Here is a 113,329-nt window from a genome sequence, read left to right on the forward strand (position 1 = left end):
TTCGCCAATACGCTGGGCTGGATTTAGGGTATCTGCCGATAAGGAATAAGGCCGTCTGAACGCGGGTTTGCGCTTTCAGACGGCCTTTTTTCAGACGGCCTCAGCGTAGCGGGCGGCCGCTTTGCGCTCAGTAGCGCGGCATATCGGGCTCGAGATCCCGCGCCCAGGCGTCGATGCCGCCTTTGAGGTTGTAGAGCGGCGCAAAGCCCGCGTCGGCCAGATAAAGGGCGCAATATTGGCTGCGGATGCCGTGGTGGCAGTAGACGGCGATGGGCGTGTCGTCGGGCAGTTCGTTGTGGCGCATCGCCAGTTCGGCCATCGGGATGGGCACGCTGCCGGGCAGGGCGCAGAGGGCGGTTTCTTCCGGCTCGCGCACGTCGAGCAGCAGTGTGTCGGGCTGTTCGGCCAGGAGCGCTTGCAGTTCGTGCGGGGTGAGTTGGGTGATGTCGGTCATGGATTACATTCCTTGAAGCAGGGGCGAAAGAGCGCAGGCCGTCTGAAATTCAGACGGCCTGCGCCAAACATCGCTCCTGCGCGGCGTGTTGAACAGGTTTTAAAAATCGAAGTCGCCGAAAGGCTTGGCGGTTTTGTCGCTCAGATAGGGAATCATGGTGTCGAAGAGGACTTTTTCGCCGAATTTCTCGCCCTCGCGGGTAATCAGGCGGGCGCGCTGCACGGGGTCGCGGCCGGTAACGATCACCAGCCTGCCACCGTCTTTGAGCTGGTTTTTCAGTACTTCGGGCACGCCCTCGGCCGCGCCGCCGACATAAATGGCGTCAAACGGGGCGGCGGCGTTCTGCGTGGCGAGGCCGTCGCCTTCGGCGTAGATGATGTTGTCGAAACCCAGGCTCTCGAGCACGGTTTTGGCGCGCTGCTGTTGTTCGGGGTCGATGTCTACGGTGACGACTTCGCCCGCGAGCTTGGCGAGTACGGCAGAGGCGTAGCCCGAGCCGGTGCCGATTTCCAGCACTTTGTCGGTTTTTTTCAGGGCAAGCCCCTGTATCAGGCGGGCGACGACTTTCGGTTCGAGCATGGCGCTGCCGTTGGGCAGGGCGAGCGTCAGATCGGCATAGGCATAGCCCTGCTGCTTCCGGCTGACGAAGGCTTCGCGCGGGATGGCGTCCAGCGCGTCGAGAATATCGAAGTCCAACACGTCCCACGGGCGGATTTGTTGTTCGACCATATTGAAACGTGCTTTTGCAAAGTCCATGATTGTGCTCCGTTGTGTTTTATCTGGCGGGAAAGGCCGCGATTATAAAGGCTTTGCCGCGCTTTTGACAGCAAGAGGCCGTCTGAAAAACCGTTTTTCAGACGGCCTCCTGCAGCAGCCAGTGTTGCAGGGCGATCAGGGTTTTGCCGTCTTGGATTTCGTTGTTTTTAAGGGCGCGGCGCACTTCGTCGCGCGTGAGCAGGACGGTTTCGACAAATTCGTCCTGATCCGGTTGCAGGCGGCTGGTTTTGCTGACGTTGACGGCGCGGTAGAGATACATTTTTTCGTCGCAGAAGCCGGGGGCGGTGTAGAAAGTGGCGATTAACTCGGCGCGCTCGGCGGCGTAGGGCGTTTCTTCGGCCAGCTCGCGCAGGGCGCAGGCGGCGGGATCTTCGCCCGCATCGAGTTTGCCTGCGGGCAGTTCGAGCAGCGGCGCGCCCAGCGCATAGCGCCACTGGCGCACGAAGACGATTTCGCCGTCGGCCGTTTCCGCCAGCACGCAGGCCGCGCCGGGGTGGCGGATAACGACGCGCTGCCCCTCGTTGCCGTTGGGCAGGCGCACGGTGTCGCGGGAGATGGTGACAAACGAGCTTTCGTAAACCGGCTCGCTGCCGATTCGGGTTTCGGTTAAGTCCATATCGGGTTGGTCCTTGTTCGGTTGGAGGGGGAGGCTGTCTGAAAGGGGTTTTCTGCGGAAAATACCGGATTCGGATATCCGCTTAAAAACACTGGTCTGCAAATTTTGCAAACAGTTTCGGGCAGATGCGTTTCATGCTTTCGGGGTTATCGTCGTTCCACTCAAATTTGATTTCGGAAATTTCGGAACGGAAGGCGGTGTATTTTTTGCTCCTTGCGGTTGGTCGAGTTAAAACAGCCTGAAAATGAAAGATAGCACTTTATAGGCTGTCTTTTATTGATATGTGGATGGAATCAGCCAATCAGACTTTCCACTTCATCATTGCTTAACACTTGCCCGTTCAGATTTTGCACCAGCCACATACCGCTTTCTCTAATCTCGGAGCGGGTGGCAAACCTGCCGAGCCAGTTTTCAGACGGTCTGAAATGGGGCGAACACGCCAGCGTGGGAATGATGCGACTTTTCCAATACAGCCTTTCCTGCTCTGTTTCTACAGGAATAATGGCAAAGCTGAAACTTTTTTGAATATATTCGGAAACCTGCTCTTCCACGGCTTGCAGGGCAGTAGTGTCAATTTTGCTTTGCCATTCGTCGCGAGCCTTTTTGCTTGTTAAATCCAAATTCCACTGTCTCAGCAGCTCAGCATTTTTATCGCGGTTGAGCATGGCGCGGCCGATGTGCTTGCGAAAAATGCTGCGGTCTTTGTTGGGTGTGAGAAAGTGTTCTTTCAGACGCTTTTGCAGGCGGTCTTGTCCGGTATGCGTACCCACACGGACAACTCTGTCCAAACCGGTAATTTTCTCGCCCTGCTCAAACAAGACATAAACACCGTTTTCACACAAATTGGCTTCAAGCGCATCAAATCGGTAGCGCGGCAGGGTGTTGAAATATTGTTGGAGGATTAGGCTGTTATCTTTCATTTTAGTTTTCCAGTTTCCTATTCAGCCACTGCATTCTTTCCCCGGGACGCAAGCCCCTCATGGGAACTTCGCAATTTTTAAAATGAGGTTCAAGAAATTCGATATAGTCCTCTCCGGCCAGCAGAACAAATTTGTCTTTTTCTATATCTGCCTTTTCTTTAATGGATTCGAGCACAGGGGCTGCCCATTCTTGTTTCACCGATTTTTTAGCTCTCTGCAACGTAACATTGTAAGGCGCTAACTCCTGATCCAATTCAACCAAACCATGCAAAGCAGAAAGAATAAAAATTTCATCTGCTCGAACAACTTCTTTCGCATAGCGCAGTGATTTACTAAAAAGAGGGCTTTTTTGGTATAACAATTCTGCCGGTTGTTTGGTCTCGGCTTTTTTCTTCGAACAAGATATCAATACAATCGTTTTCATGACTTCTCCAAGATATAAAGTTAAAAATACTCGTAAAGGATAACTGACGGTTGCGGCCGTCTGAAAACCCGTTTATCCGGTTTTCAGGCTGCCTTTTGCCGCGTTACTCGCCCTGTTTTTCAGGCTGCTTGCTGCTCAGGCTTTTGGCGATGCCGACGAGTTCTCGGAACTCGGCAATCAGGCCGAAGGGGTCGCGGGCGCGGGTGGCGGCGGCCATTTTTTCGATGGCATTCCAATCAAGTTTGCCGTTATATTCGCCGCCGCGCAGTTGTTGGGCGTAGGAGGCGGCGGCCAGCGCGAGGCGGGTGTCGGCGTCGGCCTGCGCCAGCGGAATGCTGCGGGCGGGTACGGGCTGTTCGATCAGTTTGCTTGCGCTTTGGCCGAGCAGTTTGTAGCGCACTTTGACGTAGGCGTATTCGTTTTTGCTGCCGTCTGCGGCGGGGGCTTTTTGGTAGCGGGAGTCGGCGAGCCAGCCGGTTTTGCCCTGCGGGATGATTTCATACAGGGCGGTTACGCTGTGGCCGGAGCCGATGTCGCCGGCATCGACTTTGTCGTTGTTGAAGTCTTCGTTGCGCAGGGTGCGGTTGGTGTAGCCGACCAGGCGGTATTCTTTAACCGTGGCGGGGTTGAATTCGACTTGGATTTTGACGTCTTGGGCGATGGTGGCGAGGGTGGAGGTGAGCTGGTGTTGCAGGACTTTTTTCGCTTCTTTTTCACTGTCGATGTAGCTGTAGTTGCCGTCGCCGGCATCGGCGATTTGTTCCATCATCTCTTCGTTGTAGTTGTCGGTACCGAAACCGAGGGTGCTGAGCGAGATGCCGCTTTTTCGTTTTTCGGCCACCATGGATTTGAGGGTTTCGGTATCGGCAACGCCGACGTTGAAGTCGCCGTCTGTTGCCAGGATGATGCGGTTGATGCCGTTTTTGACGTAGGCTTTTTGCGCCTGCTCATAAGCCATTTTCAATGCGGATTCTCCCGCCGTGGAGCCGCCGGCCTGCAGCTTGTTGATGGTGCGCAGGATTTCATCCTTGTTGTCGCCGGAAGTCGGCGGCAGGACGAGTTCTTCGCCTGATGCGTAGGTAATCAGGGTAACTTTGTCTTGAGGGCGCAACTGTTCGGTTAGGATGCGCAGGGTTTTTTTCACTAAGGGCAGTTTGTCCGGTTCATCCATGCTGCCCGATACGTCCACCAGGAAGACCAGGTTGGCCGGCGGCAGTTCCTTTTTCGCCAGGTCTTGCGCCTGTATGCCGATTTTGATGAGTTTGGCCTCGGGCTGCCACGGCGAATCGACGGTTTGGGTGTGGACGGCGAAGGGGCGGCCGTCTTTGGGCAGGGGGTAGGAATAGGGGAAGTAGTTGACGATTTCTTCGATGCGCACGGCGTCTTTGGGCGGCAGGCGGCCGTTGTTGAGGAAGCGGCGCACGTTGGCGTAGCTGCCGGTGTCGACGTCGATGCTGAAAGTGGAAACGGGCTCTTGGGCAACGGCTTTGACGGGGTTTTCAGGCTGCTTTTGGTAGCGTTCGGTGTCGGTGCGCAGGGGGCGGGATTCGGCTTCATACATAACTTCCGCGTTGCCTGCCGCTTCGGCGCGGGGGGACGGAGAGGCGGGCGGTTGGGGTGTGTCGCAGGCGGCCAAAGCGGCCAGCGTGGCAAGGGTTGTGGTTTTCAAGAGCAGGGTGCGGACGGTCATTTGCGGATTCCTTAATAATAGATAACGGATAATGGAAATAAGGGGAAAACAAACGGTTGAGGCCGTCTGAAACCTTTAAAACAGGCTTTCAGACGGCCTTTTCCTAGTCGGCGCGCTCTTGCGGGATTTGGAAAATCTGGCGCAGGTAGGCGAGGAAGGTGTCGTTGTCGGTCATGGTTTTGCCGGGGCTGTCGGAGAGTTTGGCGACGGACTGGCCGTTGCATTCGACGAGTTTCAAGACGATGTTCAGCGGGATGTGGCCGAGGTCGTTGGTGAGGTTGGTGCCGATGCCGAAGCTGGTTTTGAAGCGGTCTTTGAAATATTGGTGCAACGCCCATGAACGTTCGATGTCGAGGCCGTCTGAAAAGGTGAGCATTTTGGTGCGGCTGTCGATTTTGAGATTTTTGTAGTGGGCATAGGCTTTGTCGCCCCATTCGTAGGGGTCGCCGCTGTCATGGCGCAGGCCGTCGAAGAGTTTGGCGAAATAGAGGTCGAAGTCGCGCAAAAAGGCGTCCATGCCGACGACGTCGGTGAGTGCGATGCCCAAGTCGCCGCGGTATTCGTGCACCCAGGCTTCGAGGGCGGCCGTCTGAAAGTCGCGCAGGCGCACGTGCAGGGCTTGGAAGGCTTGGAGAAATTCGTGCGCCATGGTGCCGATGGGGGTCAGGCCGAGTTTTTTTGCCAGATAAACGTTGCTGGTGCCGCGGAAGACTTCGGGTGCGGCCTGGCGGAAGGTGCGGACGACGTGTTCCTGCCATTTAAGGTTGTAGCGGCGGCGGGTACCGAAGTCGGAAACGAGAAACGGCGGGTCTTCGGGATTTTGGCTGCCGGCAAAGGTTTTCAGGCGGGCTGCCTTTTCTTGCAGGCGGCGTTCGCCTTCGGCCAGCACTTCGGACGTTTCCAAACGGCGGAAGTAGAGTTCGTTGACGATGGCCAAGATGTAAATTTCAAAGAACATGGCCTGTATCATCGGCCCTTCAACACGGATGTGCAGTCGGCCGACCTCGTCGGTCGTTACCGTTACGAAGCGGCGTTTGAGCTGGAACAGTTCGAGATAGTCGACAAAATCGCTTTTGATGAAGCGCAGGCCGCGCAGGTAGGCCAGTTCGTCCTGCGTGAGTTTGAGGGTGCACAGCGCGTCAAGCTCGGCTTCGAGTTCCGCGCGGATTTCGGCCAGCGGGTAAACCGTGTCTTCATGGTTGCGGCAGCGGAATTCGTACACGCCGTGCGCCTGCGGAAACTGGTGCAGCACGACTTGCAGCATGGTGAATTTGTAAAGGTCAGTGTCGAGCAGGGAGTGGATGATGGGGGCGCGGGACATGGCTTTTGCCTTTGCGTTGGAAGGGAAAACGCATTAGAACACGTTTACAAAAAGGCGGCAAACAGGCCGTCTGAAAAGGCGGTTTGCAAAGTTATGCAAACAATAGCTATAATCAATTTGCAGAGACGGCGCGGAAAACGCCGTTTTCTTTCCACCTTGTCAAACAGGAGAAACCCTATGAGCACCCGTACCGAACACGACACCATGGGCAATGTAGAAGTCCCTTCCGAAGCCTATTGGGGCGCGCAAACGCAGCGCAGCCGCCAGAATTTCAAAATCGGCGGCGAAACCCTGCCGCAGCCGATGATTCACGCGATGGCGCTGGTGAAAAAAGCCGCCGCGCACACCAATGCCGCGCTCGGCCGCATCAAACAAGAGCAGGCAGACTTGATTGTTCAGGCTGCCGACGACGTACTCGCGGGCAAGCTCGACGGCCAGTTCCCGCTGGTGGTGTGGCAGACCGGTTCGGGCACGCAGTCAAACATGAACATGAACGAAGTGCTGGCCAACCGCGCCAACGAAATCGCCGGTACAGGCTTGGCGGCTTATCAGCCCGTCCACCCCAACGACCATGTCAACCACGCGCAGTCCACCAACGACAGCTTCCCCACCGCCATCCACGTGGCCGCCGCGATTGAAATCAACCGCCTGCTGATTCCCGCCGTGAAAGCCCTGCGCGACACGCTCGACAAAAAAGCCCAAGCGTTCGCCCCCATCGTCAAAATCGGCCGTACGCACCTTCAAGATGCTACGCCGCTGACTTTGGGTCAGGAATTTTCCGGCTACGTTTCCCAGCTCGACCACGGCCTCGACCGCCTGCAAGACGCGCTCAAAGGTCTGTACGAACTGCCCTTGGGCGGCACCGCCGTCGGCACAGGTTTGAACAGCCACCCCGAATACGCCGAAAAAGCCGCCGCCAAACTCGCCGAACTTTCAGGCTTGCCGTTTGTTACCGCGCCGAACAAATTTGAAGCCCTCGCAGGTCGCGATGCCGCCGTATATGCCTCGGGCGCGCTCAAAACCCTCGCCGCCAGCCTCAACAAAATCGCCAACGACATCCGCTGGCTCGCCTCCGGCCCGCGCTGCGGCCTGGGCGAAATCAAAATCCCCGAAAACGAACCCGGCTCGTCCATCATGCCCGGCAAAGTGAACCCCACCCAGTGCGAAGCCATGACCATGGTGTGCTGCCAAGTGTTCGGCAACGACACCGCCATCAGCATGGCGGGCGCGTCGGGCAACTTTGAGCTGAACGTGTACATGCCCGTTATCGTGTACAACCTGCTGCAATCCGTGCGTTTGCTTGGCGACGCCTGCAACAGCTTCAACGAAAACTGCGCCGTCGGCATTGAGCCCGTGCCCGAAAAGATTGACTACTTCCTGCACCACTCGCTGATGCTGGTTACCGCGCTCAACCGCAAAATCGGCTACGAAAACGCCGCCAAAGTCGCCAAAACCGCCTACAAAAACGACAAATCCCTGCGCGAAACCGCCATCGAGCTGGGTTTGCTCACCGGCGAAGAGTTTGACGAACTGGTTGTGCCTGCGGATATGGTGGCACCGCGTTAAGCCAGTTTCCGCTTGATTTTGATTGGATGCAGTAAAAAGGCAGCCTGAAAACCTTGTGACGGGGTTTTTAGGCTGCTTTTTTTGGTTTTCAGACGGCATTAGGCAGTCTGAAAAATGGTTTACGATGGGCAGTGCTTATCCGCAATCGGCGGGAGTGAAAGGCAGCCTGGAAACGGGCGCAGCGGGTTTCAGCAAAGAAGCCCCAATGCCCCAACCCGTCCCGCCGTCATTCCCGCGCAGGCGGGAATCTTGTTTGGTATGCGGCAATGCTTGGAAAAACAATATTGCCCAAACCATGCAAGATTCCCGCCTGCGCGGGAATGACGTTTTTTTGTTTTTCAGGCTGTCTGTTGCCTTTCAGACGGCATTAGGAGCAGCCTGAAACCCATTTGCAACATCACGCCCCATCGGGCAAACGCTCCATCCATGTTTGCAAGTCAAGACGGGTTTCGCCGCCATACACGCTGCCTGCGGGAATGCGGGCGCTCAGGCGGATGCGGTAGGCATTGCCTTGTTTTTCAAGAAATTGCAGCTTGGTGTTGAACAGGTCGCCGTGTTCAAAAACGTAAAGGGTGAAATAGGGTTCGTTGTACTCGCTGTTCCAAGCATCGGGCAGGATCAGGGTTGTGCCTGTCAAATCATCTTTGTTTGCAAGGGGGATTGGGTCGCGCTCGGCATACAGGCGGGGGGTGCGCCCATAGAGATTGTGGCGGGCCGTGAGATCGGGGTTTTCGCCGCATTCAATATTAAAATCCCAGCCGTTGTAGGGCTGATGCCCGCTTTGGGGGCAATAGCGAAACACGGCGCGTTCAACGGGAAAAACGGTGCGGTGGATTTTAAGGATGTTTTCCATAGCGTAACTTTCTGTGCGAAGGCAGCCTGAAAGCTGATTTCCCGCTTTCAGGCTGCCTTTCCAACTGCTGTTCAATCAGGCGCAATCAATACCAGCCACGAAATTTCATCGCTTTTTCCAAGCGGCGAATACTCATCATATAGGACGCGGTGCGCAGATCAATGTCAAATTCCTGCGCCAAGTCCCAGATGTCGTTAAACGCGCGGCGCAGGACGACGGTTTGTTTTTCCTGCACTTCGTCAAATTCCCAATAATAGCCTTGCAGGTTTTGCACCCATTCAAAGTAGGAAACGACCACGCCGCCGCAGTTGGCGAGGATGTCGGGTACAACCAGCACGCCGTTTTGGCGCATGATGGCGTCGGCTTCGGGCGTGGTCGGGCCGTTTGCGCCTTCCACCACGATTTTGGCGCGCACCTTGCCCGCGTTTTCGGAGGTGAGCTGGTTTTCCAGCGCGCAGGGGGCAAGTACGTCCACATCCAGCGCGAGCAATTCGGCGTTGCTGATTTCTTTGCCGTAGCCCGCTTGGTTGGTGATGAAGCCGTTGGCGCGGTATTCTTTGAACAGCGCGTCCATGTCCAGCCCGTTTTCGTTGTAGATGGCGACATCGACGGTGGAGACGGCGACGACTTTCGCGCCTGCCTGATGGGCGTAAAGACCGGTGTGGAAACCGACGTTGCCGAAGCCTTGGATGGCGTAGGTCGCGCCTTTTACGTCTTTGCCGAGCTTGGCAAGGGCTTGCACGGCGGCGAAGTTTACGCCATAGCCTGTGGCTTCGTTGCGGGCGAGCGAGCCGCCGAACTCTACGGGCTTGCCGGTGAACACACCGGGGGCGGATTTTTTGACGATGCTTTCGTATTCGTCCACCATCCACGACATGATTTTGCCGTTGGTGTTGACGTCGGGGGCGGGGATGTCGATTTTTTCGCCGATTAGGGGTTCGATGGCGTTGGCGTAGCCGCGTGCCACACGCTCAAGCTCGGCTTCAGAATATTGTTTGGGGTCGATAATCACACCGCCTTTGCCGCCGCCGTAGGGCACGCCGGCAACGCAGCATTTGATGGTCATCCAGATGGAAAGGGCTTTGACTTCGTCGAAGCTGACATTGGGATGAAAGCGCACGCCGCCTTTGTAGGGGCCGACGGCGTTGTTGTGCTGGGCGCGGTAGCCGGTAAAGGTTTTGATGCTGCCGTCGTCGAGTTTGACGGGGAAGGTTACTTCCAGCGCACGCATGGGGTTTTTCAGGATTTCGTAAACGGCAGGCTCGGCGTTGAGGCGGTCGCAGGCGGTTTTGACCTGTTTGCGGGCGATTTCAAAGGGGTTGAGGGTTTCTTTTGTAGAAGCGGACATGGTTTTTCCTTTGTTTGGTTTTCGGGAATGTGCTCGGCACGGACAAAGGCGGAACTATATATAAAATTCGGGGGAAATGTAATAGTATGTAACGGCTATTTCCCTGATTTTTAACATTGTCTACATTTTTGCACGATTTGTGTGAAGAAAGCGCATGAGGGAAAACTGCAGAGAAGCGTGGCGTTTGGCACGGACGCAGGCGGGTTTGGCTGCGCCGAAGCGGCGTTTCAGACGGCCTTTCTGCCGCGCTGCGCTTGGGCGGCGGACAAATGCAAAAGGCCGTCTGAACGTTTCAGACGGCCTCTTTACTGCCTGCTTTTAACGCTGTGTGCCGTTTTGACTTTGTCGAAATTTCGCTTTCAGACGGCCTCAGACACCAAATCCGCCAGCGCGGGCAAAAAGCATTCGGCAAGGGCGAGGGTTTCGCCTTGGTGGGTGAAGAAGGAGCGGCGGGCGAGGAAAGCGGACGGGGCTTGGGGGACGGCGGCGGGCACGGGGCAGGCGTATTGCAGGGTGCTGCGGTGCAGGCCGGCGATGCCGCCGCCGAAGAGCATTTCGCCGAGCGGGCGCGTGCCGCAGTTGAGGATGCCGCGCCAGAAGGCGGAGTCGGGCGGGCATTGGCTGCGCGCCCAGACGACGGGCGAGCCGTCGAGGCAGAGGAAGACGTCGCGGCAGAAGGGCAGGGCGGTTTGCTGCGCCGCGCCCTTGTCGAGCAGGGGGGAGGCGCTGTTTTCGCCCAAATGCAGCAGGCGTACGGAAAAGGCGTACGGCAGGGTGCGCAGGGCGGCGGTGAGCGAGGGGGCGGTGATGATGCGTACGAGTGGCGCGCAGCCGTTTTCAGACGGCCTCTGTGCGGCGGGCGCGTCGTTCCAGAGTGGGGCGGTGTTCATTTGTGCTTGTAGAAATGGCTGGCGAAATAAACCTGCGAGCCTTCGCGCAGGAGGACGAGGCAGACGGCGGCCAGCGGCAGGCCGACGAGCATGCCGACAAAGCCCATGAGCTGCCCGAAGGCCATCAGGGAGAAAATCACCCAGAAGGGGGAGAGGCCGATGCGGTCGCCGACGATTTTGGGGGTGATGAAGAAGCTTTCGAGAAACTGTCCCACGGCAAACACCGACCAGACGGCAACCATGCCGTGCCAGGAGTTGAATTGCAGCAGGGCGGCGACGGTGGCGAGCAGCAGGCCGGTGAACGCGCCCAGATAGGGGACGAATACGAGGATGCCGGCAATCATGCCGATGGCGAAACCGGAATCGAGGCCGGTAAGCATGAGGCCGGTGCCGTAGACCAGCCCCATAATCAGCATCACCATAAGCTGCCCGCGCAGGAATTCGCCCAGTACGTCGTCCATTTCGCGGCTGATGCGGGTGTAGGTGTCGATGAAGCGGCGCGGAATCAGGGCGCGGATGCCGTGCGACCAGCGTTGCCAGTCGAACAGAAAATAGTAAAGCAGCAGCGGCAGCAGGACGAAGTTGCTCACGCCCACGGCCAGCGCGCCGCCCTGCGCCATGAGGGCGGGGGCGATTTGCGAGGCGGCCTGCTGCACCGTGCCGCTGTGGTTTTTCAGCCAGTTGGCGGCGGCTTCTTTGTTCAGCGGCAGGCTGCCGCCGAAATGGGCGTGCAGCCAGGGCAGGGCTTTGTTTTGGGCGAAGTCGATAAGCTGCGGCAGGCGGTTGGTGAGGTTTTCAAACTGGGTGATCAGCATGGGCACGAGGATCAGCAGCAGGGCGAGCAGCAGCAGCAGGGCGAACATCATCACCAGCATGGAGGCCGCGCCGCGCGGCACGCCTTTGTCGCGCAGTTTTTCCACCAGCGGGTTGAGGATGTAGGCCAGCACGGCGGCCACGATAAACGGCATCAGAATGTCGCGCAGGGCGAGCACCAGCGCGCCGCAGGCGAGGAAAAAGGCCGTGCCGATGATCCAGGGCGAGAGGCCGCGTTTTTTCTTGGTGTACATATAAAGTGTGCCAAAGGCGGGGCTGTAAAGGCGCGAAGGATAACACGGCGGGAGAGGCGCCGCACGGGCAAGGGCTTGAAACGGATTTTGAAGCCGTCTGAAAAACGGTTTTCAGACGGCCGCAGGCAGCCACAGCAGGGGCAAGTTCGGGTAAAATGCGCCCCGTTTTTTCCCTACCGTTTTGAAAGCAGAGCAGACATGAGCGAATCTTTAAGCTACCGCGACGCGGGCGTGGACATAGACGCAGGCGACCGCCTGGTCGAAAACATCAAACCCTTTGCCAAACGCACCATGCGCCCCGAAGTATTGGGGGATTTGGGCGGTTTCGGCGCGCTGGTCGAAATCGGCAAAAAATACCAAAACCCCGTGCTCGTCAGCGGTACCGACGGCGTGGGCACCAAACTCAAACTCGCCTTCGATTGGGACAAGCACGACACCGTCGGCATCGATTTGGTCGCCATGAGCGTAAACGATATTTTGGTACAGGGCGCAGAGCCTTTGTTTTTCCTCGATTATTTCGCCTGCGGCAAACTCGATGTCGAACGCGCCACCGACGTGATTAAAGGCATCGCGCAAGGCTGCGAAGAATCCGGCTGCGCCCTCATCGGCGGCGAAACCGCCGAAATGCCCGGCATGTATCCCGAAGGCGAATACGATTTGGCGGGCTTTGCCGTGGGCGTGGTCGAAAAAGACCGCGTCATCAACGGCCGCAGCATCAAAGCGGGCGACGCAGTGCTCGGTTTGGCCTCCAACGGCGCACACTCCAACGGCTACTCGCTCATCCGCAAAATCATCGAGCGTGACGCGCCCGATTTGGACGCGGAATTTGACAAGGGCAAAACCCTGCGCGAAGCCGTCATTGCGCCGACCCGCCTGTATGTAAAACCGATTCTGGCTGCACTAAAACAGTTTGAAATCAAAGGTATGGCGCACATCACCGGCGGCGGCATCACCGAAAACGTACCGCGCATCCTGCCGGACAACACCGTCGCCCAAATCGACGCCGGCGCGTGGCAAATGCCCAAGCTGTTCCAATGGCTGCAACAAGCGGGCAATGTCGAAACGCAGGAAATGTACCGCACGTTTAACTGCGGCATCGGCATGGTGCTGGTGGTCGCCGCCGAAGATGCCGACGCAGTGGCCGCGTTCCTTGCAGGAGAAGGCGAAACCGTTTACCGGCTCGGCACAATCCGCGAGCGCGTAGGCGGCGAACACCAAACCCAAGTCGCTTAAAGCCAAAGCAAGGCAAAGGCCGTCTGAAACGCCCAAACGGGATTCAGACGGCCTGAACTTTACACCGGTTCGCAACTGCCGCATTTGCAGCCTCAAAAAATTCCAATTCAGACGGCCTCAACCCTCCCCACGAAAGATACGCATGACCCGCCAAGCCCTTATCCGCGCCCTGCCCAAAGCCGAGCTGCACGTTCACATCGAAGGCACGTTCGAGCCGGAGCTCATGTTTGAAATCGCCCGCCGCAACGGCGTGGCCATTCCCTATCCAGATGTCGAAACCCTGCGCCGCGCCTACGATTTCCACAACCTGCAATCCTTTCTCGACATTTATTACGCCGGCGCGTCGGTATTGCTGCACGAACAGGATTTCTACGACCTCGCCGCCGCCTATCTGGTGCGCTGCCGCGAAGACAACGTGGTGCACACCGAAATTTTTTTCGACCCGCAAACCCATACCGCTCGCGGCGTAGCGTTTGACACCGTGTTAAACGGCATCTTACGCGCCTGCCGTGATGCCGAAGCAAAATGGGGCATCACCAGCAGCCTGATTATGTGTTTCCTGCGCCACCTCTCCGAAGCAGACGCATTCGCCACGCTCGAACAAGCCCTGCCCTATAAGCAGCACATCATCGGCGTCGGTCTCGATTCCAGCGAAGTCGGCCACCCGCCATCAAAATTCACCCGCGTGTTCGAACGCGCCCGCGCCGAAGGTTTTCTCGCCGTTGCCCACGCGGGCGAAGAAGGGCCGCCGCAATACGTTTACGAAGCCCTCGACCTGCTCAAAGTCGAGCGTATCGACCACGGCGTACGCGCCGAAGAAGACGACGTACTGATGCGCCGTCTGATTGCCGAACAAATGCCGCTCACCGTCTGCCCTTTGAGCAATCTGAAACTCAAAGTCGTCAGCGAGTTAGCCAGGCACAACCTGCACCGTATGCTCGGGCGCGGCGTACTCGTTACCGTCAATTCAGACGACCCGGCCTACTTCGGCGGCTATATGAACCAAAATTTCGCCGACGTTGCCGATGCGCTGGATTTGAGCGAAAACGACATCCGCGCCCTGTGCAAAAATTCCTTCAAGGCTTCGTTTCTGTGCGAAGACAAAAAAGAAATGTGGTATCGCCGCGTAGACGAATGCGCGCCTGAGGCCGTCTGAAAGCGCAGCGTGCACATCAAAAGAGGCCGTCTGAAAATGGGTTTCAGACGGCCTTTTGTCCTCTTGCATCCTGACAAAACTTAACGCAGCTCAAATTCCTGCGCCTGCCTTTGTGTTAATTTCGACCGTGTTATACCGTTTCATTTTCAGCGGTATGGCGACCAACGATAACGAAACCGAAAAGGACACAAACCATGAAAATCTACTTAGCGATGATTTCCACCGCCGCGCTGGCGCTTGCCGCCTGTTCGCAGGAGGCGGCGAAACCTGCCGAACCCGCGCCCGCGTCCGAGGCTGCCGTTTCCGCGCCGGTTCAGGCCGCATCCGAGGCCGCCCCGGCCGCCCAAGAGCAGACGCAGCAGCCTGCCGCGTCTGCCGAAACACCTGCGCTGCAAGCGTCTGCCGAAGACAAACCGACAGAAGAAGCCAAGCCCGCAGCGGAGGACAAGCCCGCCGAAACCGCCGCCGACGGCAAAAAAGTGTTCGACGGCCTGTGTTTCGGCTGCCACGCCGCCAATTCCGCCATTCCCGATTCGCCGCGCATCACCAATAAGGCCGACTGGGCGCCGCGCATCAAAAAAGGCAAGGACACGCTGTTCAAACACGCCCTCGAAGGCTTTACCGACAAAGGCATGATGCCCGCGCGCGGCGGCAATTCCGCGCTGTCGGACGACGAAGTGAAAGCCGCCGTGGTGTATATGGTGAACGAATCGGGCGGCAAGTTCTGATTCCCCGTCCGCCATAGCGCGTAAAGGCCGTCTGAAAGCACCGTTTGCAGGCTTTCAGACGGCCTTTCCATACCCGCCGCCGCCTACCGCGTGTTAGAATCGCACATTTGCAAATCTTCACAGGCCGTCTGAAAAACAGACCGTCTTTTCAGACGGCCTCCCCCAACCTTTCAGGAGAAAACAGCATGGACGATATGATTAAAGAAGCGGCGCTGCGCTTTCACGAATATCCCAATCCGGGCAAAATCCAAGTCGCCCCCACCAAGCCCTTGGGCACGCAGTATGATTTGTCGCTGGCCTATTCGCCCGGCGTCGCCGCGCCCTGCATGGAGATTTACGACAATCCGCTGAACGCCTACAAATACACCGCCAAAGGCAACCTCGTCGCCGTGATTTCCAACGGCACGGCCGTGCTCGGCTTGGGCAACATCGGCGCACTGGCGGGCAAACCCGTGATGGAAGGCAAGGGTGTGCTGTTTAAAAAATTCGCCAATATCGACGTGTTCGACATCGAAGTGAACGAAACCGATCCCGACAAGCTGGTGGAAATCATCGCCTCGCTCGAACCCACCTTCGGCGGCATCAACCTCGAAGACATCAAAGCGCCCGAGTGCTTCTACATCGAGAAAAAACTGCGCGAGCGCTGCAACATCCCCGTCTTCCACGACGACCAGCACGGCACCGCCATCATCACCGCCGCCGCCGTCCTCAACGCCCTGCGCGTGGTGAAAAAAGACATCGGCCAAGTGTCGCTCGTCTGCTCCGGTGCGGGCGCGGCCGCCATCGCCTGCCTCGATTTGCTTGTCGCCCTGGGCATGAAACGCGAAAACATCACCGTCTGCGACTCCAAAGGCGTGATCTACCAAACCCGCGAAGACCGCGAGCGTATGGACGAGAGCAAAGTGCGCTACGCCGTTGCCGACAACGGCCAACGCGTCCTCGCCGATGCCGTGTCCGGCAAAGACATCTTCCTCGGCCTCTCCGGCCCGAACGTGCTCAGCACCGACATGCTGAAAACCATGAACGTCAGCCCCATCGTCCTCGCCCTCGCCAACCCGCAGCCCGAAATCTGGCCGCCCGAAGCGAAAGAAGCCCGCCCCGACGTGGTTATCGGCACCGGCCGTTCCGACTTCCCCAACCAGGTCAACAACGTCCTCTGTTTCCCCTTCATCTTCCGCGGCGCGCTCGACGTGGGCGCCACCACCATCAACGAAGAAATGAAACTCGCCTGCGTGCGCGCCATCGCCGATTTGGCCATGGCCGAATCCAGCGCGGAAGTGGCCGGCGCATACGGCGACGCCGAACTCACCTTCGGCCCGGAATACCTCATTCCCAAGCCCTTCGACCCGCGCCTGATCGCCCGCATCGCCCCCGCCGTCGCCAAAGCCGCGATGGATTCCGGCGTTGCCACCCGTCCGATTGACGATTTGGACGCCTACGCCGAAAAACTCACCGAGTTCGTTTACAAAACCAGCCTCTTTATGCGCCCCGTCTTCAACCAGGCGCGCAAAGACATCAAACGCATCGTCCTCACCGAGGGCGAAGACGAGCGCGTGCTGCACGCCGCCCAACAGGTTGTGTCGCAGAAACTCGCCTTCCCGATTCTGGTGGGCGACGCCAAACTCATCGAAGAGCGCCTCGTCGCGCAGGGTCTTACCATTCAGGCGGGCAAAGATTTCGAGCTGGTCGACATCAAAAACAGCCCCTACTACGAAGAAAGCTGGAAAGAGTATTACAACCTGCGCAAACGCCTGGGCGTGACCGAAGAAATGGCCAGACGCCGTCTGAAAGCCAACAGCACCCTCGTCGGCGCGCTGATGGTCAAACTCGGCCGTGCCGACGGCCTCGTCTGCGGCACGATGGGGCGTTTCCACGACCACTTCGCCGTGATGGAAGAAGTGATCGGCTACAACAACCCCGAAAAAGAAGCCTTTGCCATGAACGCCCTGATTTCCAACAAAGGCAATTTCTTCATCGCCGACACCTACATCAATGAAAACCCCACCGCCGAGCAGCTGGCCAAAGGCACGCTGATGTGCGCCGCCGAAATGAAACGCTTCGGTATCAAGCCCAAAGCCGCGCTGGTGTCCAACTCCAACTTCGGTTCGCGCCGCGATGCGGATGCCACCAAAATGCAGCAGGCTTTGGAAATGATCCGCGAGCTTGATCCCGAGTTGGAAATCGACGGCGAAATGCAGGCCGACGTGGCGCTGGACGACGAAATGCGCCGCAGCATCTTCCCCGAAACCACCCTCACCGGCGCGGCCAACCTGCTGGTGATGCCCAACGTCGAAGCCGCCAACATCAGCTACAACCTGCTGCGCGTCAACGCCACCAACGGCATCACCGTCGGCCCCATCCTGATGGGCTTGAACAAACCCGTGCAGATTGTGACGCCGATTTCCACCGTGCGCCGCATCGTCAACATGATCGCCCTCGCCGCCGTGGACGCACAGCGCCAGTAAGCCCGATTGGCAGACAAGAGGCCGTCTGAAATGTTTTCAGACGGCCTTTTTTGTTTCCCTGTACCGCGCGCGGCGGCATCGGAGAAGGTTTGTTGCAAAGTAGGGGAGCGATGCGGCAGCTTGTATTAAAAAATTCGAAATAATATAGGAATGATGCCTATCTTTCATTCGGAGACAGATACGGCTGTGAAAAACGGGTTTTTCGATTGGATTTTTTCTGATTGTTTCTTATGGGTTTAACTTGAATTTCGTCAGTTTTTTGTTATGGGGGTATCACCCGATTTTATTATTAGTATCAGAATAAGTGATTTTACGGCCAGACTACACAGCACTACATTCCCTTACACAAGAACAACACCACAGGAGAACACAGTATGACCATCCATTCTGCCGGCCTGCGTTTCCGTCAGGCAGTTCAAGAATCCCGTCCCCTGGCCGTTGTCGGCTGCATCAATGCTTATTTTGCCCGTTTGGCCACGCACAGCGGCTTTAAGGCGGTTTACCTTTCCGGCGGCGGCGTAGCGGCCTGTTCGCGCGGCATTCCCGATTTGGGCATCACCACCATGGAAGACGTGCTCACCGACGCGCAGCGCATTACCGACAACGTCGATACCCCGCTGCTGGTGGATATCGACGTGGGCTGGGGCGGCGCGTTCAACATTGCCCGCACCATCCGCGCTTTCGAGCGCGCGGGCGTGGCGGCGGTGCACATCGAAGACCAGGTGGCGCAAAAGCGCTGCGGCCACCGCCCGAACAAAGCCATTGTGCCGCTGTCGGAAATGGTTGACCGCGTCAAAGCGGCGGTAGATGCCCGCCGCGACGAAAACTTCGTCGTGATGGCGCGTACCGACGCGCTGGCGGTGGAAGGTCTTCAGGCTGCCATCGAGCGGGCGCAAGCCTGCGTCGAAGCGGGTGCGGACATGATTTTTCCCGAAGCCATGACCGAGCTGGGCATGTACCGCCAATTTGCCGATGCGGTCGGCGTGCCGGTGCTGGCCAACATCACCGAGTTCGGCGCCACGCCGCTCTACACGCAGCAGGAGCTGGCCGACAACGGCGTGAAACTGGTGCTCTATCCGCTTTCCGCCTTCCGCGCCGCCAGCAAAGCCGCGCTGAATGTCTATGAAGCGATTATGCACGAGGGCACGCAGGCCAATGTGCTCGACACCATGCAGACCCGCGCCGAACTCTACGATCATCTGAACTACCACGATTTCGAACAGAAATTGGACGAACTGTTCAGTAAAAAATAATAAAACCAAGGAATTGAAAGTCTCCCCCGCTTTTCCCGCCCACTCTACTTAAGGAGCTTGCCATGACAGCACAAACCGCCACCCCCGCCTTCAAACCCAAAAAATCCGTCGCCCTGTCCGGCGTGGCCGCAGGCAATACCGCGCTGTGCACCGTCGGCCGCAGCGGCAACGATTTGAGCTACCGCGGCTACGACATTCTCGATCTGGCCAAACACTGCGAGTTTGAAGAAGTCGCCCACCTGCTGATCCACGGCCACCTGCCCGACAAACACGAGCTGGCCAACTACAAGAAAAAACTCATCGCCCTGCGCACCCTGCCCATGCGCGTGCGCCATGTGTTGGAAAACCTGCCCGCCAACACCCATCCGATGGACGTAATGCGTACCGGCGTTTCCGCACTCGGCTGCACCCTGCCCGAGCGCGAAAGCCAGCCGACCAGCGAAGCCCGCGACATCGCCGACCGCCTGATCGCTTCTCTCGGCAGCATCATGCTTTACTGGTACCAATACACCCAGCACGGCAAAGTCATCGATTTGGAAAGCGAAGAAGACAGCATCGGCGGCCACTTCCTGCACCTGCTGCACGGCAAACGCCCCACCGCCGAACAAGTCAAAGCCATGCACATCTCGCTGATTCTGTATGCCGAACACGAGTTCAACGCATCCACCTTCACCGCCCGCGTGATTGCCGGCACCGGTTCCGATTTGTATTCCTGTATCGCCGGCGCCATCGGCGCGCTCAAAGGCCCCAAGCACGGCGGCGCCAACGAAGTGGCCTACGACATCCAAAAACGCTACCGCAGCGCCGATGAAGCCGAAGCCGACATCCGCGAACGCATCGGCCGCAAAGAAATCGTCATCGGTTTCGGCCATCCCGTGTACACCATTTCCGACCCGCGCAACGTCGTGATCAAAGAAGTGGCGCGCCAACTTTCCGCCGAAAGCGGCGACATGCTGCTCTTTGACATCGCCGAGCGGCTGGAAACCCTGATGTGGAACGAGAAAAAAATGTTCCCCAATCTCGACTGGTTTTCCGCCGTTTCCTACCAGAAACTCGGCGTGCCCACCGCCATGTTCACCCCGCTGTTTGTCATTTCGCGCACCACCGGCTGGTCGGCGCACGTGATCGAACAGCGCGCCGACGGCAAAATCATCCGCCCCGGCGCCCACTACACCGGCCCCGAAGATCTGGCCTTCGTACCGCTGAACGAGCGCTAGGCGCTTTCAGGCTGCCTGCGGGTTTCCCTTTTCAGGCAGCCTGAAAACCTTTTCAGACGGCCTGATGCCGCGCAAGGTGTATAATTTTCAGCTCTTATACACACAGGAGCAGACCATGCGTACCAATATCGTCATCAACGATCAACTGATGGCCGAAGCCCTGCAGCTTTCCGGCCTGTCAAGCAAACGCGAAGTCGTCGAAACCGCCCTGCGCCTGTTGGTGCAGCAGCAGCGCCAGCGGCAAATACGCAGCCTGCGCGGCAAACTCATATGGGAAGGCGATTTGGCACAGATGCGCGGAGTAGGCGATGATCATTGCTGATACCGGCGTGTGGATAGACTATTTCAACGGCACCGGCAATGCCGAAAGCGACCGTTTGGATTTCGCCCTGCAACACGAACAGGTTGCGCTGACCGACCTGATTCTGATGGAAATCCTGCAAGGCTTTCGCGACGATGCCGCCCACAGCCAAGCCCTGTCGCTGCTTGGCGCGCTGCACTGCTTCGACACGCTCGGCCGCGAACGCGCCATCCGCTGCGCCGCCCTGTACCGCGCCTTACGCAAACGCGGCATCACCATACGCAAAACCAACGACGTCATCATCGCGGGCTTCTGCATCGCGGAAAACATCCCGCTGCTGTTCCGCGACAAAGACTTTTTGCCGTTTGCCGAACACATGGGCTTGCAGCGCGTAGCGGCAGGTGCGGTCAATTAGGCAGCCTGAAAGCCTTTTCAGACGGCCTTTGCCGCCCAAACGCAGGCAGCCTGAAAAGCCCCAAGGCCGTCTGAAACTGCTTCACTCCCCTTTCAGGCTGCCTGCACCGCATCACAAGGCAGCCTGAAACACCACTCGGCTTAGCCCGAACACAAGAACAATACCGAAACAAAGGAAAAAACCATGAGCGCCAACGAAAAATACCGCAAACCCTTGGCCGATACCGGTCTCGACTACTACGACGCCCGCGCCGCCTGCGACGAGATTCAGGCTGGCTCGTACGACACACTGCCCTACACCAGCCGCATCTTGGCCGAAAACTTGGTGCGCCGCGCCGACAAAACCGATTTGCCCACGCTGCAATCCTGGTTGGAACAGCTGATCGGCAACAAGCAGGAATTGGATTTTCCCTGGTATCCCGCCCGCGTGGTGTGCCACGACATTCTCGGCCAAACCGCGCTGGTGGATCTGGCCGGGCTGCGCGACGCGATTGCCGAGCGCGGCGGCGATCCGGCCAAAGTCAATCCGGTGGTGCAGACCCAGCTGATTGTCGATCACTCGCTGGCGGTGGAATGCGACGGCAACGACCCCGACGCCTTCGCCAAGAACCGCGAAATCGAAGAGCGGCGCAACGAAGACCGCTTCCACTTTATCAACTGGACGAAAACCGCCTTTGAAAACGTCGACGTGATTCCGGCAGGCAACGGCATCATGCACCAGATCAATCTGGAAAAAATGTCGCCCGTGGTGCAGGTGCAAAACGGCATCGCCTTTCCCGACACCTGCGTCGGCACCGATTCGCACACGCCGCACGTGGACGCACTGGGCGTGATTTCCGTCGGCGTGGGTGGCTTGGAAGCCGAAGCCGTGATGCTCGGGCGAGCGTCGATGATGCGCCTGCCCGATATCGTCGGCGTGAAACTCAGCGGCCGCCGCCGGGCGGGAATTACCGCCACCGACATCGTGCTGGCGCTTACCGAATTTCTGCGCAAAGAGCGCGTGGTCGGCGCGTTTGTCGAATTTTTCGGCGAAGGCGCCGAAAGCCTGACCGTGGGCGACCGCGCCACCATTTCCAACATGACCCCCGAATACGGCGCCACCGCCGCCATGTTTTCCATCGACCGCCAAACCATCGACTATTTGAAACTCACCGGCCGCGACGAGAATCAGGTTCGGTTGGTGGAAACCTACGCCAAAACCGCCGGACTGTGGGCAGACGATTTACGCGGTGCCCGCTACCCGCGCGTGCTGGAATTCGACCTTTCGCAAGTGGGGCGCAACATGGCCGGGCCGTCCAACCCGCACGCGCGTTTTTCCACCACCGATCTGGCCGCCAAAGGCCTGGCCGCGCCCTACGAAGAACCGGCAGACGGCCGCATGCCCGACGGCGCCGTGGTTATCGCCGCCATCACCAGCTGCACCAACACCAGCAACCCGCGCAACGTCGTTGCCGCCGCGCTGCTCGCCCGCAACGCCAACCGCTTGGGGCTCAAACGCAAACCGTGGGTGAAAACGTCCTTCGCCCCCGGCTCGAAAGTGGCCGAAATCTACCTGAAAGAAGCCGGCCTGCTGCATGAAATGGAACAACTGGGCTTCGGCATCGTCGCCTTCGCCTGCACTACCTGCAACGGCATGAGCGGCGCCCTGCGTCCCGAAATCCAACAGGAAATCATCGAACGCGACCTGTACGCCACCGCCGTCCTGTCCGGCAACCGCAATTTCGACGGCCGCATCCACCCCTACGCCAAACAAGCCTTTCTCGCCAGCCCGCCGCTGGTTGTCGCCTACGCCATCGCCGGCAGCATCCGTTTCGACATCGAAAACGGCATACTCGGTCGTGCCGACGGCCGCGACATCCGCTTAAAAGACATCTGGCCGGCCGACGAAGAAATCGACGCCGTCGTTGCCGAATACGTCCGCCCGCAGCAGTTTCGCGACGTGTACGTGCCCATGTTCGACACCGGCACCGCGCAAAAAGCCGCCAGCCCGCTCTACGACTGGCGCCCCATGTCCACCTACATCCGCCGCCCGCCCTACTGGGAAGGCGCGCTGGCGGGCGAACGCAGCCTGAAAAACATGCGCCCGCTGGCCATCCTGCCCGACAACATCACCACCGACCACCTGTCCCCGTCCAACGCCATCCTGCCCACCAGCGCCGCAGGCGAATACCTGGCCAAAATGGGGCTGCCCGAAGAAGACTTTAACAGCTACGCCACCCACCGCGGCGACCATCTCACCGCCCAGCGCGCCACCTTCGCCAACCCCAAACTGTTCAACGAAATGGTGAAAAACGCCGACGGCAGCGTTCGCCAAGGCTCGCTCGCCCGCATCGAACCCGAAGGCCGCGTAACCCGCATGTGGGAAGCCATCGAAACCTATATGGCACGCAAACAGCCGCTCATCATCATCGCCGGCGCCGACTACGGACAAGGTTCCAGCCGCGACTGGGCCGCCAAAGGCGTGCGGCTGGCAGGTGTCGAAGCCATCGTTGCCGAAGGTTTCGAGCGCATCCACCGCACCAACCTGATCGGCATGGGCGTGCTGCCCCTGCAGTTCAAAAGCGGCACCAACCGCCACACCCTTGCGCTCGACGGCACGGAAACCTACGACGTTTCCGGCAGTTTCGTCCCGCGCGGCGACATGACGCTCACCATCCGCCGCCGCAACGGCGAAACCTTGGAAGTCCCCGTCAGCAGCCGTCTCGACACCGCCGAAGAAGTCCTGATCTACCAGGCCGGCGGCGTGCTGCAACGCTTCGCCCAAGACTTTCTCGAAGAACACGCCGCCTGACGCACACAGGCAGCCTGAAAAGCCGTTTTTCCCTTTTCAGGCTGCCTGGGGTGTGCTGACATTCAACATTTTGGCGGCTTTTCCGTCCTAAAACGGCATCTGCCGCGTTGAAAACACTCGCCAATGGACGGCATTGGCTCGCATTTTCGCCTTGCATCTGCCATTTTATGCCGCAAAATCCGCTTCAAAAGTTGATTGTCAACACACCCTATGGCGGCACAGGCCGTCTGAAACCAAGGCAGCCTGAAAAACGCGAAAGGCCGTCTGAAAACCCCAAAGGCAGCCTGAAAATCCCGTACAGGCCGTCTGAAAACCCACCACAAAGGACACCCCATGCCGCAAATCAAAATTCCCGCCGTCTATTACCGCGGCGGCACGTCCAAAGGCATCTTCTTCAAACGCAGCGACCTGCCCGCCGCCGCGCAGCAGCCCGGCGCCGCCCGCGACAGCATCCTGCTGCGCGTGCTCGGCAGCCCCGACCCCTACGGCAAACAGATAGACGGACTGGGCAACGCCAGCTCGTCTACCAGCAAAGCCGTGATTCTCGACACATCCGAGCGCCCCGATCACGACATCGACTATCTCTTCGGCCAAGTCGCCATCGACCGCCCCTTCGTCGATTGGAGCGGCAACTGTGGCAACCTGACTGCCGCCGTCGGCGCATTCGCCGTCTCGCAGGGGCTGGTGGACGCCGCCAAAATCCCCGAAAACGGCACCTGCACCGTCCGCATCTGGCAGGCCAATATCGGCAAAACCATCGTCGCCCACGTTCCCATTGAAAACGGCCAAGTGGCCGAAACCGGCAGCTTCGAGCTCGACGGCGTCGCCTTTCCCGCCGCCGAAACCGTCATCGAATTTCTCGACCCCGCCGACGGCGCAGGCGAGATGTTCCCCACCGGCAACCTGACAGACGAGCTCACCGTCCCCGGCATCGGCAGCCTGAAAGCCACCCTGATCAACGCCGGCATCCCCACCGTCTTTCTCAACGCCGCCGACTTGGGCTACAGCGGCCGCGAAAGCCAGGACGACATCAACGCCAACCCCGCCGAACTGGAAAAACTCGAAACCATCCGCGCCCACGCCGCCCTGAAAATGGGACTGATCCAAACGCTGTCCGAAGCGCAAACCCGCGCCCACACCCCGAAAATCGCCTGGGTCGCCCCCAGCGCCGCCTACACCGCAGCGGGCGGCAAAATCATTGCCGCCGAAGACACCGACCTGCTGGTACGCGCCATGAGCATGGGCAAACTGCACCACGCCATGATGGGTACCGCTTCCGTTGCCATCGCCGCCGCCGCCGCCGTTCCCGGCACCCTGGTCAATCTCGCCGCCGGCGGTATCGCGCGCGACGCCGTACGCTTCGGCCACCCGTCCGGCACCCTGCGTGTCGGCGCCGCCGCCCGCTGCGAACAAGGCCGCTGGCGCGTCGCCAAAGCCGTGATGAGCCGCAGCGCCCGCGTGATTATGGAAGGCAGCGTACGCGTGCCGGATGATTGTTTTTAGGCGGTTTTGCGCCATGGCATAAATCATGCATGCGCAGCAAAAAGGCCGTCTGAAAACCTGTAATACAGGTTTTCAGACGGCCTCCCGCTTTTTTAAGATTCCCCCCCGCCCGTCAAACCCGCACCAACGAAGCCATGACGCAATTAATGGTGCAATACGGCAGACAAGGCAGCTGTTCGCAGGACTACGGAGACTGATTGCCAACGAATCTTAAGGCCGTCTGAAAACGGGAGAATCCGCTTTCAGACGGCCTTTTTAAGGGTAAAGCCTTAGGGGCTGTTGACATTCAGCTTGCGAGACGGTTTTTTGAGTAAAAAATGCCCGAATGCAAGGAAAAAGCGCAGCAATGTTGGACACCTTGCGAGCATTTTTGACGCGGCAGGCGGGTATTTTTTGCCAAAAACACCGCCGCAAGGCTGATTGTCAACAGACCCTAAGTCAACGCCTCTTTCACCGCGCGGTATGCTTGGTCGATGGCGTCCTGCACATAGGGCTTCCATGCCACGTCGCTGCCGGCCATCAGGATGTTGCCCAGGTGTTTTTGCATTTTCGCGGTAGTGTCCGCCGCGTTTCGCTCGGTGTTGAACAAATCCAACCGTTCGTAGCTGTAGCCGTGCGACCAGCGGTTGATGGAAACGTCGAGCAAGTCGTTGTCGAGATTTTCGCCCGCGAGCGCGTAGATGGCGCGGAGCTGTTTGAGCATTTCTTCTTTAATCGCGTCAAAGGTCATGCCCGCCAGTTTGCCGCGCCCTTTTTTATACATTTCCTGCGGCGTTTTGCCTTCGGTGGCGGTGGCGATGTGCGCCATGTGGATTACGATCGGCTCGTCGGGCGTTTTGGCGAATTGGTAGTCGCCGATGCTGACGGGGTCGTCCAGTTTCACGTCGCAGAAGAAGGCGGCGGGCGAATACAGGCGGTGTACGCCGAGTTTTTTGAAGGCGCGGGCGTTTTTTACCAGGGCATTGGCGTAAACCATGGGCGTGCGCGAGTTGCTCAGCTCGGCCGTTTTTTGTGCTTCGGGCATTTCGGGCATGATTTTCGCCGCCAGCGCGCTGTGTCCCGCGAAAATGCATTTCGCCGCGTCGGCGCGCGCCAAGTCTTGGCCGCTTGGGGTTTTGTATGCCACCGCCACGCCGTTTGCCGTGTTTTGCACAATCAGCGCGGTGCTGTTGAGGCGGATGCGGACGTTGTTGGAGGGCAAGTCGAGTTTGCCATAGTCAAACTGCGCGGTAACGATGTCTTCCATGGTATTGCCTGCGGCGATGCCGGGGATGAGTTTGCGCACCAAAAGGCGGGCGATGGAAGCGTTGCCGTCGGGGAAGTGGTAGATATAGGGCTCTTCGGTGTGGGCTGTGTGGCTGATTTGCAGGTTTTGCACGCCGGGGTAGCCGTCTTCCAGCGCGGAATAAACGGAAATGGCGTGGATGGAAATGCCCCAGTATTCGCTGCTGATTTGGGTGAGGTAGTTGAGGGCGCTTTCGGGCAGCTTGGCAGTGTTTTTCAGGAAATCGTAGTAGCTCGTGCTGTGGGCAAGCTCGGTGCGCTCGCGTTTGCTTTTGCCCTGCCAGTAGTCGGCGGGCTTGGTGTACAGCGCGGTGAGCGCGGCGCGGGCGTCTTCGGGCATGGGGAATTGGGCGATAAGGTCGGCGGATTGGGCGTTGCCGTTTTCAGGCTGTCCTGCGACGACGGCGTTTTTGCCGAAGGTGGCTTCGTCGAAGAATACGCCTTCTTTCAAGCCCCATTTTTCATACAGGGTTTGGTCGAAATAGCGGTTGAATTTGGTGTAGTCGATGCCGAGGTCGTGCAAGAGCTGCTTGGCTTGGCGCGAATAGCCTGTTTTTGGGGAGTCGATGGATTCGCTGCCGCCGTAGCCCAAGATGAGTTTGCCGTTTGCATTGAATTCGTTGCGGATGGCGTGTCCGCCGAAGTCCTGATGCGCGTCCAAAATCAGGATTTTGGCTTTGGGGCGGGATTTTCGATAGAGATAGGCGGCGGTCAAACCGCTTAATCCTGCGCCGATCACGATTAAATCGTATTGCTCGCCGGCTTTTTCGGGCAGGGTAACGCTTTGTCCGCGCAGGGCAAGGCCGTGGGCGGCGGCCTGGCTGCCGTCGTTGTCGCCCATCAGTGTGCGGATCAGCGCGGGCGGGTAATACGCGGCGGCTTCTTCTGCGGCGAGCACGCGGTAAACGGGGCCAGCGAAGGCGAATGCGCCGACGGCGGCGGTGCTTTTGAGAAAGCGGCGGCGTGTGAGGTGTAAGGGCATGGTGGTGTTCCTTTTTGTTGTGGTTAAAAAAGGGGCGATTGTACCGAAAGACGGAGCGGGCTTGAATGAGGCCGTCTGAAAGACAGCTTTTTGTGTGGGGAAAGATGGCAGGCGATGGTTTAACTTCGTTGAAGCCTGCGGCTTTCAGGCTTCTTTCAGCCCTGCTTTACTTACTGGCGCATATCGAATCAGCACGGCGGCCTGTTTTTCCGTACCGCCCAACGCTTGCGGCGCGGACGAATCGCTCACCTAAAAGCAAGACGAGTAATCCTTGTCAAAAACATAGGCATATTCGTAGCCGCAAAGTGCGTCCAAATTCGTCAAGTCCGCTGCTATTGCTTGCGATGGGGCGGCAAACAGCGGCAGGGCGTTGCCCTGAAAAACGTAGTGCCGCAACACATACAGCTCTTGCGCGGGAAACCACTCTGCCAATGCGGCGGGCGTGCAGATTTCTCCGTCTGCGGCGTAGAACGGTCTTTTAAATGAGAAGACGGTTTTATCCTTTAATTGTCCGTTTACCCGTATCTTTTTCACACCGATGTTGCCGTTAAAGAAACGCCCGATTAAGCGTCGGACGATTTTTTCGGCGGATTTGGGGGCGATAAGGGCGGGTAGGCAAATTCTTTCATGGCGCGGGTTTCTTTGTTGGAGAGGCCGTCTGAAAAGCCGGATAAGGGGTTTTCAGACGGCCTGATGAGACGAACTAATACTGCATGCCAGTAATACAAAGCCGTAGGCAAACCACAGCCAAACTGCCAGCGAAATCATCCGTTTGCCGCTATGGTGATGTCGTTTGTGACAGCCTGAAAGCAGGCAAACGGCGATTATCAGCAGCACCATCGCGGTGGGCGCAATCAGGCTTGGCCACTCTGCAACATGGGGCAGGTAGGCAAACCAGCCGATTGTGCCGGCCATCAGCCACAGCAGCACGGGCGAGAGCAGTATTTCCAGTGCGAAACCGGAATGCTGCATCGCGGCAGGCAGCGTAAACAGCATAAGCAGCAACAGCGTTGCAATATGCGGCAACAGCAGGACGTAGAGCCACGGTTTCAGGCTGCCGCGCATGGCTCGACCGTCTGCCAAACACATGGCATCCAACACGCCAAAAACGCCGCCTGCAACCGTGGTTGCCGATGTGGTGCAGGTGCGGTTTTGCAGCATTTGGCCGCGAAAGGCGTTGATGTTGGGGGTGTTGCACATGGTTTTTCCTTGCTCTTGGTTTGGCAGCCTGAAAGTGCAAAGCTGACTTTCAGGCTGCGTTTGGTTTTTAGCTTCGCTACTTTGCTGCACTGCGCTGCGCAGCCGGCATCAGAGCAAGCGTAGCCGTGTATGGCGTAGGGTGTGTAGCTTTGCCACACACGCGGTTGGCAGGTTTTCCGCCCAAGCCCGCGTGCGTGCCTGCTGCAGACCCCCAGCGCCGGCTGCTGGTTTAGTGTTTGCATTCGGGCCAGGTTTCTATGGGCAGGCAGTTGCCGTATCGAGCGTTGCATTGCTGTATGGCCTGCGATTGGGCGTCGGTTTCGGTCATCACGGGGAGTTGGTTGCCTGCGCCGCGGTCGCTGTTGAAGGATTCAATGTCGAGATAACGCACAACGGCAAGCTGCGCTTTGCCTCGGCTGCCTCTGCTGCGGGCGGCGGCGATGCACACGGGACTGGTTTCGCGCAGGAAAACGGCTTCGGGGCTGCATGCAGCGCGACCGCCGTTGCGGGCAGTTTCGTTGCACAGGCGCAAGGCTTGGCTGCGGGCGGAAGAGAATGTGGCGGGCGGCTTGCCGGATGCGCCGCTGCCGCCGCCGAGCGAGCCGTGCAGGCCGCCGGGTTCGAGGATGCCGACTACATGGCCGGGCTGGATGGGATCGGCCTTGATTGCTTTGTTGTTTAATCCCCTAGACCACCAATGCTGATTAGGCTGCTCGCTGTAAGGCTGTGCGTTGTTTGAAGTGCAGACTGCTTGCCCGACGGGAGTCTTCCACCCCTGCCGTCGGGAACTACACAGATTAGTGCGCCTCCGTGCAGTGTGCCGCCATAGGGGCAGGAGCAGCCTGCGGCGGCAGGTGCGGCATACAGCGCGGCGGCAAGGGCGAAAGCGTGGAACATCAGGGATTTGGGCGGGTATTTTTTGCTAAAAACACCGCCGCAAAGCTGATTGTCAACAGCCCCTAGTGTCTAGGCTACCCGAAAAATGGAAGCTGCGGTTCGGCGTTTCTTTGGTTGTGGGATGGTTTAGGCAGCCTGAAAACAGGCGAAGCGGGTTTCAGCAAAGCTAAAACGGCATCTAAAAATGTTTTCAGACGGCCTTTTGGCTTTCAGGCTGCCTACAAGCCCAACTCCCCCCACATCGCATCCACCTTCGCCGCTACATCGGCATCGCGTTCAATCACGCGCCCCCATTCGCGCTGGGTTTCGCCCAGCCATTTGTTGGTGGCGTCCAAGCCCATTTTGCCGCCGAGTCCGCTCACGGGGCTGGCGAAATCGAGATAATCAATCGGCGTATTTTCCACCAACACGGTATCGCGCACGGGGTCCATGCGCGTGGTAATCGCCCAGATGACTTCTTTCCAGTCGCGCACGTTCACATCATCATCTACCACAATGATGAATTTGGTGTACATAAACTGGCGCAGGAACGACCAGCAGCCCATCATCACGCGCTTGGCGTGGCCGGCGTATTGTTTTTTCATGCTCACGACTGCCATGCGGTAGGAGCAGCCTTCGGGCGGCAGGTAGAAATCGGTAATTTCGGGGAACTGCTTTTGCAACAGCGGAACGAACACTTCGTTCAGCGCCACGCCCAGCACGGCCGGTTCGTCGGGCGGTTTGCCTGTGTAGGTGGAGTGGTAAATCGGGTTTTCGCGCATGGTGATGCGTTCGACCGTGAATACTGGGAAATGGTCCTGCTCGTTGTAATAGCCCGTGTGGTCGCCGTATGGGCCTTCCAACGCGGTTTCGTTCGGATGAATGACGCCTTCCAGCACGATTTCGGCGCGAGCAGGCACTTGCAAATCGTTGCCGATACATTTCACCAGTTCCGTCCGCGAACCGCGCAGCAGTCCGGCAAACTGGTATTCGCTCAAGGTATCGGGAACGGGCGTTACCGCGCCCAAAATGGTGGCGGGGTCGCAGCCGAGCACGACGGCGACGGGATACGGCGTATCGGGATTGAGTTTGCGGAATTCCTGATAATCCAGCGCGCCGCCGCGATGCGACAGCCAACGCATAATCAGCTTATTTTTGCCGATTAATTGCTGACGGTAAATGCCTAAATTCTGGCGTTTTTTGTGCGGCCCGCGCGTTACGGTCAAGCCCCAGGTTACCAGCGGCGCAACGTCTTCCGGCCAGCAATGTTGAATCGGAAGTTTATACAAATCAACGTCTTCGCCTTCCAACACGATTTCCTGACACGGCGCGTTTTTCACCACGTTCGGCGCCATGCTCCAAATGTCTTTCAGCAGCGGCAGCTTGGAAAACGCGTCTTTGATGCCTTTGGGCGGTTCGGGTTCTTTCAAATACGCCAGCGTCTGCCCGATTTCGCGCAGCTTGGCGACGCTGTCCGCGCCCATGCCCATCGCCACTCGCTCGGGCGTGCCGAACAGGTTCGCCAACACGGGATAATCGTAGCGCGTACCGTCGGGCTTAATCGGGTTTTCAAACAACAACGCCGGTCCTTCGGCACGCAGCACACGGTCGGCGATTTCGGTCATTTCCAAATGCGGCGAAACGGGCGCGGCGATGCGTTTCAGACGGCCTGTTTGTTCCAATTGGGCGATAAATTCGCGCAGGTCTTTGTATTTCATGGGTAGTTTTCCAAGAAGGTTGGATTTTGTTTTGCAGACGGTTTTATCCGCCTGCACGGTTTTTTTTGACAATCGCTTGTCTTTTTAGTGGTTTCGATTGTGACGAGCTCCCGTAGGATTGGCAAGAGGCCGTCTGAAAATGCGGAAACAGGCTTTCAGACGGCCTCTTTCGTCAGTGCAGGCAATGAAAAACCGCCGCCAGAAACTTTGCTGACGGCGGTTTGCGGTATGGGAAAACCTTAGCGGAAGATGCGGACGATGCCGGCGACGCCGCCAATCAAGCCCGCGCCTGCGGCGGCAGTACCCATGGTTTGACGGATGCTGTCGTGTTTGTTGGCACGTTTTTCGCGCTCCAGAGCCAGCTCTTCGGATACGTTGGCACGCTGGCGGCGGTGCTGTTCGAGCTGGGCGCGGCTGAGTTGGGCTTCTTTGCGGTTGCGGCCGGCATTGATGGCGGCGTTGTCGTCGCCGATGGCGTAGTCGCCGACGGATTGGCCGGGCGCGGCGCAGGCGCCCAGTGTCATGGCAATGATTAAAGGCAGAACGAGTGCTTTCATAATAAAACCCCTATGTGGAAGATTTGTTTGTCGGTCGGATTAGCGGATGATGTAAACCTTGCGGCCGCGGTTGGCGCGGTTGATGGCATCGGCGGCATCCATCATTTCTTCGCGGTTTTCGCGGCGGCGCTCTGCGCGTTCTGCGCGTTCTGCGCGGTCTACCGATTCGGCGTTGTGGCGCAGCTCTTCGGGGGAGAGTCTGCTGACGTAGGGCTGGCTGCCGACGCAGGCGCCCAGCGACAGGGCAGCGGCGAGAATCAGGGCTGTTTGTTTTAACATAAGACGTATCCTTTTTCGGTGTTTGGAAAAAAATCCTTACGCAATTTAACAAATATGTGTGTTTGGGTCAAGATATTCGGTTGTTTTTTGGGATTTAAGGCAGATGTGTGGTTTGCATATCTAAAGAGGCCGTCTGAAAAACGGTTGCGGTGCTTTGATTCTAAGAAAATATCGTCGCTGTCTTTCGTGTACGGCAGGTAAAATGCCGAGCATATTGATAGGCGTTATTGCAACGTAAACAAATGTAATGCGCTGCGGTATGCGGGAAAACGGCGGCTGCGGCCGGTATTCCTGTTGCGTCTTTGCCATAAGGCCGTCTGAAAGGGCGGTGTGGCGTGGTTTTCTGTGTTTTCCAACTGTTTTGCGGCTGCGTTTTAACTTCGTTGAAGCTTCGCTTTCAGACGGCCTTTTTTCAGACGGCCTCTCCATGTTGCGGCCGGTTTTCTTTTTTACTCGCAAAACTTTACACAAGCCAGTATGATGGCGGCTTTACATCAAGAGGGGGCTGCCGAAAAAGCAGCCTTTGTTTTCCAACCAATCGGCAGCCGCCCGACGAGGGTGCCTGCCGATAGAGCAAGGAGTGTTTCCGTGTCCGAAAAACAATCAAAACGCGAAACTTTTTCCAGCCGCAAGGCGTTTATTTTTGCCGCCATCGGCTCGGCCGTGGGGCTGGGCAATATTTGGCGTTTCCCCTATGTGGCTTACGACAACGGCGGCGGCGCGTTTGTTCTGCCGTATCTCGTGGCGCTGCTGACGGCGGGCATCCCGCTGCTGCTGCTGGATTATGCCGTCGGCCACCGCTATCGCGGCTCGCCGCCTCTGGCTTTCCGCCGCATCAGCCGCCTGTTTGAACCGATGGGCTGGTGGAACGTGATGGCCAACGTGGTTATCTGCGTTTATTACGCCGTGATTCTCGGCTGGGCGGCCAGCTATACTTGGTTTTCGTTCACCGGCGCATGGGGCGCCGACCCGCAGGCTTTCTTTTTCAACGATTATCTGAAAATGGCGAAAGACGCAGGCGTGAGCTTCGATTTCGTCGGCGGCGTGTTCGGCCCGCTGGTGGCCGTGTGGCTGTTTACCGTTGCCATTATGGCCTTCGGCGTGCAGAAGGGCGTGGCGCGCGCCTCGTCGTTTTTCATGCCGCTTTTGGTGGTGATGTTTGTCGTGATGGTGGCTATCTCCCTGACGCTGCCGGGCGCAGCCAAAGGCTTGGACGCGCTGTTTACGCCCGACTGGTCCAAGCTGAAAAACCCCAGCGTGTGGGTGGCGGCCTACGGGCAGATTTTCTTCTCCCTCTCCATCTGCTTCGGCATCATGATTACCTACTCCTCCTATCTGAAGAAAAAATCGGATTTGGCGGGCACGGGTTTGGTCGTCGGCTTTGCCAACAGCAGCTTCGAGCTTCTGGCCGGTATCGGCGTGTTTGCCGCGCTGGGCTTTATGGCGCAGGCTTCGGGCAAGGAAGTGGGCGAAGTGGCCGCTTCGGGCATCGGCCTGGCCTTTGTCGCCTTCCCGACTATCATCAACCAAGCGCCCTTCGGCCAGCTTCTCGGCCTGCTGTTTTTCGGTTCGCTGGTGTTTGCGGGCATCACCTCGCTGATTTCCATTGTCGAGGTGATTGTGGCGGCGGTTCAGGACAAATGGCGCATCAACCGCGTGGCCGCCACGCTGACCGTGAGCCTGCCGATGATGGTTATCTCCTCGCTGCTGTTCGGTACAACCACCGGCCTGCCCGTGCTCGACGTGCTCGACAAATTCGTCAATATCTACGGCATTGTCGCCGCCGGTTTTGTTTACGTCCTGCTGATTGCCCTCTCCGGCAACCTGCCCAAGCTGGCCAAGCACATCAACGCCATTTCCTCGTTCAAAGTCGGCATGGTTTGGTATGTCTGCGTGCTGGGCACGTTCTGCGTGCTGGGTTACATGCTGTTCAGCGACAGCCAAAAACTCTTGTCCGAGAATTACAGCGGCTATCCCGACTGGTTTTTGAACATATTCGGCTGGGGCATGTCGCTGGCGCTGGTGGGCGCGTCCGTGCTGCTCTCCTTCCTGCCCTGGCATAAGGAAGAGCCGTTTGACGCCGATGCCGAAGAAGAGAAAGGAGACGAATAATGGGCACTTCCGCAATAATTATGATGCTGGCGGCGCTGGTGATTATTTGGGGCGGTTTCATCGTCGCCATCATCCGCCTGCCTAAGGAATAAGCGCAGCGGCGTATCCCGCCGCAGGAGGCCGTCTGAAAACCCGCAACACAGGTTTTTCAGACGGCCTTTTCGCTGTGTCAGGGTGTGCTGTATGGCGGGGCGCGCGGCCTTAGGGTGCAGGAAAGCGTGCGGACAGATAATAGGCCGTCTGAAAGCGAAGCTTCAACGAAGTTAAAACGCAAAACGGCTTTCAGACGGCCTCTGTTTCCGACAGGCAGACACGGATGGCAACAGAGAAACGTTGCAGCCCGTTTCTTGTCTTTTGATAGCAGAAAGGCCGTCTGAAAACGGGTTTCAGACGGCCTCTTTCATCGGTTGTCAATACGGCGCGGAAGAAGGAATCAGTTGCCCGCTTTGATTTTCTGCCACAGATCCACGGTCTGTTTCTTCGCTTCGTTGCCCATCTGCGGCATGACGAAGCCGTCGGCCATGTCCTGATCGTTTGGGAAAATCGAGCGCACGTCTACCAGCTTCGGATCCATCAGTTTCTTCGCGGGCAGGCTGGCCGGGGCGAAGGTGACGAAGTTGCCGTTGCGCGCGGCGATTTCGGGGTTCAGCGTGTAGTCGATGTATTTGTGCGCGTTGGCGACGTTTTTCGCATCGGCGGGAATCAGCCAGGATTCGATCCAGAAGCCCATGCCTTTCGGTGTCAGCACTTCGATGCCTTCTTTGCGGCCGATTTCTTCCGAGCGTTTTTTCGCCATGTTCAGATCGCCGCCGTTGCCGACCGCCAGGCAGACGTCGCCGCGCGCCAGCTCGTCAATCAGCGAGGGGCTGAAGCGTTTGATGTCGGGGCGCACTTTTTTCAGCACTTCCGCCGCTTCGGCAATGTCGGCGGGGTTGGTGCCGGCCGGGTCTTTGCCCAGGTATTTGAGCAGGATGGGGAAGACTTCGCTGGGGCTGTCCCACATGGCGATGCCGCAGCTTTTGAGTTTGGACGTGTATTCGGGTTTGAACAGCAGATCCCAGCCGTTTTCCGGCAGTTGGCCGCCGAGCGCGGCCTTGCCTTTTGCGGTGATGGCGACGGTGTTCACGCCCGAGAAGTAGGGCACGGCATATTCGTTGCCCGGGTCGGCCGTGGCCAGCATTTCGAGGAGTTTGGGGTTGATGTTTTTGTAGTTGGGAATCAGGTCTTTGTTGATTTTCTGATAGGCGCCGGCCTGAATCTGGCGCGGCAGGAAGGCGATGCCGGGCACGACGAGGTCGTAGCCGGATTTGCCGGTCAGCACTTTGGCTTCCAGTGTTTCGTTGTTTTCGTAAAGGTCGTAAACCAGTTTGAGCTTGTTGGCTTTTTTGAATTCGTCGACGGTATCTTCGTCGACATAGTTCGACCAGTTGTAGATGTTCAGCGCGTCGGTGGCGCCGCTATTGGCAGCAGTTGCAGGCGTTTGGCCGTTGGTTTCCGAAGCGGCTTGTTCTTTGTTTCCGCCGCAGGCGGCCAGTGCCAGTGCAATCATTGCGGTCAATAATGTTTTTTTCATGATGGCTATCATTCCTTGCTGTTGATAAATAAGGGAAAACAGCCGACGGTAATGCTGTCGGCAGATAGCAGATTGTAATGGTCTTTTTACAGAAAATCAAAATATTAAACATTTCTCCCGCCTGCCTGCCGTGTGGTCGGGACTGGTGTTTTGTCGTTTTTGCGCACGATGCGCGCGCAAAAGGCCGTCTGAAAAGGAGTAGTCCAACAAAAATCTTGCATCGCACGGGTTTGGCTATTAGAATGCCGCGTTTACGAAATTTGATTTATTCAGGAGATATCCGATATGGCCAATAGCGCACAAGCCCGCAAGCGCGCCCGTCAGGCGGTGAAAAACCGCGCCCACAACGCCGGTCTGCGTACCGCATTCCGCACTGCCGTGAAAAAAGTTCTGAAAGCCGTTGCCGCAGGCGACAAAGCCGCCGCTCAGGCTGTTTATGTTGAGTCCGTCAAAGTGCTCGACCGCATCGCCGACAAAGGTGTGTTCCATAAAAACAAAGCCGCCCGCCACAAAAGCCGTCTGTCTGCCAAAGTGAAGGCAATGGCCTGATTGGTTTGAAGCTGCTGCACCATGCCCCCGAGACGGCCGCCATGCGGTTGGCGGGGGTTTTTTACGGTTATTGCAAAACGGCCGCCCGGCTGCGGGCGGCGGATTGCGGGGAAAACGGATACAGATGAATTGTTTGAAGGATGTCTTATGAAAACAAACCGTTATTTGCCGGCGGCTTTGGCCGTTGCGCTGCCTTTCGCCGCTTATGCCGCCGAAGATGCCGCCCTGCAATGCACTCTGTTGCAGGACAATGCCCTGCGTCTGGCCTGTTACGACAAAATTTTTGCCGCCCAACTGCCGCCTGTGAAGGCAATCGAAGCGCCCGCAGCCGAAGTCAAGCCGCAGCCGGATGTGGTGCGCAGCATACAGGACAGCGTTGAGCGCAAAGAGCCTGCGCTGGTGTTTGAAAAAGAAGGCCAATTCGAGCCTTCGGCTGAGCTGGCGGAAGCTGCCGAAGCCTACACGCCGCTGAGCCGGATGTACGATTTGGATGCCAACTCCTCCGGCGGCCTGCTCACCGTGCGCGAACACAACCCGATGTATCTGATGCCCGCGTGGTACAACAGCAGCCCCAACCGCAAACCCTCGTCGCCGACGCTCGGCGTCACCACGGCCGAGCGTTTCACCGACCAAAAACGGACGGAAACCAAAATGCAGGTTTCCTTCAAAAGCAAAATCGCCGAAGACCTGTTCAAAAGCCGCGCCGATTTGTGGTTCGGCTACACCCAGAAATCAGACTGGCAGATTTACAACCAGGGCAACCGCTCCGCTCCCTTCCGCAACACCGACTACGAGCCGGAAATCTTCATCACCCAGCCTGTCAAATCCAAGCTGCCCTTCGGCGGCAGGCTGCGCATGCTCGGCCTGGGTTTCGCCCACCAGTCCAACGGCCAGAGCCGCCCCGAATCGCGTTCGTGGAACAGGGTTTACGCCATGGCAGGCATGGAGTGGGGCAGGCTCACCGTCATTCCGCGCGTCTGGACGCGTGTGTTCGAGAAAAACAACGACGACAACGACAACCCCGATCTCGCCAAATACATGGGCTACGGCGATTTGAAACTGCAATACCGTCTTGCCGACAAACAAAACCTCTCCGCCACCCTGCGCTACAACCCGCGCAGCGGACGCGGCGCGGCCGAAGCCGCCTACACCTTCCCCATCAAAGGAAAATTGCAGGGTATCGTGCGCGGCTTCCACGGCTACGGCGAAAGCCTGATCGACTACAACCACAAACAAAACGGCATCGGCATCGGTCTGATGTTCAACGGCTGGGATGGCTTCTAGGGACTGTCGACAATTGGTATTGTGGCGGCTTTTGCGCCATCAAACGGCATTTGCTGCTTTCTGACGCAAAGTCCGCTTCACAAACCGATTGGCAACAGCTCCTGAACCGTTTTCAGACGACCTCATCCCCTTTGCCGCCCTTTATTTCAGACGGCCTCATGCCTTTTATGCGGTACAGAGGCCGTCTGAAACCACCCCGTCAGAAAAAACGCAATGGCAGAACAAACTCCGGAAAAAGAAAAAAACACCATCGGCAAAGCATTGAAAAAATACATGCTCACCGGCGTCCTCGTGTGGATGCCCATCGCCGTTACCGTGTGGGTCATCGGCTACATCATCAACGCCACCGACCAGCTCACCGCCCTGATTCCCGCCCAATGGCAGCCCGAACGCTATCTCGGCTTCCGCGTTCCCGGCACAGGCTTCATCGTCGCCCTCGCCGTTCTCTTCCTCACCGGCGTGTTTGCCGCCAACATGCTCGGCCGCAAAATCCTCGAAGGCTGGGACAGCCTGCTCGGCCGCATCCCCGTGGTCAAATCCATCTATTCCAGCGTCAAAAAAGTGTCCGAATCGCTGCTCTCCGACAACAGCCGCTCCTTCAAAACCCCCGTGCTCGTCCCCTTCCCCCAGCGCGACATCTGGACCATCGGCTTCGTTTCCGGCAGCCTGCCCGACAACATCGCCGCCGCCCTGCCCGACGCCGCGCCGCGCATCCCCGTGTACGTCCCCACCACCCCCAACCCCACCGGCGGCTACTATATTCTGGTTAAACAAAGCGACATCCGCGAACTCGATATGAGCGTGGACGAAGCCCTAAAATACGTCATCTCGCTGGGCATGGTACTGCCCGACGAAGCCGCCGCCAAAGCGCAGAGCGACGCGCAAAGGCCGTCTGAAAACACACCTGAAAGCAATGTTTGATTGGTATTAAAACCGACGCAACTCTACCTGAAATGACCGCAAAGCATTAAAATCCGCCTGTTTTGTTTTAAGCTCTGTTAAGGCCGGGCCGTTTCAGACGGCCTCCCCTCTAAACAAACAACCGACAGCGAAAGAAACCGATATGCTCCGCACCGTAAAAATCCTCACCGCCCTCACCCTCGCGCTGGCCGTTGCCGCCCCCGCCGCCGCCAAGCCTGCGCAGACCGGCCAAAAATCCGAACAGGTCAGCCAAAAAGACGCCGACACCTATCTCTTTGACCTGCTGAAAAAACCCGCCTACCGCAAAGTGTGGCGCAGCCAAATCGTGCCGCACACGCCCAAAAGCGACAGATATTGGATTAAAGACGCCGACGGCCCCACCGCTCCCGAAGGCGCGGTAACGGTGGACGGCAAACGCTACATCGCCACCACCATGTGCCAGCCGCACAACTGCATCAGCAACAGCATCTACATCCTGCTGAACAAACAGCGCGCCGTGGTGCTGCACCGCGAAAGGCACACCGTTGAAGGCACCTACGAGTTCCGCTACACCGACCGCTACTACGGCAAACCCACCGAAGCCGAACAAGCAGCCCTGCAGAAACTCGCCGCCGACGAAGAAGAAAAATAAACCTTTTCAGACGGCCTCAGAGGCCGTCTGAAAGCCCGATTAAAACCGCACAAAGTTTTGCAATCCGCCCGTTTGCCCTTTTCAGGCAGCCTGAAAAGGCTTTAACCCGTTTTATCAAAAGCCCGCCATGCCCCGCCTTGCCCGAATTGCCGCCGCCCTTGCCCTGATGCTGGCCGTTACCGCTCCCGCCGCCGCCAAATCCGTAGAAATCGAATGGATGGCCGATCGCCATCTGTCCGAGCTGCTCAAAAAACCCGCCTACCGCCAAGTCTGGCGCAGCCAAATCCTGTCCGAAGTCCCCGCAGAAGACCAAGCTTGGATTCAAGACGCCCTGAGTTCGAGCGGCCCCCACGGCGAAGTAAGGGTAAACGGCAAACGCTATCTCGCTTCCACCCTGCGCCATCCGCACGACGACAACAAGCTCTATATCCTGATCAACGAACAACGCGCCGTGGCGGCACACGCGCAGTTTCACGAACCGCACCGGATGCCGGCACACAGCGAACCTTACCAACGCACCGAAGCCTTCACGCTCCGCCACTACGGCCGGCCCGACCAAGCCGAAAAAGAAGCCCTGAGAGAACTGATATTTCAGTAATGGAAGGCGGAAGCCGAAGAAAATGCCCGGCAAAAACCGGATACCAAAAACGAATAAACCTTTTCAGGCTGCCTAAAAAGAGCCACCATGCAAGTAGAACCCAGTTATTACAACCTATCGCGCCCTGCCGATTATTATTTCTGCGTGGGCGATTGCGCGTTTATTGACTTCATCAACCACGGCGAAGCCGTTTGTTTACGGCGCATCTCGTTTGACGGCTACGGCTGCTGCGATGTAGAAACCGCCCAAGCCATCGCGCTTGATGTCCACGACAGCACCGCCATTAAACGCATTTGGCAACATTATGCGTTTGGAGAAACCGTATCCGAACCCGAGCTGTTCAAACAAATTGTTAAAAGAACGCTTACCGCCAACCGTCATTTGCTGTGGGAAGATGCCCTTGCAGAATACGATTTAATTGAGGCAGCCTGAAAACAGTTTCTAAAACCCCTTTTCCCCTACTTTATTATTGAAACCAGAAAGAAAAACCATGCGTACCAACTATTGCGGCCTTATCAGCGAACAATATCTCGACCAAACCGTAACCGTCAAAGGCTGGGTGCACCGCCGCCGCGACCACGGCGGGGTGATTTTCATCGACCTGCGCGACCGCGAAGGCATCGTCCAAGTCGTGATCGACCCCGACACGCCCGAAGCCTTTCAGACGGCCGATTCCGCCCGCAACGAATACGTTTTGAGCATTACCGGCCGCGTGCGCAACCGCCCCGAAGGCACCACCAACGACAAAATGGTGTCCGGCAAAATCGAAATCCTCGCCAAAGAAATCGAAGTGTTGAACGCCGCCGCCACGCCGCCTTTCCAAATCGACGACGAAAACATCAGTGAAAACGTGCGCCTGAGCAACCGCGTCATCGACCTGCGCCGCCCCGTGATGCAGCGCAACCTGCGCCTGCGCTACCAAGTGGCGATGGGCGTGCGCCGCTATCTCGATGAACAGGGCTTTATCGACATCGAAACCCCGATGCTCACCCGCTCCACCCCCGAAGGCGCGCGCGATTATCTCGTACCCAGCCGCGTGCACCCGGGCGAATTTTTCGCCCTGCCGCAGTCGCCCCAGCTGTTCAAACAACTCCTGATGGTGGCCGGTTTCGACCGCTACTACCAAATCACCAAATGCTTCCGCGACGAAGACCTGCGCGCCGACCGCCAGCCCGAATTCACCCAGATCGACTTGGAAACTTCGTTCCTGAACGAAGATGAAATCATGGACATTACCGAAGGTATGGCGAAAAAAGTGTTCAAAGACGCGCTGGGCGTGGACTTGGGTGACTTCCCGCGCATGCCCTATTCCGAAGCCATGTTCAACTACGGCTCGGACAAACCCGATATGCGCATCAGCCTGAAATTCACCGAGCTCACCGACCTGATGAAAACGGAAGAATTCAAAGTCTTCCGCGCCGCCGCCGACATGAAAGGCGGCCGCGTCGCCGCCCTGCGCGTGCCGAACGGCGCCAAATTCTCGCGTAAAGAAATCGACGAATACACCAAATTTGTCGGCATCTACGGCGCCAAAGGCCTGGCCTACATCAAAGTCAACGACGTCACCAACCTCTCCAACGGCGAAGACAGCGGCTTGCAGTCGTCCATCGTCAAATTCCTGTCCGAAAGCAGCCTGAAAGAAATCATCGCGCGCACCGGCGCACAAAACGGCGATTTGATTTTCTTCGGCGCAGACAAAGCCAAAATCGTCAACGAAGCCTTGGGCGCATTGCGCATCAAAGTCGGCCTGGAACACGGCGCGGCCGACGGCTATTTTGTCGATGAGTGGAAACCCTTGTGGGTAGTCGATTTCCCGATGTTTGAATACGACGAAGAAAACGAGCGTTGGGCGGCCATGCACCACCCGTTTACTTCGCCCAAACCTGGCCATGAAGATTTGATGGACAGCGACCCCGCCAACTGCCTTGCCCGTGCCTACGACATGGTGCTCAACGGCTGGGAAATCGGCGGCGGCTCCATCCGTATCCACCGCGCCGAAGTGCAGGAAAAAGTGTTCGCCGCGCTGAAAATCACCCCCGAAGAGCAACAGGAAAAATTCGGCTTCTTGCTCGACAACCTGAAATTCGGCGCACCCCCGCACGGCGGCCTCGCCTTCGGTTTGGACAGGCTGGTAACCCTGATGACCGGCGCCGAGTCCATCCGCGACGTGATCGCCTTCCCCAAAACCCAACGCGCCCAATGCCTGCTCACCAACGCCCCCGGCGCGGTGGACGACAAACAACTGCGCGAACTCGGCCTGCGTTTGCGCGTGAAAGCGGCGGAAAATAAAGAAGCCTGAGCAGTTTGAAACAAAAGGCCGTCTGAAAATCCTTTCAGACGGCCTCAATCACAAATACAGATTCCAAGGAACATCCATGCAAACCCTCACCATCATCCGCCCCGACGATATGCACCTACACCTTCGCGACGGCGACGCACTCAAAGCCGTTGCGCCCTATACCGCCCGCCAGATGGGGCGTGCCGTGATTATGCCCAACCTCAAGCCGCCCGTAACCGCCGTTGCCGACGCGCTTGCCTACAAACAACGCATTCTCGCCGCCCTGCCCGCAGGCAGCCGCTTCGAGCCGCTGATGACGCTGTATCTCACCGACCAGGCCACGCCCGAACTGGTGCGCGAAGCCAAAGCCGCCGGCATCGTCGCTTTCAAACTCTACCCCGCCGGCGCGACCACCAATTCCGACTCGGGCGTAACCGACCTGTTCAAACTCATCCCCGTATTGCAGGAAATGGCGCGTCAGGGCATCCTGTTTCTCGTACACGGCGAAGTTACCGACCCCGACATCGACATCTTCGACCGCGAAGCCGCCTTTATCGAACGCGTGATGAAGCCCGTGCTCGCGCAAGTGCCCGATTTGAAAGTCGTGTTCGAGCACATCACCACCGCCGAAGCCGCGCGGCTGGTATTGGCAGCGGGCGACAACGTGGCCGCCACCGTAACTCCGCAACACCTGCTGCTCAACCGCAACGACCTCCTCGTCGGCGGCGTGCGCCCGCACCATTTCTGCCTGCCCGTGCTCAAACGCGAAAGCCACCGACTAGCCCTCGTCGCCGCCGTAACCGGCGAAAAATCCCACAAATTCTTCTTGGGCACCGACTCCGCCCCGCACGCCCGAACCGCCAAAGAAAACGCCTGCGGCTGCGCGGGCATGTTCAGCGCGATGACCGCCATCGAGCTGTACGCCGAAGTATTTGAAGCCGCCGGCGCGTTGGACAAACTCCAAGCCTTCGCCTCGCAAAACGGCGCACGCTTCTACGGCCTGCCCGAAAACAGCGACACCGTTACGCTGGTCAAAGAGCCGCAAAACATCCCAGCGTCCGTACCCTACGGCAGCGAAACCCTCGTCCCCATGCGCGCAGGCGGACAAACCGCCTGGCGCATGCTGGACTGAACCCGTCCGTACCGTCGGCAAGAGGCCGTCTGAAAAAACCGCGCAGCCGGTTTTTTCAGACGGCCTCCCACATTTCAGACGGCCTTATAACTTTTAGTTTGCCGCAACGGAAAAAGCGTTCTTTCCCCCGTCAGGCCGCCTCCGCTATTATCGCCGCCTCCCGAATACACACCGAAAAAAGGAAAAAACATGGCACGCTTAACCATCCATACCGTCGAAACCGCTCCCGAAAAAGCCACACCCCGCGTCGAAGCCGCGCTCAAAGCCAACGGTTTCCTGCCCAATCTTATCGGCGTGCTCGCCAATTCGCCCGAGGCGCTGGCCTTTTATCAGGAAGTGGGCAAGCTCAACGGCGAAACTTCGCTCACGCCGGGCGAGCGCGAGGTGGTGCAGATTCTCGCCGCCAAAATCAACGAGTGCGGTTTCTGCGTGGCCGGCCACACCAAACTCGCCACGTTGAAAAAACTGCTGACCGCCGACCAAATCGCCGCCGTGCGCGCCGTGTCCCCGATTGATGATGCCAAGCTGAATGCGCTGTCGGATTTCACGCAGCAGGTGATTGCGAAAAAAGGCAATGTATCCGACGACGAATTGCAGGCCTTCTTTGCTGCGGGCTACAACCAGCAGCAGGCGGTAGAAGTGGTGCTCGGCGTGGCGCTGGCAACGCTGTGCAACTACACCAACAATCTGGCGCGCACCGAAATCAATCCCGAATTACAGGCCTACGCTTAAAGATTCATTGCTTCAAAGGCCGTCTGAAACACCGAAATCCGCTTTTCAGACGGCCTTTTCCGTATCCGTACCGTAGGGGCTGTTGACATTCAGCTTGCGAAGCGGTTTTTTGAGGAAAAATCCGTGTTTGCAAGGAAAAAAGCGCAGCAAGGTTGGACACCTTGCGAGCATTTTTGACGCGGCAGGCGCGGATTTTTACCAAAAATACCGCCGCAATGCTGATTGTCAACAGACCCTAATACACCAATCAGGAGAACCGAAATATGTCACGCGAAACCCTGTTGCGGCAAACCGCCGAACTGGTGCAAACCGAATTGAAGCCCTTAGTCGAAGACATCGACCGCAAAGGGCTGTATCCCGAAGAATTTTTGCGCGGCCTGGGCGCGATCGGCGGTTTTGCCGCCGTCGGCACGCCGGAGGAGGGCGGCAGCGGGCTGGGTTTGACGGCGCAGATAGAAGTGCTGCGCGAGGTGGGGAAAGTGTGCGGCGCAACGGCCTTTTCCGCCTGGTGTCAGGCCGCCTGCGCCTGGTATCTGCACCAAACGCCCAATGCGGAAGTGAAACGCCGCTATCTGGCCGACGTGTTAAACGGCAAAGTGCTGGCGGGAACGGGTATGTCCAATACTGTCAAACACTTGGCAGGCATCGAGAAGCACCAGTTGCAGGCGGAAAAAACCGACGGCGGCTATATTGTCAACGGCATCCTGCCGTGGGTGTCCAACCTCGGCGAAAACCACATTTGGGCGAACACGGCGCAAATCGGCGGCAGCTACGTGATGTTTGTCACCGGCGGACAACGAACGGGCGTGTCGCTGATTCCCTGCCCGGAATTCTGCGGCTTGGAAGGCACGCGCACCTTCGCCATCAAATTTGAAAACGTGTTTGTGCCTCACGAAGACGTGATTGCTGAGCCTGAGCAGTTTGCCGACTATATCCAGAGCATCAAAGCGGGCTTCATCCTGCTGCAAATCGGCATCGGCGCGGGCATTGTCGACGGCTGTCTTGCCGAAATCGCCGCTGCCAACACGGGCAGCGAAACCAACGATTTCCTCGACAACGGCTATGAAGAACTGAACGGGCGTTTTCAGACGGCCTTAAACAAAACCGCCGAGCTGGCCGACGCTGCCTACCGCAACGAACCCGAACTCTTGGAAACCCTGCGCCTGCGCGAAGCCGCCGCCGTGCTCTGCCTCGACGCCGCGCAATCGGCCGCCCTGCACACCGGTGCGGCGGGCTATTTGATGCAAAGCCCCGTGCAGCGGCGCGTGCGCGAAGCGATGTTTGTCGCCATCGTCACCCCCGCCATCAAACACCTGCGCAAGGAAATCAGCGAGCTGGAATTTATGGGCGAAGGCGAGTTTTCGATTTAACGCCGCAGCAAGAGCCGCTACAATATGCGCGGGACGGACAGGCCGTTTTCAGACGGCCTGTTTCGTTTTGTGTAAAAACGGCAAATAAAAAGGAAAACGGAATATGGCTCAGTATGTATGCGTATTGTGCGAATGGATTTACGACGAAGAAGAGGGCGATCCCAAACGCGGCATCGCCCCGGGGACGAAATTTGAAGACCTGCCCGACGATTGGGAATGCCCCGAATGCTTCGCAGGCAAAGAGGAATTTCAACTGCTGGAATTTGGCGCGGAATAAAGTGCGCAGACAGAAAAAAGGGAGCGGCCGCAGGGCTGGCTCCCTTTCGTTTCGGCTATAATGCCGTCTGAAAAATATTGTGGTAAAGACATGAACGACTACGCCGATTACGACGAACATTCTTCCGAAGAAACCGCCGCCCTGTCGCTGCCGCCCAATTCGGTTGAGGCCGAACAGTCGGTGCTCGGCGGCCTGCTGCTGGAAAACAGCGCGTGGGACAGAATCGCCGACGTGGTGGGGGGCGAGGATTTTTACCGCCACGAGCACCGCGTAATCTTCCGCACAATCGCGTCACTAATCAACGAAAGCAAGCCTGCCGACGTGATTACCGTGCAGGAATACTTGGAACGCAACGACGAGCTGGAAACAGTCGGCGGTTTCAACTATCTGATTTCGCTGGCACAAAACACGCCGTCGGCCGCCAATATCCGCCGCTATGCCGAAATCGTGCGGGAGAAATCGGTGATGCGCCAGCTCGCCGAAGTCGGCACGGAAATTGCTAGGAATGCCTATAATCCGCAAGGCCGCGATGCCGCCCAGCTGCTCGACGAAGCCGAAAACAAAGTTTTCCAAATCGCCGAAAGTACGGCCAAATCCAAACAGGGCTTTTTGCAGCTGCCCGACTTGCTGCGCGAAGTGGTCGAACGTATCGACATGCTTTATGCCCGCGACAATCCCGACGAAGTAACCGGTGTTTCCACCGGTTTTATCGATTTGGACAAAAAAACATCCGGCCTGCAGCCGGGCGATTTGATTATCGTGGCCGGGCGTCCTTCGATGGGTAAAACCGCGTTTTCCATCAATATCGCCGAACACGTGGCGTTGGAAGCCAAGCTGCCGGTGGCCGTGTTTTCGATGGAAATGGGCGGCTCCCAACTGGTGATGCGTATGCTCGGTTCGGTGGGGAGGCTCGACCAGCATGTTTTGAAAACCGGCAAGTTGCAGGACGAGCACTGGGGGCGTCTGAACGAGGCGGTAAACCGTTTGGCCGATGCACCGATGTTTATCGACGAAACCGCCGGTCTGACCGCTTTGGAACTGCGCGCCCGCGCCCGCCGTCTTGCCAGGCAGTTTGGCGGCAAACTCGGTCTGATTGTTATCGATTACCTGCAATTGATGGAAAGCTCCGGCCGCACCGACAACCGTGCCGCCGCACTGGGTGAAATATCCCGGTCGCTCAAATCGCTGGCAAAAGAGCTGCAAGTGCCGATTATTGCCCTGTCCCAGTTGAGCCGCTCCGTCGAGCAGCGCACCGACAAACGTCCGATTATGTCCGATTTGCGCGAATCGGGCGCTATTGAGCAGGATGCGGATTTGATTATGTTTATGTACCGCGACGAATACTACAACCCCGAGTCGCCGATGAAGGGGTTGGCCGAATGTATTATCGGCAAACACCGTAACGGGCCGGTCGGTAAAATCTTCCTTACCTGGATGGGGCAGTTTACCAAGTTTGATAATGCTGCTTATGTGCCGGATGCGGCTACGGTTGAAGAGTGAGATACATGGGTTTTAAATCAAATTGTGCTGGAATATGTATGCCTTTATCGTTTAGAATAACGGAATAATTATTTGATATGGGACATACGCTCTGTGAAAAGACGCGAATAGGGAAAGCTTCATGAAAATATTGGAAAAGGGTTTTACATTAGTTGAGTTGATGGTGACGATTGCCATTATGGCTATCATGGCAGCTGTAGCCATACCAAACTTCTCTGAGTGGTTGGCAAAACGCCGTGTTGCCGCAGCAGCAGAAAAGGTAGCTAACATGATTCGTTTGGGTAGATCTGAAGCTGCTCGATTGAATCTGCCCGTTTACCTTTGCCCTGCTCAGATCAGGAAAGATGGAAATCCTAATGGACAGTGCCAAGAGCAATACTCAGGTTCTGGATTGATGTTGTGGGCAGATAGAAATTTAGATAAGCAATATGTTCGAGGTGTTGATGAATCTTTGCGTGTGGCAATCATCAACCAAAGAAGTCAAGGGAACGATAATAGCGGCGATCGGGTTCAATATAGTGTACGTAGTGTGAAGTATGATGGGAGCGATGCGGCTAAAAATCCGAATACTTCCGTATTAGCATTTTTACCAGACGGATCTGTTCGGCGAATTACGACAGGAAATGCTACTGCAGATTTTCGTACGATAGATCCTATTAGTGGCTATGTTAAATTTACTCTAACCGATGCTCAGGCTAAGGATGAAAATAGTAAGTCTTCTCGTTCTGTTGTATTATTAGTATCAGGAAATCAAGTAAAATTCTGCGATAGAGCAGGTGATTTGAAAGCATGCGAATATAAATAAAGGGATATGTAGCATGAAGTCTGTAAATGTTTCTCAAGATAAATTACGAGTTCAAGGTTTTGCTCTTGTAGAGGTGTTGGTCTCTGTTGTTGTTTTGGCTTTGGGAATTTTGGCGTTGTTGGCGACACAGTTGCGCTCTGTGAGTAGTGTTAGAGAGGCCGAAACACAAACCATTGCAGCTCAAGCAGCTCAAAATCTGATTGAGGGGATACTTTCTAACCCTGAATTGGAGTTGGATAATGCTGGAACTTGGACTAAAAAAAATTATGGGCATTATAAATCAGATGATACAAAAATGCCTAAAAACGAACCAAAATATAATGAATATACATTAAATCAACTAGCTTTGTGGCAACTATTTAATTTTTCTAAAGAATTGGAATCGGGTAAGCTGGGGGATATGGGGGTTAAATGGCGAATTTGTGAAGATGATAATTTAAATGATAAGCCAGAGATTATGGCTGATGGTACTTTTGATGCTAAATGTAGTGGTAGTGGTAATATTGCTATCAAGATAGCGTGGTTAGTAGATCCAAATTCTTCTGGAGTGCAGGGGGCGAAAAACCAGTCAGTAAGTTATCAAACATATTTGAAAGATGGACAATGATGAGCAATAAAAATATAAAAATTAGTATGTTGTCTAATAATTATAGACGACAATTATCCGTATCTGGCTTTACTTTGATTGAACTCTTAGTAGCTGCTGCTTTAAGTATGATTGTTCTTGTTGCTGCTGGTTCTGGTTTTATTGCAACTCAAAAATTAAGTACTGCGGCTAATGCACGGCTTCAGGTACAGCAAGATTTAAGAAATGCAACTAATATGATTGTGCGTGATGCACGGATGGCTGGTTTCTTTGGATGTTTCAATCTATCTAAACAAAGTGTTGATGGTGGAATTGTTCTTAATGACTACGGGGTGTATAAAAATAATAATTATACTAATCACAATAGACTGGATGACTTGCTTTATAAAAATGAACAGAATCAGGGTATAAAATTGATACCTGTAGCGGATGCTCGTGGGTGGTTGAATTCTAATTTTTCCTTTCTAGGAAATAATGTTTTATTATTTACTTATGGTATTGGATCTGGTAACGCTAAAGTAAGCGGTAATTTTTTTAATATTAATATTCCTCAGACGGATGAGTTAGCAGAATTAAGTGGTCATGATGCTGCTCCTGTTGTAGTTAGTAGCTGTTCTACTTTGGAGAGGTTTTCTGGAGCAAAAAAAGTTTATGCTAGGCAACAACTACGAGTTGCTCAGGTTCCCGTTCCTCTTGTGGATGTGAATAATGCGACCATTTTTAGGCAATCCGTTAATGTATATGCTATTGGCCAACCTAATGGGGGAGATAAAGGTTTGTATTTGTTCCAGATGAATGCAGATGGTACATTTGGTGAACCGCAACTTTTATTAACGGGAGTGGATAGTTGGGATATACAGTTTGGTTATTATGCCTCTTCTCCTGCGTGTACTGAAAAAAATAATGATGCAAAAATTAAATTTCAAAAAACAATATTGACAGGAGCTAAGGCTCCTCCCCCAACTTTATTGCGTCTTAAGTTGCAAGGTAGGGGAGGGGATGGGAATTTAGTTGCAGGAAAAAGTTCTAATGGTTCTGCATCTGATATTCAAACGTATCATATTGATGCTACAGTACATGCAGGTGCTTTTTGTGCTGATCGTGGTTTCCAGCAAGAAGTGAAATTTATAAGATAGGAAAATTTTACAATGAGAATAAAGCAAAGAGGGTTTTCATTACCTGTGGTTATGGTGATGATGCTTGTGCTGGCAGTTATGGTATTGGCAGCAGCACAGTCATTTAATACAGAGAGTAGAATCAGCAGCAATGATGCAGATAGGAAGATGGCGATGCAAGTGGCTGAGTCTGCATTACGAGGGGGTGAGGCTAAGATCAGCAGTCTTAAATTAAGTCAATTTCCGACAGTTCCAGGCTGCAGTAAAGAGGGATTATGTATGCCTGGTGATAAAAATCCTGTTTGGGAAGGCTCGTGTGATGGTTCTCAAGTTAGTTGCTGGGAATCAAGAGCTGTTGATTATATTGTAAAACCTAAAAGCCCGGTTTCTCGAAATCCTAAATATTTAATTGAACTTATCGGAAAAGAAGATGATGAAGATATTTTACGTGTTACAGTAAGAGCTTGGGGAGAAAATAAAAATACAGTGGTGACCCTTCAATCATATGTTGCTGCCACTCTTGATTGATTAAGGAATCCGAATGCAAAACAAAAAAATGTCTTACGTTGGTTTTACCTTAGTCGAGATGATGGTTACAGTTGCCATTATCGGTATCCTTGCCGCAATTGCAATTCCGTCTTATCAGGAACATGTAGAAAAAACCAATTTGGCTTATGCCCAATCGGAAATGTCTGAGGCTGCTATTTTTTTCAAATCGGAAATGGTTAAAAAACCCGGTTATTTTGAGAACGACATCAAAACAGAAGGAAAGCTTAAGACTGAAGCTGACAAAATAATTGATTCCGAAATAAGGGGAAAATACGACTTTAATGTTTCATTTATTACAAGATCTCCGGCTGATGCCTACAAGGTCGGCTTCCGCGCCTATGCCGTACCTAAGAATTCAGGTTACCGTTATGCGGCTTGGGCGGACAGCAGAGGTGCTAATTATGCCTGTATCGGAAACAATAGGGCAGCAAATATAGCGGCAGCAAAAGCGTTTCAGACGACTTCTCCCTGTGTCGTGAAATAATTTGAATTGTCTAATAGCTTCCTCAAACAAACAGCCCGCGAATCTGTTTTCAGTTCGCGGGCTGTTTGTTTGTCCCGCCGAATCACATTACAATCGCTTCCTTTTTTAAATGCTTGTCGCATACATACAAATGCAGCCCTTGGAATATTGCCGTGAAAAAGTATTGTCCAGCCGCTCCAATTTTTTAGCGGGGTTTCGTTTTCTCGAACGGGAGAAGCGTGACGCTTTGCTTGTTTTGTATGCATTTTGCCGCGAGTTGGACGATGTGGCCGACGATTGTTCGGATGCTGCGGTTGCCAATATTTCTTTGCAATGGTGGCGTGGTGATTTGGCTAAAGTTTTTTCAGACGGCCTCCCCGAACATCCCGTAAACCGTGCTTTGCAGCAGGTGGCGGCGGATTTTTCACTACCTCACGAAGAACTGTCGGAAATTATTGAAGGCATGCAGATGGATTTGCAGCAGGTGCGCTATGCCGATTTTGCCGCGCTGTCGCTGTACTGCCACCGCGTTGCCGGCGTAGTGGGGTGCCTGATTGCGCGGATTCTGGGGTTTTCCAATGTCCAAACCCTGCTGTATGCGGAAAAACAGGGTTTGGCTTTGCAGCTGACCAATATCATCCGCGATGTCGGCGAGGATGCGCGTATGGGGCGGATTTATCTGCCGCAGGACGAGTGTTCCCACTTCAATGTGACGGAGGATATGATTTTGCAGGCTCGGCCAACCCCCGAATTTGCCGCGCTGATGGATTTCCAAATCAAGAGGACGCAGCAGACGTATCGGGAGGCGCGTGCCCTGCTGCCGTCTGAAGACTATAAAAAACAAAAGGCGGGATTGGTGATGGCGGCGGTGTATTACGCGCTGTTGCAGGAAATCCGCCGCGACGGTGCGGCCAACGTGCTGCGTTACAAAACCGCCATTCCCTCGCCGCGCAAAAAGCGGATTGCCCTGAAAACCTGGCTGTTCGGATTTAACCCATGGAAAACAAAGCGAAACAAAAAATCGCCGTAATCGGCGCGGGGTGGAGCGGTTTGTCTGCCGCTGTCAGGCTGTCAGACGCTGCCGATGTCACCGTATTTGAAGCCGGAAAAACGGCGGGTGGCAGGGCGAAATCGCCGGCGTCGGGAAATGAGGGCTTCACTTTTTTGGACAACGGCCAGCACATCATGCTCCACGCCTACCGCAGCGTACGCCATCTGCTGGACAAAATCGGTGCGGACTGGCGACAAAGTTGCGAACGTCTGCCGCTGCAATGGCATCTGGCCGACGGCTTGCAGTTTCAGACGGCCTCATCCCTTCCCGCGCCGCTGCATATCGTGTGGGGCGTATTGCGGGCGAAGAATATCGGGCTAACGGAAAAAACGGCTTTACTCGGCCAGATGCGGCGGTTGAAAAACAGAACGGGTGGAGATATGCCCGTCGGCCGCTGGTTGGCGGAACAGCAATGTCCGCCCCGTTTGGCGGCGCAGTTTTGGCGGCCGCTGGTGCTGGGCGCATTGAACACACCTTTGGAAACGGCCGGCCTCAACGCTTTACAGGCGGTTTTACAGGACGGCGTGTGGGCGGAAAAGGACGCAGCCGATTACCTGTTGCCGAAAACCGGTTTGAGCAGCCTGCTTGCCGAACCTGCCGTGGCGTTTTTGCGCCGTCGCGGCGCGGAAGTGCGTTTCGGCCGCAGGGTAGGGCGTTTGGAAATTCTGCCCGACGGACGCGTGCGGGCGGACGGGGAGGATTTCGATGCCGTGGTTTTGGCCGTGGCTCCCTATCATGCCGCCGCACTGATGCCGTCTGAAACGCCGCCCGAAATTCAGACGGCCTTCAACAGCATCCGCTGTCATGCCATTACCACCGTTTATCTGCGTTACCCGGAAGACGTCGGGCTGCCCGCGCCGATGTGCGGACTCTCCGATGCAACGGTTCATTGGTTTTTCCGACGCGGCAGTTTGGGCGGCAGCGGGCGAGAAGTGGCGGCGGTAATCAGCGCTTCCGATCTCGCGGGCATCACTAGTGCCGACGAATGGATAAGCTGCGCCGATGCCGATTTGCGCCGCATCTGCCCCAATCTCGGTGCGCCGCTGGCCGCCAAAGTCCTGACTGAAAAACGCGCCACCGCCGCCTGTGTGGCCGGGCGGCAGATTCCCGACTGTCGCTGGCTGCAACAAAACCGCATCTACCCGGCGGGCGACTATCTCCACCCGCGTTATCCCGCCACCCTCGAAGCCGCCGTGCAAAGCGGGCAGACGGCGGCGGAGCTGATTTTAAACCGCGTGTAAAACATCCGGCCTGTTTGCCCTTCGTCTTGCAAACGCCTGCCGCATCATGCAAAAACGGCGTTGAAGCCGTCTGAAAACCAAGCGCGGCCATTTTCAGACGGTTTCAACGCCTGTTTGCCGAGCAGCGGGCATCCGCATAAAAACGGCAAACCCAGCCGCAACCGAAAGGACATCCCGAATGAACATCCTCATCTGCAACGACGACGGCTATCTGGCCCAGGGCATTGCCGTGCTCGCCCGCGTCGCCGCCGAATTTGCCAACGTGCGCGTCGTTGCTCCCGAGCGCAACCGTAGCGGCGTCAGCAACTCGCTCACCCTCGACCGCCCGCTGCATCTGCGCCAAGCCGAAAACGGCTTTTATTATGTCAGCGGCACGCCTACCGACTGCATCCATCTCGCCCTGCACGCCCTGCCGGATTTCAAGCCCGATTTGGTGCTTTCGGGCATCAACCACGGCGCCAATATGGGTGACGACACCCTCTATTCCGGCACCGTCGCCGCCGCTACCGAAGCCTATCTGCTCGGCATCCCCGCCGTTGCCTTCTCGCTCAACGACCACAGCGACCGCTACTGGCCGACCGCCGAAAAAGCCGCCTGGCAACTTTTGGAGCGCCTCACCGCCGAGCCGCCCGCCGAACCCGTTTTGTGGAACATCAACATCCCTGCCGTTGCTGCGGAAGACCTGCGCGGCTGCAAAATCACCCGCCTCGGCCGCCGCCACCACGAGCAGAGCATCGTTCCCGCCCGCAACCCGCGCGGCGAGCAGGTTTACTGGATAGGCGCGGCGGGAGAGGCGGCCGACAGCGAGGAGGGTACCGATTTTGCCGAATGCGCCGCAGGGTTCGTCACCATTACCCCGCTGCAAATCGACCTCACCGCCTACAACCGGCAAAGCGAAACCGCAAGGTATTGGCAGAAAGCGGTGCGATAACGCGATTTTACAGTCCGAGCGCCCGATAAGCCGCCGCGCCGCGCCCTTCGGGGTTGAGAAGGGCGCACGCTTTGATTATGATAGCGCCCGCTCGAATCCCCCACCAATCCAAGAAGGCAAGAAGAATATGTTGAACAAGACAGTATTGAAAACCGGCTCCCTGGCCGCCGTCCTGATGCTGGGCGCCTGCTCGTGGCTGCAACAGCCCGCCGCGCCCGTTGTCGAAGGCGGCAGCACCGGCACCGGCGTTCAAAGCGGCGCGGTTACCGACGGCAATCCCTACGGCGCCGAGCCCTACCATCCGCAAAACGAAACCGGCGCCGCCGTTTACACTCCTCCGCCTGCCTACACGCCGCCTCCCGCCGCTTCCGGCACCTACGTTCCCTCTTACGCCCCCGTAGACATCAACGCTGCCACCCACAAAGTCGTCCGCGGTGACACCGTGTACAACATTTCCAAACGCTACAACATCAGCCAAGACAACCTGCGCGCCTGGAACAACCTGATCGACAATAACATCAGCGTCGGCCAGACCCTGCGCGTCAAACCGTCGGGCTATTCCGCTCCCGCCGCCGCGCACACCCCCGCGCCGACTTACACGCCTCCCGCCGCTCAGACAAGCGTCAGCCAGCCTGCGGCAACGCCCGCCCCCGCCGTTACGCACACACCCGCACCTTCGGGCGGCAGCCGCACCGTTGCCGGCATCACTTGGCAGCGCCCGACTGCGGGCAACGTCGTCGCCAATTTCAGCGGCAGCAACAAAGGTGTGGACATTGCGGGCACAGCCGGACAAGTGGTTGTTGCCGCTGCCGACGGCAAAGTGGTTTACGCGGGCAACGGCCTGCGTGGCTACGGCAACCTCGTTATCGTCCAACACAACTCCACCTATCTGAGCGCCTACGGCCACAACCAGGCGCTGCTAGTGAAAGAAGGCGATTTCGTCAAACGCGGCCAAACCATCGCCCGCATGGGCAACACCGATGCCGACCGCGTGAAACTGCATTTCGAAGTGCGGCAGGACGGCAAACCCGTCAATCCCGTCAACTACGTCGCGTTCTAGGGTGTGTTGACATTCAACTTTTGAAGCGGATTTTGCGGCATAAAATGGCAGATGCAAGGCGAAAACGCGAGCCAATGCCGTCCATTGGCGAGTGTTTTTAACGCAGCAGATGCCGTTTTAGGACGCAAAAGCTGCCAAAATGTTGAATGTCAACACACCCTAGGGGCTATTGATATTCAGCTTGCGAAGCGGTTTTTTGAGGAAAAATCCGTGTCTGCAAGGAAAAAAGCACAGCAAGATGGACATCTTGCGAGCATTTTTGACGCGGCAGGCGCGGATTTTTACCAAAAACACCGCCGCAAGGCTGATTGTCAACAGCCCTTAATACGTCCGTGCAAACAAAAAGGCCGTCTGAAAGTTTCAGACGGCCTTCAATATATTGGTTTCGCTGTGCGGGTATTCGGTCTGCCTTTATCAAAAACATCGCCGCGATGCTGTATGTCAACAGACCCTAATCCGCCACCCGCTCCTGCGGCAGCCTGCCCGCCCAGTCGCAGGCAAACTGCCAGGCTGTGCGGCCGGAGCGGCTGCCGCGCATCTGCGCCCAGTTGAGCGCCGCCTGACGCGCGGTGTCGTCGAAAGGCAGGCCGTAGTGATCCAGCCAGTTGGCGGCGGCACGCAGATAGTCTTCCTGATCGAAAGGATAAAAACTCAGCCATAGGCCGAAGCGGTCGGACAGCGAAACTTTTTCTTCCACCGCCTCGTTCTGGTGCACTTCGCCGCGCACTCCGGTGCGCCCGACATTGTCGGCCATGTATTCGGGCATCAGGTGGCGGCGGTTGGACGTGGCGTAAACCAGCACATTGGCGCAGCGCTGCGACAGGCCGCCGTCGAGCGCGGTTTTCAGCGCCTTGTAGCCGCTCTCGCCCTCTTCAAACGACAAATCGTCGCAGAACACGATAAATTTCTCCGGCCGCGCCGCCAGCACGTCCAGCAGAGCGGGCAGGGTGGCCAAATCGCTTTTGTCCACTTCGATGAGCCGCAGGCCGCGCGCGGCGTATTCGTGCAGCAGCGCCTTAACCAGCGACGATTTGCCCGTGCCGCGCGAACCGGTGAGCAGCACGTTGTTGGCGGGGCGGCCGCAGACGAACTGCTCGGTGTTGCGCACCAGCCGCGCTGTTTGCGCGTCCACCGCCGCCAGCCGCGACAGCGGGAAAGTGTGCGGTGCGGGCAGGCTTTCGAGCACGCCGCCGCTGCCCGCCTTCTGCCAGCGGTAGGCCGTGGCGCGCCAGTCGGGTTCGCGGTTTTCCGGCGGCAGCCAAGTGTCGAGGCGGTTTAACACCGAAGAGGCTTGGCGCAGAAATGATTTCAGTTTCACGGTTGCCCTCCCGTCGGGGAAAAGGCGGCATTCTACACCATATCCAAAGCGGCGGTTTTGCGGTATATTCGCGCGGTTTTTCGCTCAGGAGCAGATGATGTTCAAACGTCCGGAAGAATTGATTATGGCGGTGCTGGCCGGCCTGTGGGTGGTGCTGACCTATTTCGCCGCTGCCTATTTCGGCGCGCCGGGGCAGACGGCGCTGCTGATTGCCGTGCTGACGCTGGTGTGGGCTGTGCTGCTGTTTCTGCTGTGGCAGCGCGACCGTGCACGCCTGCTTTGGCCGCTGTTTCTCGGCCTGCTGGTTGCCTGCTGGTGGCCGTTTCTCGACTGGTATGCGGCGCAGAGCATCGTTATCCCGGCCACATCGGCGGATACCATCGTGATCAACAAGCCGTGGTATGCCTCGTGGACGTTCAAAACCATACTTGCGCTGATTCCGACCGTGGCGGGCTATGCTTTGAAAATCAAACACTACCGCCATAGGAAAGACGCGCTGATCGACTGATGCGCTGCGTAAAAAAGGCCGTCTGAAAACCAAAAAGGGTTTTCAGGCGGCCTTTTGCCGTTTGGCAAATATTGGTTGTGTTCGGAGGCCATCTGAAAACCGGACAGGCGTTTCAGACGGCCTCAAACAGCTTTGCCGCCAGCACGCCGCGCAGGGCGTTGGTGAGGCGGATGGCTTCGGCTTCGAGCAGCATTTCGCGCGTGATGTGCGCTTCGGTGACGCTGTCTGCGCCGAGGTAAAGCTGCGGATTGTCCAGCACTTCCTGCCGCATCACGCCGCACAAAATATCCAAATCCGCAGCGGGCGTAAGCCAGCGGCCGTGATGTTTGACAAACACATTACTGCGGCCGCCTTCGAGCAGGAGGCCGTCTGAATTGAAAAACAGGCTGTCAAACGCGCCTTGCTTCTCCGCAGCCTGCCAACCCGCGTCGAAGATTGCGCGGCGCGTGGTTTTGAAGCGGCGCAGATAGTCGCGGCGCGGCAGGGTCTCGGGCGATACGGTTACGCGCTGCGGCGTGTCCAAGTCGGCAATCGCGGCACTTGCAAACGCGAGGCCGTCTGAAGAAAGCATAATTTTCAGGCGTGCGGGCGTGTCGGGCAGCGCGGCGATACGGTTGCGGATTTGCGTTTCGTAATTGGGCGGCAGCGGCAGGTTGAGCGCGGCGGCGGCGGTTTTCAGACGGCCTAAATGCCTGTTTAACAAAGCACATTGCCCGTTTTCCACGCGCAGGGTTTCAAACACGGCGAAGTCGGGGCGCAGCTCGGTAAGGAAACGCGCTTTCCAGCCACATTCGCGCCATTCGGCCTGCGGGTCGCTGTCGGCAACGATGCCGGAGCCGACACCGTATTCGCCCTGCCAAAGGCCGTCTGAACGCGGCGAGAGGGTCAGCGTGCGGATAACCACGTTGAGCGTGCCTTCAAAACCGATTCCGCCGCTGCACGGGTTGAGAAAGCCGATGCTGCCGGTGTAAAGGCTGCGCGGCGCGGTTTCGAGGCTTTTGATGATTTCCATGCTTTTGCGTTTGGGAGCGCCGGTGATGCTGCCGCAGGGGAAGGCGGCGCGGAAAATGTCTGCCGCACTTGTGCCGCGCCGCGCCTGCGCTTCGATGCGGCTGGTCATCTGCCACACGCTGCCGAAGCGCGATACTTTAAACGGCTCGGGTACGCGCACGCTGCCGGTTTCGGCGGTTTTGCCCAAGTCGTTGCGCAGCAAATCGACAATCATCACGTTTTCGGCGCGGTTTTTCGGATCGGCCTGCAAGGCGCGGGCGCGGGTGTCGTCGAGGCCGTCGCCCACAAACGGCGCGGTGCCTTTCATCGGCTCGGTGCTGATGAGGCCGTCTGAACGGATATTTAAAAATAGTTCGGGCGAAAAACAGAGCGTCCACGTTTCGCGGCCGCTTGCGTCGGGCAGGCAGGCCAGTGCGGCGTAGGGCACGGGCTGGCGCAGGCGGCGGTAAAGTGCGACGGGGCTGCCGTAGGCCGTGAGTGCAAGGCGGAATGTGTAGTTGATTTGGTAGCAGTCGCCGCGTGCAATCGCTTGCTGTATGGCGCGGATGTGGGTGAGGTATTCGGTTTCGGAAACAGACGGGCGCGGCACAGAGATGCCGCAGGGGGAATCGGAAAGGCCGTCTGAAAGCGCAGCCAATGCGGATTCGGTATCGGTGTCGGCGCACGATTCAAACCAGTGCAGCGCGAGCGTGCCCGGCTTTTCAGACGGCAGTTTTTGCAGCGGCAGGCCGAAAGAATAGTCGGCGGCAATAAAGGCGTGCAGGCCGCGCCGCCAACCTTCGCGCAGCAGATCGTCGAGGCGGGAGAGGCCGTCTGAAAGCAGGAAATCGCTGTGTTGAAGATCACGGTAGAGAACGGCGCGGCGGGAAACAGCGTCGTCGAGAAGAACAAATCCGGACATGGCTCTCGAGCGGAAAAAAGGGCGGATTATAGCCGCACCGGCGCGGCCGACAATTTGTTTGTTTGTGTCAATGAGCGTAAAATTGCGCTGTTGTCAAACGACGGCAGTTTTAACGAAAGGAGCTTTAAAACATGACAGACCACCAACTGAAACCCTTTGAAGAAGTGAACGTGGACGCAAGCAAAGACCGCCTGCAAGTGTTTGAAGAAGAAGTGTTGCAGCACCGCGGCAAGGTAACGGGCGAGGATTCCAGCACCGCGCCGCTGCCCGAAAGCTATCCCTACCGCCTGCGCATGAGCCGCCGCGTCTACGAAAAGGAAAAAGCCAAGCTGCAAATCGAGCTTTTAAAGGTGCAAAGCTGGGTGAAGGAAAGCGGCCAGCGCATCGTCAGCCTGTTTGAAGGCCGCGATGCCGCGGGCAAAGGCGGCACCATCAAACGCTTTATGGAACACCTCAATCCGCGCGGCGCCCGCGTGGTTGCGCTGGAAAAACCCACCGAAACCGAGCGCGGCCAATGGTATTTCCAGCGCTACATCCAAAACCTGCCCACTGCGGGCGAAATGGTGTTTTTCGACCGCTCCTGGTACAACCGCGCCGGCGTCGAGCGCGTGATGGGCTTCTGCACGCCGCAGGAATACCTGCTCTTTATGCGCCAGGCGCCCGAAGTCGAGCGCATGCTGGTCAACAGCGGCCTGCATCTTTTTAAATTCTGGTTTTCCGTATCGCGCGAAGAACAGCTGCGCCGCTTCATCTCCCGCCGCGACGATCCGCTGAAACACTGGAAACTCTCGCCTGTCGACATCCAGTCGCTCGACCGCTGGGACGACTACACCGAAGCGAAAAACGCCATGTTCTTCCACACCCACACCGGCGACGCGCCTTGGACGATTATCCGCTCCGACGACAAAAAACGTGCCCGTCTCAACTGCATCCGCTACTTCCTCCATCAGCTCGGCTACCCGGGAAAAGACGAAAAAGCCATCGGCAGAATCGACCCGCTGATTGTCAAAGTGCCGAACACGCAGTTTAAAGACAAAAACATGGACATCATCGGCGACTGACGCCGCCAAACGCGATGCCCCGCCGCAAGCGGCGGGGAAAGGCCGTCTGAAAAGGTTGCAGGCTTTTCAGACGGCCTTTTCGCTGCTGTTTTTAGGATGCAGGAAGTTAGCGGCTCGTTGTGCAACGGCTGGCAAATTTTGTTGCATAGCCGCTTGTCTGATAAAAGTAAAAATGTTTGTTTGAATTGAAAATATTACGATATAATACGGGAGCTAGTAGAACTATGTTTTAAATTTATGCGGGGAAAACATCCGGCGGCAAGACGGTTGATTTGGAATGTTGTCATTTCGCAGTAAACACAAGGAAAACAAAATGAATAAATTAAGATTAAAACCATGCTGTTCGGCGGTGCTGGCCGCTATCACGCTGTTTTCGACAAGCGGGGTTGGTGCACTGGTTATCGAAGAGGATTTCACAAAGGGTGTAACCAAAAACAGATGGTATATGCCGCAGCCGGGTAGCGGCATTACCAGTAGGACTGACTCAACTGCCGTAAACGAGGCTTGTTTGACTGCCGGAACAGGCAGCCAAACCGCATCAGCGACCGTTTCAGGCACTCCGGGTGCGTGCGCAACCGGTAAGAAAGATGATGTGGGTAGCGGTGCTTTGCGCCTGACACCTGCGACCAACCACCGTGTGGGTGGTATCGTTTCTGAACAGCCGTTCCCTACTAATGAGGGTGTTGAAATTACTTTTACCACTTATGTATGGGGTGGTAACGGTGCTGACGGTATGTCTTTTTATTTGTTAGATGCAGACCGTCCTGTCAGCATTGGTGCGAATGGCGGATCGTTGGGCTATACCTGTGCCAACGATAACCCGATTTATAGTGGTGTGGATGGCGGATATTTGGCCATCGGTATGGATGAATTCGGTAACTTCGTCAATGGCCCTCAAGATAGTACCAGTACAGGCGTGGGTAAGCGGAAAGATGGAAGTTGGGTAGATGCTAGGGATGAAGGAAGATATCCGGAATTCAAATATCCCAATGGATCATTTAATGCTATCGGTATTCGTGGCGCAGGTAAAACCAATATCAACTATATGCTGTCCGGCGATTTTTTACGGGATCTTTATAGGGTGAACGGTTGGGGTACTGTGCCAACAAGTAAACTGAATGACTGGAAGCGTGCTTGGGAAGGAAACAAGTTTAAATATTTTTGGACTCGTAATCCAACTCCGAATCTGACGGAGCCAGCATTGAGTGCTAATCAGCGTGGTTGGTGTGATGCTTCTGGCTGCCATAATCTGCCAAACAATGATAATAATAAAAACTGGTTGAAAAGTATGTGTCGTACGGGGACGCTGACAATTACCCCAACGTTTCTACCAGGTCATATAAAGAGCAATATTACCCTTTCCGCAGACTCTAAAGATCCTAAACGTAAGTTATACAATTACGAATATATTGATAGCAAACGTTTGCCCGTCTATATGTGGACTAATACGAAAAGTCGGTCTACTGCTGTGCCTATTCAATATAGAATCAAAATTACTCCTGATAACAAGGGTACTGTCCAATATAGCTGGAATGGCGGTGAATACCAGACAGTTATTAAAGATAGGGACTTGGCGTCTACCAATGGTGCTTTGCCTCGGGCATTCCGTTTTGCCTTCGTAGGCTCAACAGGTGGATCACATAATAACCATGAAGTCACCTGCTTTAAGGCTGCGCCCAGTACGCAATCGGAAGGTAGTGCTAGTGTAAACTTGCCAAATGCAAAAGTAGTGAGTGACACGCAGGTTTATCTTTCGCTTTACAACCCGTATGATTGGTCAGGTCAGTTGTTGGCGAGAACCTTTGTTCATAGTGGAACGGGGGACAATGCTAAATTCGGCGTGAATGGAAAAGCCAACTGGGATGCTGCTTGCAATCTGAATGGAGGTGCTTGTAAAGAAACCAATGTGGCCAATACGCCTAAACAGACTTCTAGGAAATTCTTTACTTGGAATGGTGTGGCAGGAACATCATTGGAGTGGGGAAATCTTACTCAAGCTCAAAAAGCAAGTTTGTATTCTACTGGCGAAACCGAAACAACTGGCCAACAACGTCTGGACTATATAAAAGGTGACCGCAGCCAAGAACAGGTTCGGGTAGGCGTTGGTCAATTCCGCGTTAGAAATAGCGTTTTAGGCGATATTATTAATTCCAGCCCGGTATGGGTTGGTTATCCTTCCAATATGAATTATCACCGCATATGGAATGATCGCCGTGGAAATGCTGTTGGAGATGAAAAAGACTATCGCGATTTTGCTGATCAGAATTATGGTAGAGTAAATGCCGTGTATGCCGGATCGAATGACGGCTTCTTACATGCTTTCCGCAGCGGTAATTATAATTCGAGCAGACAATTTGATACCCGAAATAATGATGGTCAGGAGTTATTTGCCTTTATGCCGTCTTCTGTTTTGCAGAGAATGCATAATAAAGGGAATGATTCACTTGATTTTTCACATTCTCATTATGGCCATAATTTCTACAATGATGCCTCTCCTGCAACGGGAGATGTGTATTACAACGGCAAATGGCACACATGGTTGTTAAGCGGTTTGGGTGCCGGTGGCAGTTCCGTATATGCATTAGACATTACTGAACCTGATAAATTCTCTGCTGCAAATGTTATCGGAGAATGGTCCAATACTAGCGGTGGGGTTTGGTCGAACTTGGGTAATACTTATGGTACGCCGGTATTCGGACGCTTCCATGATGGTACTTGGGGAGCGGTGTTCGGTAATGGCTGGTGTTCGAAAGAGGATGCAACAAATGGTAACTGTACTCCTTCTGCAGGACCTGCCGGTATCTATGTAATGTCGATTAACAAGCAAACGGGTGTGCCAAGCTTCCGTTTCATCAGTACCAATGTTGGTGGAACAGCCGATGCTCCTAATGGTATTGCTTATGTGACGCCGACAGATGTCGATGGCGATTTGATTTATGACTATGCTTATGCCGGTGACTTAAAAGGCAATGTATGGAGGTTCGACTTAACCGATAGTGTAGGTAAAGCAGAAAAAATCTTTACGACACGTACCGGACAGCCGATTACTACGAAAATTGTTGTAAGTACTGATAATGGTACAGGTGGTGATCCAGTTTTAAATTTCGGTACAGGTCATCGCCAAGAAGGTTATTTGGAGAAAAAAGCTTCTTATGCGAAAGGAACGCAAAGTTTATATGGTTTACGCGACAGGACTGCTGTGAAGTTTGCTCCGGTTAATATCATTGGTCATAACCAGCTTCAGCAGCAAACAGTTAGCACTACAACAAAAGCATTTACCGATGCCAATGGTGAGACTCACGATTCCAAAACACTGAGCACCAATAAGGTGGATTGGACTAAACAGCATGGCTGGTATATGGATTTGGGTACTAAGACGTACAGGGAAGGTGGACAACTAGTTACTCAATATGAACAGATTATTTACAGCCCATATTTGAGCAATGGTAAATATCTGATTGTGAATAGCTACATCGATGGAAGCTCTCCTCTCCTTTCTTGCGATACCGTTAGCTCATCAGGCGTTACTTATCCGTTATTGAGTAGTACAGGTTCGGGTATTGTTGATTACTATAAACAAGGAACAGGACCGATCGCAGCGCTGTTGGGTGCTAATGGTACTGTCAGCCTTTTGAAAGTAACGGATTCTAGTGGTGTTGTACATAATGTAATGGTTTATAAAACGCCAGACGGTAAAACTAATGTACTCAAAGTAAACTTGCCGCGGCCGCCTATCCGTCGAGTTAGCTGGCGTGAAATCTTTTAATAGGTGATATGTGAGTAAGTGAAACCGCCTGAAAAGTTTGTAAACTTTTCAGGCGGTTTTTTATACAGGGGCTGAGTGTTTGTCTTGTGGTTGTTTTCTTTAATATATAAAAATCATCGGCAGTTTTTTGCTATCCGAAAATATATAGTCAAACAAAACAAAAAATATCCAACAAAGCCTGCTCAAAAGACAAACAGCCGGACATCACTTTCCCCAGATGCCGTTTGATATTCGCCCACACCTTTTCTATCGGGTTCAACTCAGGCGAATATGGCGGCAGCGGCAGAATGATATGTCCTGCCCTCTGCGCCATTTCACGCAGTACCGCCATCCTGTGAAAACGGGCGTTATCCATAATAATGACCGAAGGCTCTTTAAGTTCCTTCAACAGAAACTGCCCAAACCACGCTTCAAACAAGCTGCTGTCCATTGTGCCTTTGTAAACCATCGGCGCAATCAGTTTCCCATCCGCACGGGCGGCAACCAATGACATTCTTTCATAGCGCTTGCCGGAAATCCGCGCTTTGACAATCTGTCCCCTCAAGGCATAGGCATACGGGCGGTAATAGAAAGTATCAAAACCCGTTTCATCCAAGTAAACCTTTGGCATTTCTGAATATTGTTCCAGCTGTTTTTGGTAGGCGGTTACTTTTTGGAGGTCTTGTTCTTTGTAGACGGTTGTCTTTTTTTACGCGTGATCTTGAGTGTTTTGAGCAGGTAGCCGACATTGGATGCGGTGCAGCCCAAGTGCTGTGCTGTTTCGTATTGATAGGCATCGGGATGTTCTGCCACATAGCGGCGCAGTTCTTCTTTGTCGATACGTTCCGAATTGCCGCCTTTGGTGCGGTGTTGCAGCGAACCTGTTTCCTTTTTGAGGGCAATCCATTGGTAAAGGGTTCGGTTGGTAATGCGGAAGGTGCGTGCGGTTTGGCTGATGTTGCCGTGCTGTTCGTAGTGGTCTAATGCTTTTTGACGGAAATCGATGGAGTAAGCCATAAAACGGGAACGGGTAAGGTGTGGAGTTAAGGGAGAGAATTATATACTTTTTGTTTTGGTTAACTATATAGGGTAGTGTTTTTAGGTTTGTGTTTTTACCCATATCAACTTTCAGGCCGTCTGAAAAGTTTGCAGGCTTTTCAGACGGCCTTTTGTGGCGAACCGGTGCGGCGCAAAAGAAGATTGCCGGCCTGCCGTATCGGCTTTCTGCGTTTTCAGGAACGTCATCCTCGCACGATGCAGGCGGGGATGGCCTTTTCGCGGAGGCCGTCTGAAAGTGCGTCAGTCTCCCGTCTGCCTGCCGTCGGCGGCAATGAGTCTGTCGGCTGCGGCGGGGCCGCGGCTGCCGGCGGGGTAGGGGTGCGGCGGGGCGGGGTCTTGCGCCCAGTGTTTGAGAACGGGGTCGAGCCATGCCCAGGCGGCTTCGAGTTCGTCGCGGCGGTTGAAGAAGTTTTGCCGTCCGGCAATGGCTTCCAGCAGCAGGGTTTCGTAGGCGCCGGGGTGGGGAGCGGCACTTGCGGCGGGCGGGAGGACAGCTTCGGCGGGGGAGAGGCTGTCGCTGCGGCCGGGGGTTTTGACGGCGAAGTGCAGGTGGACGGTTTCGTAGGGGTGCAGTTGGATAACGATGCGGTTGGCAAACGGGGGGAAGAGACCGTCTGAAAGTGGCTTGAAGGTGAGGGCGATTTCGGCGGTGTGGGTGTCGAGGCGTTTGCCGGTGCGCAGGTAGAAAGGGACGCCCGCCCAGCGGGGGGTGTCGATTTGGCAGCGCAGGGCGGCGTAGGTTTCGGTGTGGCTGTCGGGCGCGACTTTGTGTTCTTCGGTGTAGCCTTTGCAGCCGTCGGCGGCGGTGTATTGGCCGCGCACGGCGTCGCGTTCGGGGTTGAGGGGTTTGAGGCTGCGGATGAGTTGCAGCTTGGCGTCGCGCACGTCGTCGGCGGACAGGGTTTTCGGGCGCTCCATGGCGGTGAGGCAGAGCATCTGCATGATGTGGTTCTGCACCATGTCGCGCAGGGCGCCGACGGTGTCGTAGGATTCGCCGCGCTCTTCGACGCCGAGGCGCTCGGCGGCGGTGATTTCTACGGATGCGATATGCTCGCCGTTCCACAACGGTTCGAGCAGGGCGTTGCCAAAGCGCAGGGCGGTGAGGTTTTGCAGGCTTTCTTTGCCCAGGTAGTGGTCGATGCGGTAGATCTGCCGTTCGGAGAAGTATTGCGCAACGTCGTCATTGATGCGGCGGCAGGAGGCAAGGTCGGTGCCCAGCGGTTTTTCCAGCACGATGCGGACGTTTTCTCCGTTCAGCCCCGCCTGTGCCAGATGGCGGCAGGCTTGGGCGAAGAATTTGGGCGCGGTCGCCAGATAAATGACGACGGCCGCGTGCGGTTTCTGCGCGGTTTGCGCGGAGAGTGCGGCAAAGTCGTGTGCCTCGGCGATGTCCAGCGGCAGGTAGCTGATGCGTGCGGCAAACGATGCCCATTGTTCGGGCGTGATTTGGCCGAAGGGGATTTTGCTTTCTTCGCGGATTCTGTCCAGGTATGCGTCGCGGCTGAGGCGGCTGCGGCTGACGCCGATGATGCGTCCTTGCGGGTGCAGCGCTACGGCGGCGTGGGCGCTGAAAAGGGCGGGCAGCAGTTTGCGCATCGCCAGATCGCCGGTGGCGCCGAATAAAACCAAGTCGAAATCGGTGGTGGTCTGCATGGTTGTCCTGTCTGAGGCCGTCTGAAAAAGAGCGGGCGATGGTACACAGGCGGCAGGGGCTTGTCTATGGCGCTTGCATGAAACAGACCTTAGAGAGAACCAAAAGGCCGTCTGAAAGCCCAATCAGGTTTTCAGACGGCCTTTTGCTGCTGTTCAGACGGCCTAACCGCTGATTTTGATATGCCGGTAAAGATAATCGCGGTAGTCGTTCAGCAGGCCTTTGTTGGCGCAGTCTTCCAAGCCGCCGCCGGATAAGCGGCGCATGGCGGTGTTGGCGCGCATGAAGTTGTCTTGCGGGCTTAGGCCGGCGGCTTCGAGTATCAGGCCGCCGAAAAAGGCGAGATCAAGCAGTTCAGGCTGCTCTTGCGGCGCACAGTTCAGGCTGCTGCGGATGGCGGCTTGGGTTACGTAATCGGGGTTGGCGAAGCGGCCTTTTTTGGGTGGGGTGGCGGTTTCAAAGTTGGCCTGATGATCGCCAAAGTAGGCAAACACATAATCGCGCCCGCGCGTTTGCAGCCATGAGTTGAAGGCTTCGGTGGCATCGTTGAGCGCGGCGATGCGCTCGGCGTAGTCGTTTAGGCAGGCGATGGATTTGTCGGAAAGGCCGTCTGAAACCAGTTCGTAACGGTTGGGCGTGTCAGCGCGGTAGGGGCCGTGTTCTTTCATGGTGAGCACGTACACCAGCATCGGCTGGGTGATGTTTTTCAACGCGGGATGGCGTTTGTCCAAAATCATTTGCGCGTATTGCAGCATTTCGTCGCTGCCGATGTGCCACAGGTTTTTGCTCAAAGGCGCGGGGTAGCCCAGCTCTTGCGGCTGGAGCATCAGGTCGAAACCGAAATGGTCGTAGGCGGCTTTGGCGTTGTAATTGCCTTTGGTAAAGGGCGAGAGGGCGACGCAGTAATAGCCTGCGGCTTTGAGGTTGCGGATCAGGCCGCTTTGGATGTGGGGCACGACGGAGTAAAACACGCCGCTGGCGAGCGCGCCGAAATCGGTGGAGGGCAGGCCGGCGAGCAGGGCAAACTCGGATTTCCATGTGCCGCCGCCAAAGGTGTGCACGCGCAGCGGCGCGGCAAAGCGGGTGTCCGCCTGCGGCTCGAACATCGCCAACGGCGGCAGGTTTTCGCTTTGGAAATCAAACCGGTGTGGATTGAGCGTGGATTCCTGCAAGCAGATAACGATGTCGGGCTTGGCGTTTTCAGGCTGCTTTTCGGGTTGTTCAGACGGCCTTTGCGCTTCCAAAAGCTGCTTGAAACGATTGCCGTCGCCGTCAAACTCGGGCGTTTTGAAAAACACGCCGCGACAGGACATCGGCAGGTTGAGAAACACGTCGCGGCCGTCGTCGGGCAGGGAGTCGAGCCACACCTGCACGGCGCGTTTGTCGCGGGTGTAGCGTGCCATCAGCAGCAGGCTGGCGGCGGCGGCGAAGGCGGCGGCGATGCGCCAGATGCCGCCTGCCACGGCGGCGTCCGACCAGCCGAACAGGGCGTAGGCGAGCACGCCGACAAGGCCGGCCACGGCAACGATTGCGCCTTTGTAGTGGGTGAGGGTTTCCCAGTTGCGCCAGTCGAAGGCGAGCAGGAAGTCGGAAACCAAGAGCGGCTGTTTGTAGTAGTGGATTTTCAGGCGGTGGAACAGGATGAGGACGACAAACAGCACGGCGGCGAAGTTGAGGCCGCGCTGCCACTGGCCGCTGGCGGCGAACATCAGCGAGAAGAAGAGGACGAACTGGCAGGCGGCGAAAAAGCGCGTCCAGCGGTAATGGGCTTTGCTGCCGACGGCCAGCGCGGCGGCGGCGAACAGGGCAAGCAGGATGTAGTGCATGGCAATCGTGGCGGGAAAAGGCGGCATTGTAGCCGAAACGGCGGCAGGGCGGGTTTTTAGACGGCTTCTTTAATTTTTCCGCCCTTGCGTAGGGTGTGTGGCTCCGAGGCGACGCACGCGGTTTGTGCCGCGTAACAAATCCGCGCATTTCCCCAAGAAACCGAAACCGCGTGCGTGGCAGAGCCACACACCCTACCCCAATGGCAGAGGCCGTCTGAAAACAGGCAAATGCAGTTTTCAGACGGCCTCTTTTAATGTTTCCGCCCTTGCGTAGGGTGTGCTGCCCCGAGGCGGCGCACGCGTTCTCTGCTGCGCAACCGATCCGCACGTTTCCCCAAAATCCGAAACCGCGTGCGTGCCTGCGGCACACACCCTACTTCAATGGCAGAGGCCGTCTGAAAAAGGCAGCCTGAAAACGGGAAACCTGTTTTTCAGGCTGCCTTTTGGCGTTTGCAAAAGTTACAAACCGTAAAGCGTGCAATATAACTTGTTGTATAATATTGAAATTCTTTTTTTTAAAAATCGTGCACTGCGCAACCGCCGTGCTAGTATTGGCTGCACCGATTTGTTAAACAGGAGTTTTAAATATGAAAAAATTATTGATGGTATGCGTATTGGCCGGTTTGTCAGGCTGTGCCGTTTTGGACGGCAGCTTCGGCAAACCCAAAGCCCCGCCAAAAAGCCGGCAGCAGATTATTGCCGAGTTGAATGCCAAGTATCCGGGCTGCCCTCATATTGAGTCGAATTCAATATATGATCTATATAACGGGGACTGGCTGTGTGCAAAATGGTTGAAACGGGAAAATTCGCCCGAAGGGCAATTGCGCAAGGCTTATGAGGAAGGGCGCATTTCCCATGAGCAGTACTGTTTGGAGGTTATGTCGCAATACGGCTTCCATCCGACTTATGGCTCCGCATATGGCTGTGATATGGATGAAGAGAGGAGAAAGTATTGGGACAGAGTCGAACAAGAGAGGCGTGAAGCTTTGGAATATTATGAAAAAACAAAAGACAAATACCATAAATGCATGAGCAAAGCAGTCCCTCAACAAGGAACGCATAAAGCCATGGAATCTTGCCGGCAAGTGTATACGCCCCGCCGGAAAAACTGATTTTCCCAACAAAGCCCGAAAACTGCCGCAGCCGTTCCGCCCGCAAGGGGAAAACCCGTGCGGAGGGCGGCTTGGGGCGGAAACGGTTTCTGCAATCAAACACAAGGAATCAAACAAATGAGTTCACGACTTATGAAAGAAATCCAACAGGCACAACTGCGCCAGCTTGCCCAATCGCTCCGCTCAATCAAGGAAATGCTGCTTTTGATAGAACCGCTTTTAATTGCAAGAAGCGCAGTGGAACAAGCGGAACTAGAGAAAATCAAAGAATTGCTTTCTCCTGAAGAAAGAGAGGAAATGGAGCGTTATTATGAGGACGAGACATATTGGAACGTTATCGTGTCATGCGAACCTGTAAACGAATGGATTGATAATCTGATACGGGAAATTGACTCTGTGGGCAATTCACTAAATCCCAATGATGCTTTGAAAATCGATTTTGACGCAATCATACGCAAATACCAAAGAATTCTTGATGAAGTGGCAAAGATTCTTAAACTCCTCCATGCGCCCCTGCCTACAAAGGAATCGGTTAAATACACAATAGAAAGAATAAAAAGGAGAAAAGAAGGCAAACGATTGAGAGTCTGAAGCCCCTCGGCTTCGTTCCCGAATTTGGCAGCCGCCGCAAGGCGGCTCCGGAAATGCAGCAATCACTTTAACCACCTATAGGAGTAAAAACCATGTTGAAAAATATCTTAATCGTTGCACTGATGTCTGCTGCCGTGTCTCCGGCATTTGCAGGCAAGGCCAAACATAAAGCTTCGTCTGAAGCAATTTACAGATCGTACCACCTCTTTATATCTCCCGAGAATTATGTGGAAAAACAAAACGGCAAATGAATGTACTGCACCAAAGGCAAAGGCTGCGTTTCCGAAAAAGAATATGGCAAAGGCAAATTGCCCGGTGGCGAGAAGGCTTTTAGAAAACCTGAAACCAATAAAGAAATAGGAGAAGCCCTTTTTAAACAGTTTAAACAGAACCGATAGAAGGCTTTGGAAAAACTTTTTCGGCAATTTCCGCTAATCAAACGCAAAAAGCAGCCTGAACACAGGTGCTTTGTTTTCAGGCTGCTTTTGCGGTTTCGGCTGCGCCGAGGCCGCGCTTTCAGACGGCCTATCCGCAAATCAGGCGTAACGCCGTTGAATTTATGAATATTACGGGAAAAATAAAATGAAATTCCGAAAATCCCTGATCGCATTATGTGTGTCTTGCGCCCTGCTTTCCGCCTGCGGCTCGGGCGGCAGCGGTTCGGGCACGACATCAATGCCCAATGTCAACACAGACCCCAATGCGGGCGGGCGCGCCGTTCCGCAAATGAACGGCAAATTCAAAGGGCAGCGCAATTTTGCCCAAGATTCCAATGCAGACCGTGCCGCCGCCAACGGCAACGGGGCAACCATTCTGTTGTCGGATACCGGCGTGGACATGGGTGTGGCGGATAAATTGTCCATTCATGTCGAAAAGGAAATGGTGCATATCGATGATGATAAAAACATTTTCCGCACCGCTACCCGTCAAACCAATTCGCCGCACGGCACTTCTATGGTGCAAATCATGTCGCAACACGGGGCGAATGGTGCAAAAGTGGCGGTTGTAGGGCATATAACAGGCGTGGCAACCACCCGAGACATTGCCCAAGCCGAACTGGAAGCATTGAAAAACCGCAATGATGTGGCGGTGATTAACCAGTCTTTCGGCCTGGAAGACCAGGATTACAGCAAAATCGACAAATACCCCAGCATTGTTGCCCGCTATGCCGAAATTGTCCGCACGAAAAACCCTTTAATCGTTAAGGCTGCGGGCAACAGCGGGCAAGCCAATCCGGGTGTTGACTCCGTGCTTTATATGAACGGCACGGAAAACGCCAAAATTGTCGAACGCAACTGGCTGATTGCCACCGGAATGAAAGACGGCGATGTCAACCGCAACAGATGCGGCCTTGCCAAAGACAACTGCATTGCCGTAAACGAAACCCATCGTGTCGAGCAAAACGGCAAAAGCGTCCTGACCGGCGGTTCTTCCAATGCCGCTGCCGTGGTATCCGCCACCGCCGCCCGCATCAAATCGCGTTTCGACTGGATGGGCGGGGCCGAGCTCAAACGCAGTATTATTTCCACTGCCGACGATGCCGGCAATAAAGGCGTAGATTCCATATTCGGCGTCGGCATACTGAACGAACCCCGCGCGTTGGGCGGATACGGCAAAGTCAACGGGCAGGAAGTTTTGAATGTTGCCGGAAAAAAACGCGAATACTTCTTCGACAACGACATCACCGGCACGGGCGGCATCACCAAAAACGGCTCGGCTTCCCTGATTCTGATGGGCAGGAATACTTAATAACGGGGAAAACGTGGTCAACAACGGTTCGCTGGTGCTGGCCTCCGCCAACACCGCCGCAAACCGTGTGAACAGCAACGGGCGTTTGGTGGTGGGCGCGAACCCTTCCGACGACATTACCAGCGGCTCGGTTACGCTGAACGGAGGCAGGCTGTCTGCCGAAACCGCCAACGATTTCATTGTAAACGGCAATCTCGCGGTAAAAGGCGGCACGGTGGACAAAGCCGTCGGCTCGGCGATAAAAGTCAGCGGCAAGGCTGACATTTCCGGCAACAGCACTTTAAATGTAACCGGCGCATACAAAGGCTATGTCAGCAAGGCGGGGCAGCAGGCAACCCTGTTGAGTGCCGACGCCATCAACGGCAGGTTCGCCAATGTGGCGGACAAAACCAACGGTTTGATTGACAGCAGTGTGCATCAGAGCGCAAGCGACATTACGGTTACGCTGAAACGCAATGATGTGGGCACGGTTGTCCCCCAATCCGCATACAGCGGCGCGAAAGCCGATGCAACAAAGCTCGAAGAGGTATTCCGCCGCTTTGATACAGCCAAAGACAACGGCACTTTGACCAAAGCCCAAGAAAATTCCGCTGCGGTGTACACCAACAGCACCAATATGACCGCCACGCTGTTTGAACAAGGCACGGCCACCCGCCGCCACAGCCTGCAAAACCGTATCGACCAAGAACTAATGCAGAACAGCCGCTTTGCCGGCCGTTTGCAGGATGTCCGCTACGGCGGCAATGCATGGGTTGACTACACCGGCTCCGCAGCCAAACTGGATACAGACGGCATCAGCGGCAAAAGCCATGAAAACAACTTCGGCATCGGCGCGAGCAAACGCTTTGGCAGACATTTGTTCGCCGCTGCGGCCAACCGTTTTGAAAGCCGTTGGAGCGAACGCTTCGCCGGTGTTGAAAAAACACTGGAAAACGACGGTTACGGCGTGGATTTCGGCTACGGCTACCTGCTCGGCAACGGTTTCGACCTGTTTGCCACCGCCGCTTGGAACCACATCGACAACGGCAGGTTGTACGGCTTCGGCCTCGGCGCAGGCAAAGCATTCTCTTGGGACAAATGGTTTCTGCGTCCCGAAATCGGTCTGCAATATGTCCGCGCCCGTACCAAAAATACGGATGTGTCGGCCACCCAATACCTCGACCGTTTGGACAGCAATGCCGCAGCCGCCGCAATGGGCGTGCATGCCGCTTATTCGGTCGGCAGGCACTTTGCCTTGTTCGGCAAAGCCAATGTGGTGCGCGACCTGCACAACAAAACCGCAGAGCGCGCCACCGTTAAAGGAACAGGCGTTACCGTGTCCGACAGCGAAAGCAAACGCCGCACCCGCGCCGGTATCGAAATCGGTGCGCTTTATCAAACCGATGACAATTGGAGTTTCAGCGCAGGCGTGCGCCACGACCGCGCATCGCACTGGCACAACACGGTGGTCAATGCCGGTTTGAAATACCGTTTCTGATATATGGAAATCACAGCGTTGCCTGCGCTTTTCGGATGCAGGCCAAACCGGCAGGTTTCGCCGCTTGTCGGGAATAAGCAGCCTGAAAAGTGCAAACAACGCAGTCTTTTCCAAATTACCCCCAACCCAACCGCTGGGTTAAAACAGCAGTCTGATTTTGATTAAATTTTTTTCGGAGAAAAATCATGCCTGAAAATATGCCCCAAACCAAACAAATCTTCTCGCAATGCAGCCAGGAAGCGAAGGAAGCCATATATGAAATACTACAAACTGGCTATTTGGATATTTCCAAAAAGATAAACTTTATTCTAAATAAAAAACATAAAATAATAGAACAAATTAACTATTTAGAATTAGAACGAAAAACCAATGCTCGCGAAGCAATAAAATCCTATACTAAAAATATTAAAATAGCAGAAAATAATATTTATAAGTGTAGTAATTTTATAAATAATTTTACTGGGATTCAGGATAAGTTGAATAAATTAGCTGATGGCAATCAAAAAAATACAAAATTCTTCTTCCTTATTGTTATTTTTGAGGTGGTGTTTTTCAATTTACCTATCAACATTGAAACTTGGCTTTGGGCTTCAATAATGATCATAGCAGTACTTTTTCAATTATGTTTTCTATATAACATTAGTAATAATTTAAAAAATAAAAATAAATATCATATTAAAAAATATAGAATGGCAATGGGATTAACGTTAGAATACTGTGATAATGAGCTCCGCTTCCCCCCATCTGATTCATACAACCTAATAGAAGATGTGCGCGAGTTATATACACTTTCAATAGAAAGTTACTTAGGACGCGAAAAAGAATACGATGAAAAAATAATTCAAGAAATTGAAAAAACAATTAAACGTTATGAAAATACCATGGAATTTTATAAATCAGAATGTGAACGTTTTGAAAATATGTATAAAGATTATGAAAATGAAATATCGTTACTTAAATCTGAATTAAATGATTTAGACACGGAACAAGAGAACTTCTCTTCATCTCAGGAATTTCAAAAACTTGCCCACTACCCAACAGAATATGTGATGGCAATCAAAGAGGGAAACAGCATTTATTTTGACCTGACTATTGAATTTCTCAATACCCGTCAGGCCGACACATTGAAAGAAGCCTTTGCTTTGGTGAAAGATTTTGTTTACAAGCGTCAAAATAAGATGATGCAGCAAAAAATGATGCAGCGGCTTAATAACCAGGCGATGTATTTCCAAGAAAACATATCGCAACTGTCCGACAGCATGAACAGTGTTTTAGCCGAGTCCAAGCGGGCAAATAAAAACATACAGTCTGCAATATCTGCCTCCCAAAATGCCGAAAATGCGGCAAGAAACGCAATATCTTCAGCCAATGCGGCAACCGTCGCTGCCAATTACGCAGCCGGCATGGCAAACTATTCGATAAATATATCCCGAAACAAATAACGCCCTTGCGGAGCGGGCAGCTTATTGCCTGCCAATCCCCGAACAATTCGGGATAAAACAAGGCAGGCAATAAATGCCGCTCCGCATTTCTGTTTCTTATCAATTTTTATCAAATGAGACAGGCAAAATGATGTTTATCCCTACCCGAAAATTTTTCAAACCGTTTAATGCCGCTTTGGCCGCCCTGCTGCTGGCTTGCGCCGCCCCTGCTTAGGCAGAGGACATCGAAGCGCAATTCCGACAAGCCAATGCTGCTTATCAGGCAGGCAATTACCAACAGGCATTTCACTTAATGCAGCCGCTTGCCCAGCAAGGCATTATTGTTAGCGCACAACATAATTTGGGTCTGCTGTATTTCCACGGCAGAGGCGTGGCGCAAAATTATCAGCAGGCCGCAGCGTGGTTTCAAAAAGCGGCCGATCAAGGATATGCCGACTCGCAATTCAACTTGGGCATCATGTCTGCCGAGGGACTGGGCATGATGCAGAACCATCAGCAGGCCGCAACGTGGTTTCAAAAAGCCGCCGGTCAAGGACATGCCGATGCGCAATTCCGTTTGGCCAAACTGTATGCTTGGGGACTGGGCGTGCTGCAAAACCATCATCAGGCCGCAGCGTGGTTTCAAAAAGCAGCTGAACAAGGGCATGCCAAAGCGCAAGTCTATTTGGGTTCGATGTATCGCACAGGCGACGGCGTAAAGCGGAATTATCAGCAAGCCTTAGCGTGGTATCGGAAAGCGGCTGATCAAGGACAGGCCGACGCGCAAAATAAGTTGGGGATAATGTATGCAGCAGGAGAGGGCGTGGCGAAAAATGATCAGCAATCCATAGAATGGTTTAACAAAGTACTGGCGCAGCCTGATATGCCCCAAAATGCCCAAGCCAAAGACAGTGCTACGGCACAGATGGCTTTTGCAGTACTACGTAAGCCCCTGATACTCCAAAAAAGGCTCAATTCAAAGAACGTGCCACGGTAGAGATGTCTTTTGCAGTAATACGTGCTCATTAACCGTCTTGCGTTGAGTCATGCGCAGTCTGCGGCCGCATCGGAGGCCGTCTGAAAAACCCGCAATACGGTTTTCAGACGGCCTTTCGTTTTTCCAACACGCAAACGGCTGCCGAGCCGAAATCGCGTGCATGGCTTGCGCCACATGCCCTACTTCAATGGCAGAGGCCGTCTGAAAACAGGCAGACGCGGTTTTCAGGCTGCCTTACGGTTTTCGGTACGCGTCCAGCAGCGGGGCGGCGAAGGGTGTCCAGACGACGGAGCGCAGGCCGCTTTCGGCGAGGCGGCGGTTGAGCCAGCTGTTGCAGGTATTGAAGAGGTGGTAGCGGCCTTCGGCTTCGTAGAAGGCGTCGTCGGCGGTGTAGTGTGCGGCGGCGACGGGCAGGGTTCGGCCGTTTTGCCGTTTGAAGTGTGCGGCGAGGTTTTCGGCGAGGCGGCGGTATTGGCGGCGGGAGACGGTGAAGCGGACGGTGTGTTCTCCTTCGGCGGGCGGCGCGGTGTAGTAGACGGTGTGGATCAGGGTTTGGTTGGCGCCGCTGAGGGCGCGGAGGGCGGTGGCGGCGGTGAGGTCGCGCCAGCGCGGGGTGTTGAGGTAGAAATTGCGCTCGCCCCAGCCGAGGGCGATGTGGCGGTAGGCGGCGCCGTTTTTGCCGCCCGTGGTGTGTTCGGGCGGTGCGGCGGTGCGCCAGTCGAAGGCGGGGTCGGTGAGCGGCATGACGATGTCGGCGTGCGCGCCGTTGCTGTGCAGGTAGAGGGTGACTTCGCCGCCGCTTTCGTTTTCGCGGCAGACAAGGGAGGAGAGTATCCAGGCGGCGGCGAAATAGGCGGCAAGGACGGCGGTGGTTTTGGACAGGGCTTTGCGGATGTTCATGGCGGTTTGCGGGGAGGCCGTCTGAAAGTATGTTTGGACGGCAGGGCGTGTTGACATTTAACTTTTGCAGCGGATTTTGCGGCATAAAACGGCAGATGCAAGGAGAAAATGTGAGCCTATGCGTCCATAGGAGAGTATTTTCAACGCGGCAGATGCCGTTTTAGGACGGAAAAGCCGCCAAAATGTTGATTGTTAACACGCCCTATTGCCGCCCTTCCACGTCGATAATCCATACTTCCGACTGCGAACCCAGCCGCAGGGGGATGCCCCAGAAGCCGTAACCCGATGTGACGAAAAAGTGGCCGTTGCCGATTTTTTCGTAGCCGTAGTGCAGGCGGTAGAGGGTGCGGACGATGAGGTTGGCGGGGGCGATTTGGCCGTTGTGGACGTGGCCGGACACTTGGATGTCTACCGGCAGGCGGCTGTGTTCTTCGATTTGCGTCGGGCGGTGGTCGAGGAGGATGACGGGCAGGGCGGTATTTTGGCCGGACAACAGTTTGCGGGTGCTTGGGCGGCGTTTGTCGAGGTCGTCGTTGCGGCCGACGATTAAGAGGCTGTTTTTCTCGACGGCGCGGTTGGCCAATACTTGGATGCCCGCTTTTTCCAGTTCTTCGTACACTTCGCGCTCGTCGCCGAGGAAGTCGTGGTTGCCGAGGGTGGCGTAGACGCCGAGCGGGGCAGCGAGTTTGGCCAGGTGCGGGCGCATATTTTCGCGGCGGTAGGCTTGTACGTTGTCGTCCATCAGATCGCCCGGCAGCAGGATGAGGTCGGGCTTTTCCTTGTTCATGATGTCGGCGAGGCGGTCGAGCTGGCGGCCGCCGAAGAGGATGCCCAGGTGGGTGTCGCTGGCCATGCCGATACGCAGCGGCTTGGCGAGTTTTTTGTTGATAACGATTTTTTGATGGCGGACGACGGGGGTGTAGGCGTTGTAGAGGCCGAAGGCGAACAGGGCGAGGACGGCCAGCGGTGCGAACAGGCGCAGGGCGCGGGCAAGGCGGGCTTCGGGCAGCAGGCGGCGCAGCAGCAAATGGAGCAGGAAGGTGGCGAGGGCGGCATACATCACGAAAAGCAGCAGCACCATCCAGAATGCCATGGCTCGGAAGATGAAATGACCCAGTTGCAGCAGAAGGCCGGCAAGGAGGCCGTCTGAAACGAAAAAGGCCAGCACCATCAGCCAAATGCGGCCGCGCCGCGCTAGAAACGGGGCGAGCAGCCATTGCAGCGAACGCCCTAGCCCGAAGGTGAAGAGCTGGAGGACGATGACGACGAGGACGAAGATTTCTGGGTGGTTCATGGGCGGTTTCGGTTTGTGCTGCGGGGGTAACTTCGTTGGGCTTCGTTTTCAGACGGCCTGATAACGGGAGATACCGTTTTTGTCTGCGCTCCTGTGGGGCATAAACGCGGATATGGCGTCGGCGGGGCGGATTTGCTTTCAGACGGCCTGTCCTTCATATGATGGTGCGACCTCACTGCGCCTGTGCGGCTGAGGCGCTTTGTTCGGGCGGGGCGGCGTTTGCGGCCGCTTCTTTCGTTTTGTCTTTGCTTTGAACCTGCGGTTCGGGAATCGGTTCGGCGGCGGGGGCGGGCAGGGCGAGGTCTTGCAGCAGGTGGCGGTATTCCTGCGAGTGGGCGAGCAGGGCGCGGCCGGCTTCTTTGAGGTTGTTCACGTCGTGGGCGGGCAGGTAGAAGCTGGTGGGAATGTTGAGGACGTTGCGGCGCAGCGCGGAGTCGGGCAGGTCGCGCAGGTTGAGGCTGACGAAATACATGTCCACCGATTTGCCGGTGTTTTTGCCGCTTTTGACGTCGGCGTTCCATTGGTCGACGAAGGCGCGGAAGCGGCGCAGGGTTTCCTGCGAGTAGCGGTCGATGGGGATGTCGACGATGGCCTGGGTGACGGCGCGCAGGCCGGGCACGTTGGCGGAGGCGTCGATTTCGTTGGCGGGGTCGTTTTGCGCGTTGACGTTGATGATGACGATTTTGTTCAGGCGGCGGCTGCCGATGAGGGAATAGAGGGTGTTGCCGTAGAGTTCGTTGATGTCTAAAAGGCTGCGCAGGCCGAGGTTGTCGGTGAGGCCGCCGTCGAGCAGGTGGATGTAGGGGCGTTTTTTGCTGTCTTGGTAGGTGACGACGTTCTGCACCAGCATTTCGAGGCGGGTTTTCTGTTGCAGTTTGTCTTCACCGCCTTCGCCGCTGACGGCTTCGATAACGCGTTCGGGCAGGCGGTAGCCGCAGTTGCCGCCGTTGTTGTTGAGGGTGAGCGGGGAGAAGACGAGGGGCACGGCGCTGGATGCGGCAACGGCGCGGGCGACCGGCAGGTCGGAGAGGTTGAGGCACATCGCGTCGAAATATTCCTGTGTGAATTCGAAGCGGTTGCCCACCGACATGTCGGTGGCGGTGATGACGGCGAACGGGCCTTTGCGCCGCGCGGCCAAATCGCCGAAGGTGGTGTTTTTGAACAGGGTGCTTTCAAACTGTTCCTGCAACAGGTCGCCGCGCCCGAATTCCGGCGAGGTGAGGCGCGGCAGGTTGGCGAAGGAGAAAAATTGTTTGGAAACCTGGCGCTGGAAGTTCTGTTTCAGGAAGCGGCGCTCGAAGGCGGGCACGGTGTCCTTGCCGTGCAGCGAGAAATAGGCCGCCAATACCGAGCCGCCGGAGACGCCGTAAACGACGTCGACGGCTTCGAGCATGGTCTGCCGTTTGCCGCTGCCGTAGATTTCCTGTTTGTCCAGCTCTTCGAGCACGCCGTAGCCCAGCGCCGCCGCGCGCGTGCCGCCGCCGGAAAACATCAGCACCACCAACATGTCGTCGCCGGCAATGGTTTTCTGATAGGCGGTTTCCAGCCGGTAGCCGCTGTTGCGGTCGATACGGCCGATGGTTTCGACTGGGCGGTATTGGAATTTGGCGCAGGCCGAAAGGGCGAGCAGCGCGGCCAGCAGCAGCGGGGCTTTGAGGCCGTCTGAAAAACGTCTGTTCATTTTGGTTTCCCTAAAACCCGTTCCGCCGCACGTTTGCGGGCAGGCGGATTCCTAATATATGAAAAGCTTTCAGACGGCCTGTGCTGCAAAGGGCCGTCTGAAAGCGGCGGGGCTTTTTATTGCGCCTTTTCGCCGATTTTCCCTTCCCTGCCCGCCAGCAGGTTTCGGATATTGCTTTTGTGGCGCCAGAGCACCAAAACGGCAATGGCGGCGGTTGCCGCCGTCCACGACGGATAAGGCATGAACAGCAAGGCCGCCACCGGGCTGAACAGCGTGGCCGCCAGCGCCGCCAGCGAGGAGACGCGGAAGCCGAAGGCCACAACCAGCCACACCGCCGCGCACACCAAAGCCGTCGGCCACGACAGCGCCAGCAGCACGCCCAGCGCCGTTGCCACGCCTTTGCCGCCCTTAAAGCCGAAAAACAGCGGCCACATATGGCCGATCAGCGCTGCCAGAGCCGAGAGCGCGATGGTTGGCGTGGACAGCGCGAGCGGCACCCACAGCGCCTTGGCCAGCAGCACCGCCGCCGTGCCTTTGAGCGCGTCGCCCAATAAAGTGAGCGCGGCGGCCTTTTTCCTGCCGCTGCGCAAAACGTTGGTCGCGCCCGGATTGCCCGAGCCGTAGGTGCGCGGATCGTCCATGCCCGAGAGCTTCGATACAATCACCGCAAACGACAGCGAGCCGATCAGATAAGCCGCCGCCACAACCAAGAAATCAAACATGGTTTGTCCGTATTGTTTTAAAATCCGCGGCATTCTATCCGAAAACGGAGTGCGGCAAAATGGACAAAATCTTCCTCCGCGGCATGAAGGCCGATACCCTGATCGGCGTGTACGACTGGGAGCGCAGGCAGCCGCAAACGCTCGTTATCGATCTCGACATCGGCCTGCCCCCGCGCGGCGGTAGCGACGACATCGTCGACACGGTGCACTACGGCGAAGTGTGCGAAGCGGTGCGCGAAAGCCTGCACGGGCAGCAGTTTTTCCTGATCGAAACGCTGGCGGAACACATCACCGATCTGGTGCTCTCCGACTTTCCCGCCGTGTGGGTGAGGGTGCGGCTGGTCAAGCCTGGCATCCTGCCCGACGTGCACGAAGTCGGCGTGGAAATCGAGCGGGAAAAGGCCGTCTGAAAAACGCAAGGCCGTCTGCACGGGCGGCAATGCCCGTTTCAGACGGCCTCTTTACGCAGCGATACGGGAAACTGCCTGAATTTCAGGCAGTTTTATTCGATAACTGTTGTTTTTTGCGTTTTTTGCCGGGGAAAAACGATTTTCCCCGTTTATTGCTTGACTACATTGCTTAACATAGGTAAAAAGACGGTTAAGCCCGACTCGGACAATTACTCTAAAACGGAAAATGCGTCTTACGGTAATACCCCGTCCGGCTTGGTTTTATCAATTTTTCAATATAGAAAGTAGTAATTTATGGCAACCGGTACTGTTAAATGGTTTAACGATGCAAAAGGTTTTGGTTTCATCACCCCCGACGAAGGCGGCGACGATCTGTTCGCACATTTCTCCGCCATCAATATGGAAGGCTTCAAAACCCTGAAAGAGGGTCAGAAAGTTTCCTTTGATGTAACCAGCGGTCCCAAAGGCCTGCAAGCCGCCAATATCCAGGCAGCCTGAGCATCAGTATCCGATTGGCCGGTTTGTCCGGTTTCAAACGCTATGGCGGGTTTCATACCCGCCGTTTGTTTATCTGTAAGATTTGTTTATCCGTAAGAAAAGAAAAAAGGGAAAACCATGTCCGATTTCGAACAGGCGAAACGCCAGCTTGCCGAGATGATCGATTATCTGCGCAAAAACCAGTCGGCCGACTGCGCCGAAGCCGAAAAAGAAGACGAAGAACTGATACGCCTGACTTTGCAGCAGCGCATCCTGACCCCGACCGACGCCGTTACCATCGGCCGTATCGATCGGTATTACAAGAAGTTTTTCGACGGGCGCTGAACGCTTCCGAGCCAAGAGGCCGTCTGAAAACCCGCCGCCGCCGCGCAGCCGTTTTCAGACGGCCTCTTCATGGAATCTGCTGTAAAAAGCAGCAGCGCTATGGCAAAAAAAAGGCGCTTCCTGTAAAATCGGCGGGCTTATATTGTAAACAATCTTTACATTACGTCTGTTTTCAGGCGGAAAAACAAAGCCATAAGAATGCCGCCAACCCGAATAGTCGGCGGCTGCTGTATTTTTTAAACCTACCAAAAGTAATGCAGACCTATGATCAGAATCAAAAAAGGCTTGGATCTGCCCATTGCGGGCAGGCCGGAACAAACCGTCTTTGACGGTGCTGCCATTACCGAAATCGCGTTGCTTGGCGAAGAATATGCCGGTATGCGCCCCTCGATGAAAGTCAAAGAGGGCGATGCCGTCAAAAAAGGCCAAGTATTGTTTGAAGACAAGAAAAATCCGGGTGTGGTGTTCACCGCGCCGGCGGCGGGCGTGGTGTCCGCCATCAACCGTGGCGAAAAGCGCGTGTTGCAGTCGGTGGTTATCCGGCTTGAGGGCGACGGCGAAATCGAGTTCGACCGCTATGCGCCCGAAGAGCTGGCCAAGCTCGATGGCGACGCGGTGCGCCGCAATCTGATTCAGTCGGGCTTGTGGACGGCTTTCCGTACCCGCCCGTTCAGCAAAATTCCCGCTGTCGATGCCGCTCCGGCTTCGATTTTCGTCAACGCGATGGATACCAATCCGCTCGCGGCCGATCCCGTCGTTATCATCAAAGAGCACGCCGAAGATTTCAAACGCGGCCTGCTGGTGTTGAGCCGCCTTACCGAGCGCACGGTGAATGTGTGCAAGGCGGCAGGCGCGGATGTGCCGTCTGAAAACGCGGCCAATATCGCCGTGCACGAATTTTCCGGCCCCCATCCGGCGGGCTTGAGCGGTACGCACATTCACTTTATCGACCCGGTCGGCCTGAATAAAACCGTGTGGACCATCGGTTATCAAGACGTGATTGCCATTGGTCAGCTGTTTGCCACGGGCCGTCTGAACAACAGCCGTGTGGTGGCTTTGGGCGGCTCGCAGGTGAAGAAACCGCGTTTGCTCCGCACGCTCTTGGGCGCGAAAGTGTCCGAATTGTGCGCGGGCGAGCTGGAAGAGGGCGACAACCGTGTGATTTCCGGCTCGGTGTTAAACGGCGCGGTTGCGGCCGGCGCACACGATTATCTCGGCCGCTACCACAACCAGATTTCGGTTATCGAAGAGGGGCGCAACAAGGAATTTATGGGCTGGATTGCGCCGCAACCCGACAAATATTCCATCACGCGCACCACGCTCGGCCATTTCCTGAAAAGCAAGCTGTTCAAATTCGACACCGCGCAAAACGGCGGCGACCGCGCGATGGTGCCCATCGGCACTTACGAGCGCGTGATGCCGCTCGACATTCTGCCCACGCTGCTGCTGCGCGATTTGATTGTCGGCGACAGCGACAGCGCGCAGGCTTTGGGCTGCCTGGAGCTTGACGAAGAAGATTTGGCTTTGTGCAGCTTCGTGTGCCCGGGCAAATACGAATACGGCGCGTTGCTGCGTAAGGTGCTGGAAACCATCGAGAAGGAAGGCTGAACATGGGCTTGAAACATTTTTTGGAAAAAATCGAACCCCAGTTTCTTCCCGGGGGCAAACACGAACGCTGGTACGCGCTTTATGAAGCCGTTGCCACGATTTTCTACACATCGGGCGCGGTAACGCGCAAAGCAGCGCACGTCCGCGACGCGATGGACTCGAAGCGCATGATGATTATGGTGTGGCTGGCTTTGTTCCCCGCCATGTTCTTCGGTATGTACAACGTGGGCGACCAGGCGTTTCAGACGGCCTCTGCCGAAATGCTGGCGCAAAACATCGCGGGCAACTGGCATTACGCGCTGGCCAACGCCTTGGGCATCAATATGTCGGCCGGTGCGGGCGTGTTGTCGAAAATGCTCTTCGGCGCGGTTTACTTCCTGCCGGTTTACGCTACCGTGTTTGTGGTGGGCGGCTTTTGGGAAGTGTTGTTTGCCACAATCCGCAAACATGAAATCAACGAGGGCTTTTTCGTTACCTCGATTCTGTTCGCGCTGATTCTGCCGCCGACCATTCCGCTGTGGCAGGCCGCGTTGGGCATTTCCTTCGGCGTGGTTGTGGCCAAAGAAGTGTTTGGCGGTACGGGCAAAAACTTTATGAACCCCGCGCTGGCAGGCCGCGCTTTTCTGTTTTTCTCCTATCCGGCCGCAATGACCGGCGACACGATTTGGACGGCCGTGGACGGCTTTTCCGGCGCAACCGCGCTGGCGCAGTGGTCAACCGGCGGCGCAGCGGGTTTGCAAAACGCCGTTACCGGCCAGCCGCTCACTTGGATGGATGCCTTTATCGGCCATATGCCCGGCTCCGTCGGCGAAGTGTCCACGTTGGCACTCTTAATCGGCGGCGCGTTCATCGTGTTTGCGCGCATCGCCTCATGGCGCATCATTGCAGGAGTGATGATCGGCATGGTGGCCATGTCGACGCTGTTTAATGCCATCGGCTCGGATACCAACCCGATGTTTTCCATGCCCTGGTATTGGCATTTGGTAGTGGGCGGCTTTGCCATCGGTATGCTGTTTATGGCTACCGACCCCGTGTCCGCATCCTTTACCAACACCGGCAAGTGGTGGTACGGCGCGCTTATCGGTGTGATGTGCGTGTTAATCCGCGTGGTCAACCCCGCCTACCCCGAAGGCATGATGTTGGCGATTCTGTTTGCCAACCTGTTTGCCCCGATTTTCGACTATTTCGTCGCACAGGCGAACATCAAACGCAGAAAGGCGCGCAGCAATGGCTAAGAAATTCGATAAAGACAGCTTCAGCGGCACGCTGATTGTCGTATTGGTAGTGAGCCTGATTTGTTCGGTGATTGTGGCCGGTGCGGTTGTTGGCCTGAAACCGGTTCAGACGGCCAAAAAGGTACAGGACAAGCAGGGCTACATTTTGAGCGTGGCCGGACTGCTGGACAAAAACACCGACATCAGCAAAGTGTTTGCCGAACGTATCGAGCAGCGCGTGGTCGATTTGGCTACCGGCGAATACGTCAAAGACGCGCCTGCCGATTTTAGCGCGCGCGTCGCTGCCAAAGACCCCGCGCAAAGCATCCAAATCAAGCCGGAAGACGATTTGGCCAACATCAAAAGCCGCGCCAAATACACCGAAATCTATCTGGTGAAAGACGATGCGGGCAAAGTCAGCCAAATCGTATTACCCATGCACGGCAACGGCCTGTGGTCGGTCATGTACGGCTTTGTGTCCATCCAACCCGACGGCAACACCATCAACGGCATCACCTACTACGACCAGGGCGAAACCCCGGGCTTGGGCGGCGAAATCGGCAACCCCCTGTGGCAGCAGAAATTCGTCGGCAAAAAACTGTTTGACGAACAAGGCAAACTGGCCATCCATGTGGGCAAAGGCGCGGGCGCGGACAAAGAGCACGGCGTAGACGGCCTCTCCGGCGCGTCGCTCACCACCAAAGGCGTGCAGGGTTCGTTTGCCTACTGGTTCGGCGAAAACGGCTACATTCCGTATCTGAACAAATTAAAATCAGCAGGAGCGCAATAATGGCTGATATGAAACGATTGAAACATTTGATGTTTTCCCCCTTTATCGACAACAACCCGATTGCTCTGCAAGTATTGGGCATCTGTTCGGCCTTGGCGGTAACCACCAAACTTCAGACGGCCGTTGTGATGGGCATTTCGGTAAGCCTCGTAACCGGCTTTTCCAGCTTCTTCATCTCGATGGTGCGGAACTATATCCCCAACAGCATCCGCATCATCGTACAGATGGCGATTGTCGCCTCGCTGGTAACGCTGGTCGACCAGCTTTTGCAGGCTTACGCCTATGAATTGTCCAAACAGCTTTCCGTGTTCGTCGGCCTCATCATCACCAACTGTATCGTGATGGGTCGCGCCGAAGCGTTTGCCATGAAAGAGCCGCCGCTCGAAAGCCTGGTTGACGGCATCGGCAACGGCGCAGGCTACGGCATGATGCTCATCATCATCGCCACCATCCGCGAGCTGGTCGGCTCGGGCAAACTGTTCGGCTATACCGTCTTCCAAACCATTCAAGACGGCGGCTGGTACCAGCCCAACGGCCTGTTTCTGCTCGCGCCCAGCGCGTTCTTCCTCATCGGCTTCCTCGTTTGGGGGCTGCGTACCTGGAAACCCGAACAGGCGGAGAAATAAATCATGGAACACTACTTAAGCCTCTTTGTTAAATCCGTCTTCTTGGAAAACATGGCACTGTCTTTCTTCTTGGGCATGTGCACCTTTTTGGCGGTATCGAAAAAAGTCTCCACCGCATTCGGCCTCGGCGTGGCAGTAACCTTCGTACTCGGCCTGTCCGTACCCGCCAACCAGCTCGTTTACTCGCTGCTTAAAGACGGCGCGATTGTCGAAGGCGTGGATCTGACCTTTTTGAAATTCATCACCTTCATCGGAGTGATTGCCGCCTTGGTGCAGATTCTCGAAATGTTTCTCGACAAATTCGTCCCCGCGCTCTACAACGCCTTGGGCATCTACCTGCCCCTGATTACCGTAAACTGCGCGATTTTCGGCGCGGTATCCTTTATGGCGCAGCGCGAATACAACTTCGGCGAATCCGTTGTTTACGGCTTCGGCGCCGGTCTCGGCTGGATGCTGGCCATCGTCGCGCTGGCGGGCATCACCGAAAAAATGAAATATTCCGACGCCCCCAAAGGCCTCAAAGGCTTGGGCATCACCTTCATCTCCGCCGGCCTGATGGCGATGGCGTTTATGTCGTTCTCCGGCATCCAACTATAAGGAAGGAGCGGACATGGAAATTATCTTAGGCATCGTGATGTTTACCGTAATCGTCTTGGCCTTGGCACTGATGATTCTGTTTGCCAAATCCAAGCTCGTCAGCGAAGGCGACGTAACCATCAAAATCAACGACGACGCAGACAAAGCCATTCATGTGCCCGCAGGCGGCAAACTTTTGGGCGCGCTTGCAGGCAAAGGCATCTTCGTTCCCTCCGCCTGCGGCGGCGGCGGCTCGTGCGGACAATGCCGCGTCATCGTCAAAAGCGGCGGCGGCGACATCCTGCCCACCGAGCTTTCCCACATCAGCAAACGCGAAGCCAAAGAAGGCTGCCGCCTTTCCTGCCAGGTCAACGTCAAAAACGACATGGACATCGAAGTACCCGAAGAAGTGTTCGGCGTCAAAAAATGGGAATGCACCGTCATCTCCAACGACAACAAAGCCACCTTCATCAAAGAACTCAAACTCGCCATTCCCGAAGGCGAAGAAGTCCCCTTCCGTGCCGGCGGCTACATCCAAATCGACGCCCCGCCGCACACCGTGTACTACAAAGACTTCGACATCCCCGAGGAATACCACGAAGACTGGGACAAACACGACCTCTGGCGTTACGTCTCCAAAGTTGACGAACCCATCCTGCGCGCCTATTCCATGGCCTCCTACCCCGAAGAAAAAGGCATCATCATGCTCAACGTGCGTATCGCCACTCCGCCGCCGCGTATGCCTGATGTCCCTCCCGGCCAAATGTCGTCCTACATCTGGTCGCTCAAACCCGGCGACAAAGTAACCATCTCCGGCCCCTTCGGCGAATTTTTCGCCAAAGATACCGATGTCGAAATGGTCTTCATCGGCGGCGGCGCAGGCATGGCACCCATGCGCTCCCACATCTTCGACCAGCTCAAACGTCTTAAATCCAAACGCAAAATCTCGTTCTGGTACGGCGCGCGCTCCAAACGCGAAATGTTCTATGTCGAAGACTTCGACGGCCTGCAAGCCGAAAACGACAACTTCCAATGGCACGTCGCCCTGTCCGACCCCCTGCCCGAAGACAACTGGGACGGCTACACCGGCTTCATCCACAACGTGTTATACGAAAACTACCTCAAAAACCACGAAGCCCCCGAAGACTGCGAGTTCTACATGTGCGGCCCGCCCGTAATGAACCAGGCCGTCATCAAAATGCTCAAAGATTTGGGCGTGGAAGACGAAAACATCCTGCTCGACGATTTTGGAGGGTAGCAGACAATGAAAAAATGCGTGGGAAGCAACACTTCCCACGCATTTTTTCAGGCCGTCTGAAACCAAAAGGCCGTCTGAAACCCTTGCGGGCGGTAGTGTAAAGTGGTATTTACAATACCCGCCTGACACAATCCCAAACCCATCTTTTCAGACGGCCTTCCGCCTTCGAGGCCGTCTGAAAGCCGCAAACCGCAAAAGCCATGATTAAAACCGACAAAATCCGCAAGCCCCAGCCCGTGTTGTTTTACATTGCCGACTATCTTTGGAGCGGCTTTGCCGGCTTGGGCGTGGCAATGGCGGCGGTGGCCTTGTGGGCGTGGGGCAGCGCGGTGTTTGGCGAATTTATGCTGCCCGCGCCTTCGGCCGTGTTTGCACAATCATTTGAATTGTTAAAACAATTTCAGGCGGCGGAATTGGGCGTGTCGCTGTGGCGCGCGTCGGCGGGCATTGGCATCGCGCTAGTGGCGGGCGTGTCGGCCGGTTTGCTGGCGGGGCGGTTTAAAACGGCGATGGCGCTGCTCAAACCGCTGATTACGGTGTTGCTGGCGATGCCGCCGATTATCTGGGTGGTGATGGCGTTGTTTTGGTTCGGTTTTGGCAATCCGAGCGTGCTGTTTACCGTGATTGTTTTGGTGGCGCCGCTCACTTTTGCGAGCGCGGCAGCGGGCATGGCCAGCGTGGATAAGAAAAACGAAGAACTGTTCGACGCTTACCGCTTAGGCCGTCTGAAAAAAATCCGCTATTTGTATGTGCCGCACCTTACGGGCTATCTGCTCTCCAGCATCAGCGTGGCGGTGGCGATGGGCGTGAAAGTGGTGATTATGGCCGAGCTGTTGGGCGCAAGCGAGGGCATCGGGGCGCGGATTGCCGATGCGCGGGCAATGCTGGAAACCTCAAGCGTGATGGCTTATGTGGTCTTGGTGATTGCCTTTGTGTCGCTGTTTGAGTACCTGTTTGTCAAGCCTTTGGAAATTTTGTTTATGCCGTGGAGACGATGATGCTGGTGTTGGAAAACCTGCGTTTTGAAATCCTGCGCGATGTAGTGGTGCGCGATTTTTCGCTGACGCTGGACGCGGGCGAAGTGAAAACGCTGTTCGGCCCCAGCGGCTGCGGCAAGACGACGGTGTTGCGGCTGGCGGCGGGTTTGGAAACGCCCAAATCAGGCCGTCTGAACAACACTTTCCGCAAAACGGGCTTTCTGTTTCAGGAAAACCGCCTGCTCGACAACCTCACCGCGATGCAGAATATCGCCGTGTTTATGGAGCGCGCCGACGAAGCAGCCGTGCTTGTGCTGGCGGAAAAAGTCGGCCTCACGGCAGGCGATTTGAACAAATATCCGTCCGAATTGTCGGGCGGAATGGCCAAGCGGGTGGCGTTTTTGCGGCTGATGCTGTGCGGCTGCGATTTGGCCTTGCTGGACGAGCCTTTTGTCGGCCTCGACCGCGATTTGCGCGAGGTGTTGGCGGCGATGCTGGTGGAAAAAATCGAGCGCGAAGGCTGGGCGTGTTTACTGGTTACGCACGACCGCTTCGAGGCCGCCCGCCTGAGCCGCGAAATCATGCTGCTCGCGCCCAAAGGCATGGGCGTGGAAAAAACCATTTTCCTGCCCGAGCCGCTGTCTTCGCGCGATTCGGCCTACGAAGAAGCCGCCGTGGCAAGGGAATTTGGCGGCGTAAAATATTATGAATGATTTGAAACAGTTGCCTGCTACTATCGACCGCCACGCTACAATTCTCTCCTCCGCGCCTTTGCGGGGGAGGGTTCAGGACAGGCAACGCATTACAAAGGTTTTAACTTGAACACCCGCAACTTGTTTTTCACCCACCCGATGCGCCCGTTTTTCACAGCGGCGGCAGCGGCGGCCGTGTTCGGCGCGGCTTCGTTTTTTCTGCGTGCCGACGCGGTATTGTTTCACCGCCTGGTGTTTTTGCAGCTGCTGCCTGCGGCGGCGTATAGCGGATTTTTATTAACCGCCGTGCCGGACTGGACGGGCTACACAAGCCGTCTGAAAAACATCGGCTTCGCGCTTTTTGCGCCGCTGCTTTTCGCCGCCCTTGCGCTGCCGTTTTGGCCGCAGGCCGCCGCGTTTGCCGTGGCCGCGTGCTGGTGGCTGCTGCTTGCGTTTTGCACATATTGCGTATGGCGCGGCCGCAATACCGACAATTTCGCCATCCTGCTGCTGCTTCTGCTGTTTGCCCTCGTTCAGACGGCCTATGCATCAGGCGGCAATCCCGCGCTTTTACGCAGCCTGATTCATCTCAACATCGCCGCCGTGATGCTGGTTTCCTTCCGCGTCAGCGTGGTTTTGGGCGCGGAGGCACTCAAATCATGCCGTCTGAAAGATCCGGTGTTCATCCCCAATTTCGTTTACAAAAACATGGCCATCCTGTTTCTGCTGCTCTACGCCGCCGCCGAGCTGCGCCTGCCTGCCGAAGCGGCGGGATTCGGCGCACTCGCCGTCGGCTTTGTGATTCTCGCCAAGCTGCGCGAGCTGCACCATTGGGAGCTGCTGCGCCGCCACTACATCGTGTTTTACTACCTTATCCAGCTTTCCGCCGCCGCAGGCTATCTGTGGCTGGGTGTTAACACGCTCGCAGGCAGGCTGCAGGGCGCGCCGCTGCACCTGATTACCCTCGGCGCGATGCTCGGCGCCATCATGCTGGTTTTTCTCACCGCCGGCCTGCGCCACAGCGGCTTTGCCGGGCTGAACTACCCCGCACCCGCCCGTGCCGCCTTCGCCTGCCTGATTGCCGCCGCCCTCTGCCGCGCCGTGCTGTCGGCTTGGCATCCGCTGTTTTTAATAACTGTACCCGCCGCGCTCGTTGCCGCCGCGTTTGCGCTCTATCTGTATTGCTTTATCCCGATATTTCGGGCAAACGCCTTTACCGACGACCCCGAATAAAGGCCGTCTGAAAGCCCGTTTTCGGTTTTCAGACGGCCTCTACTCCAAAACCGTAAACAAAGGAGAAACCATGTCGAAAATCCTCTCTTCGCTGAAATACCCGATTATCCAGGCGCCGATGGCCTTTGCCCACGATACCGCGCTGCCTCTGACCGTGTGCCGTGCAGGCGGTTTGGGCTCGCTGGCAGCTGCGATGTATGCGCCCGACGCGCTGGCGGCGGCGCTGCAAACCATGCGCGACGAAGCGGGCGCGATGCCGTACAACGTGAATTTTTTTGCCCACCGCACGCCGTTTGCCGACGAAGCGCAGCATGCGGCCTGGCTGGCGGTATTGCAGCCGTTTTTTGCGGAATACGGCCTGACGCAGGCCGACATTCCCGCAAGCGGCGGGCGGCAGCCGTTTGACGAAGCCGCGCTGGCGCTGGTCGAACAATACCGCCCGCCCGTCGTCAGCTTCCATTTCGGCCTGCCGCCGCAGCCTATGCTCGAACGCGTGAAAAAAACGGGCGCTGAGGTTTGGGCGAGCGCTACCACTGTGGCCGAGGCGCGCTGGCTGGAAGGGCAGGGCGCGGACGCGGTGATCGCACAGGGCTGGGAAGCGGGCGGCCACCGCGGCTGGTTTCTCGACAAAGACCCAAACGGCCAAAGCGGCCTGTTTGCCCTGCTTCCCTCCGTCGTCCGCGCGGTGAAGCTGCCCGTTGTCGCTGCGGGCGGTATTGCCGATGCGGCGGCGGTGCGCGCGGCCGTGGATTTGGGCGCGGCGGCGGTGCAGGCGGGCACGGCGTTTCTGCTGGCGGACGAAGCGTGGACGAAACCCGCCCACCGCGCGGCGATACAGGCCGCGCAGCCGGAGGATACCGCCGTCAGCAATCTGTTCAGCGGCGGCGCGGCACGCGGTATCGTCAACCGTTTTATGCGCGAAGCGGGGCCGGCCAACCCCGCCGCGCTGCCGTTTCCGCTGGCAGGAGCGGCGGCGGGCGCATTGCGTGCGGCGGCCGAAGCGCAAGGCTCGTTTGACTTCACGCCGTTTTGGGCGGGGCAAAACGCCGCCCGTTCGCAAGAAGGCAGCGCGGCGGAGATTGTGGCGCGTCTGGCGCAAGGGTTGCCATGCTGAGGCCGTCTGAAAACAAAAAAACGGCAAAAGGCCGTCTGAAAACGCCGCGCGGCTTTCAGACGGCCTTTTTCAGACGGCCTTCCCCGTTATGCTACAATCCGCCCATTTTTCATAACGCAAATTAACAGAAACAAAAGGATTCAAAACATGATTTCCACCAACGGCATCACCATGCAGTTTGGCGCCAAGCCGCTGTTTGAAAACGTATCCGTCAAATTCGGCGAAGGCAACCGCTACGGCCTGATCGGCGCCAACGGCTCGGGCAAGTCCACCTTTATGAAAATCCTCGGCGGCGATTTGGAGCAGACCGCAGGCGAAGTCGCCATCGAACACGGCGTGCGCCTGGGCAAGCTGCGCCAAGACCAGTTTGCCTATGAAGATATGCGCGTGTTGGATGTCGTGCTGATGGGGCACACCGAAATGTGGGCGGCGATGACCGAGCGCGACGCGATTTACGCCAACCCCGAAGCCACCGAAGACGACTACATGAAAGCCGCCGATTTGGAAGCCAAGTTTGCCGAATACGACGGCTACACCGCCGAAGCGCGCGCCGCCGAATTATTGAGCGGCGTGGGCATCGACGAGAGCCTGCACAACGCCACGATGAGCGAAGTCGCCCCCGGCTTCAAACTGCGCGTACTGCTCGCCCAAGCCCTGTTTTCCAAGCCCGACGTCTTGCTGCTTGACGAGCCGACCAACAACTTGGACATCAACACCATCCGCTGGCTCGAAGGCGTGCTCAACCAATACGACAGCACCATGATCATCATCAGCCACGACCGCCACTTTCTCAACGAAGTCTGCACCCACATGGCGGATTTGGACTACAACACCATCACCATCTACCCGGGCAACTACGACGACTACATGCTCGCCAGCGCCCAATCGCGCGAGCGCGCCCTGAAAGACAACGCCAAAGCCAAAGAAAAACTGCAAGAGCTGCAAGAATTTGTCGCCCGCTTCTCCGCCAACAAATCCAAAGCCCGCCAGGCCACCAGCCGCTTGAAACAGGCGGACAAAATCAAAGCCGAAATGGTGGAAGTCAAACCCTCCACCCGCCAAAACCCCTACATCCGCTTTGAAGCCGACGAAAAAGCCAAGCTGCACCGTCAGGCGGTTGAAGTGGAAAACCTTGCCAAATCGTTTGACAAAAAACTGTTTGAAAAACTGGGCTTTATTTTGGAAGCCGGCCAGCGTCTCGCCATCATCGGCCCCAACGGCGCGGGCAAATCCACGCTGCTGAAACTCTTGGCAGGCGCGTACAACGCCGAGTATTCAGACGGACTCACGCCCGATGCAGGCAGCATCAAATGGGCGGAAAAAGCCCACGTCGGCTACTACCCGCAAGACCACGAAAACGACTTCGACGTGGAAATGAACCTCACCGAATGGATGCGCCAATGGGGTCAGGAAGGCGACGACGAACAAGTCATCCGCGGCACGCTCGGACGTTTGCTGTTCGGCAGCAACGACGTGGTCAAACAAGTGAAAGTGCTCTCCGGCGGCGAAAAAGGGCGCATGCTCTACGGCAAACTGCTGCTGCTCAAACCCAATGTGCTGGTGATGGACGAACCCACCAACCACATGGACATGGAAAGCATCGAATCGCTCAACATGGCACTGGAAAAATACAACGGCACACTGATTTTCGTCTCGCACGACCGCCAGTTCGTCTCCTCGCTCGCCACCCAAATCATCGAATTGGACGGCAACGGCGGGTATGAGCATTATCTGGGGGATTATGAGAGCTATTTGGAGAAGAAAGGGGTTTGATTGGAAAGAAGGCAGCCTGAAAGGTTTTTTGCATATATTTCATCAGTGTAGCTTGGATCGAGACTCAACATGACCGGCAATCAAAAAGTTGGGAGTACAACCCAACTTACCTTGCTGATAAAAATTAGGGGCTTAGGAAGCAAAATCACCCAAATAAGTGATAGGCTTCTGAAATGAAATTAAAAAACAAATACCAAAAGTTCAGCAAAATTTCTGAACCACAATTTCGTCAAATTCTACGGCTATTTGCCTTGGATTTGACTGCTTATGATACTGCCAGACTAACTGGCATCAGTGTCAGAAGTATCAACACGCTATTCTTAAAATTACGCAACGGTTAGCTGCCGAATGCGAGCAGCAAACTCCTTTTGATGGCGTTGTTGAACTTGACGAATCCTACTTTGGTGCGAAGCGTATTCGTGGCAAACGCGGACGCGGTGCTGGTGGTAAAACCATTGTCTTTGGGGTACTCAAACGGGGCGATAAGGTTTATACGGAAATCGTACCCGATGCCTCCAAAGCCACGCTACAAAAGGTTATACGCGGCCATATCTCCATTGAGAGCGTCATCAATACTGACGGATGGCGCGGTTATCATGGTTTGATTGATATGGGATTTGCAAAGCATTTTAGGGTGTATCACGGGCAAAATGAGTTTGCTCGTGGAGCGCAACATATTAACGGTATTGAGTCGTTTTGGAGTTATGCAAAACACCGTCTGATACACAACATGGTGTAGCAAAACATACGTTTTACTTGCATCTGAAAGAAACTGAATTTCGCTTCAATCACAGGCATGATGATTTGTACAAAGTACTGCTGAAAATGTTGCGGAATGATCCTTTAAAATGATTTTTGCTTCCTAAGCCCCTTATAAGTAATCAGTTGCCAAAATTTAGCCAAGATTTCCGCCTACACGGGAATGACAACAGTTGTATAGATTTAAGATTGAGCAAAGATTTCAGGCTGCCCAACCCCGCCAACCAAAAGGAATCCCCATGCCTCGCCGCATCATCGCGCTTATTTTCCTCGCCCTTTCCATTGTGTTTGTAGAACAAGCCTTGACCAACCATGCCTTTCAAGATTGGCTGTTTGCCCGCCATCATAATATCCTAAGCTGGTATATCCGCCCGCTGCTGCTGGTTCCCATTATGCTGGCGGCGTGGTGGCGCAGTTGGGCGGGGCTGGCGGCGGGCATTTTCGCGCTGCTCACCAGCATGGCATGGTTTCCCGCGCCCGCGGTTGCCGATGCCAACGTCGCCCGTTTTCTTGCCGATGAAATCGCCTTTTTGCGCGGCGGTTGGACGCTGCAAACAGAGGGCTATACACGCTTGCCGTGCTGGCGTATTTCACGCTGCTGATTAGCGCGGCTTGGCAGCGCAGCGGCAAAGGCTTGGCGGCGGTGTTAGCCGCAGCGGCGTTGAGCAAGGTGGCGTTTAGCTTAATGGGAAGCGGCGCATCTGCCCGCGCGTTGATTGCGCCTGCGTTGCTGGGCTTAGTGATTGGGCTGGCGACGGTGTGGCGATTGTGGCGAGCGTGGCAGAAATAAGCAAGCATAGCGTGGGTCATGCGTAGGGTGTGTCGCCCCTGCGACGCACGCGTTCTATGCAACATCCGCCACCCGCTCCAAAGGCCGTCTGAAAGGTTCAGACGGCCTTTTGTGTAAACAAAGGAATCCGCTATGAATTTCAACAAACTAATCCCCGAACTGTCCGTTTTCGACATCGCGCAAACCAAAGATTTCTACGAAAAACTCGGTTTCCAAACCGAATACGAACGAACAGACGAAAACTTTGTGTTCATGTCGTTTCAAGAAAGCCAGTTTATGTTTGAGCAAATCCACGAAAAAGGCTGGAACACGGGCGAATTGGCCTATCCGCTGGGGCGCGGCATCAATTTTTCCATCGCCGCCGACGATGTCGAAGCGCTCTACGAAACGGTGAAACAAGCCGGCATCGAAACCTACCGGCCGCTGACCAAAAGAACCTATTTAGTCAACGGCATCGCAGAAGAGCAAATCGAGTTTCTGATTCAAGACCCAAACGGGTATTTGTTGAGGTTTACCAATTAGGCAAGGTATGGGACGGATTCGAGCATCCGGCCTGCACAGCAATCCTTTCAGAAACGCCATCCCCGCGCAGGCGGGGACGGCTTCAAAGCCACCTGTACGAAAGCAAACCCATGAACATCACCCTGCGTATCCCCGCCGAACACGACGCGGCCGCCGTTACCGCCCTGTTGGACGAACTCACCGCCGCAGGCAGCGACACCGACGGCTTTTGGCACGGCGCCGACACCTTCGTCTATGCCGACTGGCTCGCCGCCTGCCGCGAAGCCGCACACGGGCGCGGTCTGCCCGAAGGTTTTGTGCCGTATGTCCAATATGTTATGTTCGCCGATAACGGGCAGGCCGTCGGCTTTTTAAACCTGCGCCTGCGGCTGAACGATTTTCTGCGCCAGATCGGCGGCCATATCGGCTACTGCGTCCACCCCGCGCAGCGCGGCAAAGGCATTGCCAAACAAGCCCTGCACCAAGCCGTAAGCGAAGCCCGCCGCCACAGCATCGGGCGCCTGCTGGTTACCTGCCGCAGCAGCAACCCCGCCAGCCGCCGCGTTATCCTTGCCAACGGCGGCACGCTGGAAGACATCCGCGACGGAATCGAGCGCTATTGGATAGAAACCAAATAGGCCGTCTGAAAGCGCCAATCCGCTTTTCAGACGGCCTGCACGGTTTTCCGCAACCGGCCAAGCCGCGTGTACCGCTCCAAGGCGATACACGCGTTTTTGCCGTTCATTAAAACCGTGTCCGTTGTTTGGCGCGGATGACGGATTCCGACGCCGTGTATGCTGCGGTGCTGTATGCGCTGCCGTTATTTGCAAGGGAAAAGGCCGTCTGAAAACCGGATTTTTTGTTTTCAGACGGCCTGTTGTTTCCGGCGGTTTATTGTACGAGCAGGGCGGTTTCGCCGGTGTTGCCGTAGAGGGGTTTGACGCGGACGCCGCTGCCGCGTTTGCCGCTGACGGAGACGATGAGGCCGTCGTATTCGCCGGTGTAGGTGGTGATTTCGGCGTCGCCGTATTCGCGGAAGCTGATGCGGCTGCAATCGGGGCGGCAGGTTTGGGCGGGCCAGCGCAGGTAGTAGCTGCGGCCGGATTCGACGGCGAGGTTTTCGCCGCCTTTGAGGTTGAAGTAGGGGTAGTCGGGTTTGCGGGTGCGGAAGCTCCATTCGGCCGTGTGTTCTTTGATGTCGCCGTCGTTTTCCCAGTCGAACAGGCGGTAGCGGAAGACGGCGCGGTAGGCGGTGTCGTAGGCGAGGGGGTCGAGGGGGAAGAGGGCGAACTGGTAGGGGGTCAGGCGTTTGTTGGGGTCGGTTTCGGCGGTGAGCAGGCGGGTGTTGCCGATTTTTTCTTTGCCTTTGAAGAGTTCGAAGGAGATCATTTGGGGTTCTTCGCCGCCTTCGGCGAAGGCGATGCTGACGGGGTTGCCGCTGTATTCGCGGTCGGGCAGGGGGTTGGGGGTTTCGTTGGAGAAGACGGGGGCGGCGAGTTTGCCGACGGGGTAGACGGTGTAGTCGGGGATGTTGAGTTTGAGTTCGTCTTGGTAGAAGACGGCGCCGTTGCGGCAGAGGCCGGAGTAGTAGAAGCGGCTTTCGTCGGCCTCTTCTTCGCTGCGGTTGAGGCGGCACAGGCGTTCGGCGTCGCGCCGCCCTTGGTTGATGACGAGGGCGTGGCGGTTGTTGTGTGTCGAGTAGGCGATGCCGGCTTCGTCGGCTACGGGGTCGAGCAGGGAGAAGCGGTGGTAGATGGCGGTCATGAGGCCGTCGATGTATTGGTGTTGCAGGGTTTGTTCGCCTATGGGGGCGGCGTGTGCGCCGGTGCTGAGGTTTTCTTGTACGCCGAGGTAGAGGTAGCCGGTTTTTTCCACGCGTTCGTCGAGTTCTTTGCCGGTGTAGAGGGGGCTGTCGGCGTGGTTTTCGTCGTGCATGTCTTCGGGGTAGTCGTTGAGGTAGCGGGCGTGTTTGGCGGCGGAGCGGGTGAGTGCGTCGGAGCGGGAGAAGGGGTCAAGCCCGGCTTCGCGGCGCAGCAGGTTGAGGTAGCCGAGGGCGTCGAGGCGGGCGTGGGGTTTGCCGTCGTGTCCGCTTTGGGCGGACAGGGTGGGCGGCGGCGGACGTTTGGTGAGGATTGCGGCAGCATACATGAGGGCGGCCAGCAGGGCGATCCAGATGATGAGGGCTTTGAGGGAGCCGGGGATGGAGGGAGCGCGCATATTATTCGAGGATGTAGAGACCGACGGCCAGGGTGGCGACGGTGAGGCAGAAGAGGAGGATGACGGAGATGACGAATCGTTTCATGGGAAATCCTTGGGGCTGCCGGCCAATCGGCGCTGCGGTAGTTTGGGTTTGGTTTGTTTGTTTTGCGGGGCTTTAAGCGGGTTCGGAAATGACGCAACGCCCGGGCTTTCAGACGGCCTCGGGCGGATACGGGGCTGCGGCGGTATGCGGATACCGCCGCAGTGTCTGTGTGCGGCTTATTCGTCGGCAAACATGTTTTTAAACCACAGTTTGATGCCGTCCCACAGGCGGCCGAAGAAGCCGGCTTCTTCCACGGCTTCGAGGGCGACGACGGGTTTTTCAGCCAGCACTTTGCCCTCGTAGGTGATTTTCAGCTTGCCCAGCACCTGGCCTTTTTCCACGGGCGCGATGACGGGTTGGACGGTTTCCAGCACGGTTTTCACTTTTGCACCTTCGCCGTGCGGGATGGTGACGTAAACGGGTTCGGCAAAGCCGGTGTCGACGGTGTCTTTCTGCCCTTTGTAAATCTGCACGGGGGCGACGGCTTTTCCGGCGTCGTAGGCTTTGGGCGTGTCGAAGGCCTGCAGGGCCCAGTTGAGCAGTTTGCTGCTCTCGCCCGCGCGCGATTCTATGCTGTCGGCGCCGACAACGACGGAAACGACGCGGCGGCCGTTGCGTTTGCTCGATGCGATGAGGTTGTAGCCTGCGGTGTTGGTGTGGCCGGTTTTCAAACCGTCGACGTTCGGGTCGCGGTAGAGCAGGAGGTTGCGGTTGGGCTGCTCGATGTTGTTGTATTTGAAGGACTGCATCGAGTAGATGGGATAGTACTTGGGATAATCTTTGATGATGGCGGCGGAGAGAATGGCAAGGTCGCGCACGGTGGTGATGTGGCCGTCGCCCGGCAGGCCGGTGGCGTTCATGAAATGGGTGTTGTTCATGCCCAGGCGCTTGGCTTCGGCGTTCATCTGTTCGGCAAAACCCGCTTCGCTGCCGCCGAGCGCTTCGGCCAGCGTGATGGCGGCGTCGTTGCCCGACTGGACGATCAGGCCTTTGAGCAGGTCGCCCACCGACACGGGTTTGCCCATGTTGAGGAACATGCGCGAGCCTTCGGCGCGCCAGGCGGTTTCAGACGGCGTGAGCATGTCCTGCGCTTTGAGTTTGCCGCTTTCGAGGGCTTGGAAGGCGAGATAGGCGGTCATAAGCTTGGTGAGCGAGGCGGGCTCGACGGGTTTGTCCAAGTCTTTGCCGGTGAGAATCTGGCCGCTCTGCAAATCTTGCACGAGGTAGGCGGCGGCGGCAATTTCGGGTGCGGACGAGGGCTGCGGCTTGGGCTCGGGCGGCAGAATGTCGGGTTCGGATGCGGCCTGTTCGACGGGCGCGGCGGCCGCGGGTTTGCTCGATTTGTGGCGGTGTTTGGCGGCATAGGCCGTCTGAAAAGAGAGCGAGGCACAGAGTGCCAGCACGGTGAGGGATACGGTTTTTTTCATAATGATGCGGCAGGAAGGGCGGAGGGATTGGAAGGCTGCGGCAGGCCGTCTGAAAAGAGGGGGCGGCGCGCCGCGCGGAATGTGCGTAAAAAAAAGGCGCATTATACCCACGAGCCCCGCATTTGCTAACTTTTTCTTGCCTTCGCCCTGACGCGCGGGTATGGTTTTACCTTTCGTAAAATAACTTAACATCATGAGCACCCTGCCGCATTCCGACTACCTCACCCGCATCCTCACTTCCTCCGTTTACGACGTCGCCGCCGAAACCCCGCTCGAACCCGCCCGCAGCCTGTCGGGCCGTCTGAACAACACCGTCCTGCTCAAACGCGAAGATTTGCAGCCCGTGTTTTCCTTCAAAATCCGCGGCGCCTATAACAAAATGGCCGCGCTCGGCGAAGAAGAACGCGCCCGCGGCGTCATTACCGCCAGCGCGGGCAACCACGCCCAGGGCGTCGCCCTCTCCGCGCGGAAACTCGGCTGCGAGGCCACCATCGTCATGCCCGAAACCACGCCGCAAATCAAAGTCGACGCCGTGCGCGCCCTCGGCGGAAAAGTCGTCCTCAAAGGCACGTCCTACAACGACGCCTATGACCACGCAACAGAGCTTGTCGCACAAAGCGGCCTCACCTACATCCCGCCCTTCGACGACCCCGACGTGATCGCGGGGCAGGGTACCATCGGCATGGAAATCGTCCGCCAGCACCCCAAGCCCGTCCATGCCGTGTTCGTTCCCGTCGGCGGCGGCGGGCTGGCGGCGGGCATCGCCGCCTTTGTCAAACACGTCCGCCCCGAAATCAAAGTGATCGGCGTCGAAACCTACGACGCCTGCGCCATGAAACAGTCGCTTGATGCCGGCCGCCGCGTCGAGCTCAAAGACGTCGGCCTCTTCGCCGACGGCACGGCGGTGAAACTCGTCGGCGAACAAACCTTCGCCCTCTGCCGCGACCTGCTCGACGAAATCATCCTCGTCGACACCGACGACATCTGCGCCGCCGTCAAAGACATCTACGACGACACCCGCAGCATCACCGAACCCTCAGGCGCCCTCGCCCTGGCCGGCCTCAAAGCCTACACCGCCCGCGAAGGCTGCACAGGACAGACCCTGATTGCCGTCAACAGCGGCGCCAATATGAACTTCCACCGCCTGCGCCACGTCTCCGAGCGCAGCGAACTGGGCGAAGGCAACGAAGGCATCTTTGCCGTGTCCATCCCCGAAGAGCCCGGCAGCTTCCTCAAATTCGTCGACCTGCTGGGCAACCGCAGCGTCACCGAATTCAACTACCGCTACGGCGACGCTGCCACCGCCCACATCTTCGTCGGCATCCAAACCACCGGCGCCGCCGACCGCGCCGCCATCGCCGCAGAACTGGCCGCCGCAGGCTTCCCCGCTACCGACCTCACCGACGACGAAACCGCCAAAATCCACATCCGCTACATGGTCGGCGGCCGCAGCCCGAACGTGCGCCACGAACACCTCGTCAGCTTCGAATTTCCCGAACGCCCCGGCGCCCTGCGCCACTTCCTCAGCCACATCAAAAGCGGCTGGAACATCACCCTTTTCCACTACCGCAACCACGGCGCCGACTACGGCCGCATCCTCGTCGCCATCGACGTGCCGCCCGAGGACAACGCCGCCTTCGCCGCCTTCTTGAACAGCGTCGGCTACCCCTACGAAGACCAGACCGGCAACGCCGCCTACCGCCTGTTCCTCGGCTGAGCCTGCGGCGCGAACCGCACAAAGGCCGTCTGAAAAACCTGCTTCGCAGGTTTTTCAGACGGCCTTTTCAGACGGCCTCAATCCCGCGTCGGCAGCGCTAAAAAATGGTCGCGGTAGTAGCGCATTTCTTCGATGCTCTCGAGAATGTCGTCCAGCGCTTTGTGCGAGCCGCGTTTGACCACGCCTTTGGCGACGGCAGGGTGCCAGCGTTTGGCCAGTTCTTTGAGGGTAGAGACGTCGAGATTGCGGTAGTGGAAATAGGCTTCGAGGCGCGGCATGTATTTCTGCATGAACCGGCGGTCTTGGTGCACCGAGTTGCCGCACATCGGCGAGGCTTTTTCGGGTATCCAGGCGGCGATGAAGTCGAGCAGTTTTTGTTCGACTTCGGCTTCGGTGAGCTGCGATTGGCGCACGCGCTCGGTGAGGCCGGTGCGGCCGTGGGTGGCGGTGTTCCATTCGTCCATGGCGTTGAGAATCTCGTCGCTTTGGTGGATGACGTACACTTCGGATTGCGCCAATACGTTCAAATCGCTGTCGGTGATGATGACGGCGACTTCGATGATGCGCTCTTTTTCGGGGTCGAGCCCGGTCATTTCCATGTCGAGCCAGCAGAGGTTGTTTGCGTTTCGGGTCATTTCAGACGGCCTTCGGTCAGTGAAAAAAACGGGCGGCATTATAGCGGAGGCGGAGGACAAGAGGCCTTCTGAAAAGAGGCCGTCTGAAAAAAGTTCAGACGGCCTTTAACTGCGTTGAGGCTGAGCTTTCAGACGGTCTGTACGCATTTTGCGGCGGGCGTTCCGTCTGCCTGTTTCAATCTGCCTGCTGCGGGGGCAGGGCGGTGAAGCCGAGTTGTTCGGCGCGGCCGCGGTCGGCGGCGGGGATGGTGTAGACGTTGATGCTGCCGGTTGCGCCGCCGCAGACGGCGGGGAAGGCGACGCCCCGCATTTGGTCTTTGCGCTCGGCGTATACGGGGATGCCATCGAGCAGGCGGCGCATTTGCCGTGTGTCTATACCGCCGCCTTGGCATTGGCGGGATTCGTCGGAGCGGTAGACTTCTATGGTGCCGTTTTCAGACGGCCTGCCGCTTGTGGCGCAGGCGGCGCAGAGGAGGGCGGACAGTAGGACGGAAAGGGCGGGTTTCACGATGGTTTTTCCTTTTTCGGAGGGACGGTTTCGGCTGTGTCGGTAATCGGCGTTTTGGCGGCAGCCGTGTCGAAAACGCCAAACGGGTTTTCAGACGGCCTGTCGGCGGAGGCCGTCTGAAAACGCGGTTAGTGCTTGTTTTGTTAATCGCTTTGCGCCAGATAGTCGAGGATGTCGCGGCGGAAAGCGGATTTTTTGCCGAGGCCGGACAGTTTTTCGTGCAGGAGGGCGCGGATTGTGTCGGAGCGGTAGCCGCGTTCGGCAATGGCGAACAATGCCCATGATGCGTTGCCGCGCGTGCCTGCAGCCAGTTGTTTGAGCAGGAAGCTTTCGATGTACGGCCGCTGCGGCAGGTAGGCGGCGGCAAAAATCAGGGGAAAAATAAGGGCGGCGGCGGGGGCGGCAAAGTATGGGCGGACGGCGTTTTCAAAGCGGGCGTAGTCGGACGGGCTGAAGATTTGCCTTCTGAACAGATGGGTTAGGGCGCGTTGACATTCAGCTTGCGAAGCGGTTTTTTGAGGAAAAATTCGCGCCTGCAAGGAAAAAAGCGCAGCAAGATTGAATATCTTGCGAGCATTTTTGACGCGGCAGGCGTGGATTTTTACCAAAAATACCGCCGCAAGGCTGATTGTCAACGCGCCCTAGAGCAATCAGGCTTTCGGCTTTGACGGTGGTTTTTTCGCCGCTTTGCAGGATGGCGGCGAGGGTGCCGCCGATTTTGCCGGTTTGCGCCGGTGTCAGGGCGGTTTGCATTTGGCCAGTGACGAAAACGGCAGCGGCTCTGGTTTTGGCGTATTGGCCGTCCAGCAGCCGGTATACGGTATCTTCGATTTGCGCGTAGGGGAGGTGTTGCAGGGCGCGGGCGGCGGCGTAGCGGAGGGTAAGGCCGGTGGCGGGGTCGGCAATCAGACCGGCCAGCTGCGCGGCGTTTTGCCCGCGGCACAGCAGGTAGGCTTGGTGTTCTTCGTCTTGCTGCCGTTGTCTGTCCATGGTTGTGCTTTCCGTTTCGGAGGCCGTCTGAAAGGGTTTCAGACGGCCTTTTTGTCTTTTTTCTGGTTGGCGATGCCCATCAGGAGGGCGAGTATGGTCATGATGGAGAGGGTGGCGGTGCCTCCGTAGCTGACGAGGGGGAGGGGGACGCCGACGACGGGGAGGATGCCGCTGACCATGCCCATGTTGACGAAGGCGTAGCAAAAGAAGGTCATGGTGAGGGCGCCGGCGAGGGTGCGGCTGTACAGGTTGGGGGCTTGTGCGGCGATGTAGAGGCCGCGCGCGAGGATGATGAGGTAGACGGCCAGGAGCAGGAGGTTGCCGATGAGACCGAATTCTTCGCCGTATACGGCGAAGATGAAGTCGGTGGTGGATTCGGGGATGTAGTCGAGGTGGGTTTGCGTGCCGTTGAGCCAACCTTTGCCCCACACGCCTCCCGAGCCGATGGCGATCATGGATTGGATGATGTGGTAGCCGTCGCCCAGCGGGTCTTTGGTGGGGTCGAGCAGGGTGAGGACACGGGTTTTCTGGTAGTCGTGCATGACGTAGTTCCACATCAGGGGCAGGGCGGCGACGGCGGCAACGAGGGCGGCAAGGATGACTTTCCAGGGCAGGCCGGCGAAGAAGACGACGAAGAGGCCGGAAGCCATGATGAGGGTGGCAGTGCCCAGGTCGGGTTGTTTCAAAATCAGGAAAACGGGGACGATGACGATGATCAGGGCGGTAAGGTAGTGGTGCCAGCGCAGGTTGCCGGCGTTGCGTTGCAGATACCAGGCAACCATCATGGGCAGGGCGATTTTCATGATTTCGGAGGGCTGGATGCGGACGCCGAGGTTGAGCCAGCGGGTTGAGCCGTTGACGGTGACGCCGAAGAAGTGGACACCGACGAGCATGAGCACGCCGAGCAGGTAGGCGGGCAGGGCGAATTTGGCGAGGGTTTGCGGTTTGGTGCGGGCGATGAGCCAGATGAGGGCGAAACCGATGACGGTGTGCATGGTTTTGCTTTCTAGGCGGCCGATGTCCTGCCCGTCGGCGGAGTAGAGCAAAAAGAGGCTCATGACGTAGATGATGAGCATGGCGTAAAACAGCCAGGGGTCGATGGGCTGCCAGATGAGGCGTTTGGCCTTGGCGATGATGTTTTCGTTCGGGTTCATGGCTTGGGCTCGGAGGCGGCGGGGGCGGGGAGGCCGTCTGAAACGGGTGCGGAGGCGGGTGTCTGCGCGGCTTCGGGCTGTGCGGCGCGGAAGGCGCGGGTAACGGGGTTTTCAGACGGCCTCTGTACTGCGCCGCCGGCCAGCAGGGGGTTGGCAACGGTGGTTTTGCCGCTGTTGTCGACGGGGATTTCGCGGTCGCCGCCGGCTTTGAGGGTGAGCAGGTAGTAGTCGGACAGGGCGCGGGCGAGAGGGGCGGCGTTCGCGCCCCAGCCGCCGTTTTCGAGGATGACGGCGATGGCGATTTTGGGTTTGTCCAGCGGGGCGAAGGCGATGAACCAGGCGTGGTCGCGGTGCTGCACGGCGAGGGCGGCGGCGTTGTAGGATTTGCCTTGGGCGATCTGCACGACTTGGGCGGTGCCGGTTTTGCCGCCCATGCCGTATTTGAGCCCCGCGCCGACTTTGCGGGCGGTGCCGCCCGGTTGCAGCACTTTGGCCATGGCGGCTTTGATGTAGTTGAAGTGTGCCTGTTTGAAGGGCAGGGTGCGGACGGGTTTGGGGTCGATGAGGGTGATTTGCTGTTTGTTGTGGTCGAGCAGTTCTTTGACGAGGTGGGGGCGGTATACCGTGCCGTTGTTGGCAAGGGTGGCGGTGGCGTGCGCCATTTGCAGGGGGGTGTAGGCGTTGTAGCCCTGGCCGATGCTGATGGGCACCATTTCGGCGACGTTCCATTTGCGCCGCGCGGGGGGGAGTTTGGCGAAGCGTTTTTCCTTCCATTCGGGCGAGGGCAGTACGCCTCTGTATTCGTGCGGCAGGTCGATGCCGGTTTGTTGGCCGAGGCCGAACTGGGACAGGTAGGGGTGGGCTTTTTCGATGCCCAGCTCGAAGCCGAGGCGGTAGAAGAAGGTGTCGGAGGAGACCTGTATCGCTTTCATCAGGTTGGCCGAGCCGTGGCCGCTGCGTACGGAGTCGCGGAACATGTGTTTGGTGCCGGGTATGCTCCACGAGCCGGGGGCGGGGACGACGGTGTTTTGGCCGATTTTGCCGCTTTCCAAAAGCGCCATGCCCATAAAGGGTTTGAAGGTGGAGCCGGGCGGGTAGAGGCCTTGGGTGACGCGGTTGATCATCGGCTTTTGCCAGTCTTCGTTGAGGGCTTTCCAGCTTTCGCTGTCGATGCCGTCGATAAAGAGGTTGGGGTCGAAGGAGGGGTTGGAGACGAAGGCGATGACGCCGCCGGTTTGCGGGTCGATGGCGACCATCGCGCCGCGTTTGCCTTTCATCAAGCGCATGGCGTACTGCTGCAAACGGATGTCCATCGCCAGTTTCAGCGTCTGGCCGTTTTGCGGCGGCACGGTTTTGATGGTGCGGATGATGTTGCCGTATGCGTCTTTTTCCACTTCGCGGTAGCCGGGGATGCCCAGCAGCTGGCGCTCGTAATAGCTTTCGAGGCCGGATTTGCCGATGTGGGTGCTGCCGCGGTAGAGCGGGGTGAGCTTTTCTTCGGCCAGCCGCGCCTGGTCTTTGTCGCTGATGCGGCCGATGTAGCCGAGAAAGTGGGCGGTTTGTTCGCCGTAGGGGTATTCGCGGAAGGTGCGGGCGTTGATTTCGACTCCGGGCAGGGTGTAGAGGCGGGCGGCGATGCGCGAGGCTTCGTCGGGCGTGAGTTTGAGTTTCAGCGGGATTTTTTCGTAGGAGCGGAATTCGCTGCGGAATTTTTTGAAGCGCTTGAGATCGGTTTCGCTGATGTCGGCCATGGTTTTTAAGACGGCCACGGTGTCGTCGAGTTTGCCTTCGATGCGGTTGGGGACGATTTCCAGCGAGTAGGCGGGGTAGTTGTGTGCCAAAACCACGCCGTTGGCATCGACGATTTCGCCGCGTATCGGCGGCGTGGGAATCAGGGAGATGCGGTTGGAGGCGGCCTGGGCGGTGAATTCGCCGTGCTTTTGCACCTGCAGGTAGGCAAAACGCGCCGCCAGCGCGCCGAAAAGCAGCACGATGAAGGCGAATGCGGCGAACAGGCGGATGCGGAAGTCGCGCTGTACGGCGGCGGCATCGTTGCGGGCGGCGGGATAGGGGCGGAAGGTCTTCATCGGCGGCGGGAGAAATGCAGAAGTGCCAGCATCAGTTTGTTGAGCATCGGCCAGGCCAGTGCGCCGACGACGGGGGCGAGCAGGCCGGGCAGGCCGGTGAGGCGGTGGTCGGCAATCAGATGCAGGAGGATGAGGACGATGTGGCTGCCTGCCAGTGCCAGCAGCACGGCGACGGACTGGAAGGCATAGCTTTGCAGGACGATGAAGCGCTGGTATTTCTGGATGAAGAATACCATCAGGATGTAGGCCAGCGCGTGGCGGCCGAGCGGCGCGGCGATGCCGATGTCGATCAGCAGGCCGCAGACAAAGGCGGTGACGATGCCGACGGACTGCGGGCGGTTGAGCGCCCAGTAGAGCAGGGTGAGGGCGGTGGCTTCCGGCAGCCAGAAGGAGAGGTGTGCGGGAAAGGGAATCAGGTCAAACAAGATCGAGACGGCAAAGGTCGCGCCGATCAGGCGTTTGGGAATCCGGTTGTAGAAATCGTCGAAATCGGTCATGGGCGGGGGGGGGGTGCCGCCGCTTCGGAGGCCGTCTGAACACTCAGGGGCTCGGTTTGCGGCAGAACCAGTACGTATTTGCTGCTGCGCACGGCGGCGGGAACGGACAGCGCGGCGCGGTAATAGGGTGTGCCTGAGGAGCGCTCGGCGCTTTCCACTTTGGCTACGGGAATGCCGGCCGGATAAACGGAATCAAGGCCGGAGGTGACCAGAAGGTCGCCCGCCTGCAAATCGGCGTCAACGGGAAAATAGCGCAGGGAAACACGGTTGCCGTCGCCGTAGACCAGGCTGCGTACGCCGGTACGCTCGACTGTGACGGGAACGACCGATTGGGCGTGGGTGAGCAGGGTCAGTTCGGCGCCGAACGGGTGCACGGCGGTGAGCTGGCCGATCAGGCCGTTTTGGTCGACCACCGCATCGCCCGCCTGCAAACCGTCGCTGCTGCCTTTGTTGATAACCAGCTTGTCGGCAAGCGGATTTTTGCCGTTGGACACCACTTCCGCCGCCGTGCCGTTTCCCAATGCGGTGTTTTTCAGGCCGTTGATCCGTCGCAGCTCCTCCAGCTCGCGCCGTTCGGCGCCGCTTTGCCGCAGCATGGCGGACAGGCGCATGTTTTCCGTTTGCAGGCGGCTGTTGGCGGCAATCAGCGACTGCTGCGAGTGCAGGAAAGTGCTGCCGTATTCGTACAGTTCGACCGGTTTGTCGGCCAGCCACTGCAAGGGTTTGAGCGCGGTGGAAAGATAGGATTTGAGCTGCTGCACGGCGGCGTAGCGGCCGTCCAAAACCATCAGCGCAATGCTGGCAATCGACAAGATAACCAGCCGGTTGACGGGGCGGTTGCGGTTGCGTGTGAAGCTCAGGGATTTGGACATGGCGCCGGCGCAGTTTCGGGTTTAGGGGTTGGCGACGAAGATGGAATTCAGACGGCCTACCAGATCAAGGGCGCGGCCGGTGCCGCGGGCGACGCAGGTGAGCGGGTCTTCGGCAATCATCACCGGCAGGCCGGTTTCTTCGGCCAGCAGTCTGTCCAAACCTTTGAGCAGCGCGCCGCCGCCGGTGAGCACCAGGCCGCGTTCGGCGATGTCGGCGCCCAGCTCGGGCGGGGTTTGTTCCAGTGCGGTTTTTACCGATTGGACGATTTGGTTGACCGGCTCGGTAATCGCTTCGAGCACTTCGTTGGAAGAGATAGTAAAGGAGCGCGGGATGCCCTCGGCGACGTTGTGGCCTTTGACTTCGATCTCCTTCACCTCCATGCCGGGGAAGGCCGTGCCGATGTCTTTTTTGATGCTTTCGGCGGTGGCCTCGCCGATTAACATGCCGTAGTTGCGGCGCACATAATTGATGATGGCTTCGTCGAAAGCGTCGCCGCCGACGCGCACAGAGTGTGAGTACACCACACCGGAGAGCGACATTACACCCACTTCGGTGGTGCCGCCGCCGATGTCCACCACCATTGAGCCGGTCGGCTCTTCGATGGGCAGACCCGCGCCGATGGCTGCGGCCATCGGTTCTTCAATCAGATAAACCGCCGATGCGCCCGCCGCTTCGGCCGAGTCGCGGATGGCTTTGCGCTCTACCTGCGTCGAGCCGCAGGGTACGCAGATAACGATGCGCGGCGTGGCGGCAAAGCGGCTGTGCGTCACTTTTTTGATGAAGTGTTTGAGCATTTTTTCGGTGACGGTAAAGTCGGCGATCACGCCGTCTTTCATCGGACGGATAGCTTGGATGCTGCCGGGTGTGCGGCCGAGCATTTTTTTCGCGTCCGTGCCGACTGCCAGCACCGCGCTGCGGCCGGTGTTCGGGTCGATCTGCATCGCCACCACGGAAGGCTCATCCAGAACAATGCCTTTGCCTTTGGTGTAGATCAGCGTGTTGGCCGTGCCCAGGTCGATGGCCAGATCGTTGGAGAAATAACGGGTGATGAAACGGGGAAACATAGGGGTTCCTGCAATGGTAAACGGAGGGTGTCGATACGTTTTCAGACGGCCTGAATCCGGCGGCTGTTGTTTACATTTGGTTTGTGAAGCGGGTTGTAAACAGCATCTTGCGGTGAGGCCGTCTGAACGGGGGAAATTAGTTATTCCGGCAGCGCGTTTCGGTTATAATCCGCGCCGCTTGGCGGAAAGCGCGCTATGATACCCTAAATTGTCAATATTGCTAATTATCTTTAAGGAAATTTTCATGTCCCTGAGCCTGTCCGATGTAGAGAAAATCGCCCGCCTGTCGCGGCTGAGTCTGGACGAAAACGAAAAACAGCAGATGCTCGGCGATCTGAACGGCATCTTCGATCTGGTCGGAAAAATGCAGGCCGTCGATACCGAAGGCGTCGAACCCATGACCCACCCGCACGACCTCGCCCTGCGCCTGCGCGACGATAAAGTTACCGAAACCGACCGCGCCGCCGAATACCAAACCTGTGCGCCCGAGGTGCGAAACCGTCTCTACATCGTGCCGCAGGTTATCGAAGAATAAGCGTTCAGACGGCCTCATGCCTGACTTGAAGGCCGTCTGAAAATATCACATCAGCTTGGCGCGCCCTGTTTCCATTATTTTTCAGCAACACAGATTGCAGGCCGTCTGAACCGCATTTCCCGGAAAAAACATGACCCCCTACACCCTCAAACAAGCCTCCGAATTATTACAGTCCAAACAAATTTCCGCCGTCGAACTGGCGGGCGAATACCTGAAAGCCATCGCCGCGCACAACACCGCCATCAACGGCTACATCACGCTTGACGAAGAAAAAACTCTCGCCGAAGCCCGCGCCGCCGATGCGCGCATTGCCGCAGGCAATGCCACCGCGCTTACCGGCGTACCCGTCGCCTACAAAGACATCTTCTGCCAAACCGGCTGGCGCAGCGCCTGTGCCAGCAAAATGCTCGACAACTTCGTTTCCCCCTACACCGCCACCGTGGTGCAAAACCTGCTCGACCAAGGCATGGTAACGCTCGGCCGCACCAATATGGATGAATTTGCCATGGGTTCGGCCAACGAAAACTCCTACTACGGCGCAACCCGCAACCCGTGGAACACCGCCCATGTGCCCGGCGGCTCGTCCGGCGGCTCGGCAGCCGTGATTGCCGCCCGCCTTGCCCCCGCCAGCTTAGGCTCCGACACCGGCGGCTCCATCCGCCAGCCCGCCTCCCATTGCGGCATTACCGGCTTGAAACCCACCTACGGCACCGTTTCCCGCTTCGGCATGATTGCCTACGCCTCCAGCCTCGACCAGGCCGGCCCGATGGCGCAAACCGCCGAAGACTGCGCCATCCTGCTCAACGCCATGGCAGGCTTTGACGAACGCGATTCCACCAGCCTCGAGCGCGAAAAAGAAGACTACACCCGCGATTTGAACCGCCCGCTCAAAGGCCTGAAAATCGGCCTGCCCAAAGAATACTTCGGCGACGGCTGCGAAGAAGATGTCAAAACCGCGCTGCAAAACACCATCGACCTGCTGCGCGGCATGGGCGCGGAAACAGTAGAAGTGTCCCTGCCGCAAACCGCCCTGTCCATCCCCGCCTATTACGTGCTCGCCTCCGCCGAAGCCAGCACCAATCTCTCGCGCTACGACGGCGTGCGCTACGGCCACCGCGCCGCCGAGTTTGCCAATCTCGAAGAAATGTACGCCAACACCCGCGCCGAAGGCTTCGGCAGCGAAGTCAAACGCCGCATCATGATCGGCACTTATGTACTGAGCCACGGCTACTACGATGCCTACTACATCAAAGCGCAAAAACTGCGCCGCCTCGTCGCCAACGACTTTCAGACGGCCTTTGCCGGCTGCGACCTTATCTTAGGCCCCACCGCCCCCAGCTCCGCCCCACAAATCGGCAGCCACGGCGGCGACCCCGTACAAGCCTACCTTTCCGACATCTACACCATCGCCGTCAACCTCGCCGGCCTGCCCGCCCTCAGCCTGCCCGCCGGTTTCTGCCGCAACGGCCTGCCCATCGGCGTACAGCTTATCGGCAACCACTTCTCCGAAGCCCGCCTGCTCAACGCCGCCCACCAAATCCAATTGGTAAGCGACTGGCACAGCAAAGTGCCGAAGCTGTAAAAGCGCAGGCAAAAGGCCGTCTGAAAACCCAAAACAGGCTTTCAGACGGCCTCATTAATCCAAACCCAACCCGATCATGTCCAAAGTGTTCACTTTCCCCGACTACCGCGCCGTGTACAACTTCGCGCCCAAATACCGCACGCAGCATTTCAAATACGCCCTGCGCATGCTGCTGCACCGCCGCCAAATCCGCGCGCTGGAAGCCTTTGTCAACAGCCGTCCCGATTATCAGGCATTGTTTGCCAAGCGGCCGCAGGATGCTTACCCGCTGGTGCACGCCTTTATCGACAAGCGTTTTAATGCCGACGGTCGGCTGGCGGCCATGCGGCACGACATCGCCGCCGCCTGCCGCCTGTTTCCCGAACCTATGCTGGCCAAGCTCGACAATATCGGTACCGACATTCCCCTCGTCCGCATTTCAGACGGCCTCTTGCTGGTGCTCAACCGCAACGGCATCTGCGCCGATGAGGGCCTTTGGGCGGTAACGCTCACCGACGGCGCAGGCAGCCGCCTCTATAACGCCACCTTTGCCCTGCTGCCAGAAGGTCTGGTGGCCGCTTCGGTGCAGGGGCCGGCGGGCGACGAAGCCAAAGACACCGTGCGCCGCCTCACCAAGCAGCTTCACGGCCTGCGCCCGCAGGGGCTCATAAGCTCCGCCCTGCAATACCTCGCCGCCGCGCTCGGCCTGCCTGCGTTGGGCATCGCTCACGACCACCAAGTCAAATTGCGCTGGAAACTGAAAAAACGCGTGAAAATGAACTACGACCACTTCTGGCAGGAAAGCGGCGCAATATTGGGCGACGACGGCTACTGGCACCTGCCCGCCGCGCCGCAGCGCAAACAAATGGACGAAATCGAAAGCAAAAAACGCTCGATGTACCGCAAACGTTACCAAATGCTCGATCAGACCGAAGCCGAAATACAGGCGTTTTTCAGACGGCCTCAAAACAATCAGGCAGACGGAAAGGCCGTCTGAAAAAAACCCGTCAAGCCATTCAAAAAAGGAAGAAAACATGACCCGCGCCCTGCGCCGCATCATATCGAACGGTTAAAAAACAAACGCCGCCGCAACTTTCACTTTGCAGGCATACCGCTTGGCGCACACGTTGCCACGCCTGCCCGCTGCTCCTGTTGGATGTGCGGCAACCCGCGCCGCTTTTACGGCAACGGCCGCGCCGCATTAACCGTTCAGCAGCTTCGCCAAGCTGAGTCAGCGGCGCAAAATGAGGAAGATTTTTTCTTGGCAGCCTGAACACAAATACAACAAACCAAAGGCCGTCTGAAAGATACCAAACCTTTCAGACGGCCTCCCGTCAATCCCATAACCCGTCTTACCACACATCAAAACCATGACTCCCACCGATCTTATCAATATCACCGGTACCGCCGCCTTCGCCATCTCGGGCTACCTCGTCGGCTACGGCAAGCGGCTGGACGTACTTGGCGTTGTGATTACCGCGCTTTTGACCGCTGTGGGCGGCGGCATGATGCGCGACGCGCTGGTCGGCCATATTCCGCAGGTGTTTTTGCGTACCGACGCGCTGATTGTGGTGTTTGCCGCGCTGGCCGCCGCCTGGCTGTTCCGCCTCGAACGCCGCCGCCGTGCCGCGCTGAACGCCGCCTTTATCGTCGCCGACTCCATCGGCCTGGCCGCGTTCAGCATCACCGGCGCACAAGCCGGCGTGGCTTTGCATCTGAACATGTTCGGCGTGGTGGTGCTCGCTTTCGTTACCGCCGTCGGCGGCGGTATCGCCCGCGATATTCTGGTGAATAAAGTGCCGATGGTTCTTCGCTCCGACCTTTATGGTAGTGTCGCCATCCTAATCGGCATACTGGTTTACCTGCTCGCCCAGGCAGGCTGGATTAATGTGCTGACCCTTAACGCGCTCTTTATCGGCGGCTGCCTGCTGCGGCTGACGGCCTACCGTTTCCACTGGCAGCTGCCCGGTTTCCAAAACCGCCGCGGCGCGGCAAGTAGTTAGGCCAACCAAGGTTTTATGTATCAGGCGTTTGGTTTACGGCATTAGATGGCGTTAGACGTAAAAAAACGGGTTGATGGAGAGACTAGAATTATGTTCATAATTAATTGATTTTTAAAAGTCAAAAAATCATCTGTAACCAAAATACCCCCAAAAATACCCCCATTTTGCAAAGGTCAGACATTTTTAGGGGGATTTGCTGCCCCCGCTTTTGGCGGTTTGCCCGCTTGCCGGATTTTTGACTACTGGGCAGGTTTTGGCAAGGCAGCCTGAAAAAAACATATATATAAACGCAAAATGCAAAATTTAGTGGGTATGTGGGTATTAACATTGTTAGTTAATGTTTCTACTGTGAAAAGTGCATACACACTTACATAAATTTACGGGGTATGCAATGGGTAGGTGGGTATGCGGGTGCTTTAAACTGTTGTTTTTAAATTCATACCCACCATACCCACCGCATACCCACGTTAAGATAGGCCAGTGGGTATGGTTTTTATCTTTTAAATAAATAACTTAAACCATTCATACCCACCATACCCACTAAAAACGCGTTTTTCTCGCGCGTATAGCGTTTTTGAAATTCAACAATCGGCGCGTTTTTCGCCTGATTGTTTCCTGTTTGTTGATGATTGGGCAGGCGAGTTTGGCCGTCCGAATCGGTCGGCGGCGGTTTCCTGACGCACAGATGCCCCGCTTTATGGCCGTGCAGGGCGGCAAATTCCGCCTGTTTGGGGTGCGGGTAAGGGGTAGGCCGTCTGAAAGGGGAAAGGTGCAGATTTGGCCGTTTGGGGGCGATCGGCGGGTTTGGCCGTCTGAATAAAGTAGGTTTTTGTAGGTTGCAAAAAAAAAGCCGCTTTGCTTGGCGGCTGGTGTTTTTTTGGCTGCTTTTCTTTGGGCGGTATCTTGAATTTGGCGGGGCGGTTTTCTTGAATGGCGGAAAAAAGCCGCCTTTGCGGCGGCTTGGTGTTTGGGGCAAATCGGCGGCTGCCCGGGCGGGCTGCCTACATGATGGCTTCAATGCCTTTGTTTTTTACCAGTGTCAGCAGCTTTAAGGCCGCGCCGCTGGGTTTCTTGATGCCCCGCTCCCAGTCGGAAACTTGGTTTTTCCCTACGTTCAGATGAATGGCAAAGGCGGCCTGTGTCAGGTCTTCATGTTCGCGGATGGCGC

Annotated in this window: 111 protein-coding genes and 2 pseudogenes (2 of these 113 cut by a window edge); 71 read left to right on the forward strand and 42 right to left on the reverse strand. The window is 56.7% G+C overall.

Annotated elements, in window-relative coordinates; translation table 11 throughout:
- A protein-coding gene (locus ACG2K1_RS02875; RefSeq protein ID WP_395428101.1) for a sodium-dependent transporter crosses the window boundary here: on the forward strand, window positions 1-27 show its 3' end. The gene continues 1,311 nt to the left of window position 1, outside the view; only the last 27 of its 1,338 coding nucleotides appear in the window; the start codon falls outside the window, past its left edge; it ends in the stop codon at window positions 25-27.
- Between the two features lie 100 nt (window positions 28-127).
- Here ACG2K1_RS02875 and ACG2K1_RS02880 read toward each other — a convergent pair whose 3' ends face one another.
- From ACG2K1_RS02880 to pncB, 7 genes are all read right to left on the reverse strand, one after another.
- Window positions 128-454 (reverse strand): rhodanese-like domain-containing protein, encoded by a 327-nt coding sequence (locus ACG2K1_RS02880; RefSeq protein WP_395428099.1) that lies wholly within the window; start codon window positions 452-454, stop codon window positions 128-130.
- 99 nt (window positions 455-553) lie between these two features.
- Window positions 554-1,210, reverse strand: coding sequence for a protein-L-isoaspartate O-methyltransferase (locus ACG2K1_RS02885; protein WP_395428098.1), 657 nt, complete (start codon window positions 1,208-1,210; stop codon window positions 554-556).
- A 97-nt stretch (window positions 1,211-1,307) separates the two neighbouring features.
- The gene (locus ACG2K1_RS02890; protein ID WP_395428096.1) at window positions 1,308-1,847 is read right to left on the reverse strand and encodes an NUDIX hydrolase; all 540 of its coding nucleotides are present in this window, start codon (window positions 1,845-1,847) and stop codon (window positions 1,308-1,310) included.
- A 293-nt stretch (window positions 1,848-2,140) separates the two neighbouring features.
- Window positions 2,141-2,767: a hypothetical protein gene (locus ACG2K1_RS02895; RefSeq protein WP_395428094.1), complete on the reverse strand. Its 627-nt coding sequence runs from the start codon at window positions 2,765-2,767 to the stop codon at window positions 2,141-2,143.
- A 1-nt stretch (window position 2,768) separates the two neighbouring features.
- Window positions 2,769-3,191 (reverse strand): DUF6884 domain-containing protein, encoded by a 423-nt coding sequence (locus ACG2K1_RS02900; RefSeq protein WP_395428093.1) that lies wholly within the window; start codon window positions 3,189-3,191, stop codon window positions 2,769-2,771.
- 103 nt (window positions 3,192-3,294) lie between these two features.
- Window positions 3,295-4,881: a von Willebrand factor type A domain-containing protein gene (locus ACG2K1_RS02905; protein WP_395428091.1), complete on the reverse strand. Its 1,587-nt coding sequence runs from the start codon at window positions 4,879-4,881 to the stop codon at window positions 3,295-3,297.
- Window positions 4,882-4,984: 103 nt separating this feature from the next.
- Window positions 4,985-6,202: a nicotinate phosphoribosyltransferase gene (gene pncB, locus ACG2K1_RS02910; RefSeq protein WP_395428090.1), complete on the reverse strand. Its 1,218-nt coding sequence runs from the start codon at window positions 6,200-6,202 to the stop codon at window positions 4,985-4,987.
- A 177-nt stretch (window positions 6,203-6,379) separates the two neighbouring features.
- On the opposite strand from pncB, the gene fumC reads away from it, so the two are divergent.
- Window positions 6,380-7,768 (forward strand): class II fumarate hydratase, encoded by a 1,389-nt coding sequence (fumC, locus tag ACG2K1_RS02915; protein ID WP_094030822.1) that lies wholly within the window; start codon window positions 6,380-6,382, stop codon window positions 7,766-7,768.
- Window positions 7,769-8,165: 397 nt separating this feature from the next.
- Here fumC and ACG2K1_RS02920 read toward each other — a convergent pair whose 3' ends face one another.
- The 4 genes from ACG2K1_RS02920 to ACG2K1_RS02935 all read right to left on the reverse strand — a co-directional run bounded on the left by ACG2K1_RS02920 (window position 8,166) and on the right by ACG2K1_RS02935 (window position 11,926).
- Window positions 8,166-8,621 carry a hypothetical protein gene (locus ACG2K1_RS02920; protein ID WP_395428088.1) on the reverse strand — a complete coding sequence of 152 codons (456 nt, stop codon included), beginning with the start codon at window positions 8,619-8,621 and terminating at the stop codon, window positions 8,166-8,168.
- Between the two features lie 85 nt (window positions 8,622-8,706).
- A complete protein-coding gene (locus tag ACG2K1_RS02925) occupies window positions 8,707-9,969 on the reverse strand; it encodes a Glu/Leu/Phe/Val dehydrogenase (RefSeq protein ID WP_395428087.1) in 1,263 nt (420 codons plus the stop codon).
- A 359-nt stretch (window positions 9,970-10,328) separates the two neighbouring features.
- Window positions 10,329-10,859 (reverse strand): chorismate lyase, encoded by a 531-nt coding sequence (locus ACG2K1_RS02930; protein ID WP_009427485.1) that lies wholly within the window; start codon window positions 10,857-10,859, stop codon window positions 10,329-10,331.
- The gene (locus ACG2K1_RS02935; protein ID WP_009427486.1) at window positions 10,856-11,926 is read right to left on the reverse strand and encodes an AI-2E family transporter; all 1,071 of its coding nucleotides are present in this window, start codon (window positions 11,924-11,926) and stop codon (window positions 10,856-10,858) included. Before ACG2K1_RS02935 ends, ACG2K1_RS02930 begins: the two co-directional genes overlap by 4 nt.
- Window positions 11,927-12,124: 198 nt before the next feature.
- On the opposite strand from ACG2K1_RS02935, the gene purM reads away from it, so the two are divergent.
- The 10 genes from purM (at window position 12,125) to prpF (ending at window position 24,987) form a co-directional block, all read left to right on the forward strand.
- Complete coding sequence (gene purM / locus ACG2K1_RS02940; protein WP_395428084.1) at window positions 12,125-13,159, forward strand: phosphoribosylformylglycinamidine cyclo-ligase; 1,035 nt, start codon at window positions 12,125-12,127, stop codon at window positions 13,157-13,159.
- A 142-nt stretch (window positions 13,160-13,301) separates the two neighbouring features.
- Complete coding sequence (locus ACG2K1_RS02945) at window positions 13,302-14,315, forward strand: adenosine deaminase (RefSeq protein ID WP_009427488.1); 1,014 nt, start codon at window positions 13,302-13,304, stop codon at window positions 14,313-14,315.
- Between the two features lie 194 nt (window positions 14,316-14,509).
- The gene (locus tag ACG2K1_RS02950; protein ID WP_009427489.1) at window positions 14,510-15,043 is read left to right on the forward strand and encodes a cytochrome c5 family protein; all 534 of its coding nucleotides are present in this window, start codon (window positions 14,510-14,512) and stop codon (window positions 15,041-15,043) included.
- A 185-nt stretch (window positions 15,044-15,228) separates the two neighbouring features.
- Window positions 15,229-17,508 (forward strand): NADP-dependent malic enzyme, encoded by a 2,280-nt coding sequence (locus ACG2K1_RS02955; RefSeq protein WP_009427490.1) that lies wholly within the window; start codon window positions 15,229-15,231, stop codon window positions 17,506-17,508.
- A gap of 374 nt (window positions 17,509-17,882) precedes the next feature.
- Window positions 17,883-18,761 carry a methylisocitrate lyase gene (prpB, locus tag ACG2K1_RS02960; RefSeq protein WP_395428081.1) on the forward strand — a complete coding sequence of 293 codons (879 nt, stop codon included), beginning with the start codon at window positions 17,883-17,885 and terminating at the stop codon, window positions 18,759-18,761.
- Between the two features lie 62 nt (window positions 18,762-18,823).
- A complete protein-coding gene (gene prpC, locus ACG2K1_RS02965) occupies window positions 18,824-19,978 on the forward strand; it encodes a 2-methylcitrate synthase (RefSeq protein WP_395428079.1) in 1,155 nt (384 codons plus the stop codon).
- 115 nt (window positions 19,979-20,093) lie between these two features.
- Entirely contained in the window at window positions 20,094-20,300 is a 207-nt protein-coding gene (locus tag ACG2K1_RS02970) for a type II toxin-antitoxin system VapB family antitoxin (RefSeq protein ID WP_036496847.1), read from the forward strand.
- Entirely contained in the window at window positions 20,287-20,694 is a 408-nt protein-coding gene (locus tag ACG2K1_RS02975; protein WP_395428073.1) for a PIN domain nuclease, read from the forward strand. Before ACG2K1_RS02970 ends, ACG2K1_RS02975 begins: the two co-directional genes overlap by 14 nt.
- A 183-nt stretch (window positions 20,695-20,877) precedes the next feature.
- The gene (acnD, locus tag ACG2K1_RS02980; protein WP_395428066.1) at window positions 20,878-23,484 is read left to right on the forward strand and encodes a Fe/S-dependent 2-methylisocitrate dehydratase AcnD; all 2,607 of its coding nucleotides are present in this window, start codon (window positions 20,878-20,880) and stop codon (window positions 23,482-23,484) included.
- 333 nt (window positions 23,485-23,817) lie between these two features.
- Window positions 23,818-24,987 (forward strand): 2-methylaconitate cis-trans isomerase PrpF, encoded by a 1,170-nt coding sequence (prpF, locus tag ACG2K1_RS02985; protein ID WP_009427499.1) that lies wholly within the window; start codon window positions 23,818-23,820, stop codon window positions 24,985-24,987.
- A 433-nt stretch (window positions 24,988-25,420) separates the two neighbouring features.
- Here the strand turns inward: prpF and ACG2K1_RS02990 are convergent, their stop codons facing one another.
- From ACG2K1_RS02990 to ACG2K1_RS03020, 7 genes are all read right to left on the reverse strand, one after another.
- Window positions 25,421-27,253, reverse strand: coding sequence for an NAD(P)-binding protein (locus tag ACG2K1_RS02990; protein WP_395428064.1), 1,833 nt, complete (start codon window positions 27,251-27,253; stop codon window positions 25,421-25,423).
- 249 nt (window positions 27,254-27,502) lie between these two features.
- Entirely contained in the window at window positions 27,503-27,787 is a 285-nt protein-coding gene (locus tag ACG2K1_RS02995) for a hypothetical protein (RefSeq protein ID WP_395428063.1), read from the reverse strand.
- 147 nt (window positions 27,788-27,934) lie between these two features.
- Window positions 27,935-28,453: a hypothetical protein gene (locus tag ACG2K1_RS03000; RefSeq protein ID WP_395428061.1), complete on the reverse strand. Its 519-nt coding sequence runs from the start codon at window positions 28,451-28,453 to the stop codon at window positions 27,935-27,937.
- 229 nt (window positions 28,454-28,682) lie between these two features.
- Window positions 28,683-28,985 carry a hypothetical protein gene (locus ACG2K1_RS03005; protein ID WP_036496262.1) on the reverse strand — a complete coding sequence of 101 codons (303 nt, stop codon included), beginning with the start codon at window positions 28,983-28,985 and terminating at the stop codon, window positions 28,683-28,685.
- Window positions 28,986-29,568: 583 nt separating this feature from the next.
- Window positions 29,569-31,047 (reverse strand): 4-hydroxy-3-polyprenylbenzoate decarboxylase, encoded by a 1,479-nt coding sequence (ubiD, locus tag ACG2K1_RS03010; RefSeq protein ID WP_395428059.1) that lies wholly within the window; start codon window positions 31,045-31,047, stop codon window positions 29,569-29,571.
- Window positions 31,048-31,286: 239 nt separating this feature from the next.
- A complete protein-coding gene (locus tag ACG2K1_RS03015) occupies window positions 31,287-31,604 on the reverse strand; it encodes an NGK_0946 family protein (RefSeq protein ID WP_009426514.1) in 318 nt (105 codons plus the stop codon).
- A 39-nt stretch (window positions 31,605-31,643) separates the two neighbouring features.
- Window positions 31,644-31,883 (reverse strand): hypothetical protein, encoded by a 240-nt coding sequence (locus ACG2K1_RS03020; RefSeq protein ID WP_036496265.1) that lies wholly within the window; start codon window positions 31,881-31,883, stop codon window positions 31,644-31,646.
- 588 nt (window positions 31,884-32,471) lie between these two features.
- On the opposite strand from ACG2K1_RS03020, the gene ACG2K1_RS03025 reads away from it, so the two are divergent.
- Both ACG2K1_RS03025 and ACG2K1_RS03030 read left to right on the forward strand, forming a co-directional pair.
- On the forward strand, window positions 32,472-33,995 hold the full coding sequence (locus ACG2K1_RS03025; protein ID WP_395428057.1) for a sodium-dependent transporter: 1,524 nt from the start codon (window positions 32,472-32,474) through the stop codon (window positions 33,993-33,995).
- The gene (locus tag ACG2K1_RS03030; RefSeq protein ID WP_036496268.1) at window positions 33,995-34,087 is read left to right on the forward strand and encodes a methionine/alanine import family NSS transporter small subunit; all 93 of its coding nucleotides are present in this window, start codon (window positions 33,995-33,997) and stop codon (window positions 34,085-34,087) included. Before ACG2K1_RS03025 ends, ACG2K1_RS03030 begins: the two co-directional genes overlap by 1 nt.
- A 341-nt stretch (window positions 34,088-34,428) precedes the next feature.
- Here ACG2K1_RS03030 and ACG2K1_RS03035 read toward each other — a convergent pair whose 3' ends face one another.
- A complete protein-coding gene (locus ACG2K1_RS03035) occupies window positions 34,429-35,568 on the reverse strand; it encodes an extracellular solute-binding protein (RefSeq protein ID WP_036496274.1) in 1,140 nt (379 codons plus the stop codon).
- A gap of 285 nt (window positions 35,569-35,853) precedes the next feature.
- Here ACG2K1_RS03035 and rpsT point away from each other — a divergent pair, with 285 nt between their 5' ends.
- From rpsT to ACG2K1_RS03140, 21 genes are all read left to right on the forward strand, one after another.
- Entirely contained in the window at window positions 35,854-36,117 is a 264-nt protein-coding gene (rpsT, locus tag ACG2K1_RS03040) for a 30S ribosomal protein S20 (protein WP_009426520.1), read from the forward strand.
- Between the two features lie 147 nt (window positions 36,118-36,264).
- Window positions 36,265-37,401 (forward strand): phospholipase A, encoded by a 1,137-nt coding sequence (locus ACG2K1_RS03045; RefSeq protein ID WP_009426521.1) that lies wholly within the window; start codon window positions 36,265-36,267, stop codon window positions 37,399-37,401.
- A 213-nt stretch (window positions 37,402-37,614) separates the two neighbouring features.
- Window positions 37,615-38,322: a DUF502 domain-containing protein gene (locus ACG2K1_RS03050; RefSeq protein WP_009426523.1), complete on the forward strand. Its 708-nt coding sequence runs from the start codon at window positions 37,615-37,617 to the stop codon at window positions 38,320-38,322.
- 142 nt (window positions 38,323-38,464) lie between these two features.
- On the forward strand, window positions 38,465-38,953 hold the full coding sequence (locus tag ACG2K1_RS03055; RefSeq protein WP_395428054.1) for an Ivy family c-type lysozyme inhibitor: 489 nt from the start codon (window positions 38,465-38,467) through the stop codon (window positions 38,951-38,953).
- 127 nt (window positions 38,954-39,080) lie between these two features.
- On the forward strand, window positions 39,081-39,551 hold the full coding sequence (locus ACG2K1_RS03060) for an Ivy family c-type lysozyme inhibitor (RefSeq protein ID WP_395428053.1): 471 nt from the start codon (window positions 39,081-39,083) through the stop codon (window positions 39,549-39,551).
- Between the two features lie 87 nt (window positions 39,552-39,638).
- Window positions 39,639-39,983 (forward strand): hypothetical protein, encoded by a 345-nt coding sequence (locus ACG2K1_RS03065; protein ID WP_395428051.1) that lies wholly within the window; start codon window positions 39,639-39,641, stop codon window positions 39,981-39,983.
- Window positions 39,984-40,041: 58 nt separating this feature from the next.
- Window positions 40,042-41,850 (forward strand): aspartate--tRNA ligase, encoded by a 1,809-nt coding sequence (aspS, locus tag ACG2K1_RS03070; RefSeq protein ID WP_395428049.1) that lies wholly within the window; start codon window positions 40,042-40,044, stop codon window positions 41,848-41,850.
- A gap of 76 nt (window positions 41,851-41,926) precedes the next feature.
- Window positions 41,927-42,961 (forward strand): dihydroorotase, encoded by a 1,035-nt coding sequence (gene pyrC, locus ACG2K1_RS03075; protein WP_009425758.1) that lies wholly within the window; start codon window positions 41,927-41,929, stop codon window positions 42,959-42,961.
- A 189-nt stretch (window positions 42,962-43,150) separates the two neighbouring features.
- Complete coding sequence (locus ACG2K1_RS03080; protein WP_009425756.1) at window positions 43,151-43,693, forward strand: carboxymuconolactone decarboxylase family protein; 543 nt, start codon at window positions 43,151-43,153, stop codon at window positions 43,691-43,693.
- A 263-nt stretch (window positions 43,694-43,956) separates the two neighbouring features.
- Complete coding sequence (locus tag ACG2K1_RS03085; RefSeq protein WP_009425755.1) at window positions 43,957-45,063, forward strand: acyl-CoA dehydrogenase family protein; 1,107 nt, start codon at window positions 43,957-43,959, stop codon at window positions 45,061-45,063.
- A 103-nt stretch (window positions 45,064-45,166) separates the two neighbouring features.
- Entirely contained in the window at window positions 45,167-45,340 is a 174-nt protein-coding gene (locus tag ACG2K1_RS03090) for a rubredoxin (protein ID WP_009425754.1), read from the forward strand.
- Window positions 45,341-45,430: 90 nt separating this feature from the next.
- Window positions 45,431-46,840, forward strand: a complete 1,410-nt coding sequence (dnaB, locus tag ACG2K1_RS03095; protein WP_036495828.1) for a replicative DNA helicase — start codon at window positions 45,431-45,433, stop codon at window positions 46,838-46,840.
- A gap of 121 nt (window positions 46,841-46,961) precedes the next feature.
- Complete coding sequence (locus ACG2K1_RS03100) at window positions 46,962-47,645, forward strand: Tfp pilus assembly protein FimT/FimU (protein ID WP_083479436.1); 684 nt, start codon at window positions 46,962-46,964, stop codon at window positions 47,643-47,645.
- Between the two features lie 13 nt (window positions 47,646-47,658).
- Entirely contained in the window at window positions 47,659-48,252 is a 594-nt protein-coding gene (gene pilV, locus ACG2K1_RS03105) for a type IV pilus modification protein PilV (RefSeq protein WP_009425751.1), read from the forward strand.
- The gene (locus ACG2K1_RS03110; RefSeq protein ID WP_009425750.1) at window positions 48,249-49,367 is read left to right on the forward strand and encodes a PilW family protein; all 1,119 of its coding nucleotides are present in this window, start codon (window positions 48,249-48,251) and stop codon (window positions 49,365-49,367) included. Before pilV ends, ACG2K1_RS03110 begins: the two co-directional genes overlap by 4 nt.
- Before the next feature lie 12 nt (window positions 49,368-49,379).
- Entirely contained in the window at window positions 49,380-49,874 is a 495-nt protein-coding gene (locus tag ACG2K1_RS03115; RefSeq protein ID WP_083479435.1) for a PilX N-terminal domain-containing pilus assembly protein, read from the forward strand.
- 13 nt (window positions 49,875-49,887) lie between these two features.
- Entirely contained in the window at window positions 49,888-50,379 is a 492-nt protein-coding gene (locus ACG2K1_RS03120; protein WP_395428045.1) for a prepilin-type N-terminal cleavage/methylation domain-containing protein, read from the forward strand.
- 130 nt (window positions 50,380-50,509) lie between these two features.
- Entirely contained in the window at window positions 50,510-51,388 is an 879-nt protein-coding gene (hpnD, locus tag ACG2K1_RS03125) for a presqualene diphosphate synthase HpnD (RefSeq protein WP_395428043.1), read from the forward strand.
- Window positions 51,355-52,650, forward strand: coding sequence for a hydroxysqualene dehydroxylase HpnE (gene hpnE, locus ACG2K1_RS03130; protein WP_395428042.1), 1,296 nt, complete (start codon window positions 51,355-51,357; stop codon window positions 52,648-52,650). Before hpnD ends, hpnE begins: the two co-directional genes overlap by 34 nt.
- Before the next feature lie 178 nt (window positions 52,651-52,828).
- Window positions 52,829-53,581, forward strand: a complete 753-nt coding sequence (surE, locus tag ACG2K1_RS03135) for a 5'/3'-nucleotidase SurE (RefSeq protein ID WP_009425745.1) — start codon at window positions 52,829-52,831, stop codon at window positions 53,579-53,581.
- A gap of 127 nt (window positions 53,582-53,708) precedes the next feature.
- Window positions 53,709-54,641, forward strand: a complete 933-nt coding sequence (locus tag ACG2K1_RS03140; RefSeq protein ID WP_395428041.1) for a peptidoglycan DD-metalloendopeptidase family protein — start codon at window positions 53,709-53,711, stop codon at window positions 54,639-54,641.
- A gap of 166 nt (window positions 54,642-54,807) precedes the next feature.
- Here ACG2K1_RS03140 and ACG2K1_RS03145 read toward each other — a convergent pair whose 3' ends face one another.
- Together ACG2K1_RS03145 and ACG2K1_RS03150 are read right to left on the reverse strand one after the other, a co-directional pair.
- Entirely contained in the window at window positions 54,808-55,086 is a 279-nt protein-coding gene (locus ACG2K1_RS03145) for a hypothetical protein (RefSeq protein ID WP_395428039.1), read from the reverse strand.
- A 6-nt stretch (window positions 55,087-55,092) separates the two neighbouring features.
- Window positions 55,093-55,959, reverse strand: a complete 867-nt coding sequence (locus tag ACG2K1_RS03150) for an ATP-binding protein (protein WP_395428037.1) — start codon at window positions 55,957-55,959, stop codon at window positions 55,093-55,095.
- A gap of 97 nt (window positions 55,960-56,056) precedes the next feature.
- Here ACG2K1_RS03150 and ACG2K1_RS03155 point away from each other — a divergent pair, with 97 nt between their 5' ends.
- The gene (locus ACG2K1_RS03155) at window positions 56,057-56,467 is read left to right on the forward strand and encodes a hypothetical protein (RefSeq protein ID WP_395428035.1); all 411 of its coding nucleotides are present in this window, start codon (window positions 56,057-56,059) and stop codon (window positions 56,465-56,467) included.
- Window positions 56,468-56,579: 112 nt separating this feature from the next.
- Here ACG2K1_RS03155 and ACG2K1_RS03160 read toward each other — a convergent pair whose 3' ends face one another.
- Window positions 56,580-58,379, reverse strand: a complete 1,800-nt coding sequence (locus ACG2K1_RS03160; protein ID WP_395428034.1) for a chorismate-binding protein — start codon at window positions 58,377-58,379, stop codon at window positions 56,580-56,582.
- Window positions 58,380-58,510: 131 nt separating this feature from the next.
- On the opposite strand from ACG2K1_RS03160, the gene ppk2 reads away from it, so the two are divergent.
- Both ppk2 and ACG2K1_RS03170 read left to right on the forward strand, forming a co-directional pair.
- Window positions 58,511-59,440, forward strand: coding sequence for a polyphosphate kinase 2 (gene ppk2 / locus ACG2K1_RS03165; RefSeq protein ID WP_395428033.1), 930 nt, complete (start codon window positions 58,511-58,513; stop codon window positions 59,438-59,440).
- A 313-nt stretch (window positions 59,441-59,753) separates the two neighbouring features.
- Window positions 59,754-63,206, forward strand: a complete 3,453-nt coding sequence (locus tag ACG2K1_RS03170) for a PilC/PilY family type IV pilus protein (protein ID WP_157697538.1) — start codon at window positions 59,754-59,756, stop codon at window positions 63,204-63,206.
- Window positions 63,207-63,354: 148 nt separating this feature from the next.
- Here ACG2K1_RS03170 and ACG2K1_RS03175 read toward each other — a convergent pair.
- The 3 genes and pseudogenes from ACG2K1_RS03175 to ACG2K1_RS03185 form a co-directional block, all read right to left on the reverse strand.
- A pseudogene (locus ACG2K1_RS03175) lies at window positions 63,355-64,202 on the reverse strand (IS630 family transposase).
- 282 nt (window positions 64,203-64,484) lie between these two features.
- Complete coding sequence (gene zwf, locus ACG2K1_RS03180) at window positions 64,485-65,897, reverse strand: glucose-6-phosphate dehydrogenase (protein WP_395428948.1); 1,413 nt, start codon at window positions 65,895-65,897, stop codon at window positions 64,485-64,487.
- Window positions 65,898-66,059: 162 nt separating this feature from the next.
- Window positions 66,060-67,721 (reverse strand): LTA synthase family protein, encoded by a 1,662-nt coding sequence (locus tag ACG2K1_RS03185; RefSeq protein WP_395428949.1) that lies wholly within the window; start codon window positions 67,719-67,721, stop codon window positions 66,060-66,062.
- 124 nt (window positions 67,722-67,845) lie between these two features.
- On the opposite strand from ACG2K1_RS03185, the gene ACG2K1_RS03190 reads away from it, so the two are divergent.
- The 10 genes from ACG2K1_RS03190 (at window position 67,846) to ACG2K1_RS03235 (ending at window position 75,068) form a co-directional block, all read left to right on the forward strand.
- Complete coding sequence (locus ACG2K1_RS03190) at window positions 67,846-67,995, forward strand: hypothetical protein (protein WP_395428950.1); 150 nt, start codon at window positions 67,846-67,848, stop codon at window positions 67,993-67,995.
- Window positions 67,996-68,308: 313 nt separating this feature from the next.
- Entirely contained in the window at window positions 68,309-68,833 is a 525-nt protein-coding gene (locus ACG2K1_RS03195; RefSeq protein ID WP_395428951.1) for a hypothetical protein, read from the forward strand.
- A 117-nt stretch (window positions 68,834-68,950) separates the two neighbouring features.
- Window positions 68,951-69,424: a hypothetical protein gene (locus ACG2K1_RS03200; RefSeq protein WP_395428952.1), complete on the forward strand. Its 474-nt coding sequence runs from the start codon at window positions 68,951-68,953 to the stop codon at window positions 69,422-69,424.
- 92 nt (window positions 69,425-69,516) lie between these two features.
- A complete protein-coding gene (locus tag ACG2K1_RS03205; protein WP_395428953.1) occupies window positions 69,517-69,675 on the forward strand; it encodes a hypothetical protein in 159 nt (52 codons plus the stop codon).
- The gene (locus tag ACG2K1_RS03210) at window positions 69,676-69,822 is read left to right on the forward strand and encodes a hypothetical protein (protein ID WP_395428954.1); all 147 of its coding nucleotides are present in this window, start codon (window positions 69,676-69,678) and stop codon (window positions 69,820-69,822) included.
- Between the two features lie 184 nt (window positions 69,823-70,006).
- Window positions 70,007-71,173 carry a S8 family serine peptidase gene (locus ACG2K1_RS03215; RefSeq protein ID WP_395428955.1) on the forward strand — a complete coding sequence of 389 codons (1,167 nt, stop codon included), beginning with the start codon at window positions 70,007-70,009 and terminating at the stop codon, window positions 71,171-71,173.
- A 13-nt stretch (window positions 71,174-71,186) separates the two neighbouring features.
- Window positions 71,187-72,650: a hypothetical protein gene (locus ACG2K1_RS03220; protein ID WP_395428956.1), complete on the forward strand. Its 1,464-nt coding sequence runs from the start codon at window positions 71,187-71,189 to the stop codon at window positions 72,648-72,650.
- Window positions 72,651-72,835: 185 nt separating this feature from the next.
- Window positions 72,836-74,092, forward strand: a complete 1,257-nt coding sequence (locus ACG2K1_RS03225) for a hypothetical protein (protein ID WP_395428957.1) — start codon at window positions 72,836-72,838, stop codon at window positions 74,090-74,092.
- A 73-nt stretch (window positions 74,093-74,165) separates the two neighbouring features.
- Complete coding sequence (locus ACG2K1_RS03230) at window positions 74,166-74,306, forward strand: hypothetical protein (protein WP_395428958.1); 141 nt, start codon at window positions 74,166-74,168, stop codon at window positions 74,304-74,306.
- Between the two features lie 78 nt (window positions 74,307-74,384).
- Entirely contained in the window at window positions 74,385-75,068 is a 684-nt protein-coding gene (locus ACG2K1_RS03235; RefSeq protein WP_395428959.1) for a tetratricopeptide repeat protein, read from the forward strand.
- 234 nt (window positions 75,069-75,302) lie between these two features.
- Here ACG2K1_RS03235 and ACG2K1_RS03240 read toward each other — a convergent pair whose 3' ends face one another.
- From ACG2K1_RS03240 to plsY, 4 genes are all read right to left on the reverse strand, one after another.
- Entirely contained in the window at window positions 75,303-75,968 is a 666-nt protein-coding gene (locus ACG2K1_RS03240; protein ID WP_395429028.1) for a TIGR02117 family protein, read from the reverse strand.
- A 202-nt stretch (window positions 75,969-76,170) separates the two neighbouring features.
- Entirely contained in the window at window positions 76,171-77,262 is a 1,092-nt protein-coding gene (locus ACG2K1_RS03245; protein ID WP_395428960.1) for a metallophosphoesterase, read from the reverse strand.
- Between the two features lie 172 nt (window positions 77,263-77,434).
- Window positions 77,435-78,943, reverse strand: coding sequence for a patatin-like phospholipase family protein (locus ACG2K1_RS03250; RefSeq protein ID WP_009425729.1), 1,509 nt, complete (start codon window positions 78,941-78,943; stop codon window positions 77,435-77,437).
- A gap of 116 nt (window positions 78,944-79,059) precedes the next feature.
- A complete protein-coding gene (gene plsY / locus ACG2K1_RS03255; protein ID WP_036495819.1) occupies window positions 79,060-79,665 on the reverse strand; it encodes a glycerol-3-phosphate 1-O-acyltransferase PlsY in 606 nt (201 codons plus the stop codon).
- A gap of 59 nt (window positions 79,666-79,724) precedes the next feature.
- Here plsY and folB point away from each other — a divergent pair, with 59 nt between their 5' ends.
- The 18 genes and pseudogenes from folB to ACG2K1_RS03345 all read left to right on the forward strand — a co-directional run bounded on the left by folB (window position 79,725) and on the right by ACG2K1_RS03345 (window position 95,446).
- Entirely contained in the window at window positions 79,725-80,075 is a 351-nt protein-coding gene (gene folB / locus ACG2K1_RS03260) for a dihydroneopterin aldolase (RefSeq protein WP_395428961.1), read from the forward strand.
- Between the two features lie 294 nt (window positions 80,076-80,369).
- Window positions 80,370-80,573 carry a cold-shock protein gene (locus ACG2K1_RS03265; RefSeq protein WP_003770035.1) on the forward strand — a complete coding sequence of 68 codons (204 nt, stop codon included), beginning with the start codon at window positions 80,370-80,372 and terminating at the stop codon, window positions 80,571-80,573.
- A 117-nt stretch (window positions 80,574-80,690) separates the two neighbouring features.
- Entirely contained in the window at window positions 80,691-80,897 is a 207-nt protein-coding gene (locus ACG2K1_RS03270) for a hypothetical protein (RefSeq protein WP_009425726.1), read from the forward strand.
- A gap of 264 nt (window positions 80,898-81,161) precedes the next feature.
- On the forward strand, window positions 81,162-82,505 hold the full coding sequence (locus ACG2K1_RS03275) for a Na(+)-translocating NADH-quinone reductase subunit A (RefSeq protein ID WP_395428962.1): 1,344 nt from the start codon (window positions 81,162-81,164) through the stop codon (window positions 82,503-82,505).
- Between the two features lie 2 nt (window positions 82,506-82,507).
- Entirely contained in the window at window positions 82,508-83,740 is a 1,233-nt protein-coding gene (locus ACG2K1_RS03280) for an NADH:ubiquinone reductase (Na(+)-transporting) subunit B (protein ID WP_395428963.1), read from the forward strand.
- Window positions 83,733-84,509, forward strand: a complete 777-nt coding sequence (locus tag ACG2K1_RS03285) for a Na(+)-translocating NADH-quinone reductase subunit C (RefSeq protein ID WP_395428964.1) — start codon at window positions 83,733-83,735, stop codon at window positions 84,507-84,509. The genes ACG2K1_RS03280 and ACG2K1_RS03285 overlap by 8 nt, the downstream gene beginning before the upstream one ends.
- Window positions 84,509-85,135, forward strand: a complete 627-nt coding sequence (locus ACG2K1_RS03290; RefSeq protein WP_395428965.1) for an NADH:ubiquinone reductase (Na(+)-transporting) subunit D — start codon at window positions 84,509-84,511, stop codon at window positions 85,133-85,135. The genes ACG2K1_RS03285 and ACG2K1_RS03290 overlap by 1 nt, the downstream gene beginning before the upstream one ends.
- 3 nt (window positions 85,136-85,138) lie before the next feature.
- A complete protein-coding gene (nqrE, locus tag ACG2K1_RS03295) occupies window positions 85,139-85,732 on the forward strand; it encodes an NADH:ubiquinone reductase (Na(+)-transporting) subunit E (protein ID WP_395428966.1) in 594 nt (197 codons plus the stop codon).
- A gap of 13 nt (window positions 85,733-85,745) precedes the next feature.
- The gene (gene nqrF / locus ACG2K1_RS03300) at window positions 85,746-86,969 is read left to right on the forward strand and encodes an NADH:ubiquinone reductase (Na(+)-transporting) subunit F (RefSeq protein WP_395428967.1); all 1,224 of its coding nucleotides are present in this window, start codon (window positions 85,746-85,748) and stop codon (window positions 86,967-86,969) included.
- Between the two features lie 200 nt (window positions 86,970-87,169).
- Window positions 87,170-87,967 carry an ABC transporter permease gene (locus tag ACG2K1_RS03305; protein WP_395428968.1) on the forward strand — a complete coding sequence of 266 codons (798 nt, stop codon included), beginning with the start codon at window positions 87,170-87,172 and terminating at the stop codon, window positions 87,965-87,967.
- On the forward strand, window positions 87,967-88,659 hold the full coding sequence (locus tag ACG2K1_RS03310; RefSeq protein ID WP_395429029.1) for an ATP-binding cassette domain-containing protein: 693 nt from the start codon (window positions 87,967-87,969) through the stop codon (window positions 88,657-88,659). The genes ACG2K1_RS03305 and ACG2K1_RS03310 overlap by 1 nt, the downstream gene beginning before the upstream one ends.
- Window positions 88,660-88,764: 105 nt before the next feature.
- Window positions 88,765-89,871, forward strand: a complete 1,107-nt coding sequence (locus tag ACG2K1_RS03315; protein WP_395428969.1) for an NnrS family protein — start codon at window positions 88,765-88,767, stop codon at window positions 89,869-89,871.
- A 70-nt stretch (window positions 89,872-89,941) separates the two neighbouring features.
- Window positions 89,942-90,985 (forward strand): NAD(P)H-dependent flavin oxidoreductase, encoded by a 1,044-nt coding sequence (locus ACG2K1_RS03320; protein WP_395428970.1) that lies wholly within the window; start codon window positions 89,942-89,944, stop codon window positions 90,983-90,985.
- 147 nt (window positions 90,986-91,132) lie between these two features.
- Window positions 91,133-92,758 carry an ABC-F family ATPase gene (locus tag ACG2K1_RS03325; RefSeq protein WP_395428971.1) on the forward strand — a complete coding sequence of 542 codons (1,626 nt, stop codon included), beginning with the start codon at window positions 91,133-91,135 and terminating at the stop codon, window positions 92,756-92,758.
- Between the two features lie 173 nt (window positions 92,759-92,931).
- Window positions 92,932-93,610: pseudogene (locus tag ACG2K1_RS03330) on the forward strand (IS1595 family transposase).
- Window positions 93,611-93,756: 146 nt separating this feature from the next.
- Window positions 93,757-94,119, forward strand: coding sequence for a hypothetical protein (locus ACG2K1_RS03335; RefSeq protein ID WP_009425108.1), 363 nt, complete (start codon window positions 93,757-93,759; stop codon window positions 94,117-94,119).
- A 320-nt stretch (window positions 94,120-94,439) separates the two neighbouring features.
- A complete protein-coding gene (locus ACG2K1_RS03340) occupies window positions 94,440-94,829 on the forward strand; it encodes a bleomycin resistance protein (RefSeq protein WP_395428972.1) in 390 nt (129 codons plus the stop codon).
- A gap of 110 nt (window positions 94,830-94,939) precedes the next feature.
- Window positions 94,940-95,446 (forward strand): GNAT family N-acetyltransferase, encoded by a 507-nt coding sequence (locus tag ACG2K1_RS03345; RefSeq protein ID WP_009425104.1) that lies wholly within the window; start codon window positions 94,940-94,942, stop codon window positions 95,444-95,446.
- Window positions 95,447-95,699: 253 nt separating this feature from the next.
- Here the strand turns inward: ACG2K1_RS03345 and ACG2K1_RS03350 are convergent, their stop codons facing one another.
- Together ACG2K1_RS03350 and ACG2K1_RS03355 are read right to left on the reverse strand one after the other, a co-directional pair.
- Window positions 95,700-97,025 carry a CAP domain-containing protein gene (locus tag ACG2K1_RS03350; RefSeq protein WP_395428973.1) on the reverse strand — a complete coding sequence of 442 codons (1,326 nt, stop codon included), beginning with the start codon at window positions 97,023-97,025 and terminating at the stop codon, window positions 95,700-95,702.
- 261 nt (window positions 97,026-97,286) lie between these two features.
- Complete coding sequence (locus tag ACG2K1_RS03355) at window positions 97,287-98,537, reverse strand: D-alanyl-D-alanine carboxypeptidase family protein (protein ID WP_094031219.1); 1,251 nt, start codon at window positions 98,535-98,537, stop codon at window positions 97,287-97,289.
- Between the two features lie 193 nt (window positions 98,538-98,730).
- On the opposite strand from ACG2K1_RS03355, the gene ilvA reads away from it, so the two are divergent.
- Window positions 98,731-100,254 carry a threonine ammonia-lyase, biosynthetic gene (gene ilvA / locus ACG2K1_RS03360; protein WP_395428974.1) on the forward strand — a complete coding sequence of 508 codons (1,524 nt, stop codon included), beginning with the start codon at window positions 98,731-98,733 and terminating at the stop codon, window positions 100,252-100,254.
- Between the two features lie 77 nt (window positions 100,255-100,331).
- Here ilvA and orn read toward each other — a convergent pair whose 3' ends face one another.
- The 9 genes from orn to ACG2K1_RS03405 form a co-directional block, all read right to left on the reverse strand.
- Window positions 100,332-100,889: an oligoribonuclease gene (orn, locus tag ACG2K1_RS03365; RefSeq protein WP_036496338.1), complete on the reverse strand. Its 558-nt coding sequence runs from the start codon at window positions 100,887-100,889 to the stop codon at window positions 100,332-100,334.
- Between the two features lie 175 nt (window positions 100,890-101,064).
- Window positions 101,065-101,397: a hypothetical protein gene (locus ACG2K1_RS03370; protein WP_009426612.1), complete on the reverse strand. Its 333-nt coding sequence runs from the start codon at window positions 101,395-101,397 to the stop codon at window positions 101,065-101,067.
- A 143-nt stretch (window positions 101,398-101,540) separates the two neighbouring features.
- Window positions 101,541-101,936: a hypothetical protein gene (locus tag ACG2K1_RS03375; protein WP_198344888.1), complete on the reverse strand. Its 396-nt coding sequence runs from the start codon at window positions 101,934-101,936 to the stop codon at window positions 101,541-101,543.
- Window positions 101,893-102,387, reverse strand: a complete 495-nt coding sequence (locus ACG2K1_RS03380) for a hypothetical protein (protein ID WP_198344875.1) — start codon at window positions 102,385-102,387, stop codon at window positions 101,893-101,895. The genes ACG2K1_RS03375 and ACG2K1_RS03380 overlap by 44 nt, the downstream gene beginning before the upstream one ends.
- A 38-nt stretch (window positions 102,388-102,425) precedes the next feature.
- Window positions 102,426-103,541, reverse strand: a complete 1,116-nt coding sequence (gene rodA, locus ACG2K1_RS03385; RefSeq protein WP_009425326.1) for a rod shape-determining protein RodA — start codon at window positions 103,539-103,541, stop codon at window positions 102,426-102,428.
- Window positions 103,538-105,628 carry a penicillin-binding protein 2 gene (gene mrdA / locus ACG2K1_RS03390; protein WP_395428975.1) on the reverse strand — a complete coding sequence of 697 codons (2,091 nt, stop codon included), beginning with the start codon at window positions 105,626-105,628 and terminating at the stop codon, window positions 103,538-103,540. The genes rodA and mrdA overlap by 4 nt, the downstream gene beginning before the upstream one ends.
- Entirely contained in the window at window positions 105,625-106,125 is a 501-nt protein-coding gene (mreD, locus tag ACG2K1_RS03395) for a rod shape-determining protein MreD (protein WP_395428976.1), read from the reverse strand. Before mreD ends, mrdA begins: the two co-directional genes overlap by 4 nt.
- Entirely contained in the window at window positions 106,122-106,997 is an 876-nt protein-coding gene (mreC, locus tag ACG2K1_RS03400) for a rod shape-determining protein MreC (RefSeq protein ID WP_402838742.1), read from the reverse strand. Before mreC ends, mreD begins: the two co-directional genes overlap by 4 nt.
- A 21-nt stretch (window positions 106,998-107,018) precedes the next feature.
- Window positions 107,019-108,062: a rod shape-determining protein gene (locus tag ACG2K1_RS03405; RefSeq protein ID WP_094031100.1), complete on the reverse strand. Its 1,044-nt coding sequence runs from the start codon at window positions 108,060-108,062 to the stop codon at window positions 107,019-107,021.
- A 244-nt stretch (window positions 108,063-108,306) separates the two neighbouring features.
- Between ACG2K1_RS03405 and gatC the strand changes: the two genes are divergently transcribed.
- The 4 genes from gatC (at window position 108,307) to ACG2K1_RS03425 (ending at window position 112,161) form a co-directional block, all read left to right on the forward strand.
- A complete protein-coding gene (gatC, locus tag ACG2K1_RS03410; RefSeq protein WP_009425332.1) occupies window positions 108,307-108,597 on the forward strand; it encodes an Asp-tRNA(Asn)/Glu-tRNA(Gln) amidotransferase subunit GatC in 291 nt (96 codons plus the stop codon).
- Between the two features lie 130 nt (window positions 108,598-108,727).
- On the forward strand, window positions 108,728-110,179 hold the full coding sequence (gene gatA, locus ACG2K1_RS03415; RefSeq protein ID WP_395428978.1) for an Asp-tRNA(Asn)/Glu-tRNA(Gln) amidotransferase subunit GatA: 1,452 nt from the start codon (window positions 108,728-108,730) through the stop codon (window positions 110,177-110,179).
- Between the two features lie 76 nt (window positions 110,180-110,255).
- A complete protein-coding gene (locus ACG2K1_RS03420; RefSeq protein ID WP_009425335.1) occupies window positions 110,256-111,155 on the forward strand; it encodes a DUF535 family protein in 900 nt (299 codons plus the stop codon).
- Between the two features lie 373 nt (window positions 111,156-111,528).
- On the forward strand, window positions 111,529-112,161 hold the full coding sequence (locus ACG2K1_RS03425) for a trimeric intracellular cation channel family protein (protein WP_395428979.1): 633 nt from the start codon (window positions 111,529-111,531) through the stop codon (window positions 112,159-112,161).
- 493 nt (window positions 112,162-112,654) lie between these two features.
- Here the strand turns inward: ACG2K1_RS03425 and ACG2K1_RS03430 are convergent, their stop codons facing one another.
- Both ACG2K1_RS03430 and ACG2K1_RS03435 read right to left on the reverse strand, forming a co-directional pair.
- Window positions 112,655-113,137, reverse strand: a complete 483-nt coding sequence (locus tag ACG2K1_RS03430) for a hypothetical protein (RefSeq protein ID WP_395428980.1) — start codon at window positions 113,135-113,137, stop codon at window positions 112,655-112,657.
- Between the two features lie 25 nt (window positions 113,138-113,162).
- Window positions 113,163-113,329, reverse strand: partial view of a DNA-binding transcriptional regulator gene (locus ACG2K1_RS03435; protein WP_009425341.1) — the 3' portion only. Its footprint extends 145 nt past the window's final position; only the last 167 of its 312 coding nucleotides appear in the window; the start codon falls outside the window, past its right edge; the stop codon is at window positions 113,163-113,165.

The sequence above is a fragment of the Neisseria sp. 23W00296 genome (genome assembly GCF_044772855.1).
GTDB lineage: Bacteria > Pseudomonadota > Gammaproteobacteria > Burkholderiales > Neisseriaceae > Neisseria.

Coding starts and splice junctions, on each gene's coding strand:
- ACG2K1_RS03270 (WP_009425726.1), top strand. CDS start 80,691: ATGTCCGATTTCGAACAGGCGAAACGCCAGCTTGCCGAGATGATCGAT.
- hpnD (WP_395428043.1), top strand. CDS start 50,510: ATGCAGCCCTTGGAATATTGCCGTGAAAAAGTATTGTCCAGCCGCTCC.
- ACG2K1_RS03115 (WP_083479435.1), top strand. CDS start 49,380: ATGAGAATAAAGCAAAGAGGGTTTTCATTACCTGTGGTTATGGTGATG.
- rodA (WP_009425326.1), bottom strand. CDS start 103,541: ATGAACCCGAACGAAAACATCATCGCCAAGGCCAAACGCCTCATCTGG.
- pncB (WP_395428090.1), bottom strand. CDS start 6,202: ATGTCCCGCGCCCCCATCATCCACTCCCTGCTCGACACTGACCTTTAC.
- zwf (WP_395428948.1), bottom strand. CDS start 65,897: ATGCAGACCACCACCGATTTCGACTTGGTTTTATTCGGCGCCACCGGC.
- ACG2K1_RS02900 (WP_395428093.1), bottom strand. CDS start 3,191: ATGAAAACGATTGTATTGATATCTTGTTCGAAGAAAAAAGCCGAGACC.
- ACG2K1_RS02970 (WP_036496847.1), top strand. CDS start 20,094: ATGCGTACCAATATCGTCATCAACGATCAACTGATGGCCGAAGCCCTG.
- ACG2K1_RS03185 (WP_395428949.1), bottom strand. CDS start 67,721: ATGCACTACATCCTGCTTGCCCTGTTCGCCGCCGCCGCGCTGGCCGTC.
- ACG2K1_RS03325 (WP_395428971.1), top strand. CDS start 91,133: ATGATTTCCACCAACGGCATCACCATGCAGTTTGGCGCCAAGCCGCTG.
- ACG2K1_RS03085 (WP_009425755.1), top strand. CDS start 43,957: ATGTCACGCGAAACCCTGTTGCGGCAAACCGCCGAACTGGTGCAAACC.
- ACG2K1_RS03160 (WP_395428034.1), bottom strand. CDS start 58,379: ATGTCCGGATTTGTTCTTCTCGACGACGCTGTTTCCCGCCGCGCCGTT.
- ACG2K1_RS03215 (WP_395428955.1), top strand. CDS start 70,007: ATGAAATTCCGAAAATCCCTGATCGCATTATGTGTGTCTTGCGCCCTG.
- hpnE (WP_395428042.1), top strand. CDS start 51,355: ATGGAAAACAAAGCGAAACAAAAAATCGCCGTAATCGGCGCGGGGTGG.
- ACG2K1_RS03020 (WP_036496265.1), bottom strand. CDS start 31,883: ATGTTAAAACAAACAGCCCTGATTCTCGCCGCTGCCCTGTCGCTGGGC.
- ACG2K1_RS03050 (WP_009426523.1), top strand. CDS start 37,615: ATGGCAGAACAAACTCCGGAAAAAGAAAAAAACACCATCGGCAAAGCA.
- ACG2K1_RS03405 (WP_094031100.1), bottom strand. CDS start 108,062: ATGTTTCCCCGTTTCATCACCCGTTATTTCTCCAACGATCTGGCCATC.
- nqrF (WP_395428967.1), top strand. CDS start 85,746: ATGGAAATTATCTTAGGCATCGTGATGTTTACCGTAATCGTCTTGGCC.
- ACG2K1_RS02990 (WP_395428064.1), bottom strand. CDS start 27,253: ATGCCCTTACACCTCACACGCCGCCGCTTTCTCAAAAGCACCGCCGCC.
- nqrE (WP_395428966.1), top strand. CDS start 85,139: ATGGAACACTACTTAAGCCTCTTTGTTAAATCCGTCTTCTTGGAAAAC.
- mrdA (WP_395428975.1), bottom strand. CDS start 105,628: ATGAAGACCTTCCGCCCCTATCCCGCCGCCCGCAACGATGCCGCCGCC.
- ACG2K1_RS03230 (WP_395428958.1), top strand. CDS start 74,166: ATGCCGCTCCGCATTTCTGTTTCTTATCAATTTTTATCAAATGAGACA.
- ACG2K1_RS03140 (WP_395428041.1), top strand. CDS start 53,709: ATGTTGAACAAGACAGTATTGAAAACCGGCTCCCTGGCCGCCGTCCTG.
- ACG2K1_RS03045 (WP_009426521.1), top strand. CDS start 36,265: ATGAAAACAAACCGTTATTTGCCGGCGGCTTTGGCCGTTGCGCTGCCT.
- ACG2K1_RS03345 (WP_009425104.1), top strand. CDS start 94,940: ATGAACATCACCCTGCGTATCCCCGCCGAACACGACGCGGCCGCCGTT.
- ACG2K1_RS03080 (WP_009425756.1), top strand. CDS start 43,151: ATGGCACGCTTAACCATCCATACCGTCGAAACCGCTCCCGAAAAAGCC.
- ACG2K1_RS03350 (WP_395428973.1), bottom strand. CDS start 97,025: ATGCGCGCTCCCTCCATCCCCGGCTCCCTCAAAGCCCTCATCATCTGG.
- pyrC (WP_009425758.1), top strand. CDS start 41,927: ATGCAAACCCTCACCATCATCCGCCCCGACGATATGCACCTACACCTT.
- ACG2K1_RS02895 (WP_395428094.1), bottom strand. CDS start 2,767: ATGAAAGATAACAGCCTAATCCTCCAACAATATTTCAACACCCTGCCG.
- prpC (WP_395428079.1), top strand. CDS start 18,824: ATGACAGCACAAACCGCCACCCCCGCCTTCAAACCCAAAAAATCCGTC.
- ACG2K1_RS03305 (WP_395428968.1), top strand. CDS start 87,170: ATGATTAAAACCGACAAAATCCGCAAGCCCCAGCCCGTGTTGTTTTAC.
- ppk2 (WP_395428033.1), top strand. CDS start 58,511: ATGACAGACCACCAACTGAAACCCTTTGAAGAAGTGAACGTGGACGCA.
- prpB (WP_395428081.1), top strand. CDS start 17,883: ATGACCATCCATTCTGCCGGCCTGCGTTTCCGTCAGGCAGTTCAAGAA.
- purM (WP_395428084.1), top strand. CDS start 12,125: ATGAGCGAATCTTTAAGCTACCGCGACGCGGGCGTGGACATAGACGCA.
- ACG2K1_RS02950 (WP_009427489.1), top strand. CDS start 14,510: ATGAAAATCTACTTAGCGATGATTTCCACCGCCGCGCTGGCGCTTGCC.
- ACG2K1_RS03285 (WP_395428964.1), top strand. CDS start 83,733: ATGGCTAAGAAATTCGATAAAGACAGCTTCAGCGGCACGCTGATTGTC.
- acnD (WP_395428066.1), top strand. CDS start 20,878: ATGAGCGCCAACGAAAAATACCGCAAACCCTTGGCCGATACCGGTCTC.
- ACG2K1_RS03275 (WP_395428962.1), top strand. CDS start 81,162: ATGATCAGAATCAAAAAAGGCTTGGATCTGCCCATTGCGGGCAGGCCG.
- ACG2K1_RS03245 (WP_395428960.1), bottom strand. CDS start 77,262: ATGAACCACCCAGAAATCTTCGTCCTCGTCGTCATCGTCCTCCAGCTC.
- ubiD (WP_395428059.1), bottom strand. CDS start 31,047: ATGAAATACAAAGACCTGCGCGAATTTATCGCCCAATTGGAACAAACA.
- plsY (WP_036495819.1), bottom strand. CDS start 79,665: ATGTTTGATTTCTTGGTTGTGGCGGCGGCTTATCTGATCGGCTCGCTG.
- ACG2K1_RS03235 (WP_395428959.1), top strand. CDS start 74,385: ATGCAGCCGCTTGCCCAGCAAGGCATTATTGTTAGCGCACAACATAAT.
- ACG2K1_RS02925 (WP_395428087.1), bottom strand. CDS start 9,969: ATGTCCGCTTCTACAAAAGAAACCCTCAACCCCTTTGAAATCGCCCGC.
- ACG2K1_RS03120 (WP_395428045.1), top strand. CDS start 49,888: ATGCAAAACAAAAAAATGTCTTACGTTGGTTTTACCTTAGTCGAGATG.
- ACG2K1_RS02920 (WP_395428088.1), bottom strand. CDS start 8,621: ATGGAAAACATCCTTAAAATCCACCGCACCGTTTTTCCCGTTGAACGC.
- ACG2K1_RS03205 (WP_395428953.1), top strand. CDS start 69,517: ATGTTGAAAAATATCTTAATCGTTGCACTGATGTCTGCTGCCGTGTCT.
- ilvA (WP_395428974.1), top strand. CDS start 98,731: ATGAGCACCCTGCCGCATTCCGACTACCTCACCCGCATCCTCACTTCC.
- ACG2K1_RS03265 (WP_003770035.1), top strand. CDS start 80,370: ATGGCAACCGGTACTGTTAAATGGTTTAACGATGCAAAAGGTTTTGGT.
- ACG2K1_RS03210 (WP_395428954.1), top strand. CDS start 69,676: ATGTACTGCACCAAAGGCAAAGGCTGCGTTTCCGAAAAAGAATATGGC.
- prpF (WP_009427499.1), top strand. CDS start 23,818: ATGCCGCAAATCAAAATTCCCGCCGTCTATTACCGCGGCGGCACGTCC.
- gatC (WP_009425332.1), top strand. CDS start 108,307: ATGTCCCTGAGCCTGTCCGATGTAGAGAAAATCGCCCGCCTGTCGCGG.
- folB (WP_395428961.1), top strand. CDS start 79,725: ATGGACAAAATCTTCCTCCGCGGCATGAAGGCCGATACCCTGATCGGC.
- ACG2K1_RS03030 (WP_036496268.1), top strand. CDS start 33,995: ATGGGCACTTCCGCAATAATTATGATGCTGGCGGCGCTGGTGATTATT.
- ACG2K1_RS03240 (WP_395429028.1), bottom strand. CDS start 75,968: ATGAACATCCGCAAAGCCCTGTCCAAAACCACCGCCGTCCTTGCCGCC.
- ACG2K1_RS02885 (WP_395428098.1), bottom strand. CDS start 1,210: ATGGACTTTGCAAAAGCACGTTTCAATATGGTCGAACAACAAATCCGC.
- ACG2K1_RS02955 (WP_009427490.1), top strand. CDS start 15,229: ATGGACGATATGATTAAAGAAGCGGCGCTGCGCTTTCACGAATATCCC.
- ACG2K1_RS03100 (WP_083479436.1), top strand. CDS start 46,962: ATGAAAATATTGGAAAAGGGTTTTACATTAGTTGAGTTGATGGTGACG.
- dnaB (WP_036495828.1), top strand. CDS start 45,431: ATGAACGACTACGCCGATTACGACGAACATTCTTCCGAAGAAACCGCC.
- ACG2K1_RS03200 (WP_395428952.1), top strand. CDS start 68,951: ATGAGTTCACGACTTATGAAAGAAATCCAACAGGCACAACTGCGCCAG.
- ACG2K1_RS03320 (WP_395428970.1), top strand. CDS start 89,942: ATGTCGAAAATCCTCTCTTCGCTGAAATACCCGATTATCCAGGCGCCG.
- ACG2K1_RS03055 (WP_395428054.1), top strand. CDS start 38,465: ATGCTCCGCACCGTAAAAATCCTCACCGCCCTCACCCTCGCGCTGGCC.
- ACG2K1_RS03425 (WP_395428979.1), top strand. CDS start 111,529: ATGACTCCCACCGATCTTATCAATATCACCGGTACCGCCGCCTTCGCC.
- ACG2K1_RS03355 (WP_094031219.1), bottom strand. CDS start 98,537: ATGAAAAAAACCGTATCCCTCACCGTGCTGGCACTCTGTGCCTCGCTC.
- ACG2K1_RS03110 (WP_009425750.1), top strand. CDS start 48,249: ATGATGAGCAATAAAAATATAAAAATTAGTATGTTGTCTAATAATTAT.
- gatA (WP_395428978.1), top strand. CDS start 108,728: ATGACCCCCTACACCCTCAAACAAGCCTCCGAATTATTACAGTCCAAA.
- pilV (WP_009425751.1), top strand. CDS start 47,659: ATGAAGTCTGTAAATGTTTCTCAAGATAAATTACGAGTTCAAGGTTTT.
- mreD (WP_395428976.1), bottom strand. CDS start 106,125: ATGACCGATTTCGACGATTTCTACAACCGGATTCCCAAACGCCTGATC.
- ACG2K1_RS03225 (WP_395428957.1), top strand. CDS start 72,836: ATGCCTGAAAATATGCCCCAAACCAAACAAATCTTCTCGCAATGCAGC.
- ACG2K1_RS03195 (WP_395428951.1), top strand. CDS start 68,309: ATGAAAAAATTATTGATGGTATGCGTATTGGCCGGTTTGTCAGGCTGT.
- ACG2K1_RS03380 (WP_198344875.1), bottom strand. CDS start 102,387: ATGGACAGACAACGGCAGCAAGACGAAGAACACCAAGCCTACCTGCTG.
- surE (WP_009425745.1), top strand. CDS start 52,829: ATGAACATCCTCATCTGCAACGACGACGGCTATCTGGCCCAGGGCATT.
- ACG2K1_RS03090 (WP_009425754.1), top strand. CDS start 45,167: ATGGCTCAGTATGTATGCGTATTGTGCGAATGGATTTACGACGAAGAA.
- ACG2K1_RS03340 (WP_395428972.1), top strand. CDS start 94,440: ATGAATTTCAACAAACTAATCCCCGAACTGTCCGTTTTCGACATCGCG.
- fumC (WP_094030822.1), top strand. CDS start 6,380: ATGAGCACCCGTACCGAACACGACACCATGGGCAATGTAGAAGTCCCT.
- ACG2K1_RS02975 (WP_395428073.1), top strand. CDS start 20,287: ATGATCATTGCTGATACCGGCGTGTGGATAGACTATTTCAACGGCACC.
- ACG2K1_RS03170 (WP_157697538.1), top strand. CDS start 59,754: ATGAATAAATTAAGATTAAAACCATGCTGTTCGGCGGTGCTGGCCGCT.
- mreC (WP_402838742.1), bottom strand. CDS start 106,997: ATGTCCAAATCCCTGAGCTTCACACGCAACCGCAACCGCCCCGTCAAC.
- ACG2K1_RS03250 (WP_009425729.1), bottom strand. CDS start 78,943: ATGAACAGACGTTTTTCAGACGGCCTCAAAGCCCCGCTGCTGCTGGCC.
- aspS (WP_395428049.1), top strand. CDS start 40,042: ATGCGTACCAACTATTGCGGCCTTATCAGCGAACAATATCTCGACCAA.
- ACG2K1_RS03015 (WP_009426514.1), bottom strand. CDS start 31,604: ATGAAAGCACTCGTTCTGCCTTTAATCATTGCCATGACACTGGGCGCC.
- ACG2K1_RS03000 (WP_395428061.1), bottom strand. CDS start 28,453: ATGTGCAACACCCCCAACATCAACGCCTTTCGCGGCCAAATGCTGCAA.
- ACG2K1_RS03155 (WP_395428035.1), top strand. CDS start 56,057: ATGTTCAAACGTCCGGAAGAATTGATTATGGCGGTGCTGGCCGGCCTG.
- orn (WP_036496338.1), bottom strand. CDS start 100,889: ATGACCCGAAACGCAAACAACCTCTGCTGGCTCGACATGGAAATGACC.
- ACG2K1_RS02935 (WP_009427486.1), bottom strand. CDS start 11,926: ATGTACACCAAGAAAAAACGCGGCCTCTCGCCCTGGATCATCGGCACG.
- ACG2K1_RS03035 (WP_036496274.1), bottom strand. CDS start 35,568: ATGAAAAAAACATTATTGACCGCAATGATTGCACTGGCACTGGCCGCC.
- ACG2K1_RS02930 (WP_009427485.1), bottom strand. CDS start 10,859: ATGAACACCGCCCCACTCTGGAACGACGCGCCCGCCGCACAGAGGCCG.
- ACG2K1_RS03310 (WP_395429029.1), top strand. CDS start 87,967: ATGCTGGTGTTGGAAAACCTGCGTTTTGAAATCCTGCGCGATGTAGTG.
- ACG2K1_RS02945 (WP_009427488.1), top strand. CDS start 13,302: ATGACCCGCCAAGCCCTTATCCGCGCCCTGCCCAAAGCCGAGCTGCAC.
- ACG2K1_RS03060 (WP_395428053.1), top strand. CDS start 39,081: ATGCCCCGCCTTGCCCGAATTGCCGCCGCCCTTGCCCTGATGCTGGCC.
- rpsT (WP_009426520.1), top strand. CDS start 35,854: ATGGCCAATAGCGCACAAGCCCGCAAGCGCGCCCGTCAGGCGGTGAAA.
- ACG2K1_RS03420 (WP_009425335.1), top strand. CDS start 110,256: ATGTCCAAAGTGTTCACTTTCCCCGACTACCGCGCCGTGTACAACTTC.
- ACG2K1_RS02880 (WP_395428099.1), bottom strand. CDS start 454: ATGACCGACATCACCCAACTCACCCCGCACGAACTGCAAGCGCTCCTG.
- ACG2K1_RS03290 (WP_395428965.1), top strand. CDS start 84,509: ATGGCTGATATGAAACGATTGAAACATTTGATGTTTTCCCCCTTTATC.
- ACG2K1_RS03280 (WP_395428963.1), top strand. CDS start 82,508: ATGGGCTTGAAACATTTTTTGGAAAAAATCGAACCCCAGTTTCTTCCC.
- ACG2K1_RS03065 (WP_395428051.1), top strand. CDS start 39,639: ATGCAAGTAGAACCCAGTTATTACAACCTATCGCGCCCTGCCGATTAT.
- ACG2K1_RS03335 (WP_009425108.1), top strand. CDS start 93,757: ATGCCTCGCCGCATCATCGCGCTTATTTTCCTCGCCCTTTCCATTGTG.
- ACG2K1_RS02890 (WP_395428096.1), bottom strand. CDS start 1,847: ATGGACTTAACCGAAACCCGAATCGGCAGCGAGCCGGTTTACGAAAGC.
- ACG2K1_RS02905 (WP_395428091.1), bottom strand. CDS start 4,881: ATGACCGTCCGCACCCTGCTCTTGAAAACCACAACCCTTGCCACGCTG.